General features: G+C 63.4%; 101 protein-coding genes and 1 riboswitch (2 of these 102 cut by a window edge). Of the genes, 49 read left to right on the top strand and 52 right to left on the bottom strand.

All coding sequences use genetic code 11. From position 1 onward, the window contains the following. Positions 1-602, top strand: partial view of a tellurite resistance TerB family protein gene (locus tag OGV19_RS07775; RefSeq protein ID WP_264312848.1) — the 3' portion only. Its footprint begins 112 nt before the window's first position; 602 of the gene's 714 nt are visible here — the last part of the coding sequence; the start codon falls outside the window, past its left edge; its stop codon occupies positions 600-602. 93 nt (positions 603-695) lie between these two features. Beyond that, positions 696-1601, top strand: a complete 906-nt coding sequence (locus OGV19_RS07770; RefSeq protein ID WP_264312847.1) for an alpha/beta fold hydrolase — start codon at positions 696-698, stop codon at positions 1599-1601. Positions 1602-1621: 20 nt separating this feature from the next. On the opposite strand, the gene OGV19_RS07765 is transcribed toward OGV19_RS07770, so the two are convergent. The 5 genes from OGV19_RS07765 to OGV19_RS27745 all read right to left on the bottom strand — a co-directional run bounded on the left by OGV19_RS07765 (position 1622) and on the right by OGV19_RS27745 (position 7281). Continuing rightward, complete coding sequence (locus OGV19_RS07765) at positions 1622-2641, bottom strand: FecCD family ABC transporter permease (RefSeq protein WP_264312846.1); 1020 nt, start codon at positions 2639-2641, stop codon at positions 1622-1624. Continuing rightward, positions 2638-3606, bottom strand: coding sequence for an ABC transporter substrate-binding protein (locus OGV19_RS07760; protein WP_264312845.1), 969 nt, complete (start codon positions 3604-3606; stop codon positions 2638-2640). Before OGV19_RS07760 ends, OGV19_RS07765 begins: the two co-directional genes overlap by 4 nt. Then, entirely contained in the window at positions 3603-4388 is a 786-nt protein-coding gene (locus OGV19_RS07755) for an ABC transporter ATP-binding protein (RefSeq protein ID WP_264312844.1), read from the bottom strand. The genes OGV19_RS07760 and OGV19_RS07755 overlap by 4 nt, the downstream gene beginning before the upstream one ends. Before the next feature lie 46 nt (positions 4389-4434). Then, complete coding sequence (locus OGV19_RS07750; protein ID WP_264312843.1) at positions 4435-6573, bottom strand: TonB-dependent receptor; 2139 nt, start codon at positions 6571-6573, stop codon at positions 4435-4437. Positions 6574-6680: 107 nt separating this feature from the next. Next, positions 6681-6888: riboswitch (cobalamin riboswitch) on the bottom strand. A gap of 21 nt (positions 6889-6909) precedes the next feature. Next, positions 6910-7281, bottom strand: a complete 372-nt coding sequence (locus tag OGV19_RS27745) for a hypothetical protein (protein WP_413470115.1) — start codon at positions 7279-7281, stop codon at positions 6910-6912. A gap of 117 nt (positions 7282-7398) precedes the next feature. Between OGV19_RS27745 and OGV19_RS07740 the strand changes: the two genes are divergently transcribed. Further along, positions 7399-8013 carry a helix-turn-helix transcriptional regulator gene (locus OGV19_RS07740; RefSeq protein WP_264312842.1) on the top strand — a complete coding sequence of 205 codons (615 nt, stop codon included), beginning with the start codon at positions 7399-7401 and terminating at the stop codon, positions 8011-8013. Positions 8014-8040: 27 nt separating this feature from the next. On the opposite strand, the gene OGV19_RS07735 is transcribed toward OGV19_RS07740, so the two are convergent. After that, positions 8041-8397 carry a RidA family protein gene (locus OGV19_RS07735; RefSeq protein WP_264312841.1) on the bottom strand — a complete coding sequence of 119 codons (357 nt, stop codon included), beginning with the start codon at positions 8395-8397 and terminating at the stop codon, positions 8041-8043. A 130-nt stretch (positions 8398-8527) separates the two neighbouring features. Next, positions 8528-9298: an IclR family transcriptional regulator domain-containing protein gene (locus tag OGV19_RS07730; protein ID WP_264312840.1), complete on the bottom strand. Its 771-nt coding sequence runs from the start codon at positions 9296-9298 to the stop codon at positions 8528-8530. 164 nt (positions 9299-9462) lie between these two features. On the opposite strand from OGV19_RS07730, the gene OGV19_RS07725 reads away from it, so the two are divergent. From OGV19_RS07725 to OGV19_RS07705, 5 genes are all read left to right on the top strand, one after another. Beyond that, positions 9463-10272, top strand: a complete 810-nt coding sequence (locus tag OGV19_RS07725) for a shikimate dehydrogenase family protein (RefSeq protein WP_264312839.1) — start codon at positions 9463-9465, stop codon at positions 10270-10272. A gap of 4 nt (positions 10273-10276) precedes the next feature. Beyond that, positions 10277-10417 carry a hypothetical protein gene (locus OGV19_RS07720; RefSeq protein WP_264312838.1) on the top strand — a complete coding sequence of 47 codons (141 nt, stop codon included), beginning with the start codon at positions 10277-10279 and terminating at the stop codon, positions 10415-10417. Continuing rightward, positions 10402-10722 (top strand): NIPSNAP family protein, encoded by a 321-nt coding sequence (locus OGV19_RS07715; RefSeq protein ID WP_264312837.1) that lies wholly within the window; start codon positions 10402-10404, stop codon positions 10720-10722. The genes OGV19_RS07720 and OGV19_RS07715 overlap by 16 nt, the downstream gene beginning before the upstream one ends. A 34-nt stretch (positions 10723-10756) precedes the next feature. Then, positions 10757-12487, top strand: coding sequence for an FAD-dependent oxidoreductase (locus OGV19_RS07710; protein ID WP_264312836.1), 1731 nt, complete (start codon positions 10757-10759; stop codon positions 12485-12487). A 114-nt stretch (positions 12488-12601) separates the two neighbouring features. Continuing rightward, complete coding sequence (locus tag OGV19_RS07705) at positions 12602-13927, top strand: MFS transporter (protein WP_264312835.1); 1326 nt, start codon at positions 12602-12604, stop codon at positions 13925-13927. 720 nt (positions 13928-14647) lie between these two features. Here OGV19_RS07705 and OGV19_RS07700 read toward each other — a convergent pair. The 3 genes from OGV19_RS07700 to OGV19_RS07690 all read right to left on the bottom strand — a co-directional run bounded on the left by OGV19_RS07700 (position 14648) and on the right by OGV19_RS07690 (position 17502). Beyond that, entirely contained in the window at positions 14648-15463 is an 816-nt protein-coding gene (locus tag OGV19_RS07700) for a sugar phosphate isomerase/epimerase family protein (RefSeq protein ID WP_264312834.1), read from the bottom strand. A 59-nt stretch (positions 15464-15522) separates the two neighbouring features. Beyond that, positions 15523-16575 carry a Gfo/Idh/MocA family protein gene (locus OGV19_RS07695; protein ID WP_264312833.1) on the bottom strand — a complete coding sequence of 351 codons (1053 nt, stop codon included), beginning with the start codon at positions 16573-16575 and terminating at the stop codon, positions 15523-15525. A 150-nt stretch (positions 16576-16725) separates the two neighbouring features. Then, a complete protein-coding gene (locus OGV19_RS07690; RefSeq protein WP_264312832.1) occupies positions 16726-17502 on the bottom strand; it encodes an IclR family transcriptional regulator in 777 nt (258 codons plus the stop codon). 185 nt (positions 17503-17687) lie between these two features. Between OGV19_RS07690 and OGV19_RS07685 the strand changes: the two genes are divergently transcribed. Both OGV19_RS07685 and OGV19_RS07680 read left to right on the top strand, forming a co-directional pair. Continuing rightward, complete coding sequence (locus OGV19_RS07685) at positions 17688-19400, top strand: FAD-dependent oxidoreductase (protein ID WP_264312831.1); 1713 nt, start codon at positions 17688-17690, stop codon at positions 19398-19400. A gap of 194 nt (positions 19401-19594) precedes the next feature. Next, positions 19595-20842, top strand: a complete 1248-nt coding sequence (locus tag OGV19_RS07680) for an NAD(P)/FAD-dependent oxidoreductase (RefSeq protein ID WP_264312830.1) — start codon at positions 19595-19597, stop codon at positions 20840-20842. 121 nt (positions 20843-20963) lie between these two features. Here the strand turns inward: OGV19_RS07680 and OGV19_RS07675 are convergent, their stop codons facing one another. Beyond that, positions 20964-21215 carry a hypothetical protein gene (locus OGV19_RS07675; RefSeq protein ID WP_264312829.1) on the bottom strand — a complete coding sequence of 84 codons (252 nt, stop codon included), beginning with the start codon at positions 21213-21215 and terminating at the stop codon, positions 20964-20966. Positions 21216-21402: 187 nt separating this feature from the next. Here OGV19_RS07675 and OGV19_RS07670 point away from each other — a divergent pair, with 187 nt between their 5' ends. The 3 genes from OGV19_RS07670 (at position 21403) to OGV19_RS07660 (ending at position 25392) form a co-directional block, all read left to right on the top strand. Next, positions 21403-21924, top strand: coding sequence for a sigma-70 family RNA polymerase sigma factor (locus tag OGV19_RS07670; protein ID WP_264312828.1), 522 nt, complete (start codon positions 21403-21405; stop codon positions 21922-21924). Further along, positions 21921-22883, top strand: a complete 963-nt coding sequence (locus tag OGV19_RS07665) for a FecR domain-containing protein (protein WP_264312827.1) — start codon at positions 21921-21923, stop codon at positions 22881-22883. Before OGV19_RS07670 ends, OGV19_RS07665 begins: the two co-directional genes overlap by 4 nt. Before the next feature lie 172 nt (positions 22884-23055). After that, complete coding sequence (locus tag OGV19_RS07660) at positions 23056-25392, top strand: TonB-dependent siderophore receptor (RefSeq protein WP_264313908.1); 2337 nt, start codon at positions 23056-23058, stop codon at positions 25390-25392. A gap of 248 nt (positions 25393-25640) precedes the next feature. Here the strand turns inward: OGV19_RS07660 and OGV19_RS07655 are convergent, their stop codons facing one another. Then, on the bottom strand, positions 25641-26990 hold the full coding sequence (locus tag OGV19_RS07655; protein WP_264312826.1) for a response regulator c-di-GMP phosphodiesterase, NosR family: 1350 nt from the start codon (positions 26988-26990) through the stop codon (positions 25641-25643). Between the two features lie 187 nt (positions 26991-27177). Between OGV19_RS07655 and OGV19_RS07650 the strand changes: the two genes are divergently transcribed. Further along, positions 27178-28092, top strand: a complete 915-nt coding sequence (locus tag OGV19_RS07650) for a cytochrome-c peroxidase (protein ID WP_264313907.1) — start codon at positions 27178-27180, stop codon at positions 28090-28092. Beyond that, positions 28089-29906 carry a DAHL domain-containing sensor histidine kinase gene (locus OGV19_RS07645; RefSeq protein ID WP_264312825.1) on the top strand — a complete coding sequence of 606 codons (1818 nt, stop codon included), beginning with the start codon at positions 28089-28091 and terminating at the stop codon, positions 29904-29906. Before OGV19_RS07650 ends, OGV19_RS07645 begins: the two co-directional genes overlap by 4 nt. On the opposite strand, the gene OGV19_RS07640 is transcribed toward OGV19_RS07645, so the two are convergent. From OGV19_RS07640 to OGV19_RS07630, 3 genes are all read right to left on the bottom strand, one after another. Next, positions 29907-30353, bottom strand: coding sequence for a GNAT family N-acetyltransferase (locus OGV19_RS07640; RefSeq protein WP_264312824.1), 447 nt, complete (start codon positions 30351-30353; stop codon positions 29907-29909). It abuts the gene before it with no gap. Positions 30354-30405: 52 nt separating this feature from the next. Next, the gene (gene arfB / locus OGV19_RS07635; protein WP_033701529.1) at positions 30406-30819 is read right to left on the bottom strand and encodes an alternative ribosome rescue aminoacyl-tRNA hydrolase ArfB; all 414 of its coding nucleotides are present in this window, start codon (positions 30817-30819) and stop codon (positions 30406-30408) included. Positions 30820-30891: 72 nt separating this feature from the next. Beyond that, complete coding sequence (locus OGV19_RS07630; RefSeq protein ID WP_264312823.1) at positions 30892-31737, bottom strand: AraC family transcriptional regulator; 846 nt, start codon at positions 31735-31737, stop codon at positions 30892-30894. Positions 31738-31894: 157 nt separating this feature from the next. Here OGV19_RS07630 and OGV19_RS07625 point away from each other — a divergent pair, with 157 nt between their 5' ends. Continuing rightward, positions 31895-32446, top strand: a complete 552-nt coding sequence (locus tag OGV19_RS07625) for a GNAT family N-acetyltransferase (protein WP_264312822.1) — start codon at positions 31895-31897, stop codon at positions 32444-32446. Between the two features lie 12 nt (positions 32447-32458). Here OGV19_RS07625 and OGV19_RS07620 read toward each other — a convergent pair whose 3' ends face one another. Beyond that, on the bottom strand, positions 32459-33019 hold the full coding sequence (locus OGV19_RS07620) for a nucleotidyltransferase family protein (protein WP_264312821.1): 561 nt from the start codon (positions 33017-33019) through the stop codon (positions 32459-32461). 166 nt (positions 33020-33185) lie between these two features. Here OGV19_RS07620 and OGV19_RS07615 point away from each other — a divergent pair, with 166 nt between their 5' ends. Continuing rightward, entirely contained in the window at positions 33186-33476 is a 291-nt protein-coding gene (locus OGV19_RS07615; protein ID WP_264312820.1) for a DUF1330 domain-containing protein, read from the top strand. Positions 33477-33658: 182 nt separating this feature from the next. Continuing rightward, positions 33659-34585: a DMT family transporter gene (locus tag OGV19_RS07610; protein ID WP_264312819.1), complete on the top strand. Its 927-nt coding sequence runs from the start codon at positions 33659-33661 to the stop codon at positions 34583-34585. Between the two features lie 25 nt (positions 34586-34610). Here OGV19_RS07610 and OGV19_RS07605 read toward each other — a convergent pair whose 3' ends face one another. After that, positions 34611-35237, bottom strand: coding sequence for a TetR/AcrR family transcriptional regulator (locus tag OGV19_RS07605; protein WP_264312818.1), 627 nt, complete (start codon positions 35235-35237; stop codon positions 34611-34613). Between the two features lie 109 nt (positions 35238-35346). Between OGV19_RS07605 and OGV19_RS07600 the strand changes: the two genes are divergently transcribed. The 7 genes from OGV19_RS07600 to OGV19_RS07570 all read left to right on the top strand — a co-directional run bounded on the left by OGV19_RS07600 (position 35347) and on the right by OGV19_RS07570 (position 44899). Then, positions 35347-37140, top strand: coding sequence for an ABC transporter ATP-binding protein (locus tag OGV19_RS07600; RefSeq protein WP_264312817.1), 1794 nt, complete (start codon positions 35347-35349; stop codon positions 37138-37140). After that, positions 37134-38900 (top strand): ABC transporter ATP-binding protein, encoded by a 1767-nt coding sequence (locus OGV19_RS07595; RefSeq protein WP_264312816.1) that lies wholly within the window; start codon positions 37134-37136, stop codon positions 38898-38900. Before OGV19_RS07600 ends, OGV19_RS07595 begins: the two co-directional genes overlap by 7 nt. Continuing rightward, a complete protein-coding gene (locus tag OGV19_RS07590) occupies positions 38900-39841 on the top strand; it encodes an ABC transporter permease (RefSeq protein ID WP_264312815.1) in 942 nt (313 codons plus the stop codon). Before OGV19_RS07595 ends, OGV19_RS07590 begins: the two co-directional genes overlap by 1 nt. Next, a complete protein-coding gene (locus OGV19_RS07585) occupies positions 39838-40779 on the top strand; it encodes an iron chelate uptake ABC transporter family permease subunit (RefSeq protein ID WP_319026035.1) in 942 nt (313 codons plus the stop codon). The genes OGV19_RS07590 and OGV19_RS07585 overlap by 4 nt, the downstream gene beginning before the upstream one ends. Further along, positions 40776-41552: an iron ABC transporter ATP-binding protein gene (locus OGV19_RS07580; RefSeq protein WP_264312814.1), complete on the top strand. Its 777-nt coding sequence runs from the start codon at positions 40776-40778 to the stop codon at positions 41550-41552. The genes OGV19_RS07585 and OGV19_RS07580 overlap by 4 nt, the downstream gene beginning before the upstream one ends. Further along, entirely contained in the window at positions 41549-42538 is a 990-nt protein-coding gene (locus tag OGV19_RS07575; RefSeq protein WP_264312813.1) for a siderophore ABC transporter substrate-binding protein, read from the top strand. The genes OGV19_RS07580 and OGV19_RS07575 overlap by 4 nt, the downstream gene beginning before the upstream one ends. Before the next feature lie 237 nt (positions 42539-42775). After that, positions 42776-44899 (top strand): TonB-dependent receptor, encoded by a 2124-nt coding sequence (locus OGV19_RS07570; protein WP_413470129.1) that lies wholly within the window; start codon positions 42776-42778, stop codon positions 44897-44899. A gap of 101 nt (positions 44900-45000) precedes the next feature. Here OGV19_RS07570 and OGV19_RS07565 read toward each other — a convergent pair whose 3' ends face one another. From OGV19_RS07565 to OGV19_RS07555, 3 genes are all read right to left on the bottom strand, one after another. Further along, entirely contained in the window at positions 45001-46494 is a 1494-nt protein-coding gene (locus OGV19_RS07565; RefSeq protein WP_264312811.1) for an aldehyde dehydrogenase, read from the bottom strand. 117 nt (positions 46495-46611) lie between these two features. Continuing rightward, complete coding sequence (locus OGV19_RS07560; protein WP_264312810.1) at positions 46612-47994, bottom strand: aspartate aminotransferase family protein; 1383 nt, start codon at positions 47992-47994, stop codon at positions 46612-46614. A 44-nt stretch (positions 47995-48038) separates the two neighbouring features. Further along, positions 48039-48884 (bottom strand): response regulator transcription factor, encoded by an 846-nt coding sequence (locus tag OGV19_RS07555; RefSeq protein ID WP_413470114.1) that lies wholly within the window; start codon positions 48882-48884, stop codon positions 48039-48041. Between the two features lie 293 nt (positions 48885-49177). On the opposite strand from OGV19_RS07555, the gene OGV19_RS07550 reads away from it, so the two are divergent. Next, complete coding sequence (locus OGV19_RS07550) at positions 49178-50551, top strand: APC family permease (RefSeq protein WP_264312808.1); 1374 nt, start codon at positions 49178-49180, stop codon at positions 50549-50551. Positions 50552-50554: 3 nt separating this feature from the next. Here OGV19_RS07550 and OGV19_RS07545 read toward each other — a convergent pair whose 3' ends face one another. Beyond that, positions 50555-51046, bottom strand: coding sequence for a GNAT family N-acetyltransferase (locus tag OGV19_RS07545; RefSeq protein ID WP_264312807.1), 492 nt, complete (start codon positions 51044-51046; stop codon positions 50555-50557). Positions 51047-51184: 138 nt separating this feature from the next. Here OGV19_RS07545 and OGV19_RS07540 point away from each other — a divergent pair, with 138 nt between their 5' ends. Next, the gene (locus OGV19_RS07540; RefSeq protein ID WP_264312806.1) at positions 51185-51781 is read left to right on the top strand and encodes a biliverdin-producing heme oxygenase; all 597 of its coding nucleotides are present in this window, start codon (positions 51185-51187) and stop codon (positions 51779-51781) included. Between the two features lie 372 nt (positions 51782-52153). Continuing rightward, entirely contained in the window at positions 52154-52549 is a 396-nt protein-coding gene (locus OGV19_RS07535; protein ID WP_264312805.1) for a hypothetical protein, read from the top strand. 32 nt (positions 52550-52581) lie between these two features. On the opposite strand, the gene OGV19_RS07530 is transcribed toward OGV19_RS07535, so the two are convergent. Together OGV19_RS07530 and OGV19_RS07525 are read right to left on the bottom strand one after the other, a co-directional pair. Then, positions 52582-52740, bottom strand: a complete 159-nt coding sequence (locus tag OGV19_RS07530) for a DUF2986 domain-containing protein (RefSeq protein ID WP_264312804.1) — start codon at positions 52738-52740, stop codon at positions 52582-52584. A 61-nt stretch (positions 52741-52801) separates the two neighbouring features. Further along, the gene (locus tag OGV19_RS07525) at positions 52802-53620 is read right to left on the bottom strand and encodes a helix-turn-helix transcriptional regulator (protein WP_264312803.1); all 819 of its coding nucleotides are present in this window, start codon (positions 53618-53620) and stop codon (positions 52802-52804) included. A gap of 112 nt (positions 53621-53732) precedes the next feature. Here OGV19_RS07525 and OGV19_RS07520 point away from each other — a divergent pair, with 112 nt between their 5' ends. Both OGV19_RS07520 and OGV19_RS07515 read left to right on the top strand, forming a co-directional pair. Next, positions 53733-54641 (top strand): DMT family transporter, encoded by a 909-nt coding sequence (locus tag OGV19_RS07520; RefSeq protein ID WP_264312802.1) that lies wholly within the window; start codon positions 53733-53735, stop codon positions 54639-54641. Positions 54642-54773: 132 nt separating this feature from the next. Next, positions 54774-56552, top strand: coding sequence for a phosphoethanolamine transferase CptA (locus OGV19_RS07515; protein WP_264312801.1), 1779 nt, complete (start codon positions 54774-54776; stop codon positions 56550-56552). On the opposite strand, the gene OGV19_RS07510 is transcribed toward OGV19_RS07515, so the two are convergent. Beyond that, the gene (locus tag OGV19_RS07510) at positions 56549-57769 is read right to left on the bottom strand and encodes an MFS transporter (RefSeq protein ID WP_264312800.1); all 1221 of its coding nucleotides are present in this window, start codon (positions 57767-57769) and stop codon (positions 56549-56551) included. The two genes, OGV19_RS07515 and OGV19_RS07510, sit on opposite strands and share 4 nt — an antisense overlap. A gap of 102 nt (positions 57770-57871) precedes the next feature. On the opposite strand from OGV19_RS07510, the gene OGV19_RS07505 reads away from it, so the two are divergent. Then, positions 57872-58459 (top strand): TetR/AcrR family transcriptional regulator, encoded by a 588-nt coding sequence (locus OGV19_RS07505; protein ID WP_264312799.1) that lies wholly within the window; start codon positions 57872-57874, stop codon positions 58457-58459. Positions 58460-58463: 4 nt separating this feature from the next. Here the strand turns inward: OGV19_RS07505 and OGV19_RS07500 are convergent, their stop codons facing one another. Genes OGV19_RS07500 through OGV19_RS07485 form a run of 4 tightly spaced genes read right to left on the bottom strand, consistent with a single transcriptional unit; the run spans position 58464 to position 61892 of the window. Next, positions 58464-59006, bottom strand: a complete 543-nt coding sequence (locus OGV19_RS07500) for a PqiC family protein (RefSeq protein WP_264312798.1) — start codon at positions 59004-59006, stop codon at positions 58464-58466. Positions 59007-59030: 24 nt separating this feature from the next. Continuing rightward, a complete protein-coding gene (locus OGV19_RS07495) occupies positions 59031-60671 on the bottom strand; it encodes a PqiB family protein (protein WP_264312797.1) in 1641 nt (546 codons plus the stop codon). Continuing rightward, positions 60655-61299, bottom strand: coding sequence for a paraquat-inducible protein A (locus OGV19_RS07490; protein ID WP_264312796.1), 645 nt, complete (start codon positions 61297-61299; stop codon positions 60655-60657). The genes OGV19_RS07495 and OGV19_RS07490 overlap by 17 nt, the downstream gene beginning before the upstream one ends. Continuing rightward, positions 61296-61892, bottom strand: coding sequence for a paraquat-inducible protein A (locus OGV19_RS07485; protein WP_264312795.1), 597 nt, complete (start codon positions 61890-61892; stop codon positions 61296-61298). The genes OGV19_RS07490 and OGV19_RS07485 overlap by 4 nt, the downstream gene beginning before the upstream one ends. A gap of 233 nt (positions 61893-62125) precedes the next feature. Between OGV19_RS07485 and OGV19_RS07480 the strand changes: the two genes are divergently transcribed. Beyond that, positions 62126-62599: a YMGG-like glycine zipper-containing protein gene (locus tag OGV19_RS07480; RefSeq protein ID WP_264312794.1), complete on the top strand. Its 474-nt coding sequence runs from the start codon at positions 62126-62128 to the stop codon at positions 62597-62599. Positions 62600-62631: 32 nt separating this feature from the next. Here OGV19_RS07480 and OGV19_RS07475 read toward each other — a convergent pair whose 3' ends face one another. Then, positions 62632-63537 (bottom strand): LysR family transcriptional regulator, encoded by a 906-nt coding sequence (locus OGV19_RS07475; protein WP_264312793.1) that lies wholly within the window; start codon positions 63535-63537, stop codon positions 62632-62634. 152 nt (positions 63538-63689) lie between these two features. After that, on the bottom strand, positions 63690-63875 hold the full coding sequence (locus OGV19_RS07470; RefSeq protein ID WP_264312792.1) for a hypothetical protein: 186 nt from the start codon (positions 63873-63875) through the stop codon (positions 63690-63692). A gap of 164 nt (positions 63876-64039) precedes the next feature. On the opposite strand from OGV19_RS07470, the gene OGV19_RS07465 reads away from it, so the two are divergent. Together OGV19_RS07465 and OGV19_RS07460 are read left to right on the top strand one after the other, a co-directional pair. Then, a complete protein-coding gene (locus tag OGV19_RS07465) occupies positions 64040-64426 on the top strand; it encodes a VOC family protein (RefSeq protein ID WP_264312791.1) in 387 nt (128 codons plus the stop codon). 63 nt (positions 64427-64489) lie between these two features. Then, positions 64490-65059 (top strand): hypothetical protein, encoded by a 570-nt coding sequence (locus tag OGV19_RS07460; protein ID WP_264312790.1) that lies wholly within the window; start codon positions 64490-64492, stop codon positions 65057-65059. A gap of 79 nt (positions 65060-65138) precedes the next feature. On the opposite strand, the gene OGV19_RS07455 is transcribed toward OGV19_RS07460, so the two are convergent. The 4 genes from OGV19_RS07455 to OGV19_RS07440 all read right to left on the bottom strand — a co-directional run bounded on the left by OGV19_RS07455 (position 65139) and on the right by OGV19_RS07440 (position 71332). Further along, positions 65139-66812: an MFS transporter gene (locus OGV19_RS07455; protein ID WP_264312789.1), complete on the bottom strand. Its 1674-nt coding sequence runs from the start codon at positions 66810-66812 to the stop codon at positions 65139-65141. Positions 66813-67234: 422 nt separating this feature from the next. After that, a complete protein-coding gene (locus tag OGV19_RS07450) occupies positions 67235-67654 on the bottom strand; it encodes a VOC family protein (protein ID WP_264312788.1) in 420 nt (139 codons plus the stop codon). Positions 67655-67721: 67 nt separating this feature from the next. Beyond that, the gene (locus tag OGV19_RS07445; protein WP_264312787.1) at positions 67722-68648 is read right to left on the bottom strand and encodes an alpha/beta fold hydrolase; all 927 of its coding nucleotides are present in this window, start codon (positions 68646-68648) and stop codon (positions 67722-67724) included. A gap of 212 nt (positions 68649-68860) precedes the next feature. After that, positions 68861-71332: a UvrD-helicase domain-containing protein gene (locus OGV19_RS07440; protein WP_264312786.1), complete on the bottom strand. Its 2472-nt coding sequence runs from the start codon at positions 71330-71332 to the stop codon at positions 68861-68863. A gap of 222 nt (positions 71333-71554) precedes the next feature. On the opposite strand from OGV19_RS07440, the gene OGV19_RS07435 reads away from it, so the two are divergent. Further along, positions 71555-72253 (top strand): pirin family protein, encoded by a 699-nt coding sequence (locus tag OGV19_RS07435; RefSeq protein ID WP_264312785.1) that lies wholly within the window; start codon positions 71555-71557, stop codon positions 72251-72253. A 389-nt stretch (positions 72254-72642) separates the two neighbouring features. Next, a complete protein-coding gene (locus OGV19_RS07430) occupies positions 72643-73578 on the top strand; it encodes an IS110 family transposase (RefSeq protein WP_264309399.1) in 936 nt (311 codons plus the stop codon). A 142-nt stretch (positions 73579-73720) separates the two neighbouring features. Here the strand turns inward: OGV19_RS07430 and OGV19_RS07425 are convergent, their stop codons facing one another. The 7 genes from OGV19_RS07425 to OGV19_RS07395 all read right to left on the bottom strand — a co-directional run bounded on the left by OGV19_RS07425 (position 73721) and on the right by OGV19_RS07395 (position 79323). After that, complete coding sequence (locus tag OGV19_RS07425; RefSeq protein ID WP_264312784.1) at positions 73721-74620, bottom strand: SphA family protein; 900 nt, start codon at positions 74618-74620, stop codon at positions 73721-73723. Between the two features lie 76 nt (positions 74621-74696). Beyond that, the gene (locus OGV19_RS07420; protein ID WP_264312783.1) at positions 74697-75758 is read right to left on the bottom strand and encodes an NADH:ubiquinone reductase (Na(+)-transporting) subunit F; all 1062 of its coding nucleotides are present in this window, start codon (positions 75756-75758) and stop codon (positions 74697-74699) included. A gap of 11 nt (positions 75759-75769) precedes the next feature. Then, positions 75770-76129, bottom strand: a complete 360-nt coding sequence (locus tag OGV19_RS07415; protein ID WP_264312782.1) for a phenol hydroxylase subunit P4 — start codon at positions 76127-76129, stop codon at positions 75770-75772. Positions 76130-76201: 72 nt separating this feature from the next. After that, a complete protein-coding gene (locus OGV19_RS07410; RefSeq protein WP_264312781.1) occupies positions 76202-77716 on the bottom strand; it encodes an aromatic/alkene/methane monooxygenase hydroxylase/oxygenase subunit alpha in 1515 nt (504 codons plus the stop codon). A 32-nt stretch (positions 77717-77748) separates the two neighbouring features. Further along, complete coding sequence (locus OGV19_RS07405) at positions 77749-78018, bottom strand: MmoB/DmpM family protein (protein ID WP_099428932.1); 270 nt, start codon at positions 78016-78018, stop codon at positions 77749-77751. After that, positions 78015-79010 (bottom strand): aromatic/alkene monooxygenase hydroxylase subunit beta, encoded by a 996-nt coding sequence (locus OGV19_RS07400; protein ID WP_264312780.1) that lies wholly within the window; start codon positions 79008-79010, stop codon positions 78015-78017. Before OGV19_RS07400 ends, OGV19_RS07405 begins: the two co-directional genes overlap by 4 nt. Before the next feature lie 55 nt (positions 79011-79065). After that, entirely contained in the window at positions 79066-79323 is a 258-nt protein-coding gene (locus OGV19_RS07395; protein WP_264312779.1) for a phenol hydroxylase subunit, read from the bottom strand. A gap of 373 nt (positions 79324-79696) precedes the next feature. Between OGV19_RS07395 and OGV19_RS07390 the strand changes: the two genes are divergently transcribed. From OGV19_RS07390 to OGV19_RS07365, 6 genes are all read left to right on the top strand, one after another. Then, the gene (locus OGV19_RS07390) at positions 79697-81400 is read left to right on the top strand and encodes a sigma-54-dependent Fis family transcriptional regulator (protein ID WP_264312778.1); all 1704 of its coding nucleotides are present in this window, start codon (positions 79697-79699) and stop codon (positions 81398-81400) included. 167 nt (positions 81401-81567) lie between these two features. Continuing rightward, the gene (gene catA, locus OGV19_RS07385; RefSeq protein WP_264312777.1) at positions 81568-82488 is read left to right on the top strand and encodes a catechol 1,2-dioxygenase; all 921 of its coding nucleotides are present in this window, start codon (positions 81568-81570) and stop codon (positions 82486-82488) included. Between the two features lie 1178 nt (positions 82489-83666). Next, positions 83667-86456, top strand: coding sequence for an amino acid adenylation domain-containing protein (locus OGV19_RS07380; RefSeq protein ID WP_264312776.1), 2790 nt, complete (start codon positions 83667-83669; stop codon positions 86454-86456). Between the two features lie 98 nt (positions 86457-86554). After that, positions 86555-87085 (top strand): sigma-70 family RNA polymerase sigma factor, encoded by a 531-nt coding sequence (locus OGV19_RS07375; protein ID WP_264312775.1) that lies wholly within the window; start codon positions 86555-86557, stop codon positions 87083-87085. A 2-nt stretch (positions 87086-87087) separates the two neighbouring features. Further along, positions 87088-88035, top strand: a complete 948-nt coding sequence (locus OGV19_RS07370; protein ID WP_264312774.1) for a DUF4880 domain-containing protein — start codon at positions 87088-87090, stop codon at positions 88033-88035. 96 nt (positions 88036-88131) lie between these two features. Beyond that, a complete protein-coding gene (locus OGV19_RS07365; RefSeq protein WP_264312773.1) occupies positions 88132-90582 on the top strand; it encodes a TonB-dependent siderophore receptor in 2451 nt (816 codons plus the stop codon). A 47-nt stretch (positions 90583-90629) separates the two neighbouring features. Here the strand turns inward: OGV19_RS07365 and OGV19_RS07360 are convergent, their stop codons facing one another. Both OGV19_RS07360 and OGV19_RS07355 read right to left on the bottom strand, forming a co-directional pair. After that, the gene (locus OGV19_RS07360) at positions 90630-92480 is read right to left on the bottom strand and encodes a DUF3857 domain-containing transglutaminase family protein (protein WP_264312772.1); all 1851 of its coding nucleotides are present in this window, start codon (positions 92478-92480) and stop codon (positions 90630-90632) included. 103 nt (positions 92481-92583) lie between these two features. Next, on the bottom strand, positions 92584-93057 hold the full coding sequence (locus tag OGV19_RS07355; protein WP_264312771.1) for a cysteine hydrolase family protein: 474 nt from the start codon (positions 93055-93057) through the stop codon (positions 92584-92586). Between the two features lie 185 nt (positions 93058-93242). Between OGV19_RS07355 and OGV19_RS07350 the strand changes: the two genes are divergently transcribed. Then, on the top strand, positions 93243-93683 hold the full coding sequence (locus tag OGV19_RS07350) for a GNAT family N-acetyltransferase (protein ID WP_264312770.1): 441 nt from the start codon (positions 93243-93245) through the stop codon (positions 93681-93683). 51 nt (positions 93684-93734) lie between these two features. Here the strand turns inward: OGV19_RS07350 and OGV19_RS07345 are convergent, their stop codons facing one another. The 4 genes from OGV19_RS07345 to OGV19_RS07330 all read right to left on the bottom strand — a co-directional run bounded on the left by OGV19_RS07345 (position 93735) and on the right by OGV19_RS07330 (position 99268). Continuing rightward, positions 93735-96212, bottom strand: a complete 2478-nt coding sequence (locus OGV19_RS07345) for a TonB-dependent siderophore receptor (RefSeq protein WP_264312769.1) — start codon at positions 96210-96212, stop codon at positions 93735-93737. Between the two features lie 432 nt (positions 96213-96644). Next, on the bottom strand, positions 96645-97589 hold the full coding sequence (locus OGV19_RS07340) for a FecR domain-containing protein (protein WP_264312768.1): 945 nt from the start codon (positions 97587-97589) through the stop codon (positions 96645-96647). Between the two features lie 3 nt (positions 97590-97592). Next, on the bottom strand, positions 97593-98102 hold the full coding sequence (locus tag OGV19_RS07335; protein ID WP_264312767.1) for a sigma-70 family RNA polymerase sigma factor: 510 nt from the start codon (positions 98100-98102) through the stop codon (positions 97593-97595). 101 nt (positions 98103-98203) lie between these two features. After that, positions 98204-99268 carry a sigma-54 interaction domain-containing protein gene (locus OGV19_RS07330; protein ID WP_264312766.1) on the bottom strand — a complete coding sequence of 355 codons (1065 nt, stop codon included), beginning with the start codon at positions 99266-99268 and terminating at the stop codon, positions 98204-98206. A gap of 332 nt (positions 99269-99600) precedes the next feature. Between OGV19_RS07330 and OGV19_RS07325 the strand changes: the two genes are divergently transcribed. From OGV19_RS07325 to OGV19_RS07300, 6 genes are all read left to right on the top strand, one after another. Then, positions 99601-100674, top strand: coding sequence for an ABC transporter substrate-binding protein (locus OGV19_RS07325; protein ID WP_264312765.1), 1074 nt, complete (start codon positions 99601-99603; stop codon positions 100672-100674). A gap of 11 nt (positions 100675-100685) precedes the next feature. Next, positions 100686-101909, top strand: a complete 1224-nt coding sequence (locus OGV19_RS07320; protein ID WP_264312764.1) for a lipase family protein — start codon at positions 100686-100688, stop codon at positions 101907-101909. Between the two features lie 12 nt (positions 101910-101921). Then, complete coding sequence (locus tag OGV19_RS07315) at positions 101922-103121, top strand: LLM class flavin-dependent oxidoreductase (RefSeq protein WP_264312763.1); 1200 nt, start codon at positions 101922-101924, stop codon at positions 103119-103121. A gap of 4 nt (positions 103122-103125) precedes the next feature. Beyond that, a complete protein-coding gene (locus OGV19_RS07310; RefSeq protein WP_264312762.1) occupies positions 103126-104679 on the top strand; it encodes an ABC transporter substrate-binding protein in 1554 nt (517 codons plus the stop codon). Between the two features lie 216 nt (positions 104680-104895). Continuing rightward, on the top strand, positions 104896-107472 hold the full coding sequence (locus tag OGV19_RS07305; protein ID WP_264312761.1) for a TonB-dependent receptor: 2577 nt from the start codon (positions 104896-104898) through the stop codon (positions 107470-107472). Positions 107473-107500: 28 nt separating this feature from the next. Continuing rightward, positions 107501-108589: an LLM class flavin-dependent oxidoreductase gene (locus OGV19_RS07300; protein ID WP_264312760.1), complete on the top strand. Its 1089-nt coding sequence runs from the start codon at positions 107501-107503 to the stop codon at positions 108587-108589. 142 nt (positions 108590-108731) lie between these two features. On the opposite strand, the gene OGV19_RS07295 is transcribed toward OGV19_RS07300, so the two are convergent. The 5 genes in view from OGV19_RS07295 to OGV19_RS07275 are tightly spaced (at most 10 nt apart) and all read right to left on the bottom strand, a layout consistent with a single transcriptional unit that may run on beyond the window. Next, positions 108732-110513 carry a dipeptide ABC transporter ATP-binding protein gene (locus OGV19_RS07295; protein ID WP_264312759.1) on the bottom strand — a complete coding sequence of 594 codons (1782 nt, stop codon included), beginning with the start codon at positions 110511-110513 and terminating at the stop codon, positions 108732-108734. Next, positions 110510-111337: an ABC transporter permease gene (locus OGV19_RS07290; RefSeq protein ID WP_264312758.1), complete on the bottom strand. Its 828-nt coding sequence runs from the start codon at positions 111335-111337 to the stop codon at positions 110510-110512. The genes OGV19_RS07295 and OGV19_RS07290 overlap by 4 nt, the downstream gene beginning before the upstream one ends. Then, the gene (locus OGV19_RS07285) at positions 111330-112409 is read right to left on the bottom strand and encodes an ABC transporter permease (RefSeq protein ID WP_264312757.1); all 1080 of its coding nucleotides are present in this window, start codon (positions 112407-112409) and stop codon (positions 111330-111332) included. The genes OGV19_RS07290 and OGV19_RS07285 overlap by 8 nt, the downstream gene beginning before the upstream one ends. Further along, the gene (locus OGV19_RS07280; protein ID WP_264312756.1) at positions 112402-113979 is read right to left on the bottom strand and encodes an ABC transporter substrate-binding protein; all 1578 of its coding nucleotides are present in this window, start codon (positions 113977-113979) and stop codon (positions 112402-112404) included. The genes OGV19_RS07285 and OGV19_RS07280 overlap by 8 nt, the downstream gene beginning before the upstream one ends. A 10-nt stretch (positions 113980-113989) precedes the next feature. Beyond that, positions 113990-114075, bottom strand: the end of a protein-coding gene (locus tag OGV19_RS07275) for an LLM class flavin-dependent oxidoreductase (protein ID WP_264312755.1). Its footprint extends 1102 nt past the window's final position; only the last 86 of its 1188 coding nucleotides appear in the window; its start codon lies beyond the right edge, outside the window — the gene reads right to left on this strand; the stop codon is at positions 113990-113992.

The following is a 114075-nucleotide window of genomic DNA, read 5'->3' as shown; positions in this document are numbered from 1 at the left end:
TGCTTGGTGGCGGCGGTGCAACGGGTGGCGGTGGTGGCCTTGGAGGCCTGCTGGGCGGCCTGTTGGGTGGCGCTGGCGGCAGCAACACTGGCGGCTTTACCCAGGGGCGTTCCGCCGGTGGCACCAATTACGCAGCCCTGGCATCGTTGGGCATGATGGCGTTCCAGGCCTATCAAAGCTGGCAGCGTAGCCAGGCGGCAGCACCGCAACAGGCCGTGCGTACGGTCGATCAATTGGCCGGCCCCGAGGCCGAGGATCACAGCCATGCAATCTTGCGCGCGCTGATTGCGGCCGCCAAGGCTGACGGCCGTATCGACGAGCAAGAAGAACAGTTGATCTACGCTGAAATCAAACGTCAAACCAACGACCCGCAACTGCAGCAATGGCTGGATGAAGAAGTCAGCAAGCCACTCGATGCCAGCGAGGTGGCACAGTCGGCCCAGGACCCGGCCATGGCCGCAGAAATGTACCTGGCCAGCGTGATGCTGGTGGATGACCAGCAGGCCGCAGAGCGGGCGTACCTTGACGAACTGGCCAGTGCACTGCAAATCGACCCGACATTGCAGGTGCACCTGGAGCAGCAGGCCAAGGGCGCCGCCTGAGCGGGCCAAGATGCAGGCGTGAATGGATGATATCCTCCACCGGTTTAAGCCCGTTGGCAGTATCGGACGGCGAACCGGACAAAAGGAAATGTCATGCATCCACGCCCCCTCCTCGCGGCAATCGGCACCGCGTTCACGTTGATCTCAGCTCAGGCTTCAGCCACTCAGCCAGCATCGCTCTCGCCCGCTCAAATAATCCAGGAGCGCATCTCGGTAACGGTCGAAGGCAGCGGCCCGGATGTCATCCTGATCCCAGGCTTGGCGTCTTCGCGTGAAGTCTGGCGTGATCTGGCCACCCGCTTGCAGCACAGCCACCGCCTGCACCTGGTACAGGTCGCAGGCTTCGCCGGCGCACCTGCCGTGTCCGACCCGGATGGAAAAGTAGCGGCGCCGACGGCCGAGGCCATCGCTGCGTACATCCGCACCCGGCACCTCAAGGCCCCGGTCATCATTGGCCACTCGTTGGGTGGCGAGGTGGCGCTGATGCTCGGCGCGCGTCACCCCGATCTGGTCGCGCGCTTGATGATCGTCGATGCCCTGCCCTTCTACACACTGATCATGGACCCTTCCGCGACCCGCGAGACGGCCGCACCGCATGCGGCAGCGTTGCGCGATGCCCTGTTGGCGTCACCGCCTGAGCAGGCCGAGGCCCTGCAGCGTGCCTCCATCGCCCGCCTGGTAAAAAGCGAAGCGGCCAGGCCTGCGCTACTCGCGGCGGCAATGGGCTCGGACCGGCAAACCACTGCCGAGGCCACCTATGAACTGATGACCACCGACCTGCGCCCTGAGCTTGATCGCATCCAGGTACCGGTTGAGGTCGTGTATGCCTACGACCCGATTTACGGCATCCCCGCGGCCAACGTGGAGGCGACCTTTCGCAACGCCTACGCCACCACTCCGAACATAAGCTTCAAGCGCATCGACGCCAGCTTCCACTTCGTCATGCTCGACCAGCCAGAAGCGTTCGCCAACGCAGTCAGCGCATTCCTGCAACCGTAGCAGGCGCTTGCCACAGCCGCTCAGCGCTTGAGCAGGACAATGAAAAACACCCCGCCAAGCGCGGCGGTGGCAATGCCGATGGGCAAGTCTTCGGGGGCGATCAGGGTGCGTGCGGCCACATCCACCCAGACCAGAAAAATCCCCCCCAGCAACGCGCTCACCGGCATCAGCCGGCGGTTTTCCGCGCCCACCAGCGCCCGTGCCATGTGCGGCACCATCAGGCCGACAAAGCCGATGGCACCCGAGAGCGAGACCAGTACACCGGTCAACAGCGACGTGCAGGTGAACACCTGCAGGCGCAGGCGGCGGCTGTTGAAACCCAGGCTGACCGCCGTCTGCTCACCGCTCATCAGCGCATTCAGCCCGCGCCCCATGACCTGCAAGGCGAGCAGCCCCAGCAACACGCACAGCGCCGGCAGCCAGATGACAGGCCAGCGTGCAGCCCCCAGGCCACCGAGCATCCAGAACACCACCGAGGCAGCGGCGTGCTGATCGCCCGTATACAGCAGCAAATTGACCACCGCCATCAGCACGAACGACACGGCGACGCCCGCCAACAACAGGCGGTCGCTTTCCATGCGGCCATTGCGCCGCGCCACGGCGATCACCAGCAGCATGCTCCCCGCCGCGCCCATGAACGCCGCCAGCGGCAAGCTGAAGGCACCGATGAATTCGCCCAGGTAAAGCATCACCAGCACCGCCCCCAAGGCCGCCCCCGAGCTGACGCCCAGCAGATGAGGGTCCGCCAGGGGGTTGCGGGTAACGGCCTGCAGCGCAGTGCCGACCAATGCCAGGCCGGCCCCCACCAAGGCCCCAAGCAGCACCCGGGGAGCACGGATCAGCCAGACGATATGGGCCTGGCTCTGGGTCCACGCCCCCGCCATGTCGATGCCCAGTTGCTGGGCAACGATCCCTGCAACGTGGGCCAGCGGCACCGACGCAGGGCCAAATGCCAGGGCGACCAGGCACGACACCAGCAACAGTGCGCTCAGCATCACGATCAACCCGCGATACGCCGCAGGGCTGTGCCCGGCCCTCATCGAGCGGCACCCTGCAGCGGCTTGGGATGCAAGGCATCGGCAAGCTTTTCGATTGCCAGTGCGTTCTCCACCGAAGGCGTCACTTCAAGGTAAGTCAGCACAATGAAGCGTTTATCACGAATCGCCTGCACAGCCTGCAACGCGGGTTGGCGCAGCAGGAAGTCGCGTTTCTGCTGCCACGTGCTCGGGCCATAGTCGACGATCAGGATCACCTGCGGGTCGCGCTCCACCACGCTTTCCCAGTTCACCTGGGTCCAGCTGGCGGCAACATCGTCCATCACATTGCGCCCGCCTGCCGCCTCAATCAGGGCCTGGGGTACGCCAAGCCTTCCCGACGTGGTCGGGCGGTCTTCGCCACTGTCGTAGAGAAACACACCTGGGGTGGGCTGCGCCTGCCCGACGCGTCGGTGCACGTGATCGATGCGGGCGCGCATGCTCGTGATCAAGGCGTCGGCCTGGGGCTCGACAGAGAAGATCCGCCCCAGATTGCCCAGGTCGCGGTAGACGTCACCCAGGCTGGCCCGTTGCTGGGCCATGACCCACGAACAGGACTCGCTCAGCTCGTACACCGGGATACCGAACGGCGCGAGGGTGCTGGGCGTGACCGGGCCGCCTACCTGCATGCCGTAGTTCCAGCCGGCAAAAAACAGATCGGCTTCGGTCGCCAGCAAGGTTTCGATGGCGGGGTACCGGCTGGCCAACTGCGGCACGCCCTGCAGCGCGGCGTCTACCCACGGGTCGCGGTGCTTGCTGGCGCTGAAGCCGGTGTAGCCGACGATGCGCGCGCGCAGCCCCAGGTGCAGCAGCATTGCGGTCATGTTCACATCGTGCACCACCACCCGCTGCGGTGCCTGGGTGAACGTCACGTCGCGGTCGCAGCTGCGCACGCTCAGGGGGTAGTCGCTGGCCAGGGCAGGCAGCGCGGACAGGATCGACAGCAGGCCGATCAGGTAGCGGACAGTCATGTTCGGGTGATCCAGGTAATGCGTGGGTAAGGGTGCAGAGGGTGCGGGTCGACCAGCGCCTCGACGCCGAAGACGTGCCGGAGCAACCCGGGGGTCAGCACCTGCTGCGGTGTGCCGCTGGCGACAATACGACCGCCATCGATGACGTACAGCCGATCACAGAACGCGGCCGCCAGGTTGAGGTCGTGAAAGCTGGCCAGAATGCTCAGGCCAAGGCTGCGCAGGTGCTGCAGCAGCTCCAGCTGATAGCGCGGGTCCAGGTGATTGGTCGGTTCATCGAGCATCAACAGCTGCGGCGCCTGCACCAATGCCCGGGCCAGCAGCACGCGCTGCTTCTCACCACCAGACAGGGTGGCAAAGCTTTGCTCGCCCTGGCCAGCAAGGCCTACTTGGGCGAGGGCCTGGGCCACTTGCAGGGCGTCCTCGGCGGTGTCGCCGTCGAACAGGCCCTTGTGCGGTGCGCGCCCCATGGCAACGACATCGCCAACGCTCAAGCCAAACGCTTCGGGAAACTCCTGCAGCACCACCGCGATGCGTTGTGCGCACCAGCGCGGGTTGCGCTGCCAGATGTCATCCGCGCCAAGGCGCACCCGGCCCTGGGCAGGCGCGTTGGCACGGTAGGCGCAGCGCAGCAGGCTGGTCTTGCCGCTGCCGTTGGGGCCGATCAAACCGACGAACTCGCCCTGCGCCACTCGCAGGTCCACGCCTTGCAGCAGCGGGCGCGGTGCCCGCCCCCGTTCATGCAGGGCCCAATCCAGGGCCTCGATGTGCAGTTGCGTCATGCGCATCCCCTTCAGCAAGCACCGGCCAATGGCCGGTGCGACAGGCTTAGAAGCTGTAGTCAGCTGTGACGAAGAACGAGCGCGGTTCACCCAAGTACCACTGTCGGCCGTTGTTGCCGGTGGTGGTGGCGTATTGGCGGTCGAACAAGTTGTTCAACTGCAGGCCCAGGGTAAGGTCCGGTTGCACGTGCCAGTCCACATTGGCATCGACCACGGTGTAGCTGGGCACCTCGACGGTGTTGGCATTGTCGGCGTAACGGCTGTCGACATAGCGCGCCCCTGCACCGGCGCTGAAGCGGTTGCCAAAGTCCTTGCTCAACCACAGGTTGGCCGAGCGTCGCGGTACGTTGATCGGCTGATTGCCCGAATAATCATTGGCGCCACTGGCAAACTCGTCGTACTCCGCGCGCACCCAGGCGGCGTTGGCGGACAGCTGTACGTCGTAGGGCAGGCGCAGTTCGAGGCTGGCTTCGATCCCATCCGACGACTGCTGGCCGACCTGCTGTTGCAGCGTCGGGTTGAGCGGGTCGGTGCTCAGCAGCTTCTTCTTGACGATGTGATAGGCCGCCAGGGTCCACTCCCCTCGCCCGTCCGGCAGCAGCTGCTTGATGCCTGCCTCGGTTTGCTTGGCAGTGCTCAGGTCCCATTGCTGCTGCGCGGCGTTGAGGGTCAGCAGGTTGCTCACGCCTTCGGTGCTGGTGGCGTACTGGGTGTAAAGTGACAGGTCTTCGGTCAGCGCAAACACCAACCCGGCGCGCCAGTTGTCGCCGGACAAGCTGCGATCGGTGCGGGTATCGGCATCCAGGTCGTCGCGGTTCAGGTGCACCTGGTCGCGGCGCACACCGGTGATCAACGACAGGCGCTCGGTCAGTTGCGTGCGGTTTTCGGCGAACAGCGAGAACTGCTTGGCCTGGTTGGCTTCGCGCGAGCGGTACGGGTCGTTGCTGATGTACTCGCCGCCACCGGAACCGGACAGCGGCACCGTATCGGTCAGGGTGTTGCCGAAGTCGTGCTTGCGTACAAAACGGATCGTGTTGTAGTCGGCGCCGACCACGGTCTGGCTGTCCAGACCGAACAGCGGGTGTTGCAGGGTGAACGACTGGCGATCACCGAGCTGTTCCTGGGTCTGCTTGATGCTGATGAAGCTGCTGCGCTGAACCTGGTCACCTGGCAACCAGGTGTAGGTCTCGGCGTTGCGCCAGCGGCGCTGGGCCTTGAGGAAGTACAGCTGGTTGCTGGCGGTGAGGTTGTCGTTGATCACCCAGTCGGTCACCAGCCGCGTGGACTGGTCGTTGTAATGCACCTCGGCATTGTTGACGTTGTAGTTGTGATCGCGCAGCGACTCGCGGTAATGCCCATCCACCAACGGCGTACCCATGTACTGTTGCGGGTCCTGGTCAGCGTTGTCGTGGCTGAGGGTAAAGCTCAGCGTATCGCTGGGTTGCCAGCGCAGCGAGCCGCTGATGGCGAGGCTCTGCGAATCACCCCGGTCGACCCAGCCGTTGCTGGCCTGCTTGTTGAGGTTCAGGCGATAGCTCAAGGTATCGGTCAACGAGCCGCCGCTGTCCAGGGCCATCTGCCGACGGTCGTCCGAGCCGTAGCCCAGGCGCAGGTGATTGCGGATCTCACCGTCGAACGGCTTCTTCGGCACCACGTTGATCACCGCGCCCGTGGCGCCCTCGCCGTACAGCACCGAAGCCGGGCCGCGCAGTACATCGATGCGCTCGACCGACCAGGTGTCCACCGGGAAGGTCACCGTGCCGGCGCCCACGTACAAGCGGGTACCGTCGTAGAGCTGCATGGTCGAACTGTGCCCGGTAAAACCACGGGCCGACAGCGCCGTGCCGCCGTTGCCGGGGGTGCCGATGAAGGTGATGCCGGGCGAACGGGTGACTGCGTCCTGAACGGTTGCGTTGTTGCGCGTGAGGATTTGCTCGGCACTGATGCTGGTCACGCTGGCGGGGGTTTCCAGCGGCGTCAGGCCAAGCCGCGAGCCACTGGTGCTTGGGGTGCGCAGGTCGGGCTGAGGGTTGCCCTCGGCCGTGCCGGTAATGTCCGTGGCCGGGAGCGCCAGGGCGTTGTCCGCCTCGGCGGCGTGGGCTGCAACGCAAACAAAAGCACAAGGCACCAGGCTTGCACGCAGCAGCGTGCCTGGCAGAGAACTGAACAGCGAATAACGGGACATGTCGTTCCACTTGAAGCAGGAATGAAAGAATCCCGGGGGAACAACGCAAAGAGGAATCGCGGGCAGGCACGCCCACGGAAACCGGCCTGCGCCCGCCCACCGCGGGTTTGCCAAACGATGCTTCAGGCCGGTCTCCGGGCTCGCGAGGGTCATGAAGCATTCACCTTCCCATGCCAGGGCACAGTGGTGTCTCGAATGCTTCGCTCGCATACCGTTGCGGGGGCAGCGCCGGACTGATCATCGCGCGATGACGAACCGGCTTCCCGTTTCACCCCATGCACGGCGGCAGGGGGCACCTGAAACAGGCGCGCAGATGACCATCAAAATGCCGCTACGTCAACTGGCCGGTGGATTCTTCACCGATTCTTTTACCGCTTCCTTGGCTTGCTCGCCCTTGGCCTTCAACGTGTCCACCGCATCGCCAAGCTTTTCGCCCAGCCCGGCACCGGTGTGCGCAGGGCCGGGGTTGAACGGGCGATTTTGATTGAAGCCCAGCCAGGCCAGGCCAAGGACCGTGAAGGTGGTCGGCACGGGATTGTTTTTCAAGGTCGTGCCAAGGTTATGCAAGAACTCCCCGCGCTGGGAAACATCGCTGGCGCGGTCAGGCGTCGGCGCGGTGCTGTGGTAGGGCTCACTGCTGCCATACGCTGACGGCGGCGAAGAAGGCGTTGTGACGTGGCTGGCGCTGGCACGCAGAAAGCGTGACAAGGCAAAACCGACGAGAGAATGGCCAGGGTCAGTGCGTGATAGCTGATAAGCTGTGAACCCTTCGCGCGGCACACGGCCAAGAGCCCAACACGTGTAACCTAGGAAGCCAGCTCGACCATGCACAACCTCGACAACTACAAGATCATCGCAGACAGCATCGCTACCCTGCTCTTCCCGCATGCCGAGGTGATCATCCACGAGGTGAGTAGCCGCACTGTCGTTCATATCGCAAACAACTTCTCCAAGCGTCAACTCGGTGACGACTCCGCGCTTGACGAATTTCCCGGCGATACCTCCAGCCTTTCCAGCCTGGGCCCTTACGAGAAACTGAACTGGAATGGTCAGAACATTCGTTCGATCACCAGCGTGTTGAAAGGCCCCGAGGGCCAAACCGACTTCCTGTTGTGCATCAACCTGAATTTGTCCGTGCTGGAGCAGGCACGGGCAGCATTGGATGCCTTTTTCCAGGTGAGCCGGCTCATCCCTCAACCCGACGTGCTGTTCAAGGATGACTGGCAGGAGCGGATCAATACGTTCCTGCACGCGTGGTTGGCAGAACGTCAGCTTTCGCTCAATACACTCAACATGAAAAGCAAACGTGAACTCATTGATGCGCTCTTCCATGAAGGTGCTTTTGACGGCCGCAGTGGCGCGGACTATGTCGCCAACGTGCTGAGCATGGGGCGCGCCACTGTTTACAAATACCTGAAAGCCCTTCGCGAAAACACGTGATCCCCCTGCTGCAAAGCCGAAACGTTGTCAGTCTGGCAGCGCTGCGACAATCGACATTTCGACCAGCACAGCAGGCTCATACAACTTGGCTTGCACCGTTGCACGGGCCGGCGCACACCCCAACGGCAGCCACGCATCCCACACGCGATTCATGCCCGCGAAGTCCGCTTCGATGTCTTTGAGGTAAATGGTTGCGGACAGAATCCGGGTCTTGTCTGTGCCTGCCTGGTCGAGCAGTCGTTCGATATTGTGCAAGGTTTCGCGGGTTTGCTGTTCCACATCCGCCTTGAAATCGTCGGCTACCTCACCTGACAGATAAACGGTGCCTTGGTGCTTGACCACCAAGCTCATGCGGGCATCCGTGTGCAGGCGTTCGATCGTCATTCTGAAGTTCCTTGTCTTGTTGTTAAGAGTGATCGTTGCACCCCTTAATAGATATTCTGTCCACGCGAGACTTTTTGGCTGTAAGTAGTAAGGCCTGAAGCAGGTGTCGGAGTTCCTGCGTGAGCAACCGTCAGCCCACCACCGGCTTCAACAACGCCTGCGCCTCGTAGAGCGGCGGCAGGTAGCGCAGCCGAATCTCGTCGACGCTTAACCGCGAGGCGTGGGTAGTGATCGTCAGGGTTGCCTTGAGTTGACCGCCACGGTCCAGCAGCGGCACACCCAGCACACGCATGCCAATTTCGTACTCCTGGTCGACGATGCTGTAGCCCTGCTGGCGCACGCGCTGCAGTTCTTCTTCCAGCCGCGCCCTGTCTGTCTGCGTATAGGGCGTGAGCGGGCGTAAGGGGTTGCGTGAGAAGTAGCCATCGCGCGCGGCTTCATCCAGCGCCGCCAGCCAGATTCGCCCGCCGGCGGTGCAATACATCGGCACCCGCGAGCCGGGCCTGATCGACAGCGAGGCGATGTGGCTGTAGCGGCTACGCACCAGGTGGATGATTTCATCGCCGTCGCGCGTGCCGACCGAGACATGCTCCTGGGTCTGGCGCGCCACCTGCTCGACGATCGGCCGCAGCATGCGCGGCAGCTGCGCCGAGTCCACGTAGGCCTGGCCGATGCGCAGCGCCTTGGGCGTGAGCCAATAGTGGCGGCTGTCGGTGTCGGCAAAGCCTTCGTGCACCAACGTCAGCAGAAAGCGACGGGCAGCGCTGGGGGTAAGGCCAGACTGCCTGGCCGCCTGCGGCACCGTCAGGCGCGGCTGATCGACGCTGAACAGCTGCATCAATGCCAGGCCTTTTTGCAGGCCCGCGATCAGGTCGCGGGGGTGAATCTCGGGTTTGTCCATGTGTTCACGTCCTGACGGGGATTCCCCAGTCAAAATACGGCGTTCTCCTCCAATAATCGCTACCTGACTGCGATTATCGCACTGCAAGCCCGACAAGCGCGTTTCCCTGGCCCCTGCACCCCGTCACCCTTGCCTGCACAACAACAGCAAGCACGGAGGTCAGCATGATTCGGGGTTCGACAGAACTGGTCGCCATCGTCGGTTCACCCATCGCCCAGGTGAAATCGCCTGAAAACTTCAACACCTGGTTCGCCAGCAACGGCTGCGACCTGGCAATGCTCCCCATCGACCTGCAAGAAGGTGCGCTGGATGCCTTTGTCGGCAGCCTGCGCGCCTGGCGCAACCTGCGCGGTTGCGTGGTCACCGTGCCCTACAAGCAGGCACTGGCCGCGCGCCTGGACGGCCTCAGCGAGCGCGCTGCCGCACTGGGGTCGGTCAACGTGCTGCGCCGCCACAGTGACGGTCGCCTGCTGGGCGACAATGTCGACGGCGCAGGCTTTCTCGGCGCCGCACGCAAGCAGGGCTTTGAGCCGGCGGGCAAACGCGCGCTGGTGATTGGCTGTGGCGGGGTGGGCAGTGCAATCGCCTATGCGCTGGGTGAAGCAGGCGTGTCTCAGGTCACCCTAAGCGACCCCAGCGCTGCCCGTGCTGGCGCGCTTGGCGAAGTGCTCGGCACAGCCTTCCCCAACCTCGATATCACCACTCAATACCACTCGCTGGAAGCGTTCGACCTGCTGGTCAACGCTTCGCCGGTCGGCATGGGCGGCGCCGATGAGCTGCCGCTGGCGAGCGCGCTGCTGGACACCCTGCAGCCCTCCACCCTGGTTGCCGACGTGGTCACCTCGCCGGAAATCACCCCCTTGTTGCACAGGGCACGCCAGCTCGGTTGTGCGATCCAGACCGGGCCGCAGATGGCCTTCGCCCAACTCGGCCAGCTAGGCGCCTTCATGGGCGTCACCCCGCTGGAGATTTGAGGCCATGGCCGCTATCGAACAGGTGTACGACCTGGTCGTCCTCGGCCCTGCCCTCACCTTCGGCTGGCTCGCCGCCAGCCCTATTGCCGAACGCCTGAAGGCGCCGGCCCCTTACCAGGAGACTGTTGCATGTACTACGAACTGAGAACCTACACCCTCGACCCGCTGAAAATGGCCGACTGGCTGGCCCTGTACCAGAGCCACGCGCTGGCGGTGCAAAGCGAACACCTGGGCAAGCTGGTCGGTTTCTTCACCAGCGAATTCGGCGAGGTCAACCAAGTGGTGCACCTGTGGGGCTATACCAGCCTCGACGACCGCATGCAGCGCCGCGCGGCGATGGCGGCGGACCCGCGCTGGGCGGAATTCTCGCAACGCAACCGCGAGCTGGGCGCCGTACTGCGGCTGCAATCGCGGTTGATGCGCCCGACCGGCTTTTCGCCGCTGCAGTAAGTAACTGCCCCTCGAACCGGACCGGAGCGCCGCCATGCAATCCCTGGAATGTGACGTACTTGTCCTCGGCTCCGGCGCCTCTGGCCTGGCTGCCGCGGTAACCGCCGCCCATCACGGCCTGAAGGTGATCGTCGCGGAAAAGGCCAGCCACTTCGGCGGCACCAGCGCCTGGTCGGGGGGGTGGTTATGGATACCCCGCAACCCGCTGGCGATCGCCGAAGGCATCGTCGAAGCCGATGGCGCGCCAGAGCGCTACCTGCGCGCGCAGACCCATGTCAGCGAACTGGACCCACGCCAACAGGCGTTTTTGCGCCATGGGCCGGAGATGGTGGCGTTTTTCCAGCAACATACTGCGGTGCAGTTCCAGTCCGGCACTAAGATGCCCGACATGCACGAGGGGGACGGCAGTGCGCGCGGCGGGCGTTCCCTGTGCGCGCAACCGTTTGACGGGCGCCTGCTCGGGCACTGGGTCCACAAGCTGCGGCCACCTCTGGACATCGTCAGCCTGGCCGGCATGGGCATCGCCGGTGGCGCGGACATGGCCGCTTTCTTCAACGCCAGCCGTTCGCCCAAGGCGGCCTGGCACGTCGGCAAACGCCTGCTGCGCCACGGTCGCGACCTGTTGCTGCATCGTCGCGGGCTGCAGTTGGTCAACGGCAATGCACTGGTGGCACGCCTGCTGCGCAGTGCCCTCGACCTGGGCGTGACGCTGCTGAACGACAGGCAAGGCGTCCGCCTGCTGAGGGATGGGCGCATCACCGGTGTAGCGTTCAGCGATGGCCAGGTGATCCACGCCCGACGCGGTGTGGTGCTGGCCTGTGGCGGCTTCCCCCATGACCGCCAGCGCATCGCCCAACTGATCCCCCACGCGCCCGAGGGCGACTGCCACTACTCCGCCGCACCGGCACAAAACAGTGGCGATGGCCTGCGCTTGGGCGAGCAGGTCGGCGCACAGGTAGCCACCTCGGCGGCCCACGCCGGGGCCTGGGCGCCGGTATCGCAGGTACCGCGAGGCGACGGCAGCCTCGGCCATTTCCCGCACCTGATCGACCGCGCAAAGCCGGGCTTCATTGCCGTGCGCCGCGACGGCCGGCGATTCGTCAACGAGGCCGACAGCTACCATGACTTCATGAATGCGCTGTTCGCAGCCACGCCACCCGGCGAGCCACCTGAGGCCTGGTTGATCTGCGATCACCCCGCGCAGCGGCGCTATGGCATCGGCTGGGCCAAGCCGTTCCCGTTCCCTACCCGCGTCTATGAGCGGCGCGGTTACCTGCACAGCGGCCCTACCCTGGCACAGTTGGCCGCACGCTGCAGGATCGATGCACAGCAACTGCAGCGCACCGTGGCCCGTTTCAATCAGCACGCGGCGCAGGGTGCAGACCCGGACTTCCAGCGTGGCACCTCGCTTTACAACCGCGCCCAGGGCGACCCGCTGCAAGCGCCCAACCCGTCACTGCGGCCGCTGCTGCAGGGCCCCTTTCATGCGGTGAAGCTGCTGCCGGGCAGCCTGGGGACGTTCGCCGGCCTGCACACGGATGCTTCGGCACAGGTCCTGGACAGCGAGCAACGCCCGATCCCCGGCTTGTTCGCCGTCGGCAACGATATGCACAGCATCATGGGCGGGCACTACCCAAGCGGCGGTATCACCCTTGGCCCTGGGATGACCTTCGGGTATCTGGCTGGCAAGGCGCTGTGTGGCCTGCAAGACGACGCAGCAGCGCTTTTGTTCGATCAGCGAACAGTAGCCCCCTCTTTGAATTGACGCTCAACCATTCACTGCGCACCATTAAATGACCTTGCGCGCCCAGCCCTGCCCTGGGCAAAACCGCTTTCCAGACGCACCGCCGTTCAAAACAATTTCAAGAAACGACCTCACATGACACCTTCAAAGTTCAACACTGCCAGCCCCCGCATCGCCCATGGGTCCATCGGCGACAAGGTGCGTGGCGCCTTCGCGGTGGGCAAGACCCGCTGGGGCATGCTTGCCCTGGTGTTCTTCGCCACCACCCTCAACTACATCGACCGTGCCGCCCTCGGCATCATGCAACCCGTCCTCGCCAAGGACATGGGCTGGACGGCGATGGACTACGCCAACATCAATTTCTGGTTCCAGGTCGGCTACGCAATCGGCTTTGTGCTGCAGGGTCGGCTGATCGACAAGGTCGGGGTAAAGCATGCCTTCTTCGTCGCGGTGCTGCTCTGGAGCCTGGCTACCGGCGCTCATGGCCTGGCTACCTCGGCGGCCGGTTTCATGGTTTGCCGCTTCATTCTCGGCCTGACCGAGGCGGCCAACTACCCGGCCTGTGTGAAGACCACGCGCCTGTGGTTCCCCGCCGGCGAACGGGCCATCGCCACCGGCCTGTTCAACGCCGGCACCAACGTCGGTGCCATGGTCACCCCGGCGCTGCTGCCGCTGATCCTGGCCGCTTGGGGCTGGCAGGCCGCGTTCATCGCCATGGGCAGCCTCGGCCTGGTCTGGGTCGTGTTGTGGGGCCTGAAGTACTTCAACCCGGAGGCGCACCCGCACGTTCGCCAGAGCGAGCTGGACTACATCCAACAGGATGACGAGCCGGACGCCAAACCGGTGCCATTCAGCCGCATTCTGCGTCAGCGCGGCACCTGGGCCTTTGCCGTGGCGTACTCGATCACGGCGCCGGTGTTTTGGTTCTATCTCTACTGGCTGCCGCCGTTTCTCAACCAGCAGTACGACCTGGGCATCAGTGTCACCCAGATGGGCATTCCGCTGATCCTGATCTGGCTGACCGCGGACTTCGGCAGCATCGGCGGCGGCATTCTGTCGTCCTGGCTGATCGGCCGCGGCGTGCGCGCCGCCCGTGCCCGGCTGATCTCGATGCTGATCTTTGCCTGCACCATCGTCAGCGTGGTCTTCGCCGCTCACGCCAGTGGCCTGTGGGTCGCGGTGCTCGCCATCGCCGTAGCGGTCGGTGCGCACCAGGCCTGGACCGCGAATATCTGGAGCCTGGTCATGGACTACACGCCCAAGCATCTGGTGAGCACGGTGTTCGGCTTCGGCAGCATGTGCGCAGCCATCGGCGGGATGTTCATGACGCAGATCGTCGGCAGCGTGCTGACGGTCACCCACAACAACTACGCCGTGTTGTTCACCATGATCCCGGTGATGTACTTCATTGCACTGGTGTGGATGTACTTCATGGCGCCGCGTGGGATCGAGGCCGCTTAAAGGCCAACCCAGATTTCCTCTATTGGGCTCTTCGGAGCCTCTTTTTTTGCGGCTGCGCTGTAGTGCAGAACACGGGGCAAATTTTGTGGGAACGGGCTTGCCCCGCGAATGGGGCCACGCGTTGCCTGGCACCGGCTTCGCCGGTGTTCGCGGGGCAAGCCCGCTCCCACAGGTTATTGATAAATAGATGAAATGTTTTTTCTACGGGCGCTGGCCTGCGGGCGATGGGCCGCTCAGCGGCCCCAGTTCTTGCTGAAGTTCAAACCCGCGCCAGTATCTTTTTTTGGGGCTGCCCTGTAGTGCGGAACACGGGGCAAATTTTGTGGGAGCGGGCTTGCCCCGCGAATGGGGCCACGCATTGCCTGGCACCGGCTTCGCCGGTGTTCGCGGGGCAAGCCCGCTCCCACAAGTTATTGATAAATAGATGAAATGTTTTTTTCTACGGGCGCTGGCCTGCGGGCGATGGGCCGCTCAGCGGTCCCAGTTCTTGCTGAAGTTCAAACCCGCGCCAGTATCTTTTTTTGGGGCTGCGCTGTAGTGCGGAACACGGGGCAAATTGTGGGAGCGGGCTTGCCCCGCGAATGGGGCCACGCGTTGCCTGGCACCGGCTTCGCCGGTGTTCGCGGGGCAAGCCCGCTCCCACTGGTTATTGATAAATCGACGAAATATTAGTTTTCTACAGGCGATGGGCCGCTCAGCGGCCCCGGTTCTTGCTGAAGTTCAAACCCGCGCCAATACCGCCTTGGCCTTTTCCAGCGCCATTCGCGCACGCTGCTCGCCACTCACCCCCTGCTCCAGCAACTGCCGCGTCGGAATCTCCAGGCTCAGCGGCACTGTAGCCGGCAAACCACGCAACAGGCCGATCAGGTCGGCATCGCCATCACCCGGGAAGCGCCGCTCGTTGCGCGCCTGACGCAGGATTTCGTCCATGTCGTCCGGCACAGGGCCGGCCACGTCGCACAGCTGGGCATAGCGCATGCGTTGCGGTGCCAGGCGCGCCAGGTCGTCGAGCGAGGAAGCGGAGCGGTTGAAATGGAACGCGTCCACCAGCACGCAGCCGTTTGCCCGGTCCGCGTTGGCAACGATGCGCATGGCTTGCTGCAAATCGCGAACGTCAGTCCAGGGCATGAATTCCAGATGCGGGTGGATGCCGTAACCCGCCGCCAGGTCGCACAGTTCGGCAAAGCGGTCAGTAAGGCGGGCCTCGTCAGGATCATTGCCGGCCACCAGCAACTCGCTGCCGCCCAACTCGGCACCCACCGCCAGGATGGCTTCGAAATCAGCAACACAGGTTTCAGGCTTGAGCCGGAGGATTTCCAGGTCGAGAACCTGGATGCCGGTATCGCGCAGGCGCGCCTGGGTCTGTCGGCGCAGGTCGGCGTCGGCCACCAGCGGGAAGTGCTGTTCCTCTGGGGTCGCCGCCACCAGGCGCAGGCCCACGTGGCTGTAGCCGGCGCGGGCGGCAGCTTCCACCATGGCAGGCGGGGAAAGCTCCAGCACCGTCAGCGCGGCAAGGGAAAAGATACGATCAGTCATGTCTGTCACCAGAAGGCAATTAAAGGTGTCAATGAAGGGCTAGCGGCTGAGCGGGCGCGTCAGTCCATAAGCGCCGGGGCACAGGCTCGGCCGCTTTCGGCGGCCTGGCGGATCGCCTCGACCAGGGCCAGTGTGCGGCCGCCGTCTGCGGCGTCGGTCAAGGGGGCCTCTTCACCGCGGGCAACGCGAATGAAGTGCTGCAACTGCAAGGTCAACGCCTCGCCTGCAGGCGGGTCGGTTTCGCCCTGCAGCAAGGGTGTGTGCCAACCCGTCCCCGCTTCGGCGTAGTGCCAGTGCTTGAGCTGCGGAATGCTCAATGCGCCCTGGCTGCCGGCCAGCAGATAGCAAGGCTGGCCATCCTGACGCGGATACATCGGGCTTTCGCCGGAGGTCAGCTCCCAGCTCCAGGGCGCAGCCACCGCGTCAGAACCTGTCAGGCTGCCCAGTGCCCCGTTGGCGAATTGCAACAGCACCGCGGCGCTGTCTTCATTGGCAAACCCACGCACATCGTTACGGGTGAACGCCTGCACCTGCACGACCTCGCCGCACAGGTAACGCAGCAAGTCCAGGTCGTGGATCAGGTTGGTGAGGAGAAAACCGGCGCCCGGTTCGCGACGCCAAGGGGTATCGAAGTAGCTGTCGGGCTTTTGCAGCTGCCACAGCGCGGTGACATTAATCAGCCTGCCCAGGGCGCCCTGCGCGATCAAACCACGCGCCCGGGCGATCAGCGGGTTGTGCCGCCGATGGTGGCCGACCAGTACGGGCACGCCATGGCGCCGTGAGGCTTGCACCAGCGCACGGACTTCATCCAGGTGCACGCCTACCGGCTTTTCCAGCAACACCGGCACACCGGCCTCGATGCAATCCAGTGCAGTGGCCACATGCAGGTTGTTGGGGTTGGCGACAATCACCGCCTCGGGTTTGACGTGGGTCAGCATCTGGCGATGATCAGCGTAATAAGCCACCCCGCATTCGGCGGCGAAGGCCTCAGCCTGCGGGCCAGGGTCGGCCACTGCGCACAGTTGGGCTTGCGGTACCTGGCGCAGGTGCTGGTAATGCTGGCGGCCCATGATACCGGCGCCAATCAGGGCGATACGAAGCGGTGAGTTCAACGGACTGTCCTCTTGTCGTTATTGTCGTGTATGGATTTCGGAACACGGTTCCAGAATCCATATTCAACAATTTAGAACGCGGGTCAGCTTTACAGAAGCGCCACCTGCACAGACTGTGCGGTTATCGACCACAAAAGCACGGGCACCGCTTCAGGCGAACAGCTCGCTGGCCTGGCTGGCCGCCGACAGCTCGTCCACCGCCGCCAGCAGCAGCGTCGCCAGTTCCGGCAGGCGCGATTGCGCCAGCCGGGCACTGGGGCCTGCAATGCTCAGCACGCCGATCACCTCGTCAGTGCGTGGCCGCCGCACCACGGCGGCCAACGCCGATGTACCCACCGCCGAGGTTTGCTCGACCCAGGCATAGCCGCGCTCGCGTGCGCGCTGCAGGTAGCCCAGCAGCTCGTCGGTGGAGCGCGGCGCGTTCGGGCCGAACTGTGCAGGGTCGGCGATGCCCTGGCGCAGCACCATCTGCAGCGCCTCCTCATCGCTCAGGCTGGCCAGCCAGGCATGGCCGGAGGCGGTGTAGAACAACGGGGCATCGCGGCCCATGTCGGGGTCGTAGCGCAGACCGGAGCGCGCGCCCTGGGACTTGGCGATCCAGGTCTGGCGACTGCCTTCGATCACGCCCAGGCGCACCAGTTCGCCGCTGTCCTGGGCCAGGCGGTCGAGCATCGGCTGAATGATGTCGGCGCCACTGCTGGACAGGTAACGAAAGCCCAGCGCCACCAGCTTGGCAGACAACTGATAGCGGCTGTTGTCGCGGTTCTGCCGCACATAGCCCAGGCGGACCAGCTCGGCCAGCATGCGGTGGGTGGCGCTCTTGGGGATCTCCAGACGCTCGGCCAGGGTCTGCAGGGCAAGGCCCTCAGGCTCGCCGGTCAGGCTTTCTACAAGACTGAAGGCGCGTTCGATCTGACTACCAGCCATGACTAAGGTCCCTGAAAAAGTGGCAAATTTTGGAAGATGATTCCACAGCTGAGGCAACCCGCGCAGCGTCTGTGCGCTGAAGTGTCCGGTTATCGACCAGTACCGCGCTGCGTCACTTGCATCCTGCTCGGTCACCCATGAAGAATATGGAACCACGTTCCAATAATAATACTGGAGACCCTGCGATGCCTACCGACACCTTGCAAGCCGAATACGACGTACTGGTCATTGGCTCAGGCGCAGCCGGCCTGGCTGCGGCGGTAACGGCTGCCTGGCACGGGCAGCGCGTGATGCTGGTCGAGAAGGCGCCGGTGTTCGGCGGCGCCACCGCCTGGTCCGGCGGCTGGGCCTGGGTGCCGCGCAACCCGCTGGCGCGCCGCGCCGGTATAGAAGAAGACATCGAGCAGCCGCGCACCTACCTGCGTAATGAACTGGGCGCACAGTACGACGCGGAACGGGTGGATGCCTTCCTCCAGGCCTGCCCGCACATGGTCGCCTTTTTCGAGAAACACACCGCACTGCAGTTCGTCGACGGCAACGCCATCCCCGACATGCATGGCGACACACCCGGCGCCGCGACCGGCGGCCACCAGGTCATCGCAGCCCCCTACGATGCCCGTGAGGTCGGCGCGCTGTTGCCGCGCCTGCGCAAAACCCTGCGCGAGACCTCGTTCATGGGCATGCCGATCATGGCCGGCCCCGACCTGGCGGCCTTTCTCAACATGACCCGCTCGCCACGCGCCTTGCTGCATGTGTGCAAGCGCTTTGGCCGCCACCTGTACCACCTCGCCCGCCATGGCCGGGCCATGCACCTGGTCAATGGCGTTGCCCTGGTGGCACGCCTGGCCAAGTCGGCCGCAGACCTTGGCGTGCGCCTGCAGGAATCGGCCCCGGCCAAGCGCCTGCTGCTCGAAAACGGGCAGGTACGCGGGGCCGTGATAGGCACCCCGCAGGGCGACCTGACGGTGAGGGCGAAAGCTGTTGTACTCGCAGCCGGCGGCTTCCCCAATGACAGTGCGCGGCGCCGTCAGCTGTTTGCCCGTGACGCCACGGGCCATGACAACCTCGCCCTGCCCCCGCAGTCCTGCTCGGGCGATGGCTTGCGCCTTGGCGAATCGGCGGGCGGCGTAGTGGCCACCGATCTGAAATCAGCGGTGGCCTGGGCACCGGTCTCCAAAGTGCCGCACCGCGACGGCAGTGTCGGCCACTTCCCGCACATCATCGAGCGCGGCAAGCCCGGCGTCATCGGTGTGCTGGCCAATGGCAACCGTTTCGTCAACGAGGCACACGGTTACTACGACTACGTGTCGGCCATGCTCGAGGCGGTCCCGCAGGGCGAGGAAGCCTGCTCGTGGCTGGTCTGCGACCACCGCTTCCTGCGCCGCTACGGCCTCGGCCACGCCCGCCCCGCGCCACTGCCGGTATGGCCACATGTGCGCAGCGGCTACCTCAAGCGCGGCGCCAGCCTCGAACAACTGGCCCAGGCCTGCGGCATCGACCCTGCCGGGTTGAGCGCCACCGTCGCCGCCTACAACCGCCATGCGCGCCAGGGCGAGGACCCGGCATTCGGCCGCGGCTCCACGCCATTCAACCGTAAACAGGGGGACCCGGCATACAGCGGGCCGAACCCCTGCGTCGCGCCAATCGAACAGGGGCCGTTCTACGCGGTAAAAGTCCAGCCAGGGTGCTTTGGCACCTTCGCCGGCCTGCGCACCGACGGCCATGCACGTGTTCTGGACGAACGTGGCCAGCCAATCGGCGGGCTTTATGCGGCGGGTACCGACATGGCCAGCGTGTTTGGCGGTTGGTACCCGTCAGGCGGCATCAATCTGGGCCCGGCGCTGACTTTCGGCTACGTGGCCGGGCGGCATATTGCCGGGGCACAGGAAGCGGAATGAGGCCACCGCTTGTGCGCAGAGGCCCATCCTGACCTAAGCGCAACCTCAAGCCTGTGTAAAAAAACAACCCGTATAGCTTTGCGGCAAAAGCTCATCTATACCTGTACAAGAAAACTTTTTTGTACAAGTAGTGAATGCACTGGCGCCTCAAGCTCGGCCAACGCCTGGCGCGTCACGAACGGGAATAGACCGCCATGCGCATCGCAATCATCGGCAGCGGTATCGCCGGCCTCACCTGTGCCCATCTGCTGTCACGCCGGCATGAGATCACGGTGTTCGAAGCGGCCGACTGGGTCGGTGGCCACGCCCATACCGTGGATGTGCGGTGGGGCGGCCAGGACTATGCGCTGGACACCGGCTTCATCGTCTTCAATGACTGGACCTATCCGCATTTCATTCGCCTGCTCGATCAGCTGGGCGTTACGTCGCAGCCGACCCAGATGAGCTTTGCGGTGCATGACCCACGCAGTGGCCTGGAGTACAACGGGCATGACCTGGACACCCTGTTCGCCCAGCGGCGCAACCTGCTTTCGCCCGGTTTCTGGGGCATGTTGCGCGACATTCTGCGCTTCAATCGCCAGGCCCTTGCCGACCTCGACAACCAGCGCATCGATGAGGACACCACCCTTGGCAGTTACGTGCGGGCGCAGGGTTATGGGCAGCGCTTCATCAACCACTACATCGTGCCCATGGGTTCGGCGATCTGGTCGATGTCACGCGCCGACATGCTGGGTTTTCCGCTGCAGTTCTTCGTGCGTTTCTGCCGCAATCACGGCCTGTTGTCGGTCAACCAGCGCCCGCAATGGCGGGTAATCGAGGGTGGCTCGCGCAGCTACGTGGCGCCGTTGTGCCGCCCCTTTGCCAAGCGTATCCGCTGCAATTGCCCGGTTGCACGGGTCAGCCGTGATCACGCTGGCGTGGCCGTGAGCAGCGCCGCCGGCACCGAGCGCTTCGACAAGGTGGTGTTCGCCTGCCACAGCGATCAGGCCTTGGCCCTGCTGGAGGCGCCCAGTGCAGACGAGCGCGTGGTGCTGGGTACCCTCACCTACGCCAGCAACGACGTGGTGCTGCACACCGACACCCGCCTGCTGCCGCGCCGGCGCAAAGCCTGGGCCAGCTGGAACTACCGCCTGGGGGGCGTCGAGCAGGCGCCCGCCGCACTCACCTACAACATGAACATCCTGCAGGGCATCGATGCGCCAGTGACCTTCTGCGTGAGCCTCAACCAGACCGCGCAGGTAGACCCGGCACAGGTCCTTGCACATTTCAGTTATGCCCAGCCCCAGTACAGCCTGGCAGCCTTGGCCGCCCAGGCCCGCCATAACGAGCTGCAGGGCCGCCAGCACAGCTATTACTGCGGTGCCTATTGGGGCAACGGCTTCCACGAAGACGGCGTGCTCAGCGCGCTGAACGTGGCGGGGCATTTTGGAGAACGCCTGTGAACAGCAGCCTGTGCCACGGCGGGGTCAGCCATAGGCGCCTGACCCCTCTTGTATAAGCAATCACAGTGCGCCGGTCGCGCGTCGCGCATTTGTTGAGGGCCGCGCCGCAGGCCCGTCGGGCCTAAGGCCTGATCTTCTGCTTTGGCTGATAGCTGTAACGCTCGGCCGCAGAGGCTCTGGAGGGGTCGGGACGGCCTGAACCTTTTTCGCTCTCCCTGGGCGCTTGATCGTCGAGGTAGTCATCGCGATCTTCCGGCCTTGCACGTTTTTCATCCTCGCTATCGTCTTCGTCTTTCCCGGTTGGCCAGTCTTCGTCTCGCCCAGGTTCAACACCTGGGGCATCGATATCCGTGACGCGCTTGCCAGTGGTCATACACACCTCTCAATGCTCAGAAGTCCTGAGCTACTTCGAGTGTGCGCCTTCAAGGTTCTCAGCAGTTTTATATCGGACCAGATGCGGCCAGGGCGTTGAGTGCGTGCTGCTGTTGTAGGGCTCCCCGGCACGTATATATGATAAGCATTATCGTTTGCAACAATAACCCCTGCGGCGGCCGCACTCCATGCTCCCATCCCCCGAACCCCTGATGTGCGATGTCGCCCTGCTCTACCGCCAACAGCACAGTTGGTTGACGCGTTGGCTCAGGCAGCGTCTCAATTGCTCGCAACACGCAGCGGACCTGGCGCAAGACACTTTCATCCGGCTGTTGAACAAAGAGCAGGTGCCACAGTTGCACGCGCCACGCACCTTTCTGGCCAAGGTGGCGCAGAGCGTGTTGTGCAACCATTACCGCCGGCAAAAGCTTGAGCGCGCCTACCTTGAAGCGCTGGCGACGCTGCCTGAGCAAGTGGCGCCAAGCCTGGAAACCCAGGCAATCCTGCTGGAAACCCTGATAGCCCTCGATGCCGCCCTCGATGGCCTGGAGCGTCCGGTGCGTGAGGCGTTTTTGCTGTCGCAGGTAGATGGCCTGGGGCACGCCGAGATCGCCGAGCGCCTGGCCGTGTCGATCACCACAGTCAAGCGCTACATCGTCAAGGCAGGTGCGCTGTGCATCATGCTCGATGACAGCCTGGACCTGCCATGAACGCGTCAATCCCTGGCGAAGTGGCCGAGCAGGCCATGCATTGGCACCTCGAACTGCAGGAACCGGCCGTCACGGCTGCCACCCTGGCCGCCTGCATGAGCTGGCGCCAGGCGCACCCGCTGCATGAACACGCCTGGCAGCGGACTCAGGTGTTCGCCCAGCGCATGCACGATATGCGCAGCCCAGGCCAACGCCCTTTGGCCCACGCGGCACTAAGGCCACAGCAATCACGGCGCAATGCGCTCAAGCAACTGTCGCTGCTACTGGCTGCGGGTTCGGGCGCCTGGTACCTGAAAGACGCTGCGTTGGTACAGGACTGGCGCGCGGACTACCACAGCCGCATCGGCGAACAACGGCGCCTGACGTTGGCCGATGGCACCCAGTTGCAACTGAACACTGACAGCGCCCTCGATGTGGCATTCGACCACCAGGCGCGGCGCCTGAGGCTGCTGCGCGGCGAGATGCTGATCACCCGCCCCGCCCTCGCCGACAGCCGCCCGCTGTGGGTGGACACCGTGCATGGCCGCCTCGAATCGACGCTGGCGCAGTTCAATGTGCGGCTGCACAGCCCGCTTACCCAAGTCAGCGTTTATCAGGGCACGGTGTCGGTCCGGCCTGCCCTGCAAGCCGATTCGCCCCTCGTGCTGGGGGCCGGGGAGCAGGCCAGCTTCACCCGCCAGGGTTTGCTGGCCCGGCAGGCCGTGGCCCCCACCCTCCCCGCCTGGAGCCAGGGCATGCTGGTTGCCCAAGGCCAGCGCCTGGCGGCGTTTCTTGAAGACGTGAGCCGCTATCGCCGTGGGCACCTGGCCTGCGACCCTGCCTTGGCGAGCCTCCGGGTATCTGGCACGTTCCCACTGGATAACACCGAAAAGATCATTGCCGCCGTGGCAGAAACCTTGCAACTCGACGTGCAGCACTTCACCCGCTACTGGGTCACCTTGAAGCCGCGAATGGCCTGACGCAAAAAAAGTTGCGCCGGGGTGGTCCGATTTCGCGTCTCACGAGACTTAACCCTCAGATCTTCAAATCAATGGGGGAACACTCGTGAATCGCACCGCACGCAAACGCCAGGGCTGGCAATTATCCGTCACGCAAAAACTCGCCGGCGCAGTGGTCCAGGGCATCGCCTGCATGAGCGCAAGCGCCCCGCTGCTGATGCCCGGCTGGGTCACGGCCGCCGAACAGGCGCAGGCCGACTTCGACATCCCCGCAGGCCCCCTGGCACCGGCATTGGCCCGCTTCGGCCAGACCGCGCACATTCTGCTGTCCTACCCCACCTCATTGACCGAGGGCCGCAGCACGACCGGGCTGCATGGCCACTTCGATGTCGATCAGGGCCTGGCGATACTGCTCGCGGGCACGGGGCTTGAGGCCAGCCGCGGCGCCAACGGCAACTATTCGCTGCAAGCCAGTGCCACAGGTGCCCTGGAGCTGAGTGCGGTGTCCATTTCGGGTAAGGCGCCAGGCTCGACCACCGAAGGTACCGGGCTCTACACCACCTACTCGTCGAGCAGCTCGACGCGCCTTAACCTCACGCCACGCGAGCCCCCCCAATCGCTGACGGTCATGACCCGCCAGCGCCTGGATGACCAGCGCCTGACCAACCTCACCGACGCACTGGAGGCAGCCCCAGGCATCACCGTGGTGCGCGATGGCCTGGGTTCGGAAAGCGACTCGTACTGGTCGCGCGGCTTTGCCATCCAGAACTACGAGGTCGACGGTGTGCCTACCAGTACCCGCCTGGACAACTACTCGCAGAGCATGGCGATGTACGACCGTGTCGAAATCGTGCGCGGCGCCACCGGCCTGATCAGCGGCATGGGCAACCCCTCGGCGACGATCAACCTGATCCGCAAGCGCCCGACCGCCGAAGCCCAGGCCAGCATCACCGGCGAGGCCGGCAACTGGGACCGTTACGGCACAGGTTTCGATGTGTCCGGGCCGTTGACCGAAACCGGCAACATCCGCGGGCGCTTCGTCGCCGATTACAAAACCGAGAAAGCCTGGATTGACCGCTACAACCAGCAGTCGCAGCTGATGTACGGCATTACCGAGTTCGACCTCAGCGAAGACACGCTGCTGACCATGGGCTTCAGTTACCTGCGCAGCGACATCGACTCGCCGCTGCGCTCCGGCCTGCCCACGCGCTTCTCAACCGGTGGCCGTACCGACCTCAAGCGTTCACTCAATGCCGCACCAGACTGGTCATACAACGATCACGAGCAAACCAGCTTCTTTACCTCCATCGAGCAGCAACTGGGCAACGGCTGGAGCGGCAAGATCGAACTCACCCATGCCGAGAACCAGTTCGACGAGCTGTTCAACTTTGCCATGGGTGAGTTGAAACCCGATGGCAGCGGCCTGTCGCAATTGCCGGTACGTTTCTCTGGCACACCCCGCCAGGACAACCTCGACGTGTACGTGACCGGGCCGTTCGGCCTGTTCGGTCGCGAGCATGAGCTGATCACCGGCATGACCTTGTCCCAGTACCGGGAAAACACCCCGAGCTGGGGCGGCTGGCGCTATGACTACGCGGGCTCACCCGCAGGTGCCATCGACAACCTCTTCACCTGGGATGGCAAGTCGGCCAAACCGGCCTTTGTCGAAAGCGGCAAGTCGTCGATCGACGAAGACCAGTATGCGGCTTACCTGACCTCGCGCTTCAGCGTAACCGACGACCTCAGCCTGATTGTCGGCAGCCGCCTGATCAATTGGAAACGCGACACTTCGGACAGGCCTTATGGCGGCGAAGAAACCCACGTGAATCGCGAAGAAAACGGCGTATTCATCCCTTACGCCGGCGTGGTCTACGACCTCGACGACACCTGGTCGCTGTACGCCAGCTACACCAAGATCTTCAACCCGCAAGGGTCGTGGGTTACCGACGAGAGCAACAAACCGCTCGACCCCATGGAAGGCGTGGGCTACGAGATCGGCATCAAGGGCACCCACCTCGATGGCAAGCTCAACTCCAGCCTCGCGGTGTTCAAGCTGGAGCAGGACAACCTGGCCATCTGGCAACACGACAACGTCTACAGCGCCGAACAAGACACCACCTCCAAGGGCATCGAGCTGGAGCTGAACGGCGAGCTGGCCGAAGGCTGGCAAGCGTCCGCCGGTTACGCCTATTCGGTAACCACCGATGCCGACGACCAGCGCATCAACACCAACTTGCCGCGCAACAGCTTCAAAACCTTCACCAGCTACCGGCTGCACGGGCCGCTGGACAAGGTCACCCTCGGCGGCGGGGTGAACTGGCAGAGCAAGGTCGGCGCCGACCTGCACACCTTCAGCCAAGGCAGCTACGCAGTCACCAACCTGATGGCGCGCTACGACATCAACCAGCACTTGAGTGCATCGGTGAACCTGAACAACGTGTTTGATCGCGCGTACTACAGCCAACCCGGCCTGTACGGCGTTTATGGCACGCCGCGCAATGTAATGACGAGCTTCAAGTACAGCTTCTAGGCGCTGTACGAAAAGTTTTGTGGGAGCGGGCTTGCCCCGCGATGGAGTGCGAAGCGCTCCTGTACCCGATATCAAATGGTGCAAAGACGCCGCGAATTCAGGCTTTGCTGCCGCGTTGCGGCAGATCGCGGGGCAAGCCCGCTCCCACAACGATGGATGACCATACTTTTCGTACAAAACCTAAGCTAAGCAGAGCCCGCACCTGAGGCCAATCGTTCAGCCACGGCATCGCTCAATGTGCTGTCTGGCTACGATTGGCTCAGGGCAAGCACCTCAGGGACTTTCACGAAAACACTGTACTTGGCCCCTTCCATTTCCTCGAAGGCGATCAGCTTTTCCACCAACGCCGCACTCAGCACCTTGCCGGCATTGAGCAACAGCATGCCGTTATCAGCATTGAGGTTGCGCACCAGGACCATGCCGCCGGCCAGTTCCCGGGTGCCCAGGGCCTGGACCGTCGGGTCGGCCAGGGTCACATCGCTGAGGAACTGAGCGCAGACCTTGACGAAATCCTCCACAAGCCCTGGGTCATACAGCTTCCCTGCGTATTTGCGGATGTACATCAATGCTTCATCGCTGTTCATCTGCCGCTCCAGCACCAGGCCGCGTTGCAATTCGATGAAGTCCACTGCCAGCTTCAACCAACGCGCCCCAAGGGGGATAGCCTCGCCTTTGAGATGGTCGGGAAAGCCGCTGCCATCCCAACGCTCCTGATGGTGCAGGATGAGTTGCGCCGCTTCTTTCATCGGCTCCAGGGTCATCACCAGCGATTCGCTTTGTTTCGGGTACGACCGGTACAGGTCGCGCTCGCTAAGCGGCAGCAGGTCTACCGGGCAGGTCAGCATGCTGTCGGTCCAGCTCATCTTGCCGATGTTGTACAGCGCGGCGGCCATGGTCAAGTCGCGGCTGCTGGCCTCGTCCAGGCCATGGCGGGTGCAGTACACACGAATCAGTTCGATGACTTGCCGGTTGGTCTGTTTGGGCCTGGGCAGGCGCAGGTTGGCCAGCAGCGAAAACACCTCCGTGCCGGTCACGTAACTGCGTTTGAGCTCTTCATAGGCAAGGTCAAGCATGTCGGCGGTTTGCTGCAACTCGGCGGTGCGCGCCGCTACACGCTGCTCAAGGCTGGCGTTGAGCAACTTGAGCTGCTGGTTCTGTACCTGGGTCAGGTCCTCCAGGCGCCGGCGCTCGCTTTCCGAATACTGGAAAGCCAGGGCCTGGCGCACGGTCACCAGCATCTCTTCATCATTCCAGGGCTTGCTGATGTAGCGATGAATATGGCCGTCGTTGATCGCCTTGGCGATCGTGTTCATGTCGGCATAACCGGTCAGCAGGATACGCAAGGTGCCGGGAAAGCGCTGATTGACCTGCGCCAGCAAGGTGGCGCCATCCATGCCCGGCATACGTGCATCGCTGATCACCAGGTTGACTGGGCGCTGTTCAAGCAGTTCAAGGGCCTGCGCGCCACTTTCAGCCAGTAGCACATCATAGGGCTGGCCGCGCAGCAGGCGGCGCAGGCTATTGAGAATCGAGCTCTCGTCGTCAACCAGCAGCACCACCGCTCTATCGGCTACCTCGTCCTTCACTGATTGTTCCATGGCCCCCTCCGTGCACCTGATGCTCAGCTGATCCTTGATCAAAGGCTAGATGACATTTGCCCCAGTGGTTAGCGATAGCGCACGGTACTGACTATTCTCAGCGGCATAGCGCATTGTTACCAAGGAGGGTTGCCCGATGCCTAACCCCCGGCAATTTCGTAAGTGCGCAGGCGTGCTGGTGTTCCTGATGCCTTCGATTGGCCTGGCACAAGCCATAGGCGGGCCCCTCACGCCATTGCCGGCAGTACCTGTGCTGGCACCGCAGCGGGTCGAGTTGGGCCGCTCGCTGTTCAATGACCCGCGCTTGTCGAGTAACGCCAGCCTGTCCTGTGCCAGTTGCCACCGGCTTGACCAAGGCGGCGCCGACGGCCAAGTGCGCTCGCTCGGGGTCGATGGCAAACCGTTGCCGGTCAACACTCCCAGCGTGTTCAACGCCAGCCTGAATTTTCGCCAGTTCTGGGATGGCCGTGCGCAAACCCTCGAAGACCAGGCCCACCTGGTGGTCCAGAGCCCAAGCGAAATGGGCAGTGACTGGGCGGTGGTGGTCCAGCGCATTGGCGCAGACCCAAGCTACCGCGCACGCTTTGCCAAGGCTTATGGCAAAGCGGTGGATGAGCACACCATCCAGGACGCGCTGGCCACCTACCAACGCACGCTATTGACCCCTGGCTCGCGCTTTGACCGCTACCTGCAAGGCGACACCGAAATCCTCAGCAAGGAAGAAAAACACGGTTACCAGCGCTTCCAGGAATACGGCTGTATTGCCTGCCACCAAGGCGTCAATATCGGTGGCAACATGCTGCAGAAGTTCGGCGTGCTGGGCGATTACTTCAACGACCGCGGCAACCCGACCACGGCCGACCAGGGGCGCTTCAACGTTACCGGCGATGAAGAAGACCGGCACGTGTTCAAAGTGCCCAGCCTGCGCAATGTCGCGGTTACCGCACCCTACTTTCACGATGGTTCGGCGCCGACCCTGGAAGCGGCGGTGGATGTCATGTTCCGCTACCAACTGGGGCGAACGGCAAGCGCCGAAGACAGAGCCCTGATCATTGAGTTTCTCAAAACCCTGACCGGTGAATGGGAGGGCAAACCACTATGAGGCTGACCCGCCCCCGCAGCTTGCTGTTGTTGGCCACCAGCGCCGCGCTGCTGGCCTCGGTACTGATCTACCTGTACCTGATGTCCAAGGCCGATGAGAGCGGTACCTACGCCCAGGCCCGTGACCTGATTCGGCAAATCAAGCAAAACGACTCGCAATGGGAAAACGAAATACTCAAAGCCCGCACGACCATCAACTACAACTACGACCCGCTGGTCTCGCCCGTGGTCGAGATGAAACGCCTGTGGCGGGCATTCGAAAGCATCGAAACCCGGCACAAGCACGGTGACACCCCTGCCTGGCGTCAGGCCTACGCCGATTACCAGCAGGCATTCGACGAAAAGGCGCTACACGTCGAGCGCTTCAAGTCGCATAACGCCGTGCTGCGCAACTCCCTGGCGTTTCTGCCCGCCGCTGCCGATAGCATCCAGGCGCAGTTGGGCCAGTTGGCCGATACCGATGCGCTACGCCTGCACACCATTTCTACCGACACCTACGACCTGATGCTCAGCAGCCTGGAATTCGCCCAGATGACCACGGATGACAAGGCAGCCGACATACTCGTCGGTTTGAACAAGCTGGCGGTCAACAAAGAGCGCCTGCCGCTGGCGTTCCATGCGCCCATCGACACCCTCAGCAACCACATTGCGCTGATCTTGCGCGAGCAACCCAAGGTCAATCAATTGCTTGAGCAGATCGGGGCAGTGCCAGTCGCAGGGCACCTGGATGCCATTGCCGTGATGCTCGATCGCGACGAACGTGCGGCAATCCTGGTCAACCAGCGCTACCACTTGTATTTGCTGGTGTTCTCCACCCTGCTGGTCTTGCTGTTGCTGTACATGGCGGTGTGGCTGCTGCGCAGCTTCGGCGAGATCAACCGGGTCAACCGCGCCCTGGTGGTCGCCAACGACGAACTGGAACAACGGGTCGCACGCCGTACCCAGGCGCTGACCGAGGCCAGCGCGGCGCTGCAGCGCGAGATCGACGAGCGCAAACTGCTCGAAAGCCAGTTGGTGCAATCAGAAAAACTCGCCTCGCTCGGCCAACTGGCCGCAGGTATCGCCCATGAGGTGAACAACCCGATCGGTTTTGTGTCCTCCAACCTGGGGGCGCTGGACAGCTACTTCAGCCGCTTGCATGACATGCTCAAGGCCTACCAGGACGCAGAGACGGCCATCGACACAGCGACGCTCAAGGCAGGGTTGGTGCAACTGCGCAGCGAAATAGAGCTTGAGTACATCCTCGAGGATATTCCACTGCTGATCAGTGAGTCCAAGGACGGCATCAGCCGTGTCGGGCAGATCGTCAGGGACCTCAAGGATTTCTCCCGGGTCGATAGCAACCAGGATTGGCAATGGGCCAATTTGCACCAAGGCATCGACTCGACCCTGAACATCGTGGCCAGTGAGCTCAAGTACAAGGCCGACCTGGTCAAGCAATACGGTGTGTTGCCGGAGGTCGAGTGCCTGGCGTCACAAATCAACCAGGTGATCATGAACCTGGTGGTCAATGCCGCCCAGGCCATGGGCGCGGAACGTGGCACCATCACCGTGCGCACCGGTTGCGCCAACGACAAGGTGTGGATCGAAGTGGCCGACAACGGTTGCGGCATTCCTGCGCAGAGCCTGCAGAAGATCTTCGACCCCTTCTACACCACCAAACCGGTCGGCCAGGGCACCGGCTTGGGCTTGTCGCTGTCCTACGGCATCATCAAGCGCCACTGCGGCGAGATCCACGTGCACAGCGAGGTCGGCGTGGGCACCACGTTCAGGGTCGAGCTGCCTGTGCACCAGGCACAAGCGGCCATTCGATGATCAAGGCAGGCGCTTTTCCATCGGCTGATAGACCAGCCCGGCGTATTCGCCGACGTCCCCCGCCAACACAAATCCGTAGCGTTGGTAGGCAGCCACCGAAGGCAGCGATGCGCTGACCGTTACCACCGCCTCCCTCGCCTGCTCCAGTGCCGCGGCCATCAGGCGCGTGCCGACACCCCGGCGTTGCCAACCGGGTGCGACGAACAGCATCGCCACATGGCGCCCTTCCTTGAGCTCGATCACCCCCGCGATCGCCCCCTGCGCAACACAGACCAGCATCAGGTTGTCGCCGTCCATGCGCTCGGCAAACGCCTGCGCCGCGGCCACCTTGGCGAAAGTTGCCACCCCCTCTGCCGACAGCGAGGGTGCAACGGCCTGCATGAATGCGTCCAGGCACAGGGCGCTGGTGTGGGGCAGGTCATCGTGGGTCAGCTTGCGCACTTGCATGGTCGTCGTCCTTGTCGTGTCCAAGCAGGATAATACCCCTTCGGATGCAGCCCTAGAACTCCACCTTGCCCCGCCCCGCCTTGACAGTGCTGCGCCTGGCTTTTCCTTCGAGGCGGCGGGTCTTCGAGCCGAGGGTCGGCTTGGTGGGACGGCGTTTCTTCTCGGTCTTGCCGGCAGTGATGATCAACTCGGCAAGACGCGCCAGTGCGTCAGCGCGGTTCTGCTCCTGGGTGCGGTACTGTTGGGCCTTGATGATCAACACGCCGTCGCCGGTGATGCGACTGTCACGCAGCGCCAGTAGCCGCTCCTTGTAAAACTCGGGCAGCGACGAGGCGGGAATGTCGAAGCGCAGGTGCACGGCGCTGGACACCTTGTTGACATTCTGCCCACCTGCGCCTTGCGCGCGGATGTAGGTCAGTTCGATGTCGGCATCTGGCAGATGCACGTTATTAGAGATGGTCAGCATGGCATGGCTCTTGTGATTGCCCCCATTATCACAGCCTTCGCCGCTCGCCCACAGAACAAAACACGTTTGACCTCAACCACACTGATCCTCCTGCCTGCGATAGTGGGACAACGAAACCCCGGTCTGGCGCTTGAAATAACGGCACAAGTAAGACGCGTCGGCGAAGTTGAGCGCGTCCGCTATTTGGCCTATCGCCAGGGTGCTGTATGAAAGCAGGGCTTTGATCTCCAAGGTCACCTGGCGGTCGATCAAGCCTTTCGGGGTGTCATTGAAAAACGTTTTGCTGAGCTGCGACAGATAAAACGGCGTGATGTTGAGCGCATCGGCATAAAACTTGACCTCGCGGTAACGCGTGCAGTGCTTGCCTACCAAGTCCCAGAAACGCCAGCTGAGTGTTTCCTGACGGCTGAATTGCCTGCCGCCCTGATAGTGAGCCGGAAGCTGTTCGGCGATCTTAAGAAACAGGTTTTGCAGCTGATTGCGCAGCATGATGTGCCGGTACGTTGGGCAGCACCGCGCAATATCGCGCATTTGCGCCAACCAGCCCTCCAACAGCGGCCTGTCCTCTTTGGCTGGCACGCAATGAGGGTGATCATGCAAAAAGACGAACAGGGGGTTGGGCAGCTGGTAAGCCACTTCCGCTGCAAACGCTTTGGGCATGAGGCAGAAAAATGCCTTGAAGCTGCGTGAGCGACGCTTGAGCAAGGCGATGGTGTCCTCAGCCAGCACCAGCAGATCACCGCGTCTGACTACCCGCTCCTTGAAGTTGAGCGCAAAACAGGCGCTACCAGACAGGCAAACCAGCAGTGTTATGTAGGCATGGCCGAAAGACAGCGGTACGCCCACCCCCTCGGCGAGCGTGGTGTCCCCCAGCCGTATCAGATCGTCAGGTGTAACCAGTTTCGGAATGTGCTGCATAGTGGCTCGACGCTGCCCGCTTAAACGGCATAGAGCTTACCACTGCCCGCCCCGGTAGTTTCGAAAAGTACCGAAACCGCCGAGGTACTGACGTATACCGATGAGGTGCCGCCCACTACCCTGTCACTCCCCAAGCAACCCAGGATGAGCACAGGACATGAAACTTGAAACACAACGGCTACTGCTGCGCCCTTGGCAGGAAGCCGATGCCGCTGACTTGTACGAGTTTGCCAAGGACGAGCGCATCGGCCCCATCGCGGGGTGGCCCCCGCACACCAGTGTGCAGAACAGTGCCGAGATCATCCGCACCGTCTTCAACCACCCCGAAGTGTATGCAGTCGAACTGAAGGAAAATCGCCGTGCAGTCGGCTGTGTCGGCATTCTCATCGGGGGCAACAGCAACTTCCAGATCAGTGAACAGGAAGGCGAAATCGCCTACTGGATCGGCGTGCCGTACTGGGGCAAAGGGCTGATCCCCGAGGCCGTACGCGAAGTCATGCGGCATGGGTTCGAAACCTTGAAACTCAAGGCGCTCTGGTGCGGCTATTTTGCTGACAACACGCAGTCCTATGCCGCCCAATCCAAATGTGGGTTCCGCCATCACCACACCGAAGAAAACAAATACAACCCCTTCCTTCAGGACTATCGTACCGAACACATCAGCTGTATCACCTACGCGCAGTGGCTCAAACTTGCTGACCACCCTTGATGAACAGATCGCTCAGCAAACCACCTTCAACCACGGCCAGCGTTCCCGGTAGCTGGCCGCTTTTTGCTCGAACAAATCAGGCTGCCGGTTCAATGTGTTGGGCCTTAGCACATTGTGCTGCAGGTCGTCCAGGCCATGGGTGCTGTACAGCGCACCGGTGTACACATCCACGCCCAGGCAGGTCGACTGGATCAAGTAGCGGTCGATGCCATCGGTTACCCGTTGCAGTTGAGGGTAAGCGGCGCCGAATTTAGAGGCGTACCACAGGTGCACGCGGGCCTGGTTGCGGACCTCCACATTGACGCCAAGGTGGGCGCAGGCCTGTTGAACCCGCGCAATCACCCTGTCCTCGGCCTCCCATGAAAGGTCTTCATCGAAATAGGCGATGTCGTAATCCTTGATACCCCATTCTGCCGCCTGCCCGGCCTGGTGATTCCAGAATGTCTGGAACAGGCATCCGGCAGTCAGCATGCAGTGAGGAATGCCCAGCGTGGGCAACAGCGAAAGCAAGGCCCGGTTGACGGGGTTTTCCTGCGCGATGGCCAGCACATGCTCATCGGTAAGTGGCGGCATCGTTACCTCCCTGGTAATTGCGCTGCCCGAACATGAGCTTACCTGAGCCAAACCCCGGCGGCGAACAGCATCACATTCTTTGGCCGATCCATGATGGCATGCGGGCGAACACCGGTTTTACAGTGGTACAGCACTTCGCTGCCGGGATAAACCACGAGGAATGACGATGAAGGGTTACTGGATCATCTTGGGCGCCACAGTCACCGACACAGAGGCCCGGCAGGAATATGGCCGGCTGTGGGGGCCTATTGCAGCAAAGTACGGCGCAACGCTCAAGCAGCTTGCCCCAGGTGCGCTGGTGGAGTCGCACACCAGCAGCCGTGTACTGGCGGTCGAGTTCGCCAGCTATACCCAGGCAAAAGCTTGCTATGACGACCCCGCCTATACAGAAGCCAAAGCGTTTGCACTGCGCGCGGCGCCTCGCGAGCTGATCATCATCGAAGGCGATCTGAGCTGATCAGCCCCTGCCGTGACAATGGAAATTCTATCGAGCAGTAAAAGTTAACATGGCTCTCTTGTTTCGACGCAGCATTGATAGCCTAAGCAAGCTGTAACATTCCGCTGCGTCGAGGCAAGCCCCTTGAAACTCTGTAAGGACCCCCGCCAGTAGAAATCCTTTATCCTTAAAAGGGTCCTGCCATGAAAAAAACCGCTATCGCTGCTTTTGTCTTCCTCGGTGTCGTCTGGGGGAGCAACTTCATGTTCGTCAAATGGGCTGCCCAGCTCATCTCGCCCCTGCAGATTACCCTGCTGCGTGTGTTGTTCGGTTTTGTGCCGGTGCTGCTTTACGCACTGGCGACCAAGGCATTGCGGCGTGAGCACTGGCGGCACGCCCATCACTTCCTGGTGATGTCGCTGCTCGCGACCGCCGTCTACTACTTTGCCTTCGCCAAAGGCACGGCACTGCTCGATACGGGGATCGCTGGCATGCTCGGCGGCGCGATACCGCTGTTCACCTTTCTGTGTGCCTGGCTGTTTTTGCGCAGCGAGCCGCTCAACACCATCAAGACCTTGGGGATCGGGGTGGGCTTTGCAGGCATTCTGCTGGTGGCCAAACCCTGGTCAGCACAGGGTGCCGTCAACCCTGCAGGCATCGGCTACATGATTTTCGGGGCGTTGAGCGTGGGATGCTCGTTCGTTTATGCAAAGCGCTTCGTCAGCCCATTGGGGCTACCTGCGGCGGCACTGACCAGCTATCAGATCGGCCTGGCGTTGGTGATGTTACTGGTGGTAACGCCGCTCAATGGCATAGGTGCAGTGTTTACCGACACACACGCCTGGGTTGGCCTGGTGATCGGGCTGGGCCTGCTGGGTACGGGTGCGGCTTACCTTGCGTACTATTTCATCGTCGATGCCTTTGGCGCATTGGCGGCCTCGGCGGTGACGTACATTCCGCCCGTGGTCGCACTGCTGATCGGCGCATGGCTGGGAGAGCCGGTCACTGCAACATCATGGGTTGCAGCAGGCCTGATCCTGTCAGGCGTGGCGCTGGTGCAACTGCACGCCCGGTTTGCCAAGCCGGCTCGGTGCGCGACCTTGCGGACACCGTCCAGCACACCGAACTGACCCGTATGCAGGGACATCATGCAAATCAGCCGAGCGGGCTGCCCACCCGCTGCTCCAGCAGTACCAGCACACCAACGATCAACGCCTGCATGCCTTCGAACAATTCATCTTCCATCTCTGACTCTTCCCCTGCGCGGTCAGCTTCCAGTACTGGCTCGCGCCCAGTGACCGTGTACACCGTGTCGGCAACCGCGAACCCATGGAAGGCCACCGTGGACAGCAGCCAGCGCGCCTGCTCGTGGGTCAGGCCGTAGGCCTGGGCGATATGCGCTTGATGATCGCTGATCTTGCCGATCATCGACTGCGTCGCTGCCAACCTGCGAATGACATAGGGTGTCAGCCCCGGGTGCGTCTTGACGAACGCCTGCACCGACGCGGCGAAACGGGTCAGGTACGCCTGCAGGCCTTGCCGTGAATCGCCGCACGCCTGGGGGATCTCCCAGCGTTGAAAGATCTCTTCAGCCACCAGGCACTTGAGCGCTTCGATGTTCGGCACGTGCTTGTACAGCGCCATATGGCTGACCCCCAAGGCGGCAGCAACACCGACGAATGTGAGGTTTGGCAGGCCGATGGCGATGCTCACGTCAGCAATCCGTTCACGGGTGATGGTACGAGGGCGCCCGCGTCCGGCAGATCGTTGTGGCGGTTCCATGGGGTACTCCAGGCTTTGTGAAGTCAGTCTTGTAGCCGTCTTGTCTGCTTTTCGCAAATTAGTTTATAGTCATGCAACTAATTAATTTGCAGATTGCCAGGCCTGTTTCATGCCCGATAGCTCACCGCCCTCCCCCGATGCTGCCCTTGCCTCCACCCAGGCGCGCAGCCCCATCAGCCGCGTGCTCGCCCCTATCCGTGGCCGCTTGGTCGCCGCTGCGATACTGGCGGCGATTGGCTCGATGCTCACGCTGGTACCGCTGGCCGGTATCGCGCAAATCGCACGGATGGCCTTGACTGACACCTCTTCGCCTTCTGCCATTGGCGGGGTCGTTTTCGCCAGCGTGGCCAGCCTGTTTGCGGGCATGACCCTGATCACGGCAGGCGAGTTGCTGGCGCACCTGGCAGACAACCGCATCACTCACCACCTGCGCGTGGCCGTCGGGCAGCGCCTGATGCAGGTACCGCTTGGCTGGTTCAGCGAACGCGCATCGAGCGAAGTCAAACGCGCGATGCAGGACGACATCGGCACACTGCACAGCCTGACCGCGCACTTCTACACCACACTGGGTCGCGCCGTGGGTGCCGTGCTGGTTTCGGTGGTGTACCTGTTTGCCATGGATTGGCGCCTGGCAATCGTCGCACTGCTGCCCTTCCCTGGTTTCTTCCTGTTCCTGCGCCGGGCCATGAAGGCCAGCGCAAAGCACATGGACGGGTTGGTCGCCGGCATGACGCGCATCGATGATGCCGTGGTCGAATTCGTCAATGGCATGCCCTTGGTGAAGGCGTTCGGCAGCCAAGGCAATGCTCAGGACCGCTATCGCGCCGCCGTCGATGCCTTTGCCCAGGCCTTCACCCAATTCACCCGCCCACTGGTGGCGTCGATGGCCAAGGCCAACGCCATGATCGCCCCTGTGACCGTGCTGGGTGTGGTCCTTCTGTTCGGCACCCTGTTCGTTGCCATGGGCTGGATCGAGCCGATAGAGGTACTGCCATTCGCGCTGGTGACGCCAGGCCTGTGCGCGCCCCTGCAATTGCTGCACTACATCACCCACGACCTCAACAACGCGGCCGGCGCAGCTCAGCGGGTTCTGGCCTTGCTCGACACACCGGTCCTGCCGACAGCGGCCTGCCCCCAGCGGCCAAGCGGTTGTGAGATCCGCGTAGAACGGCTGCGCCATGCCTATGCACCGGGCAACGATGTGCTCACCGACGTCAGCTTTACCCTGCCCCCCGGCACCACCACGGCCATCGTCGGCCCTTCCGGCGCGGGCAAGTCGACCCTGGCCCGTTTGCTGCTGCGCTTTTTCGACCCCGACGCCGGGCGTATCACCCTGGGCGGCGTCGACGTGCGGCACATGGCGACGAGCGATTTGTACCAGCACATCGGTTTTGTGCTGCAGGAAGTGCGGCTGATCCATGCCAGCGTGGCCGACAACATCGCGCTGGGCCGGCCATCTGCCACCCGCGCGCAGGTTGAAGCCGCCGCGCGCGTGGCCAACATTCATGAGCGCATCCTGCAGCTGCCGCGTGGCTATGACGCGGTCATCGGCGAAGACGCGCTGCTGTCCGGTGGCGAACAGCAGCGCTTGAGCATCGCCCGCGCAGTGCTGCTCGACCCGCCTGTGCTGGTGCTCGACGAGGCCACCGCCGCCGCCGATGCCGAAAGCGAAGCGGCGATCCAGAACGCCCTATCGCGTTTTGCCATAGGGCGCACCCTGCTGGTCATCGCACATCGGCTCGATACGGTGATGCACGCTGACCAGATTCTGGTGCTGGACGAAGGCACGGTGCGTGAACAAGGCCGTCATGCCGAACTGCTCGCACGCCAGGGGCTGTATGCACGGCTATGGGCCCTGGGCCGCTACCCGCACACCGTGAAAAAGGCGTTGCCAGCATGCTGAAGACTTTTATTCGACTGTTGGGCGACAGCGCCCCGGTGTTTCGTCGCTACACCCTGATGACGCTTGTGTATGGGGTGCTCAGTGGCCTGACCATCACCACCCTTGCGCCGGTCATGCTGCACCTGCTGGCCGGCGATGTGCGCAGGGCGTCAGGTTGGCTCGCCGCGCTGGTGGTGGGCATGGCCGTGTGCTGGGCGTGGCGGCGCCACGTCGAACAGGCGGGTGTGGCGGTCGCCGTCGCCGTCTTGCAGGGTGCCCGCCAACACATAGGGGAGCATGTTGCACAACTGCCCCTGAGCTGGTTTACCCCCGGCAACACTGCCCGGCTGGGGCACGTCATCACCCAGGGCATGATGGCCGTGGCGCAGTTGCCGGCGCACGTATTCACCCCGCTTGTCAGCGGGGCCGTAACCCCGCTGGTGATCGTGCTTGGGCTGTTTGCCCTGCACACTCCGATGGGCCTGGTCGCACTGTTGACGCTGCCCTTTCTGGTCGCCGTGATGCTGCTCAGCGCACGCCTGGGGCGGCGGGCCGACGAGGCGTTTACGCGCCACTTCGCCGAATCCAGCCAGCGCATGGTTGAGTTTGCCCGCGCCCAATCGGTGCTGCGAGCCTTCAATGGCCACGGCGGCGGCACCCGCCTGCTCGACCAGAGCCTTGAACGGCAGCGCAACAGCGGCATCGGCCTGATCATCCGCTCGTCCTTGTCGGCACTGCTCAACAGCTGGGCCGTACAGGCCGCGTTCGCCCTGTTGCTGGTGGTGGCGGGCATGGGGTTGAGCCGTCATCTCGGCACGCCGCTGGCGCCACAGGAGGCCATCGCAGCAGTCGTCGCGTTGGCGTTGGCCTGCCGCTTCATCGACCCGTTACTGGACGTCGCCAGCCATGTCGAGATTTTGCGTGGCGCCCACGGTCAGCTCAAGGAAGTGGAGCAGATCCTGGCCGCTGCCCCGCTACCGGAACCGCATGCGCCCCTGCAGCCAGCCGATGCCTCGATCGCGTTGCACGCTGTCAGCCTGCGCTACACGGCCAACGGGCCCGATGTGCTGCGCGAGGTGAACCTGCAGTTCGCGGCGGGCAGTATGACGGCCATCGTCGGTGCCTCGGGCTCCGGCAAGACATCATTGCTGCGCCTGATCGCGCGGTTCTTCGATGCCAGCCAGGGCAGCGTGCGGATGGGCGGTGTGGACGTGCGGCAGATGAGCAGCGCCACCTTGACCGGCAACGTCAGCCAGGTGCTGCAGGACACCTGGCTGTTCCAGGGCAGCATCGCCGACAACATCCGCATTGGCAAACCCGACGCCAGCGACGCCGAGCTCCTGCAAGCCGCCCGCCTGGCCGGCGTGAGCGAAATCATCGCGCGCCTGCCGCACGGCCTGGAAACCGAGGTCGGTGAAGGCGGTGCCCGGCTGTCTGGCGGCGAGCGCCAGCGCATCACCATTGCCCGAGCGCTGATCAAGCAGGCGCCCATCCTGCTGGTGGACGAGGCGACCGCCGCACTCGATGCACAGAACCAGGCGGTGATCGCCGAAACCCTGAACAGCCTGCGTGGGCACTGCACGCTGGTGGTCATCGCCCACCAGCTCAGCACCGTAGCCATGGCCGACCAGATCGTGGTGCTCGAAGACGGCCTGGTGGTCGAGCAAGGTTCGCCTGCGGCATTGCGGGTTGTCAGCAGTCGCTACGCAAGGTTCCTTGAGCAACGCCATGCCGCGAGCGGCTGGCGCATCGCTGCAACAGCGAAGGAGGAGCGCGGCTGATGCGCGTGTCCTGGCTTGTGCGGTTTGCCTTGTTGTGCGCTGCCTCGTTGATGGTGGGCGCCCGTGAACTGGCGTGGACCACGCTGTTCGAGCCCTCTGGCGATACCTGGCTGACCCTGACTGCCAGCCGCCTGCCGCGCCTGGCGGCGTTGGTCCTGATCGGCATCGGCCTGGCGGTGTGCGGGGTGATCCTGCAACAGATCGTACGCAACCGGTTTGTCGAGCCCAGCACGTCCGGCGGGCTGGATGCGGCCCGGCTTGGCATCCTGCTGTCGCTGGGGTTGGCACCGGCGGCCGGGCCCCTGGTGCGAATGCTCTTCGCCCTGGCCTTCTGTTTCGTGGCAAGCCTGCTGTTCGTCGCGATCATCCGCCGCATCCGGGTCAAGAACACGGTGCTGGTACCGGTCATCGGCCTGATGTATGGCGGCGTACTGAGTGCCTTGGCCGAGTTCTACGCCTACCGCATCAACCTGCTGCAGAGCATGCAGGGCTGGTTGCTGGGTGACTTCTCGAAGGTGGTGCAAGGTCGTTACGAAATCATCTTTGTGATCCTGCCGATCATCGCAGTCACCTACCTGTATGCGCACCGTTTTACCGTGGTCGGCATGGGCGAAGGCATGGCCACCAGCCTGGGCCTGAACTACACCGCCAATGTGGCCCTGGGCTTGCTGCTGGTTGCGGTCACGGTATCTGTCAGCGTCATCACCGTCGGTGCCATCCCCTTTATCGGGTTGGTGATCCCCAACCTGGTTGCACTGCGCCATGGCGACAACCTGCGCCGTACCCTGCCGCTCGTGGCATTGGGTGGCGCCGCGCTTTTGCTGGTGTGCGACATCATCGGGCGGCTGCTCATCTACCCCTTCGAAGTGCCCATCGGCTTGACCGCAGGCGGCCTCGGCGGCCTCATCTTCCTCGGTTTGATCATCTGGAGGCAGCGATGATGCGCCGCCACGCGGTCTGGCTAGCCGTGGTCGCATTGGCCGTGCTGTTCGTGTTCGCCAACGCGGGGCTGGATTTCGCCTACGTGATCCCCAAGCGCCTCGCCCGCCTGGCCGCCATGGTCATCGGCGGTGTGTGCGTGGCCTGCTCCGCCATCGCCTTCCAGACCCTCTCGGGCAACCGCATCCTGACACCGGCGGTGATGGGCTATGAAGCGGTCTACCTGCTGCTGCACGCGCTGCTGGTGCTGTACATGGGGGTGCAGGGTTTGGTTGTGCTGGGCACCGATGGCCATTTTATGCTCGCGGTGCTGGTGATGCTTGGCTACTCGTGGGCACTGCATCGCTGGCTGTTTCGCGACGGCAGAAGCAACGTTTACTTCCTGTTGCTGGTCGGGCTGGTGCTGACCATGGTCATGGCGACGGTCACCCAGTTCGTGCAGCTCAAGGTCAGCCCTGGCGAGTTCTCGATGCTGCAAGGCTTCACCCAGGCGTCGTTCAACCGACCGCAACCTCGGGTATTGCTGTACTCAGCGGTCGTGGTCGCGCTGGTGTGTGCAGTGCTGGCCCGCACCCTGCCCTTGCTCGATGTGCTGTCGCTGGGGCGCGACCAGGCGATTTCCCTGGGCGTGGACTATCAACGCCAGGTACGCCTGCAACTGGCGCTGATCGCGGCCCTGGTCGCAGTGTCGACCAGCCTGCTAGGCCCCACGGCCTTCATGGGCGTGTTCGTCGCCAACATCACTTACGCACTGGCCGGCACGTTCCGGCACCGGGTCACCCTGGCGCTGGGCAGCGCGGTGGCCATTGCCGTGTTCATTGCCGCCCAGTTGTTGGTCGAGCATGTCTTCAACTACAAGACCACCGTCGGCATCCTGGTGAATCTGGTGTGTGGCACCTATTTCCTCGCCTTGATGGTGCGTACCCGAGGTGCCTCATGATCACTGTCCACGATCTGCACAAGTGTTACGGCGCCAAGCCGGTATTGTCCGGGGTGAGCGCGCATTTCCCAACCCAGCGGCTGACGTCGCTGATCGGCCCCAATGGCGCCGGCAAGACCACGCTGTTGATGATGATCGCGCGGCTGCTGGAACCTGGCCACGGCGATATCCGCCTGGAGGGGCGCAGCATCGCCGACATTGCCATCGGCGACTACGCCCGGCGCGTTGCGACCCTGCGCCAGTCCACCGACTTCAACCTGCGCCTGACCGTCGCTGAACTGGTCGCGTTCGGCCGTTTCCCGTATAGCCGCGGCGCCCTCACCCGCGACGACCAGCGGGCAATCGACGAGGCCATCGGTTTTTTGGCCCTGGAACCCCTGCGCCACGCCTACCTCGACGAGCTCAGCGGCGGTCAGCGGCAGATGGCGTTTCTGGCCATGACCATTGCCCAGCAGACCGACTACCTGCTGCTCGACGAGCCACTGAACAACCTCGACATGCGCCATGCGGTACAGATCATGCGCGCGTTGCGTCGGCTTTGCGACGAGTTCGGGCGCACCGTGATTCTGGTGGTACACGACATCAACTTCGCCGCCACCTACTCCGACTTCATCGTCGCCATGAAAGGCGGCCAGGTCCATTGCGCCGGCAGCGTGGACGAGGTCGTGACCGAGCAACGGCTGCACGCGCTGTACGGGCTGGAGGTCGAAATCAGCCACAGCGCGGGCCGCCGTTTGTGCAATTACTTCAACCCGTCGAGAGACCCGAAATGAACCGCAAGCACCCCGCAATTGGTTGGCCGTTGGCGCTGGTTATCAGCGCCACCTTTGCCCTGCACGGCTGCAACGACCCCTCGGCCACTCAGCCGGTAACGGCAAAACCGGCGCCGCGTGTGGGCTTCGCGTCGGTCACGGTGCAGCACCAGCTGGGCAGCACTGTGATCACGCAGCCCCCGCAGCGTGCGGTAGCCCTGGACATGAACGAAGTCGACTTCCTCGACCAGCTGGGCGTTGCGGTGGCGGGCATGCCCAAGGACTTCGTGCCGCATTTTCTGGCGCGCTACAAGGACGCCGCACAGACTGCGGATGTCGGCTCGATCGTGCAGCCCAACCTGGAGCGGGTGCATGCCGCGCGGCCTGACCTGATTCTGATCACCTCGCTGCAGGCCAGCCACTATGACGAGTTGAGCGAAATGGCGCCGACCCTGCACTTCGATGTGGACTACCGCGACAGCGAAGCCGGGCATGTCGATGTGGTCAAGCAGCACCTGGTCACCCTTGGAGAAGTCTTTGGCAAGCAGGCCCTGGCCCGGCAGAAAGCCGCCGAGCTGGACGCCAAGCTCGAGCAGGCTCGCACCGTTACCCGCGACCGCCCCGAACGGGCACTGGTGGTGCTGCACAACAATGGCGCCTTCAGCGCCTTCGGCGTGCAGTCCCGCTACGGCTTCATCTTCAACGACCTGGGTGTCAAACCGGCCAGCGCGAGCATGGATACCGGCCTGCATGGCCAGCCGATTTCCAGCGAGTTCATCCAGCAGTCCAACCCCGACATCCTCTACGTGGTGGACCGCACGGCGGTGATGGAACAACGCCCGCTGATGACGGCAGAAAGCCTCGGCAACCCCCTGCTGCGCCAGACCAATGCCTGGAAAAACGGCCGCGTGGTGTTCGTCGACCCCGAGGCCTGGTACGTCACCGCCGCCAGCCCTACTTCATTGGCGTTGATCGCCGACGACATCATCAAGGGCTATCAGCACTAAGGCATCAACCGGCATGGACGCCAAAAAGCGCGACAACAGGTGATTCTCATTCGCCTTACTTCTTTTACCTGCAATACCAAAAAGACCCACTGCCACCAACTCTTTGGAGCCATTCGCGTGTTCAACCGTCCATTGCACCTTTACCCAACCCCCGCCTGCCCGCACCCTTCGCTGCAGCGTACCCCGCTGGCACAGGCAGTACTGGCGGGCCTGACTCTCGGCGCCTGCGCAGCACTGATGCCGACGCAAGCACATGCCGAAGTACCTGCCACCGCTAGCCAGGGTACAGACGCAAAGCCTGCTGTGCCCGAGTTGCCGGCGACCCTGATCGACGCCCAGGGCCTTGCCACCGAAGCACTGCCGCCGGTGTACGCCGGTGGCCAGGTCGCCACCGGTGGCCGCGTCGGGCTGCTGGGCAACAAGGACTTCATGGAAACCCCCTTCAGCACCATCAGCTACACCGACACCTACATCCAGGACTTGCAAGCCAAAGACATCACCGACGTCATCGCCGCCACCGACCCGTCCGTGTTCAGCAACGGCTTGTCCGGCACCTTCAGCGAGAACTACTCCATTCGCGGCTTTGCCTCCAGCATCAGCGACATGACCGTCGATGGCCTGTATGGCATGGCGCCCTTCTACCGCGCTTCCCCCGAGATGTACGAGCGCATCGAAGTGCTCAAGGGCCCATCCGCCCTGCTCAATGGGATGCCGCCAGGCGGTTCGGTGGGGGGTGTCGTCAACTTGATCCCTAAACGTGCGGGTGACACGCCACTGACCCGGGTGACCGCCACCTACGCGTCCGATGCACAGTTCGGCGGGCATGTGGACGTGGGCCGGCGCTTTGGTGAAGACAACCAGTTCGGCGTGCGTTTCAACGGCATGTACCGTGATGGCGATACCGCCACCGAACACCAGGCCCAGCGTAACGTGCTGTCGTCCCTGGCGCTGGACTGGCGTGGCGAGCGCGCGCGGCTGTCGGTCGACCTGTTCGACACCGATGACCACATCCGTGGCCAAAACCGTGGCCTGGGCCTGGCCAGCGGCGTGGCGGTGCCCAAACCGCCTAAATCCGACACCCTGCTCAACCCGGACTGGGCCTTCGTCGAGACCAAGGACAAGGGCGTGATCCTGCGGGGTGAGTACGAACTGAACGACCAGTTGCTGGCCTATGGCGCCGTCGGCACCAGCAAGACCGACTACCAGTACAGCGGCGCGATGATCGCCACGGTGACCAACAACGCCGGCGACTTCACCACCGGCATGGGCCAATTGCAGATGGAGATCCACAAGACCTCCGCCGAGGTGGGCCTGCGCGGCCATTTCGACACCTTCGCCATCAACCACCAATGGTCGCTCAACGCGACCCAGTACAGCGACGAGAAGAAGGACTTTGGCCGCCGCTCGGCGGGTACGCCCTGGACCACCAACCTGTACCACCCAGTGTGGGGCCCGAAAGCGCCACAAGCCTGGCCGCTGATCATGCACAGCGAAAACGACCTGAAGAGCTACGGCATCGCCGACACGATGTCGATCCTGGACGAGCGCCTGCAACTGACCCTTGGCGTGCGTCGCCAGGAAGTGGTCACCAACACCTTCGACGTGGACACGGGCGCGCGTAACAAACCCAACTACGACACCCATGCCACCACCCCGGCAGGCGCTATCCTGTTCAAACTCACCGACGAGCTGTCGCTGTACGCCAACTACATCGAAGGCCTGAGCCAAGGCGCCACCGCACCGATGACCGCAGCCAATGCCGGTGACGTGTTTGCGCCCTACAAGTCCAAGCAGAAGGAAGTCGGCCTGAAGCTGGACCTGGGCAGCTTTAGCCATACCTTGGCGTTGTACGAAATCAAACGTCCGAGCAGTTACACCGACCCGACCACCGAAATCTTTTCGTTCGGCGGCGAGCAGCGTAACCGCGGTGTCGAATGGAGCTTCTTCGGTGCGCCCTTGGCGGATGTACGCCTGATGGGCGGCATCGCGTATGTCGACCCCAAAGTGACCAAGACTGAAGACGCCCTCTATAAAGGCAAGACCGCGACCGCCTACCCCAAGCTGCAGGGCAAGCTGGGGGTGGAATGGGATACCCCTGGGCTGGACGGGCTGACATTGACCGGCAATGCCACCTCGCTGTCCAGGCAGTACATCAATGAGGACAACAGCCTGTCGATTCCCGGCTACACCATTTTCGACATCGGCGCCCGCTTCGCCACGCAAGTCGCCAACCGGCCGGTAACTTTGCGCGCGAATGTCTCCAACCTGACCGACAAGAATTACTGGGGTGTGCCGTTGACCGCCAGCCTTGGGCTGGGTGCGCCGCGTACGTATGAGCTGTCGGCTACCGTGGATTTCTGACCCGCAGCGAATGGCGCGCCCCGGGTAGGAGCAGCCTCTTGGCAGCGCAAGGCTGCTCCTACCACAATCGCGCATGACCAGAGTACGCAGCATCCGCTTTTTCAAGCGCGCAGCTGATACCAGGTGGTCTTGAGCTGTGAGTACTTGTCGAACGAATGCAGCGACAAGTCGCGTCCAAACCCGGACTGCTTACCGCCACCGAACGGCACGGTGACATCCAGCGCATCCACGGTGTTGACCGAAACAGTCCCCGCTTTCAACGCCCGCGCAACGCGATGAACCTGGTTGAAATCATCGCTCCACACCGACGCGGCCAAACCGTAGACACTGTCGTTGGCCAGGCGCACCGCCTGCTCCTCGCTGTCGAACGCGCTGACCGCCAACACCGGCCCGAACACTTCCTCCCGGGCCAGGCTCATGCTGCCATCGACCCCGGCAAAAATGCTCGGCTCGATGTAATTGTCCGAGCCATCGATGGTGATGCGCCGGCCACCGCACACCAAACGGGCGCCCTCTGCGTGCGCACGGTCGATGGCGGCCTTGATGCGACCGATCTGCTCGGCATCGACGATGGCGCCCGCGCGGCTCGCCGGGTCCAGCGGGTTGCCTGGCATCCACTGGCGGGCCTTGGCTTGCAGGCGTTCGATGAACTCATCGTGGATCGAGCGTTGCACATACAGGCGCGAATTCGCCGAACACACCTCACCCTGGTTGAAGAAAATGCCGAACGCCGCTTTTTCTGCCGCAAGGTCCAGGTCCTGGCAGTTTTCGAACACCAGGTTCGGGCTCTTGCCGCCGCACTCCAGCCAGACCTGCTTGAGGTTCGACTGCGCCGAGTACTGCATGAAGTATTTACCCACCTGGGTAGAACCTGTGAACACCAGGCAGTCGACGTCCGGGTGCAGCCCCAGTGCGCGCCCCGCGTCTTCGCCCAGGCCCGGCACCACATTCAGCACGCCTTCCGGCAAGCCGGCCTCCAGCGCCAGTTGCCCCAGGCGCAGCGCCGAGAATGGCGATTGCTCGGCGGGTTTGAGCACCACGCTGTTGCCGGCAGCCAGCGCCGGCGCAAGCTTCCAGGCCGCCATGTCGAGCGGGAAATTCCACGGCACCACGGCGGCGACCACGCCCAGCGCTTCGCGGGTGATCGTAGCGAGTGCGTTGGGCGCCGTCGGTGCAACCTGGTCGTACAGTTTGTCCAGCGCCTCGCCGTACCAGGCGAAGACATGTGCAGAACCCGGCACATCGATGGTGTAGGCATCCATGACCGGCTTGCCCATGTTCAGCGAGTCCAGCAGCGCGAGCTCTTCGCGGTTGGCCATGATCAGTTCGGCCAGGCGCAGCAGCACCTTCTTGCGCTCTACCGGGGCCATCCGGGCCCAGGGGCCTTGGTCGAAGGCACGCCGTGCGGTGGCCACCGCCAGGTCGACTTCGGCCTGACCACAGGCGGCGACCTGCGCCAGTACCTGCTGGGTGGCCGGGTTGATTGCAGCGAACGTGGCGCCGGTACCGGCACTCACCTGCTGGCTGCCGATCAGGGCCTTGTCGAGCAAACGCAGGCCTGCAGCGCGCGTTTGCCAATAATCGAGACTCTCCATTTGCATTCCCTACGACTGTCTTGGATGGTGGGCTGCGGTGCAGCCCATTCGCGGCGCAAGGCCGCTCCCACAGAGGATCCGCGTGCACTTGTGGAAGCGGCCTGGCGCCCCTTTGCCTCAGAGCCTGCCTGCCAACCGGGCAGTGCGGTCCACGGCGATGCGTGTCTTGTGGACCAGCTCGTCCAGCTCGGCGCGGTTGGCGACCAGCGCTGGCGCCATGATCATCCGGCCCAGGGTCGAGCGAATGATCAGGCCTTCCTCGAAGCCGAACGTACGGCATTGCCAGGCCAGGTCGTTCTCGTTGGCAAAGCGCTTGCGGGTCGGCTTATGTTCAGCGAACTGCAACGCCGCCACCAGGCCGGCCCCCTGCACCTGGCCAATCAACGGGTGATCGGCGAACACTTCGCGCAGAATGCGTTGCAGATACGGCCCGGTGTCGTCCTTCACCTGGCGCACAATGCCTTCATCGCGCAGCGCCTTGAGGTTGGCGATGGCCACCGCCGCCGCCACCGGGTGGCCTGAGTAGGTCAGGCCGTGGGCGAACACCCCGCCACGCTCCACCAGCGCTTCGGCGATGCGCTTGCTCAGCACCAGGCCGCCCATGGGCACATAGCCGCTGGTCAGGCCCTTGGCAATCGACAGCGTGTCCGGCTCGAAACCGAAATACTCATGGGCAAACCACTCGCCGGTGCGGCCAAAACCACCGATCACTTCGTCGGCACACAGCAGCACGTCGTACTGGCGGCAGATCCGCTGGATCTCGGGCCAGTAGCTTTCCGGTGGGAAGATCATGCCCCCGGCGCCCTGGAAGGGTTCGGCGACAAACCCTGCGACGTTTTCCGCCCCCAGTTCGAGAATCTTCTCCTCCAGTTGCAGGGCGCAGCGTCGGCCAAACTCGGCCGGCGTGAGCTCACCACCCTGGGCGTACCAGTACGGCTCGTCGATGTGCGCCACGTCCGGGATCAGCCCGCCCATCTCGTGCATGAACTTCATGCCGCCCAGGGCGGTGGCCGCCAGGGTCGAGCCGTGGTAGCCATTCCAGCGGCCGATCATGATCTTCTTGGTCGGCTGACCCACTACCTGCCAGTAACGGCGCACGGTGCGGATCAGCACTTCGTTGGCCTCGGACCCGGAGTTGGTGTAGATCGCGTGGCTGTAGTGGCCAGGTAGCAAACTGAACAGCAACTCGGACAGTTCGATCACCGCCGGGTGGGTGGTGTGGAAGAACATGTTGTAGTAGGCCAACTGGTCCATCTGCGCGGCAGCCGCAGCGGTCAGGTCCTTGCGGCCGTAACCCAGCTGGGTGCACCACAGGCCCGACATGCCGTCCAGGTAACGCTTGCCTTCGCTGTCCCACAGGTGCAGCCGTTCGCCACCGACCATGACCCGCGGGCCTTCGGCATTGAGCGCCTTCTGGTCAAGGAAGGCATGGATGTGGTGCGCGGCGTCGGCGGCCTGGTAATCACGGGTCTGGCGTTTGGGGGCAAAAGGCGCGTTCATTGGCGGTTTTCCTTGTGGGTGTGGGTCATGCGAGGCAACTGCGCTCAGCGCAGCTTGCCCATGTAGCTTTCCAGCGGGTCCTTGCCCAGCACGCCCTGGGCATTGGCCAGCGCGTCGATGAACAAGGAGAACAGTTCGGACTGCGTGCCGATGTCGAGCTTGGCGTAGACATGCTTGCGGTGGGACTTGATGGTGTCTTCCGAAACCCCAAGGCGCTCGGCCAGGGACTTGGTCGAGTGGCCACGCAAGATGAGCTGGGCGATGCGGCATTCGCGCTCGGTCAGCAACGAGCTGCCAAAGTTGTTGAGCGCGGCATGGATGCGCTGCTCCAGAACGTTTTCGAAACGCCCACCGTGGCTGCCCAGCCCGGCAAAGTGCTTGTTGAGCACCGCCAGCACCCAGGGCGTGATGCGCCCGAACAGGTCACGGCTTGGTGCATCCAATTTGTCGGTGAAGGCCAGCGACACCGCCAGGCTCTGGCCAGGCGCGATCTGCAGGATGTAGTTGAGCTCATCCTCCAGGTGCGAATGGCGGTAGAACGACTGGTAGTACTCACTCACTTCGAAGTGGTCAGGCGCCACATCGAACAAGCCATAGCAGCCAGACTCGACCTGCTCCACGCAGGCCCCATAAAAAGGGTCGAGCAGATAGAACCCGGAGAGGTAGCGGCTGACGTTGCCTTCTGGCAGCCAGGGCGCTTTGTCGTGCTGCTCGAACAGCGCGCACGGCATGCCGTCATGGGGGTAGAGGTAGACCGTAGTGGCCTGGATGGGCCGAATGACCCCAAGCGCACCGAACAAGGTGGCGGCAAAGCCCGGCTGGCCAATCGTGTCGGTCACCTTGGCAATGTGCTCGAACCACTGTTCTGAAACCAATCGATCTCTGCTCACTGGAATTCTGCCGGTAGCGGGAAAGCGGTATCGCCGTTGGGGCGGCGCGTTGTTTGCAGATACTCCCATGGCCAGGCAGCGACCGAAATCACCCTTTGGGGTGAGCGTTTTCAGGCGACGAGCGGCTCACCCCAAAGGGTGATTTCGAGCGCGACCGGGGTGTGGGAGCATCGTCCGGCCCCACCCCTGAGGGCTGCGCAACCCAAGCTGGCCCAGCCTCCTTTCATGACCCTCACCGGTATCGAGCCCACTCGCATACCGCGGCGTCCTGCATCCGATTTCAGGAGTTAGCAATGCATACAACAACAACTACAGCCCAACCCGCCCACGCCTTGCCTCAATCCACGCCTTCAGGCCGGTTTCGAAAGTCCATGGGGTTGAGCGCCCTGGTGCTCTTCGGCCTTGCCTACATGGTGCCACTGGCGGTGTTCACCACTTATGGCCTGGTCACCCAGATGACCAAAGGGCACTTGCCCACCGCCTACCTGCTGACGCTCGCCGCGATGCTGCTGACCGCCTACAGCTATGGCCGTATGGTGCAGGCGCACCCCTACTCCGGGTCCGTGTACACCTACACCCGCAAGGCCTTCGGTACCCACATCGGCTTCATCACCGGCTGGACGCTGCTGCTCGATTACATTTTCCTGCCGTTGCTCAGTTACCTGCTGATCGGCATCTACATGTCGGAATACTTCCCGGCCATCCACGCCTGGGTGTGGGTCGCCGGCTCCATCGCCCTGGTGACCTTTCTGAACCTGATTGGTATCGAGTCCATCACCCGGGTGAACTGGATTCTGGTCGTTGTCCAGCTGGTGTTCATCATCGTGTTCGTCGGCTTGTCCATCAGCAACCTGGCCGGCCAGTCGGCGCCGGTGTCACTGCTTGCCCCCTTCCACCACGAGGGCTTCAGCGTGCCGCTGATCATGACCGGCGCCGCCGTGCTGTGCCTGTCGTTTCTGGGCTTCGACGCGGTCTCGACCATGGCCGAGGAGACCAGCAACCCGACGTATCGCATCCCGATGGCGATCATGGCCGTGTCGCTGATCGGTGGCCTGCTGTTTCTGGTGGTGTCGTACTGCGCGCAGATGGTCTTCCCCGAGTGGAGCACCTTCGCCGACCCCGACTCAGCCTCGGTGGACGTGATGCGCCGGGTGGGCGGTGAGCTGCTAGTGACGGCGTTTACCGCCACCTACGTGGCCGGTTGCTTCGCCTCGGCCATGGTCTCCCAGGCCAGTGTGTCGCGGGTGCTGTTCGCCATGGGCCGCGATGGGGCGTTGCCACAGGTGTTCGGCCAGTTGGTGACGAAAAAGCGCGTACCGGCCGCCGCCATCATGCTGGTCAGCCTGCTCTCGCTGATCGCACTGTTCATCACCCTCGACACCGTCGCCAACATGATCAGCTTCGGTGCACTGTTCGCCTTTTCGGCCGTCAACCTGGCCGTGGTCAAGCACTACCTGGTCGACCAGAAGCTGCGCGGCACGCGCAACTGCCTGCTGTATGGCGTAGTACCGGGGCTGGGGTTTCTCAGCACGCTCTGGCTGTGGAGCAGCCTGTCGAGCCTGTCCTTCACCATCGGGCTGTGCTGGATGGGCGCGGGGTTCGTCTGCCTGCTTGGGCTGACCCGGGCGTTTCGGGTGAAACTGCCCGAGCTGCAGATAGCCGAGTAACGATCAGAGGGTCATGAGCATTTCGTGCCAGGCCATGCCACCGTGGTCGGACGGCGACGGCTGCACGTAGGCGTAACCCAGCTTGCGGTACAGCGCGACATGCTGCTCTTTGCACATCAGGTGGATGGTCTGCTTGCCCTGCGCCTTCATGCGCTGAATGAACGCGTTCATCAGCCGCTTCGCGTAGCCTTTGCCCTGGTGTGCAGGGTCGACCACCACCGACATGATCACCACGTTCGGCGCCGCCGGGTCATGGCCGACCAGCTCCTTGAAGGCTTCGTCGGACATGACCACTTCATGCGCACAGCCACTGTTGATGAAGCCGACGATCTCGCCCTCGGCTTCGAGTATCAGGAAGCCCTCCGGGTACTGCGCGATGCGGGTGCGGATTTTTTCCAGGGTTGCCGCTTCATCCCCTTCATAGGCGCCGATTTCGATCGCGTAGCAGCGTTCAGCGTCTGCGGGCACGGGGTTGCGGAACTGGGGGGCGCTCATGGGCAGACTCCTTGGGGTAATGACGAAAGGACTGCATGATAAATCACTGCCGATTATTTTCGGCAGGGCAGGATCGTTTGCTGGGTTGAGGGATCTCATTACCATGCCCCTCTCGCCACCTCGACATGGAAATCCCTGATGACTGCACCCGCCACGCGCGTCACCGAGCCCGGCCGCTGCGCGCGCCTGAAAGCCTCCAGCAGCCGCGACCATGACCGTGTCGATGAACTGGTCATGGCCGCACGCCCCTTCGAGGACCTTGAGCGCTATGCCCGCTTCCTGCAGGTGCAACACCATTTCCATGGCAGCCTGACGGCGCTGTACCGCGACGAGCAACTCAACCAACGCCTGCCGGGGCTGGTGCAGCTGTCACGCTTCGATGCGGTCGAAACCGATTTACGAGACCTTGGCCTGGCGCTGCCCTGCCTACCGCAGCAGGTCAGTGCCAGCCCTGCCCAGGCACTGGGCTGGCTGTACTGCAGCGAAGGGTCGAACCTGGGGGCGGCGTTCTTGTTCAAACAGACCCAGCGTCTGGGGCTGGACGGTAATCAGGGCGCTCGGCACCTGGCCCCGCATCCCGAGGGCCGCGGCCTGCACTGGCGGGAGTTTGTCGCCAAGCTTGATGGGCTGGTGCTGGAGGAGGAAGAGGAAGCGGAGGTGGTTGCCGGGGTTATTGCGGCGTTTGACAGTTATCGGCGGCATTTGCGGGCTGTGTTTGTGGCGGGTGGGGGTTGATATTGCGTTGCGGCTGAGAGGTGCTTGGCTGGGGTTTTCTGGCGCCTATGAGATCGAGCGCCGCCCGCGCGGCGCATCGCGACGCAAGGCCGCTCCCACATTTGTTTCGGGCCAGTGAGGTCTGTCGCATCTGCGCGCGACCGCTTTGTTTGCCCGACTCGATATCCAGCCATGCGCCAAGGCGCGCGCGCCCATGTCACAGAAATAATTGGCCCGAAACAAATGTGGGAGCGGCCTTGCGTCGCGATGCGCCGCGCGGGCGGCGCTCGATCTCATAGGCGCCAAAGCAATCAAACCCTACGCATCTAGAACTTTTCCCTATTTAAAGGTCTATGTGCACAGGCAAATAGTAACCAGAGGTTGGCTTCGCTCATGAAAATGCATGTCGCACGGTTGATGCTTCTCAGCCTGTTCACCTTCGCGGCGGTGGGCTCGGCATCCGCATCACAGTTTAAAACCGCGAACGCCGCCGCCCCTGCCGCAGCCGTTCAGGCTCCGCTGCAACCGGCAGCAAACCCTTGGCCCACCGTGGCCAGCCTGGCGGGGGAGCACACAGCGCCTTTGCTCGCCCATGATGACCGCGATTGGGACGATGATCGTTGGCACGATCGCAGAGGCGACTGGCGACGCGATCAATGGCGCCGGGAACAAGCCCGCCGCGAGGCTGAGCGCCGACGCGATTGGGAACGCCGGCGTGATTGGGAGCGCCGCCATGAACGGGCCATGCATCACCGTTACCAGGACGATCACCGTTACTATCGCCGTTAACGGGTAAGCGCCCGGCAATCATTCCAAGCCGATCAGCTCTGCGAGGCTGTAGCTTCAGCCTCGGCAGCCTCGGCCAGCTTCAACCGGTCGGCTTTGCTGATGTACTTGGGCTTGCTTTTCGGCGCCAGCTTGGCGCTGGCTTTCTTGGCATGCGCCTGCATCAACTGTTTGATCTTTTTACGACGGTTCATTTTTGCCCTGGGCCTGTAGGTCTGTTTACGCTGCAGACATCATACCCGTACGCCTGGGAATTCAAACCTGCGAATACCCGCTACGAAAACTGCCCGGCGTGAGCCCCACCACTTTCTTGAATGCCCGGTTCAAGTGGCTCTGGTCGAAGAACCCGCACGCGATGGCGGCATCAGCAATGCCCACGCCCGCGCGCAACAGACGCTGGGCGTGGGCGACCCTGACCTGAATCTGGTAACTGTGGGGCGAAATGCCCACGCTCTTCTTGAACACCCGGATCAAATACAACGGCTCAAGGCCCACCAGGCTGGCCAAATGTTCCAGCGAGACTGGCTGGTCGTATTCCTCTTCGAGCTTGTGCCGCACCTGCTGTACGGCCTGCTTCTCACTGGCGTCGGCCGTTGCATCGCACAGGCCGCTGGACGCGAACAGCAAAGGGAGCAGCTCCAGCAACAGGCTTTCCCGCTCAAGCGCACACTGCGAAACCTCGATCGCCTGATGATGATGCGCAAATGTGAGGGCCAGTCGCGGGTGTTCGGCAAAAGCCGTGCTGAACAGGTGGATGAAATCACTCGCCTGCTTCGGTAGCAGGGTGCGATTGAGCCATTGCGGGTCCACATACAGCATGCGGTACATCCAGCCCTGCTCATGGGCGGGTAAGCCGTCGTGGATCTCCCCGGGGCTGATGGTGACCACACTCCCCGGCCCGCCAAGGTCATGGCGGCCGCGGTAGTAAAGGCGCTCCATGCCCGCGCTGATGACGCCCACGGCATAACGGTCATGCGAGTGACGCCCGAACGCCTGGTTGCTGTAACGCGCCGTCAGGAGTTCACACCCTCCTTCGGGTATACGCCTGAACGTAGTGAAGTCCTTGCTCAACACCTGCCCCACTCCCTTGCTCAGCCACCCGCTGTCCAGTTTTTTACAATACGTTTCAGGGGCCGTTGGCTACGTTATCACGCCTAAAACAGGAACTGACCAACGGATGCCCCCCATGTCGACCAACAACAACCGCGCCATCCTCGAACTGACGTTCGGTGGGTTGATGCTCAGCCTTTCTGCCTTGACCGTCGCATTCGCCCAGATCGGTGCCGGCGGCGCTGGCTTCTACCGGATGTTATTTGCCTCCATCCTGTTCTACCTGCTGCTCAAAATCCGCCGCACCCCGGTCTTGCTCAAGGGGTTCAAGGCGCAGCTGTACACGGCGCTTGCCGGCGTGTTCCTGGCCATCGACCTGGCGCTCTGGCACCAGAGCATCTACATCGTCGGCCCTGGCATCGGGTCGATCCTGACCAATTGCCAGGTGTTTTTCATGACCTTCCTGGGTTTTTACCTACTCAAGGAAAAACCCTCGGTCAACTTCCTCGTCTCGATCACCTTGGCCTTCATCGGGCTGTACCTGCTGCTGATGCCGGAAATGGGCAGTGCGCTGGGCATGAAGGGTGTCATCTACGGGGTGCTGTCTGGGTTGGCCTACGCGATTTGCGTGTATTTCCTCAAGGTCAACACCCAGTTGCCGGACGGCGGTGGCGACAAGGTCGCACAAATGCTCAACCTGAGCCTGTGGGCTGCACTGGTACTGCTGGGCTACGCCCTGGCCAACGGTGAAAGCCTGGCGATCAAGGATGGGCAAACCTGGCTGATGCTGGTGATCTATGGCGTGCTGGTGCAGTTCGTGGGCTGGCTGCTGGTCAACCGGTCGATTGGCGCGATCAGCCTGGGCCTGGCCGGTTTGATCCTGCTGCTGGAACCGGTGATCACTTACTTCATCGACATCGCGTTCCTCGGCAAGGCCAACTCGACGCTACAGGTGTGCGGCGCTTTACTGACCATTGTGGCGGTGTACATCGGCTCGGTCCGCCCCCCGAAAAAAGCCGACGCGGCCCTGCCCGAAGCCACCTGAAACGCCTCTGGCGTGAGTGCATCGGTCTCGTTACGCGCCGTCTTGACGTTATTTTCACAACCTTCAGATTAGCGTCACGCCCTTTCCGGCCACGCGCAAATTGGGTGGCTACCAAGGTTCGACGAGGCATACGTGTCAGCGATTAAAAAAACCTCCACGCGCAAAGGCGTGGACTGGGCCGGCCTGGGCTGGCTCCTGCTGTTCTTCTGGTACTTCTCCGGCGTTACCCAGGCGCTGCTGCTGTTCAGTGGCACCACCGGGTTTGCGGGTTTTCGCGATGCGCTGTTCCTCAGTAGCCTGTGGCTCGCCCCTGTGCTGCTGCTGCCGCGCCTGACCCGTGCCACTGCGGCGGTTATCGGCCTGGTGCTGTGGGCCGCCTCGCTGGTCGGCCTGAGCTACTTCGGCATCTATCGCCAGGAGTTCTCGCAAAGCGTCATCTTCGTGATGTTCGAGTCCAACACCGCCGAGGCCGGCGAATACTTCAGCCAGTACTTCAGCCTCTGGCTGGGCCTGGCGCTGCTGTTGTATACCGTGGTTGCCGTGGTGCTGTACCAGCGCGTGCGCCCAGTCACCCTGCCCTTGCGCAGCCGCATCCCGGTGGTTGTCCTGCTGCTGGTGGCCAACCTGGTCTACCCCTTCTACAAGCAGATGGTCACCCAGGAGCGCAACTTCGCCGACGCGGCCGAAAAAGTCCAGCAACGCATGGAACCTGCGGTGCCCTGGCAGTTGCTGGTCGGCTACAAGCAGTATCGCCAGCAACTGAACAACATGCAGGAGCTGCTAGCCCAGAACGCCGCCTTGCCGCCCTTGCAGAACCTGCGCAACAGCAGCGGTGACGCGCCACGCACGCTGGTCTTGGTGCTGGGCGAATCGACCACCCGTGAGCACATGCACCTGTACGGCTACCCGCGCGATACCACACCCAACCTCGATGCCCTGGCCGCCAGCGACAAGGGCCTGACCGTCTTCAGCAACGTGGTTTCGCCGCGCCCCTACACCATCGAAGTGATGCAGCAGATCCTCACCTTTGGTGACGAACAGCACCCGGACCGCTTCCTCACCGACCCATCGCTGATCAACCTGATGAAACAGGCAGGCTACAAGACCTTCTGGATCACCAACCAGCAGACGATGACCAAGCGCAATACGATGCTGACCACCTTCTCCCAGCAAACGGACGTACCGGTCTACCTGAACAATCAGCGCAACCAGAATGCCAGCCAGTACGACGAGGTGGTGCTGGACCCGTTCGAGAAAGCGTTGCAAGACCCTGCACCGAACAAGTTCATCATCATCCATCTGCTGGGCACGCACATGGATTACCGTTACCGCTACCCGAAAACCTACCAGCACTTCACCGACCGCCAGGGCGTGCCGGCCAAGCTGTCGCAGAGCCAGGCAGAAACCTATAACTTCTACGACAACGCGGTGCGCTACAACGACCACGTGGTCGCAAGCCTGATCAAACGTTATTCGGCAAGCACCCCCAACGGCTTCCTGATGTACCTCTCCGACCATGGCGAAGATGTCTACAGCTCTGGCGATCACGACCGCCTGGGGCGTAACGAAGGCGCGCCGACCCGGCCGATGTACACCATCCCCTTCCTGCTCTGGACCTCGCCAAGCTGGCAGGCGGCCCACCCGCGTGACCTGCAGGCCATGGCCAACCGTGCCTACAGCAGCTCGCACCTGATCCACACCCTGTCCGACCTCGCTGGGCTGAGCTATGACCAGTACGAGCCCGCCAAAAGCGTGGTGAGCCCGCAGTTCGTGGTGGTACCGCGCTGGATCGGTGACCCGTACCGCAACAACGGCCTGCGCGAGTTCGACCACCTGCCACAGGACAAGGCCGAACGCGTGCAAGAGACCGCCAGCAGTGCCAAGGCACAGCCGGGCAACACCCTGAACTAACGACCGGCGCAGGCGCCTGGCAGTGCAGCACTGGCCACCGCCCCCATGCGCCGGTAGCTGCACAGCGCCACCAGCGCAACGGCCACACCTGCGGCCACGGCCACCTGATAGCCCGCCGTGGCCCCCAGCAGGTCGACCACCTGCCCGGACGCCAAGGCGCCCAGGGCGACACCGATATTCAGCCCGGCCAGCAGCCAGGTCATGCCTTCGGTGAGCTGATGCGCGGGCACGCTGCGCTCCACCAGCGACATCGCCACGATCAAGGTCGGTGCGAAAAACAGGCCTGCCAGCAGCACCGCGCCTGCAAGCCCGACGATGCTGCCGGCCAGCAGCAACGGCAAGGTGGTCGCCGCCGTCGCCAAGGCGCCGAGCAGCAACAGTCGGTGCGGGGGCGTCGGCAACTTCAAAGCCCCGAATACCAGGCCCGCCGCGCATGAGCCAATGGCGTAGCACGCCAGCACCAGGCTGGCCGCTGCCGGCGTGCCGACCTGTTCGGCAAAGGCCACGCTGACGATGTCGATGCTGCCGACGATCACCCCCATGGCCACCATCAGCAGTGTCAGCAGCCGCACCTCCAAGTGCCGCAACACCGCCCCTTGGCCACCCGAGGCGCCAGCGTCTGCGTCCACAGGCGGCTCGGTGCCGGTCTGAACAACCAGGGCGAACACCCCAATTGCCAGCAGCACCGCGGCGGCCAAAGGCCCGGCCTGGGGCCACAGCCCCACGCACAGCCCTACCGACACCGGTGGCCCTGCAATAAAAGTGAGCTCGTCAAGCACCGTTTCCAGGGAATAGGCCGTCTGCAGCTGCGGTTTACCACGGTAAAGCGCCGTCCAGCGAGCACGCACCATCGCCGACATGCTGGGCATGAAGCCCGCCAGCGCCGCCCCGATGAACAGACTCCAGTCGGGCGCCTGCCACCAAGTGCAGGCCAGCAGCAACAGCATGCCCAACACGCCCAAAGCGGCAGCGAGGGGCAGTACATGACGCTGGCCGTGCCGATCGACCAGACGCGAAACCTGCGGCGACATCAGCGCATAGGTCAACACGAAAGTCGCCGCCACCGCCCCCGCCAGGCCATAGCTGCCGCGCAGCTGCGACAGCAGGGTGATGATGCCGATGCCCGTCATCGGCAAGGGCAAGCGCGCGACCAGGCCGGCCAGGGCGAACCCGGCCGTGCCTTTGGCCTGGAACAGTTCGCGGTAGGGGTTGAGCATTGACCGACTCTCCTTAAAAAAAGCCACTTACATACACAGCGTATGATTAAACCCTATTATCATACGCGCTGAATGTAAAGTAGCCCTTACCAGGAGAGGCGGATGGTCAGACGTACCCGTGCCGACATGGAGCAGACCCGCGCCACCCTGCTGGAGACCGCACGCCAGGTGTTTTGCGCGCGTGGCTATGGTGATACATCAATGGACGACCTGACGGCCCAGGCCAACCTCACCCGTGGCGCCCTTTATCACCATTTCGGCGACAAGAAGGGCCTGCTGGCTGCCGTGATTGCGCAGATCGATGCGGAAATGGATGCACGGCTGCACGCCATTTCCGACACTGCAAGCGACCCTTGGGACGGTTTCCGGCACCGTTGCCGCGCCTACCTGGAAATGGCGCGCGAGCCTGAGATTCAGCGCATCGTCTTGCGTGACGGACGTGCCGTGCTGGGTGCGCCCACCCCGCAAGCGCAACTGCATTGCGTAGCGTCGCTGCGCAGCATGCTGGAACAATTGATGGCGCAAGGCGTGGTCGCCCAGGCCAACCCCCAGGCACTGGCGTCGCTCATCTGCGGAGGCCTGGCAGAAACGGCATTCTGGATTGCCGAAGAAGACGGGCAAAGCCAACGGCTGGAACAGGCCCTGCACGCCATGGAACTGATGCTCACAGGGCTGCGCAGCGCCAGCTGAGGGCTTACGGCCGCGCCGGGCATGCCCCGCTACCCGGCTGCGCCGCCGCGCGCACCGCCTCGGCCAGCTTGCGCAGGTTGGCCTGGTGCGCATTCACCAGGCTGGCAATGCTGTTGTCTGCCGCCGTCTGCACCGACGTCCGGCAGGTCATCGCCACATCGTCGGGCCGACGCAAGCGCCACACCGTCTCCAGCGACGCATAGCGCCCCGGCACCGTATCGAAGCGCTGCACCTCGACGCGTAGCAGCGTCCAGGGCCCCGCTGTAGGGCCGCCCAACTGGTCCTGCAGGGCACTCTTGAACTCATCCACCAGGTTGGCGCCCCACCACTCTGTTTCCAGGATGACCAGGCCGCTTTGCCCTTGACGCACCACCAACTGCGGCCGGTCGACCTGTGGCGGCACGCTCACCCTGACCACCTGAATGTTCCGCGTGTCGCCACGCACCGGCTCGCTCGGAACCAGGGTGTGATAGTTGTTGGGCACGCTGCTGCAGCCCCAAAGGCAGGCCAGCAGGCCCGCCCCACACGCATTGCGCAGTCGATGCATCGGCGGTCACTCCTCTGTGCGCCCTCAGGGTTTCAGGTCTTGTGCCCCAGCCGCTTTAGGCCGGCCACGAATCAACGACTCTGGGTGCCTGCCCAGGTAATCCGACAGATCGCGCAACGACCGCGACATGCGTTCCAGTTCGTCAAGCGTCTCGCCCAGCCGCTCGCGCTGGGGCGAGTCCTCGGCGATGGCTGAATTGGCCGTACGCAGGGTCTTGTGCACTTCATCCAGGGCCAGCTTCACATCAGGGAGCGTCTGGCCATTGAACTGCTTGAGGCTTGCGCGCAGCTCGCGAAGGCTGCCGTCAAGGTTGTTGGCGATGCTCTCCAGTGGCAGCTTGGCGATGCGCTCGACCACCCGCTGCAACTGCTCCTGCAACTGCTCCAGGCTGCCTGGCAGCGTGGGGATGGTGATGGGGTCGGCGGCCTTGTCGAACGCGACTTTTGCTGCGTCCGGGTAGAAGTCCAGCGAGATGAACATTTGCCCGGTGATCAGGTTGCCGCTGCGCGCCTGGGCGCGCAGGCCGTGTTCGACGAAGGTGCCGATCAGGTGTCGCGCGCCGTCCAGGTCGCCCTCGGTATGCTTGAACACCGCCAGCATCTTCTGGTGCACAGGGCCAAGCCGTTGCGGATAGATCACCGCATCGACCACCACCGGGAAGGACTGCCGAACCTCGTCGTAGTCCAGCTTGATCGAGGTCACCCTGCCGAACTCGACCCCCTTGAACTCCACCGGCGCGCCCACCGACAGGCCGCGCATGGCCTGGTCGAAACGCAGCCGCAAGTACTGCGCCTGGCCGTTGGGCGGCGCCAGGGCCGTTTCACGATCGACGAACAGCTGAAAGCGCGCCTGGTCCGCAGCGGGTTCGGCCTGCGGGGCAAAATCGGGCGAGCCAAAGGCCAGCCCGCCCACCAGAATGGACGACAACGACTCGGTATCGACCTTCAGGCCATTGGCGCCAATCTGCATATCGATGCCGCTGGCATTCCAGAAACGGCTGTCAGCAGTCACGAAGGTATCGTAGGGCGACTGCACGAACACCCCGATCTCCACCCCCTTGCCATCTTCCTTCAAACCAAAAGACACCACTTCACCCACCGGTATCTTGCGGTAGTAGATCGACGAACCGATGTCGAGCGAGCCCAGGTCGCTGGCCGTGAGAATGAAGCGCTTGCCCTTTTCGTCATAGGTGATGGGGGGCGGCAGTTCCAGGCCGATAAAGGACTTCTCCGGCACCCTGGATTCACCGGAGTCCGCGCCGATGAAGCTGCCCGAGAGCAAGGTATCGACACCGGAAACACCGCCCACGCCAATGCGTGGCCGGACCACCCAGAAACGCGCCCCCTGGGTGGCGAACGAGCGCGCATCGTTGGACAACTGCACCTTGGCGATGACGCTTTTCCTGTCATCGGCCAGGTCCACCGTGGTCACCTCGCCAATCACCACGCTGCGGTACTTTACCTGGGTCTTGTGGGCCACCAGGCCTTCGCCGGAATGGAACGCTATCGAGATCACCGGGCCCTGCTGCATCCAGTTGCGCACCACCAGCGACGCCCCGATGAGGATCGCCAGAATCGGCACGATCCACACCAGTGAGACACTCCAGCGCCGAGTTCGAACCTCGGCCTGCCCAGCACCCTCTCGCGTGTCAGTCGGCTGCGCCATCAATGTGGCCTCCCTCGTTGGTGGTGCCATCCCAGATCAAGCGTGGATCGAAGCTCATCGCCGCGAGCATGGTCAGCACCACCACCATGCCGAAAAACAGGATGCCCACCCGCGGCTCGATGGTGCCCAGGCCGCGCAGTTGGACCAACGCCGCCACCAGGGCCACCACCATCACATCGAGCATGGACCAGTAGCCGATCAGCTCGACGAAGCGGTAGAGCTGCGAGCGTTGCCGACACGCCCAGGTGGACCCGCGCTGGGCGGTGAACAGCAACAGCCCGAGCGAGAAGAACTTGATCGCAGGTACCCCGACACTGGCAATGAAGATGATCAGCGCAATATCCCAGGCCCCGGCCTCCCAAAACTCCAGCACACCACCGGCAATGGTACTGTCGCTGCCGCTGCCAAGCATCTCGGTACGCATGACCGGCAACAGGTTCGCCGGGATGTAGAAAATCAGCGAGGCCAGCAGAAACGCCCACCCTCGGCTGATGGCATTGGCCTTGCGCCGGTGAATCGACGCGCCGCAGCGGCCGCAGGTATGCGCGCCATGGCGCGCATCGCAGGCCTGGCCACAGCCGTGGCACAGGCACAGCCCCAGATTGTCGGCACTCGCAGGTGTGCTCATACCTGCCCCCACAGATCGCGGATGTCTTTGCCGGCGATATGGATGATCAGCATGCTCAGGGCCGCCAGGGCTAGCAGGCCGATCCCTGGGATCACATCGAGCAGCCCGGCAAGCTTGATCACCGCCACCATCGCACCCAGCAGGCAAACCTCCAGCATGCTCCAGGGGCGCAGGCTCTCCAGGGCGCGCATGCACAGGGCGAACCCCGGTGCACGTTGGCCTGCCAGGGCAAAACTCAACAACCAGCACAACACACCGATCTGCAATACCGGCGCAAAGATGATGGCCAGTGCCATGACCAAGGCAATGAAGGTGATGCTGCCGTTACTGAGTATCTGTACCGCATCCCATAAGGTCGCGGAGTTGGAGACCCCCTGCATGCCAATGGTCATGACCGGGTAGAAGTTGGCAAACACCAGCAAGATGCCGCCGGTGACGCTAAGCGCCAACCGCTGCTGCAGCGTCAAATTGCAATGGCGATACAAAACCCCGCCGCAGCGCGGGCAGATGGCGCGCTGATGGCGACCTAGCGGTGTCCGCTGGTACACCGTGTCGCAGTATTCGCAGATGATCAGATCCTGGGTCTGGCGCATGGTCTTTCCCGCAGTCAGCCCTGTTTCAGGCCCTCAGCCAAGGGCCCGCTCGATCAATGTAGTACGTAATACAGCTGTACCGTGCACCAGGTATAGGCACGGGTGCCGCACGCACGTCAGCAAGCCTAGCCGGGAAAGCGGCATTGCGCCGTATGCCAACCCACGCACAGGCCTATGTTTTCTGTCGGGCGGACTATCCTGTGATAGGGGTTCACGTCCACAGGAGGTGTGCCATGCGTTCGTTCACATGGAGTTACCTGCTGGTGTTGCTCTGCGCAGCACCCGCCGCCCAGGCGCAGACAGTGGTGCCGCTCAAGGGCCAGAGCAGCCAACAGATGCAACTGGACATCAATGATTGCACTACCGTCGCCAGCAACGCCGCGAACAGCGCCGCGTCATCCAGCAGCGCCCACGTCGGTGGCCGAGTCCGCGGTGCCGCGGCCGGTGCGGCGGCAGGCGCCGTAGGGGCGCAGGTGCGCGGCAACCAGCATGAAGAACTGTATGACCGGGCCAGTGACGATGCCAAGCAGCAGTACCGGCAGAACCGTGCCGGCGAAACCGCCGCTGCCGGTGCTGCGGTGGGTGGCATGCGTCAGCGCCAGGATCGCCGCCAGGATCGACGCACGCAGGACGAGGCGCAGAGCTCGGCCCATGCCAGCGCGTACAGTGGTTGCTTGCAGGGGCGTGGCTATCAGCTCAACCCTTGAGCATCAAGCACGGGCCAGATCAACGATTGGCATTAGAATTTAGCCAATTCTTCACGGCAGAACTCCACAAACAGCTGCGCCGGCTTGGTCAGCTGAACCCGCTTCAAGCGGGCTGCCGCCAGCCCTGACAGCGCCACCGGCTCGGCGATGTCCACCATTGCCAGGCGCTGCCCATCGTACGTGCACTCCGAATGCGGACGTGTCACCAGCAGCGAGAAACCAAACCCCTGCCCGACCATGCCGCGCACCATTTCGATGGACGGCGAGCTGAAGACAATGTTCGGGGTCAACCCCATTTCGTTGAACAGGCTGACGAAGTAGGTCCGGCTCGGCGCCACGTCCAGCAAAATCATGGGTTCTGGGCAAAGATCACGCAGCGAAACTTGGGTTTGCCCGGCAAAGCGGTGCTTTTCGGGCAACAGCACATAGGGTTTTTGCGGCGGCATCAGCGGCTCGGCCTCGATGGTGCCGTCCAGGTCGTGGTCGTAGAGAAACACCAAGTCGAAGGTGCCGGCAGTCAGGCCCTGGATCAGGTCCTGCTGCTCGCCGTCGCGCAGGCGAATGTCGACGCCTGGGTAACGTTCGCGAAAACCGGCAATCAGGCGCGGCAGGTACAGCGGCGCCACCGTCTCGAAACAGCCAATGTCGATCTGCCCGGCCACAGTGTCGTTATCGGCCAGCGCGTTCTGCTCGAATTCGTGGGCCATCTGCAGCAGCGATTTGGTCTTGGCGTAGAAGCGCTTGCCACTGGGGGTCAACGACACGCCCTGGGCATGGTGGCGGATGAACAGCTGCACACCAAAGCTTTCTTCCAGGCTCTTGATCGCCGTAGAAATGGACGGCTGGGCGATGTACAACTGGCGCGAGGCCTCGGCGACGCTGCCCGCCTCCACCGTGGTGACGAAATACTTGAGTTGTCGCAAGGTATAGGAAGCCACAGGCACCTCTTTGGCGCCGTCTGGGCGCTCTGGGATTATGCCTGTCACTTTAACGTGGTGCCCGCCTGCCGGGGGATCGGGCGATGAAGGATTTACCTATGGCTTGAGCATGTTTTTAGTGGGGGCGCGCCTGGGGCCCCCGGGTGCACGGGTTATTCGAACTCAATATCCGCCATCACGCAGTCATCCCCAACGTGTTTGTAACCAGACTGGCATGGCATGCCCACTACAGGGGCAACACCTCTTTTACGCCTTGAAAGTGTTTTCTGAGGCTCGGCGTTCTCCAAGTGTTCCAACTCATCAAGGGAGGGCGATTCATTGTTCGGTTCTTCTTGCATGGTCTTGACTCCAGGTTTGTGTGACTTGCGCCATTCAAACTACAACCTGCTCGCCTACGTACCCACCGGGAAACGCCTCAGCCCCTGCACACTGAAATGAACCCCAGCGCTGCGCAAAAGGTCTTTACTCATAGTGGACAAGTCCCAGAAAACGGTGTGCGCCTATGAAGATCGTTGTCACCAGTATCCTTGTCGACGACCAGGCCAAGGCCTTGGCTTTCTATCACTACGTGCTCGGCTTCATGCCCAAACATGACATCCCCCTGGGCCGACACCGCTGGCTGACCCTCACTTCGCCCAACGACCCCAACGGCGTCGAGCTGTTGCTGGAGCCCGATGCCCATCCTGCGGCCAAGGTGTACAAGGCTGCGCTCAAGCAGGACGGCATACCTGCCACTTCATTCGGCGTGCGCGACATCCAGGCCGAATATACCCGCCTGTGCGCAGCCGGCGTGCAGTTCACCCAACCGCCAACTGCAGTCGGGCCGGTCACCGTGGCCGTGTTCGACGATACTTGCGGCAACCTCATCCAGATCGCCCAGAAGCACTAGCGGGCGCCCTGCCCAGCAGGGCCATACGGCCCGCCTCAATAGCGCACACGACAAGGAAAACACATGCGCCACGAATTCAGTGAAGTTCTCAACGACCTGATCGATTACTTCCTGGTCGGCGACATCCAGCTGCTCGAACGTTTCAAGCAGGAAAACGACCTGGCTGACGACCTGGCCCATGAGTTCACCCATAACGACAGCGGTGATCGGGCGGTGCGCGAAGGCGTGGTACTGCCCATGGCGGGCATCGACAACCTGCCCTACCGGATCATCTTCACCCTCGATGGCCACACCCCCGCCTTGCGCGAGCCGGGCAGCCGCCTGAAACATCAGCGTTCGGGTTACGTATTGCGCGTTGAGCACGGCGCGCTGATGCTTTACACCTGGCGCATCCTGCAGCACTTCACCAACAAGACCCTCGGCGATCTGCTGGCACGCTACCAGGCGCCAGGGCGGCCGATCATCGAGTTGGACAACGGCTGGTATGACGTGGAGGTGCTCGGCGGTGCGGTGGTGCGCGACGGGTTGTACGAACCGGCGTTCGAGTTCGTGTTGAAAAATCGCTGGAGCCGGGGGGAAGCCACAGCAGTGGACACCGGGTATGCCTTCAGGCTGCGTGGGTATTTTGACTAAGTGCGCTGACTGCAGCCCTCTGTCATACGCGCATTTGTAGGAGCGGCCTTGCAAGGCCGCTCCTACAGAGGCATCGCAATTAGTTGATATCTCGGTCCTTGGTTTCTGGCAGGAAGAAGATCCCCAGCACCGCCGTCATCAGTGCAATCACGATCGGGTACCACAAGCCGTAGTAGATATCCCCGGTCGCCGCCACCATGGCAAACGCCACGGTCGGCAGGAAGCCGCCAAACCAGCCGTTACCGATGTGGTAGGGCAGCGACATCGAGGTGTAGCGGATGCGCGCCGGGAACAGCTCCACCAACCAGGCGGCGATCGGCCCATAGACCATGGTCACGTAGATCACCAGGATGGTCAGCAGCAACAGCACCATTGGGTAGTGGATTTTCGCAGGGTCGGCTTTCTCCGGGTAACCGGCCTCCTTCAGTGCCCCGCCCAGGGTAGCGGTAAACGCATCGCTCTGCGCTTTGAGGTCCGCTGCGGCCAGGCTGCGGCCGTCGAAGCTCGGGATCACTCGCTCACCGATACGGATCTGCGCCACGCTGCCGGGCTCCGCCTTCTGGTTGGCGTAGGGTATCGCCCGCTTGGCCAGCAGGCTCTTGGCAATGTCGCAAGAGCTGGTGAATTTGGCCTTGCCCACCGGGTCGAACTGGAACGCGCACTGGCCGGGGTCGGCCACCACCACGACCGGGTTCTGCTCCTGGGCGACGAACACGTCCGGGTTGCCGTACTCGGTCAGCGCCTTGAAGATCGGGAAGTAGGTCAGCGCGGCAATGATGCAGCCGGCCATGATGATCTTCTTGCGGCCGATGCGGTCCGACAGGCTGCCAAAAATGATGAAGAACGGCGTGCCGATCAGCAGCGAGCCTGCGATGAGCAAGTTGGCGGTCTGCGGGTCGATCTTGAGCGTCTGCAGCAAGAAGAACAGCGCATAGAACTGCCCGGTGTACCACACCACCGCCTGGCCGGCGGTGCCGCCGAGCAGCGACATGATCACCACCTTGAGGTTTTCCCAACGGGCGAAGGATTCGGTCAGCGGCGCCTTGGACGCCTTGCCTTCGGCCTTCATCTTCATGAACACCGGCGACTCGTTGAGCTGCAGGCGGATGTAAACCGAGATGGCCAGCAACAGGATCGACAGCAAGAACGGAATGCGCCAGCCCCAGGCTTCGAACGCCTCGGTGCCCAAAGCCGTGCGGCAGGCCAGGATCACCAGCAGCGACAGGAACAGCCCCAGGGTCGCGGTGGTCTGGATCCAGGCGGTGAAGAAGCCCCGCCGGCCCTTGGGTGCGTGCTCCGCCACGTAGGTCGCCGCCCCACCGTACTCCCCGCCCAGCGCCAGGCCCTGAAGCAGGCGCAGGGTAATGAGGATGACCGGCGCCGCCACGCCAATCGTCGCATAGCTGGGCAATAAGCCGACCAGCGCGGTAGACAAGCCCATGATAACGATGGTGATCAGGAAGGTGTGCTTGCGCCCGATCATGTCACCCAGGCGCCCGAACACGATGGCGCCGAACGGCCGCACGGCAAAGCCTGCGGCAAACGCCAACAGGGCGAAGATGAACGAGGTGGTTTCATTGACGCCGGCAAAGAAGTGCTTGGCGATGATCGCGGCCAGTGAGCCGTACAGGTAAAAGTCGTACCATTCGAACACCGTACCCAGGGACGAGGCGAAGATGACCTTGCGCTCCTCCTTGGTGATGCCGCGTTGGGGCGCGCTACTGCCCGTGGATGCGCTGTCGAGAACCGCCATGGGTTGCCTCCGTCTTGTTGTTATCCCAGGCCGGAGCACCTCACACCCATTTCAACGTCGCACCCAGGCCCTAGGGCTTGCATTGGTTGCGCGAAGCACGACGAGGCAGGCCGCCTCGGATCGCAGCAAGGTAGGTGAAGCATAATCGGATTTGCCGGGATATCCACTTGCCGTGAGGGCGGATTGGCTACAGGCGTGAGGTGCGAAGGAGGCGCGCCCGAACGAACGGCGCAGATGCTGATGTGGGAGCGGGCTTGTCCCGCGAAGGGGGCCACGCGCTGTATGGCACCGGCTTCGCCGGTGTTCGCGGGGCAAGCCCGCTCCCACCGAGTCTCTGCTAAATCAGCGATGTATGTGTTTGTGCGGGCTATTGCAGAGGATGCCCGGTAACAGCCGCATCACGCTGGCGTCTGCACAGCAAGTCATGCCCCCTCCGGCACCGGCCCTTTGAGCTCGACCTGGTTGCCATCAGGGTCGAAGCAGTACAACGACAACCCCTCGCCCTCGGCGCCGTAGCGTTTCTCGGCTGGCTCCACCTGCACGCCCGCAGCGCGCAGGTAAGCGGTCAACGCCTGCTCATCGAAGGGTTCGATGCGCAGGCAAAAGTGGTGCAAGTTACGCCCCTGTGCGCCCGGCGCGGCGCCACCCGGCTGCCCCAGAACACCGTCCAGCGTAACCAGGTCGATCATCGCCGAGCCAGTGGCCAGGTGGACCATGCCCAAGTCTTCACGCACCCTGCTGACCGAGCAGCCCAGCAAATCCACATAAAAGGCAATGCTGCGCGGCAGGTCGCTGACCCGCAGGACGAGGTGGTCGATGTGCTTGATGGTGAACGGTCGCATGCCGGGGCTCCTTGTGGCATTTGCACGAATGTCTGCCGCCACCATAGCCCACTACCCGGCGTGCTCGCTACTCATTGACCAAGCGTTGCAACAGGCCCCCTTCGTGACGCGCCAGCAGCCGCAGCAGTTGATCGACCAAGGCCCGATCCGGTGCTTCAAGGTGGAAGTGGTGCCCGCCGGGGTGCCACGAAACCCGCGCGTGGCTGGGCAAGGCCGCCTCGCGCTGGGCATAAGCGTTGCCGCTGAATGCGCCCTGCCTGCCGAACATCAAATACAGCGGGCAGCTGATCTGGCTGAGCAGGTCACAGGCTTCGCGCTCGGTCAACGGCATGGGCTCGGGCAGCACCAGGCGCGGGTCATGGCGCCAGCAATAACCATCGCCCAATTGCAACAGGTCGCGCTGCGCCAGCAGCCGTGCGGCGCCCTCCGAGAGCTCGCCATCCAGCCGCGTGCGCCGTTGCTCCAAGGCGGCGGCAAGGCTATCGAAACGGCTGCCGTCCGGCTCGGAAAACCCCTGCAGCTGGCTGCGTTGCACCATGCGTTTGAGCCGATAGGACCGGGCCAGGTGCTGTACGCGGTCATCTTCGGCGACCGTGAACGGCGCCCCCATGCCATCGAGGAACACCATGCTGACAATGCCGCTGGTCATGGCCGCGAGCAGTGAAGCGACGCCGCTGCCCATACCATGGGCCAGCACATGAAATTGCGCCAGCCCCAGGGCGTCGGTCACCGCCAGCATGTCCTGGGCGTGCTCCCACAGGTAATAGCCACTGTCATGGCGGCGATGGGCCGAGCGGCCATGGCCGACCAGGTCGGGGGCGACCACGAAGCAGCCTTCGAGCATCGGCGCCAGGCGCTCGAACGAGGCGGCATTGTCCAGCCATCCGTGCAGGGCCAGCACGGGAATACCGTCCTCCGGCCCCCAGCAGCGCACGGCAATCTCGATGCCGTTGAGGTCAAGCAGGTGATCCTTGGGTGTCGATGGTGAACGCATGGGTACGCTTCCTGACTTTAAGCCTGGTACGACCACACCAGGCCGAATACGCCGCCGGCCTCCTTCGACCCCGTCACCAGCGACAGCCCTAACGCCGGGCCCGCAGGCTCCGACAGGTAACCTTGGCTTAACTGGCGTCAAATTACTGGCCCATCACCGACCGTGACCTAGCCGTCACCGACCCTCGCACTCAAGCGGATGCCCCGATGGCATCACTGGCCGCGCAGGTCTTCGAAGAAGGCCTGCCTGCCATCCACCTGGCTCGACGCACGCGGAGCCGCAGGCGCTTCGCTATTGGCCGCTTCCACGTGCCAGTAGCAGTGCCTGACCGCGCGCGTGACCGCGACGTAGGCCAGCCGCTGCACTTCTTCCTTCTGCGCCGTATCGAATGCCTGGGCATCACCGGGTTTACCCAGGCCAGCCAGCCGATACACCTGGTTCTTGTACGGCGAGCTGGTCAGGTACTGGCAGTCGCCGAGCATGAACACCGCATCAGCCTGCAAGCCTTTGGCACTGTGATACGTCAGCTGCCGCAGCCGACGCTGTTCGGCGGGCAAAGCCGCCTCGGCGTGTAGCACGGCCTGCAGGTGTTCGTTCATCAGCGCTTTGTCGCTGCCCTTGCGGTACAGCATCATCACTGTCTCGCCCCGTTGATAATGCTCGATGAGGGTCTCGCCCAGCGCGGCTTCGTCGCGGTCGAACACCTTGACCGGCGAACCGGGCAGCTCGGCCGCAGGCCCACTGGCTCGGGCCTTCTTGCCGGTGATCGCTGGTGTGCCCTTGACCAGAAATTCCGCCGCATCGATAACCTGCTGCTGGCAGCGGTAGTTCTCCACCATCATCACCCGCGTGTTGGCCGGTGACACGAATGCCTTGGTGAACTCCATGAAGTACTTCGGCGAACTGCCGCGCCAGCCATAGATCGATTGCCAGTCATCCCCCACGCACAACAACGACGAATGCTGGGCATTTCGACCGGTGTGCATCAGAGGCCCACGCCGGCGGATTTCGGCAAGGCTGGCACGCAGCCAACTGACGATCTGCGGCGAAACGTCCTGGAACTCGTCGATCATCAGGTGGGCCAGGGGCCTGAGCAACGGGTCGGGCAGCAGTTGCAGGTTTTCCGGGTTGTTCTCGCCGAACAGGGCAAACATGCGGTTGTAGCTCATCACTGGCGGCGACTGGCTCAAAAGGTGCGCCTCCAGGGCTTTCCAGTACAACGCCAGGGCTTCAAAAAACAGGCCGTCACTGTCGCCTGCCGGGAAGCTCATCGCCGCCACGGCGCTGTTCACGTCAAGCCCCAGGTTTTCGATGAAGTTGGCGGCACCGACAAAGGCGTCGAGCAGCGGCGCCGGGGCCAGTTCGCCCTTGACCTTGTACTCGAAGCCCGGGCCGGCCACCGCATCACCGGCCAGGGAGGCGGCCAGGCGCCGGGCGGCCGCGTAGTTGTCCAGCCAGATCAGCGGTTTGTCGCAGAACGCCTGCAACAGGGTGCGCTTGACCGCCCACTCGGCACGCACTGCCAGCTTGGCGCCGGGGCGCTGGTACTGCGCGCTTTCCGCAGGGTCGAAACCCAGCACCACCCAGGCCCCCTGCCCCTGCAGGCGGCCATGCACATGGAAGCGGCTGCCACGGATCTCGAGCGTGTCGCGGCACGGCTCGATGCCCTTGATCGGCCAGGCGCCCGCGGCGAACCACAGGTCCTCGATCACGTCGCACAGCTCTTCGTCGCGCTGGGCGGCCAACTGGGTCACCTGTGCACGTTTTTGCACATCTGGGTGGTTAGGGTCCAGCGGCTTGAGCTGCAGCGCCTCGCTGCGCAGCAGGCCAATGAGTTCGGCAAAGCGCGGGTTTTCGCCCAGCAAGGTGCTGTAGCAGAGGTTCAGCTGTTGGCGCTGCGCATCGTTCAGGCGCAGGTCGAACGGGTTGCTTTCGGCCTCGGCCTCTCGGCCCGCCGGCATCTCGTTGCCCAGTGTTTCGAACGCACGTACTTGGCTGAAGCCTGGCAGGCTGCGTACCAGCGGCAAGATGCGCGAATGGAAGGTGCGCACCAGCTCACGGGCCAGCGCGGGCTGCAAGTCGATCTGCCACAGGGCGAACACCTGCAGCAGGCGCTTGATGAAGTCCTTGCGCGATTCGCGGGTGAAGGTAACCACCGTCATTGCGTCCAGCTCGTAGCCCAGGTAATGGCGCAGCAGCAGAATGCGCAACACCAGCGAGGTGGACTTGCCCGCCCCTGCCCCGGCTACCACGCAGGTGGACGGGGTGTCGCTGAAAATCAGCTTCCACTGCGCCGCACTCGGTTGCGCCTCGGCCGGCAGGCGCTGGGCCACATCGGCCTTGAAGCGCTTCTTCAACTCGGCGGTCAATGGCAGGCGCCAATCGTCGAAAAGGTTGTCGTCCTGGCCGGGCACGGCGGCGGTGTCGGGGCGGGTATCGCGGATCACCAGCACCTGGCGCCCCGCCTCGTAGCCTTCCACCCGCCCGCGTTCGAAGCCTTCGTGCACCCCGTCGGCATGGCCACTGCGCTGCCCCGTGGCGTGGCCAAGGAACCAGGAGTCGCGATGCTGGGCTTGCAGGCGGGTCAGGCCCCGCCCCAGAAGACGGGCGGCCAGGCGGCGAAACCACGGTAACTGGGCAGGTGGGGTCAGGTCGGCAGGCGCCTGGGGATGCTCGTGGGCCACGGTCACTCCGATGGAATACAAAAATCAGCGTGCCATGTTCGCCGCATCCATCAAAAATCACCAGCGAATGCTTGCAGATCAGTGGATTAGGCGATGAAGCGGATAAAAAGCTACAGCCTAACCAATCTTATTAATCGATCATTATTAGCCGATATTTACGCTTATTTTCGATCTTTCTTTGCCGCATCATGGCGTCATTCCACTGATTCAAGGAGCACGACCATGCTGCAACTGCGACCGTTCGAAAGCCTCGGCCACGCCAACCACGGCTGGCTCGATGCCCACCACCATTTCTCCTTTGCCGAGTACCACGACCCGACCCGCATGCACTGGGGCAACCTGCGGGTCTGGAACGATGACCTGATCGCGGCTGGCAGTGGTTTCCCGCCGCACCCACACCGTGACATGGAAATCATCACCTACGTCCGTGAAGGCGCTATCACCCACCAGGACAGCCTGGGCAATAAAGGCCGTACCGAAGCGGGCGACGTGCAGGTGATGAGTGCAGGCTCCGGAATCGTCCACAGCGAGTACAACCTGGAAGATGTCGATACGCGCATCTTCCAGATCTGGGTCATACCAGAGCGGGTGGGCGATGCGCCGACCTGGGGCACCCGGCCCTTCCCCACAGGCGAACGCGGCGAAGGCTTCGTGACCCTGGCCAGCGGGCGTAAAGGTGACGAAGACAGCTTGCAGATCCGCACCGACGCACGGCTGGTGGCCGCAACCCTGCGTGCCGGGGAAAGCGCCGAGTACCGCTTCGATGCTGGGCGCCGTGGTTACCTGGTGCCGGCCAAGGGGTTGGTGGAGGTCAACGGGCTGCGGGCCAAGGCGCGTGATGGCGTGGCGATCGAGCAAGAGGACATATTGCGGGTTACGGCCATCGAGGACAGCGAGATCGTGCTGGTGGATGTTGCCTGAATCGATTGCCTGCTCCCATAGAGCAAAACTCAACGCATTGAGTTAGCAGCGACTCTATGGGAGCAACTGTCTTGCTCATTGATTTAGCGGCGACTCTGTGGGAGCGGGCTTGCCCCGCGAACACCGGCGAAGCCGGTGCCATGCACCGCGTAGCTCCATTCGCGGGACAAGCCCGCTTGTGTCTTGGAGAGGGAATAGAATCTGAAGTGAGAGCGGTGAATGGCAAGCTGATAGCCCGAGGTGCCCAGAGCACGTGTGGGAGCAAAAGCTGCCATTCACCGTTCCACTTTGGCGAGAGCCCGAACAGTTGGATGAGGGGCGTAATCTCGAATCACAAGCGTGGGCCAAGCCAAAGCGCTCTCACTCCTTGAGTTTAAGAGGGTTTGGCCATGTCTTCCTCTGTCGGCATCGATGTTTCCAGTGCCACACTTGCTGTTCACATCCGCCCTGAGGGGGTGAACTTCAGTGTTTCCAATGACTTGAAGGGATTCCAACTGCTCGTCGAAAAGCTTGGCGGGTATGCAGTTTCAATGGTCTTGCTCGAAGCTACCGGTGGCTACGAGTGCAATGTCCTCAAAGCGCTGCAGGATGCCGATTTTCCGGTTTGCCGGATCAATCCCAGTCGTGCCCGGGACTTTGCCAAGTCGATGGGTAAACGCGCCAAGACCGATCCCATTGACGCAGCTGTTTTGGCTCACCTGGCTGAAGTTATGCCCCCACGGCCTTGCCAGGTGATGACACCCGAGCGGGCCTTGCTGCGCGAACTGCTTATGCAGCGGGATCGCTTCGTCCAACAGCGCGACGATGACAAGCGGCGCCTGAAGCAGGCGCGGGCTCCCAGTGTTTGTTTGCGGTTGGAACAACACATCGCCTATCTGAAGGGTGAAATTCGAGCGCTGGAACAAGAGATCGCACAGCAGGCAGCAGCTTTGCCTGATGATCGGGTTAAACAGCTCACTCAAGTCAAAGGAATTGGTCTGATTACTGCCGGAAAGCTGATGGCCTTGCTGCCAGAGCTGGGCCAGGTGGATAAGAAGGAAATTGCCGCCTTGGTCGGTGTTGCGCCGTTCAATCAGGACAGCGGCAAGCAGTCGGGCAAGCGTTCAATCTGGGGGGGACGCTCACAAGTCAGGCGGGCGCTCTATATGGCCTGCTGGGTGGTGATACGGCACAACAAGGACTTCTGCGAGCGCTACAAAGCACTGCGAGCCCAGGGGAAGTGCGCGAAAGTATCGGTGGTGGCGTGTATGCGAGTATTGATAGTGAGGCTAAATGCGATGCTCAAGACCGGAACGCCCTGGAAGGAGCAAATAGCTCATTCGTAGGAGCAAGCCTTGCTGGCGATGCCCGGCACAGCCGGGCCTGGGGCGCTACGCGCCCCATCGCCGGCAAGGCCAGCTTCCACAAGAAGACAGTTGCTCCCACAATGTGGACTGCCCCCAAGAGGCCGGGCAGTTTCCCTGAAAGTCAGAACGGCAACGTCAGCTTCACCCAGTACGCATCCCCTTGAGCACGGTTTCGCACTTCGGTTTCCTTCGACCATTTCGCAGTCACAAACCACCCTCCCTCGCCGCTGTACTTGATCGACGGCCCGATGGCGAAGCTGCGCCCTTTGTTGTCCTCGATACGCTCGCCATCCTGGCGGTCGTCGGTGGTCTGGCGGTAGTAATAACCCCCCACCCCCAACACCCACCCATTACCTAACCCCCACCCCACCGCATAATCGACATGAAACTCCTGCCCGGACCGGTAATCGGTATCCGGGTTGCTGCGGTTGAAGTCGTACATCACCTTGGCATCCAGGTTGAGCCCAGCGGGGTCGACGTAGCTCATCGCATACACCGGCTCGAACACCCAGTAGTTGCGTCCGGGGTTGGCCAGGTCGTTTTTGTCGTAGCGGCCTGTGGGGGCAATCATGTCAAAGGCCAGGATGCTGTGGAACTTGTCGCTGTGGTGAAACCCCAGTGCCGGACCAAAAATCACGTCACCCAGGCCCTGGTTGTGCTGCGATTGGCCATTGAGCGAAACCTTCAGGTCCACCAGCGGCACAATCGCGTGCAGCGCTAGGCTGGCGCCAAACACCGTGTAGTCACTTACCCAGATCAGGCGGGGCACGATGGCATTGGCGCGCACGCGAAAGTCCACCGGCAGTTTGCTGCCGTCGTTACCACGCAGGTTGTCGGCCTCATAGTGGTTGACGAACAACTGGCCATAGAAGCCCGGCGGCGGCATGGCGCCCGACATGTAGTTTTCGGCACCTAACGGGTAGGACGTACCGCCTCCCTCGGTGGCATGGGACAGGTTGGCAGCGCCGAACAGGGCGGCGCAGGCGCCAAGGCGTAGCAGGTGGGCAAGCTTCGGGTTCATCGGGTCAACCTTTGTTGTTGTTATCGGTCGGGTGCACGCCGGCGCCCCGCAGACGAGGTGCCGGGCAATGAGCCAGTCAGATGCGTTTGAACAGCGCCGAACGCTGACCTTCAGTGGCAGCGTCGGCAGCGCTGTAAAAGCGCTCCATGAAGATGTCGCGCTCGAACAGGCGGCCTTGCATCAGGCAGCTGATGGCGGCATCGATCATCGGTGGCGGGCCGCACAGGTAGGCCTTGTGGCCATTGAAGCGGCCGTCGAAATGTTGCCTGGCGGCGTCGTGCACATAGCCGCGCACACCCTGCCACTGCTCGTCCTCGGCTGCCTGGCTGAGGGCCGGCACATAACTGAAGTTGGCATGGCGGGCCGCCAGCGCCTCGAACAGATCGCGGTTGTACAGCTCGGCGCGGGTACGCGCCCCCTGGAACAAGGTGATGCGTCGCGTATCGCCCCGCGCCAGCAGGTCGAGAATCATCGATTGCGGGCTCGACAGCCCCGAGCCGCCCGCGATGAAAATCAAATCGCCCGGCTGCGAGCTGCGCACGAAGAACTGCCCGTAAGGGCCGGACAAGTCCAGTGCATCGCCTACCTTGAGCTGGCGGTGGATATGCCCGGTGGCCACGCCGCCTTCCACCAGGCGCACGTGCAACTCCACCTCGTCGGGCCGGTCGGGCGGGTTGGCCAGGGAGAACGCGCGCGTGCCTTCTATGCCAGGCAGTTGCAGGTTCACGTATTGCCCGGCCTGGAACGCCATCGGCCGGTCGAGCTTGAGGTGCACGCCGCGAATGGTCGGCGACAGCTCAACCAGCTGGGTGACCACGGCGCGGTAGTCCTGCACCGGCAAGCCGGCGAAGTCCGGGTCGACGTCGATGTCGGCCTCGATCACCAGGTCACTTTGCGGAATGGCACAACAGGCCAGCACCTTGCCCTCGTCGCGTTCCATGTCCATCAGGGCAAAGGAGGACGCCGCGCCTAGGTCGACCTCACCTTCCAGCACCTGGCACTTGCAGGTCGCGCAGGTGCCGTGGCCGCAGGCAAATGGCAGCCACACGCCCTGGCGCAGTGCAGCCTCGAGAATGGTCTGGCCCTCCTCCACCTCGATCTGCTCACCGGTGGGTTCTATGGTGACTTGATAGCTCATGGCAGCGCTCCTCAGTTATGGCTGCCGCCCAGGCCTTCGAGGCCGGGGGTATGCAGGTGCAGCAGGCTCTTGTGGACCACACCGTTGGCGGCCAGCCCACAAGACAGGTCAGGGGTGAACGGCTGTTCGTCCAGACGCCAGCGCACGGCAGCGAAATCGACCTGCGCGGCGTCCGGGTGCAAGGCAATCGCCGGCTTGACCACCTGCTCGATGAAGTCCCCGAACGGCATTTCAGGGGCTACGGGCAGGGTGAAGGGGGCGCAGAACAGCAGGTGGTTTTCCCAGCACAGGTACACCAGCTGGGCACCGTGGAAGTTGGCCTGGCGGTCCAGGGGCTGGGCGGTGTATGTGCCGATGGCGGTCACGGGCATGGCAATGTTCCTCTTGTTCTTGTAAGGGCCAGGACGCGGCAAGGCGCCCTGGCATTTCAGCCGCTCGACGCTTCAGCCGTGCTTGCGCTCGGCGCTCTGCAGCGCCTCCCAGCGCTGTTGCTCGGGCGAACCCTGGTACTCGAAGTTGTCTTGGCCGGGGGCGATGTTGTAGTAGTCGCGCACCACCGCCTCGACGTCGCCGCCGCCGCAGTTGCCCTGCAGGATCTGGTGCACCGGCAGCCACGCCTGCACGTACTTCTCTGGCTCGTAGGCGAAGATGTCGCAGCAGCCGTCGGAGCAGAAGTGGTAGCGCTCGCCTTCGTGCACCAGGCTGCGGTGGCTCAGCTGCGTCGGCGCATCCGGCTCGGTGAAGGCCAGCGGGATCTGGCAGATCTGGCAGAGCATCGGCAGGGTCGGGTTGTAGAAGCGCTCGCCGCGCGCCTGCAGGTCACGCCAATGCTCGTAACGCGGCCGGTAGTAGCGGTCGAAGGTGTCCGGGTACTTGGCCGACAGCCAGTCCAGTTCCTCGTCGGTGGGGATCCAGGTATGGAAGTTGGTGGCCTGGCTGTACTGGTAGAAGATCGACCAGGCCTGGTGGGTGATGTGCTCCTTGCCGATGGTGGTCTGCTCGACGTACTTCGGCGGGCGGATGCCATAGCGCTCCAGGTCCTTGAACAGCGCGCCGCCGGCCTGCTCGAAGTACACCTCCCAGGCCTCGGCCCAGGACATCACTTTGTTCGGCAGCATGTAGTCCATCATCATCCCGACCAGGGTCAGCAGCCGGTAGCCACGCCAGAACCATTTGTCGATCCAGCGCTGGACGATCGGCACGTTGTCCTCGTGCTGCTCAAGCAGGAACTTGATCACCTCCAGCCCCAGGGTCATGTGCCGGGCCTCGTCGGACTGCGCCGAGAAGCCGAACGTTACCGTGGCCATGTCGCCGTTGAACGCGGCACCCGACATGAACGGCACGAACAGCAAGTTGGTCAGCACGTATTCGAAGGAGAACGAGATGGCCGTGAGGAACTCGAACGGGCCAGCCGTGCGGGCATCCTCGAAGAACGACTTGGGTACCGAGAGGAACCACACCCGGTCGTGCATGTGGGCAAAGTCATGCAGGCCGTTGAAGTGCTTGTTGTAGTGGCTCATCGCGTGCACCTGGGTCTGCACGTGGCGCAGCTCGTCGATCGCCTGCATCTGGCAGGCCACCCGCGCACCGGCACCGCTAAAGTGCCGGCCGACCCGGGCGAACCCCTGGTAAGCCTGATATTCCAATGGTGTGACGCCGCTGAGAAACAGCTTCAGGGCATTGACGTAGCGGGCATCGGAAATGTTCTGATGGCCGTTGTTCTGGGCGAAGGCATCGAAGATCGCGTACAGCTTCTTCTCTTTTTCGGCCTGGTATTTCCAGTAGGCGTCCATGGTCAGGCGGAAGGGGTCTTCCCACTTGTCCCAGTCGGTGATCTTGATGCCCTCGAAGCGCTCGTAAGGGTAGATCGCTTCTTTGCTCTGGTAGCTTGGTTCCCAGCCCAGGTCACGGGTTAGGCAGCGGTATTTGTCTTTCTGGTTGAGGCGCTTGGCGGCCATGGTGGTACTCCGGATTCTTGTCGTTGTGCGGATCAGTTCCAGTGCAGGGCGAAGCAGTCTTCGTCTTCCTCGACGTTGCCGCCCAGGGTGATCACGTCGATCAGCATTTCCTGCACGTCCCATTCACGGCCGGTCTTTTCTTCCACCGTGGCGCGGTGGATTTCCAGGCGCCCTTCGGCCTGCACGCGGATCATCGCGGGTTGGTGCTGGACCACGGCGTGCGGGTTGTCCTGGGTAATGGCCTCGACGATGTAGCGGGCGCTGTCGTTGTCCTGGAAGGCGATGTACACAAGGGAAGTCATGCGGCGTCTCCGTTGAGGCCGAGCTTTTTCAGGCGTGCGCCAAAGGCGCTGTCGATGGCATCAAGGGCGTCGCGGCCAGGGCCGGCTTCGGCCAGGGGCAGCAACGCTTGCAGTGCGCGCACACGCCACTGGGCCACCCAGCCTTCGATCAGCGCACGGTTGTGCGGGCTCTCTGCAACCACGGTCTTGACCAGCGCATCGACCCAACGTTGGCTCTCGGCAAACCACAGGCGCATGAACTCGGTGAGCATGCCGACCTGCCCTGCCCCGGCGGCCACCAGTTGTGCATCGAAGTGCTCGAACAGCAGCGGGTACAGCAAGCCGTCACTGACCAGGTTCTGGGCGAGGGTCAGTTCGAACCAGTCCTGCACCACCAGGCTGTCTTCCACATAACGGCGCAGCCCCTGCCAGGCTGGCTCGTCCAACCAGCGCTGCTTGGCCTCGGCCAGAAGCGCGAGGCCGTCGTCTTCGAGCAGCAGGCCAATGCGCGACAGGTACTGGGCGATGGCCAGGCGGTCCATGGCCTGGAACATGTGCATCTGGGTGACGCTGGTGGCGAAGGCATCGGCGGCAATGCCGCTGTTGTTCATGTTGGCGCCCAGCTCGGCGTGGCGCAGCGGCAGCAGCAGCCGGGCGATCAGGGCGCGGGTCGCCTCGGGTAGGCTGGCCAGCAGTTCGCGCTTTTCGCAGAAGGCGAAGCTGTGCTCGGCGTTCTCCTGCATCCGTGCCCGGGCCTGCACGTAGGGGCCGTAGTAGTACTGCCGCGGGTCGCTGACGGTGTACCAGTCGGCCATGCACACGGCGGTGCGGCTGGGGTCGTTGAGCAGCTTGTCGGGCTGCCACAGCGGGCGGTAGTGGAAGTTGCTGGCGGCTTCGATGTCGAAGCTGGCCTCCTGGTAGCGGCTGGCAGGCTTGTCACCGAAACGCCGGCGGGTGTGGCTGAAGGTCTGGCGGATCGGCTCGACCGTGGCCGTCTTGATCTCGATACTCATGCAAGGCGTCCTGTACTTGTTGTTGTGGGGAAGCAATGCGCCGTCGAACGGCGCTTCAGTCGTTTTCGTCGTGGCGCTCGCCGTAGCGCCACTTCTGCATGTCGGCATCGACGGCAGCGGCCATCGCGGCGTCCATGTGCAGCACCCGGTTGCTCTCGCAGAAGCGCTCGAAGGCGGCGCGTGGCAGGACCAGTTCGACGAACAGGTCCGGGTAAGCGATGGCAAAGTCGAACTCGACAAAGGCGGCGTCCGCTTCGCTGCGTACCCGGACGTAGCGCGGCATCTGCTCGAAGGGCGTAGTGGCTGGGGTCATGCGGTTGTGCTCCGGTAGGGCTTGCAAGGGCTAGAGCAACCGCTGTGCCAGGCCTGTCTCCAGAGCCGAAAAAACAATCTAATTAATTGTTTTAAAACAGTTTTTTTGTTTTTGAAAAATTGAGCCGCAGCGCGTTCACCAACCCGACGCGCCCGCTCGATTGATCATTTGCTCAATCGCGCAATGGCACTTCGAGCAAATGACCAACACGACCTGCGATTGACTTTTGCGCAGGTTTCAGGCGGTTTAGAAAGAAGAGATGACCCGGGCCTTGCCTGAATCACCGAGGTCGTCCCGGCGCGACCATCACCCGCCCTTGCCTGAGCGGGACGCGCCGATTCCCCATACAACTACAACCAAGGGGCGCACGCGAATGATTACCCAGTACAGGGCGCCGGAACCTGCACCGGCGCTGAAGGACCTCACCGAACGGGTGCGCTTCCTCGGCACCGAAGGCAAGATCTGGCTGGACGAGCAGCGCATGCTGCTGGTGCAGGCGGCGATGATGGCCGGCATGCGCCGCGAGCTGATCGAGATGCTCGGTGTGGAGCGCGCCAAGGGCTTCTTCCTGCGCCTGGGCTACCAGTCCGGCCTCAAGGACGCCGAGCTCGCACGCAAGCTGCGCCCCACTGGCAACCCGGTGGAGATGTTCTTCATCGGCCCCCAGTTGCACTCGCTCAAGGGCATGGTCAAGGTCCGCCCGTTGCAGCTGGAGATCGACCTCGATAACGGCCATTTCTACGCCGACATCGAATGGCAGGACTCCTTCGAAGTGGAGAACTGCCAGCAGGAAAACCTGCATTCCGAGCAGCCGATCTGCTGGATGCTGCTGGGTTACGCGATCAGCTACAGCTCGTTCTTCCTCGGCCGCCAGGTGCTGTACAAGGAGGTCAGTTGCCGCGGTTGCGGCGCCAGCGAGTGCCGCATCATCGGCAAGCCGGTGGAGCAATGGGACGACGCTGAAACCTTCATGCGCTACTTCCAGAGCGACCCGGTGATCGACGAGTTGCAATCCTTGCAGGTGCAGGTGGCGAACCTGCGCCAGCGCCTGCAGTACGAGTCGGGGCAGTTCTACGGCATCGGCCAGTCGGCGGTGTACCGGCGCTGCTGCGCGCTCACCGACAAGGTCGCCTCGGGCAAGGCTTCGGTATTGCTGCTGGGCGAAACCGGCGTCGGCAAGGAAGTCATCGCCCGCAGCCTGCACCTGCGCAGCGAGCGCGCTGGCGCGGCGTTCGTGGCGCTGAACTGCGCGACGATACCGCCCGACCTGATCGAGGCCGAACTGTTTGGGGTCGAGAAAGGCGCCTACACCGGCGCCCAGCAGGCACGCATGGGCCGTTTCGAGCGGGCCAACGGCGGCACCCTGTTCCTTGACGAAATCATCGAGCTGACGCCACGCGCCCAGGCCAGCCTGCTGCGGGTACTGCAGGAGGGCGAGCTGGAACGGGTGGGCGACAGCCGCACGCGGCAGGTGGATGTGCGGGTCATCGCCGCCACCCACGAAGACCTGGAGCAAGCTGTCAAGGACGGGCGTTTCCGCGCCGACCTGTTCTACCGGCTGAACGTGTTCCCGGTGCGTATCCCCGCGCTGCGCGAGCGCCGCGAGGACATTCCGCTGCTCATCGAGCACTTCCTCGGGCGCCTGCATGAAAGCTACGGCAAGAAAACCCGCGGCCTCAGCGACCGGGCCATGGAGGTGTGCCTGCACTACGACTGGCCGGGCAACATTCGCGAGCTGGAAAACCTCATGGAGCGCGGTGTGATCATCACCGATGAGAACCAGAGCATCGGCCTGGATGCGCTGTTCCCCCATGCACCGCCCGCCATCGACAGCATCGGCCTTGGCAGCGATGGCCGGCTGGTGGCGGCGAGCGACCAAGCCACGCCAGGCTGGGTAGCGCAGATTTTCGACAGCGGCACCGGCCTGGATGCGGTCGAGGAGGCACTGATGCAGGAGGCCATGACACGCTGCCGGCAAAACGTTTCGGAAGCGGCGCGGCTGCTGGGCATGACCCGCCCTGCCCTGGCTTATCGGCTGAAAAAAACACCGGGCGAAAGCGTGGCCGGCAAGGCTTGAGCATTTGGACAAAAGGCGTGGCGCGGGTTGATCAAATGATTGAGCGCGCAACACCGGCTACCGTGTCTAAAACAAATAATTTCTTAAATATCAGTTAGTTATAAACATGGCATCGCATTTGCTGTACGCAGTTCACCGCAATAACAACAACGACCGGTGAGGCAACCATGACTGTAGCGATTTCCCAATCACCTGATGTACGGGCCTTCTTCGAAAAAGCGGCCGGTTTTGGCAGCGACCAGGGCAACCCGCGGCTCAAGCAGATCGTACTGCGCCTACTGCAAGACAGCGCAAAGCTGATCGAAGACTTGGCCATCAGCGACGATGAGTTCTGGACAGCCGTCGACTACCTGAACCGCCTGGGTAGCCGCAGCGAAGCCGGACTGTTGATGGCGGGCCTTGGCCTGGAGCACTTTCTCGACCTGCTCAACGATGCCCGCGATGCCCAGACCGGCCATACCGGCGGCACCCCACGCACCATCGAAGGCCCTTTGTATGTGGCGGGTGCGCCGCTGTGCGAGGGCGAGGCACGGCTTGACGACGGGCGCGACCCGGGCCTGCCGATGCTGCTCGAAGGCCAGGTGCTGGACCTGGACGGCACGCCAATCAGCGGTGCGATCGTCGATGTGTGGCATGCCAATACCCAAGGCCTGTATTCCTACTTCGACTCCAGCCAGTCGGACTACAACCTGCGCCGCCGCATCCGCACCGATGCCCAGGGGCGCTATCGCGCCCGCAGCATTGTGCCCAGCGGTTACGGCTGCCCCACCGACGGCCCGACCCAAGCCTGCCTGGACCAGTTGGGCCGCCACGGCCAGCGCCCGGCGCACATCCACTTTTTCATCAGCGCGCCGGGGTATCGCCACCTGACCACGCAGATCAACTTGTCGGGCGACGAGTACCTGTGGGACGACTTTGCCCATGCCACCCGCGATGGGTTGGTAGGGGAGGTTGAGATGCTTGAAGCTGCGCTGCCTGGGGTGAGTGGCCGCGTGGCACGGATTGCCTTCAGCTTCCAATTGCAGCAGGCGACGGTGGCCGACGACGAGCAACGCAGCCAGCGGCCACGGGCGTTGCAGGCCGGTTGAGATTTTGGGTCTGCTCAGGAGCCCATTCCGATTCATTTAGCAGAGAACTCTGTGGGGGCAACTGGCGACTCTGTGGGAGCGGGCTTGCCCCGCGAACACCGGCGAAGCCGGTGCCATGCTCCGCGTGGCCCCCTTCGCGGGGCAAGCCCGCTCCCACAAGACCTGTGTTATCTGCCACTGTTTTCTGTGCGACAGCGCAGCCCCAAGAGGCTGGGCAATCTCCCATAGAACAAAAACTTAACTCTGTGGGAGCGGGCTTGCCCCGCGAACACCGGCGAAGCCGGTGCCATGCTCCGCGTGGCCCCATTCGCGGGCAAGCCCGCTCCCACAAGACCTGTGTTATCTGCCACTGTTCTCTGTGCGACAGCGCAGCCCCAAGAGGCTGGGCAATCTCCCATAGAACAAAAAATTAACTCTGTGGGAGCGGGCTTGCCCCGCGAACACCGGCGAAGCCGGTGCCATGCTCCGCGTGGCCCCCTTCGCGGGGCAAGCCCGCTCCCACAAGACCTGTGTTATCTGCCACTGTTCTCTGTGCGACAGCGCAGCCCCAAGAGGCTGGGCAGTCTCCCATAAAACAAAAACTTAACTCTGTGGGAGCGAGCTTGCCCCGCGAACACCGGCGAAGCCGGTGCCATGCTCCGCGTGGCCCCATTCGCGGGGCAAGCCCGCTCCCACAAGACCTGTGTTATCTGCCACTGTTCTCTGTGCGACAGCGCAGCCCCAAGAGGCTGGGCAATCTCCCATAAAACAAAAACTTAACTCTGTGGGAGCGGGCTTGCCCCGCGAACACCGGCGAAGCCGGTGCCATGCTCCGCGTGGCCCCCTTCGCGGGGCAAGCCCGCTCCCACAAGACCTGTGTTATCTGCCACTGTTCTCTGTGCGACAGCGCAGCCCCAAGAGGCTGGGCAATCTCCCATAGAACAAAAAATTAACTCTGTGGGAGCGGGCTTGCCCCGCGAACACCGGCGAAGCCGGTGCCATGCTCCGCGTGGCCCCCTTCGCGGGGCAAGCCCGCTCCCACAAGACCTGTATTATCTGCCACTGTTGTCTGTGCGACAGCGCAGCTCAGCTAGGCGTCGACGCAAATAGCGCACGTGCATTGGCGCCATTCGTTGGCCTGCACTAGCGTTGTGCTATCCAGCCAGCCACCTGCCGTTGATGCGGAGCGAACACACAACATGCCGGATATGCGCCCGAACCCGACGCTGAGCCTTGAGTACCGTGCCGAGCGGCCGATCTTCCAGGCCTTTGTGGAGCAGGCGAGTCGCTCGCCCGATGCCACCGCCATCATCGCCCATGAGGCTACCTGCAGCTATCGACAACTTGAGCAGATCAGCCAGGGAATCGCCACCTTTCTACTCGAAAACGGCGCCATCAGCTCCGATCGCGTTGTGATTGTCGCTAGCCGCGGCGCAGCCTTGGTGTATGCCATGCTCGGCGCCTTGCGCGCCGGGCTGACCTTCACCGTCGCCGACGCCGCTTACCCTGCTGCGCGTATCGGGCAGATCATCCGCACACTCGAACCTGCCTTTGTGTTGCGCTGTGGCGACGCTGACGTCGAGCCTGGCCCCGCACGCCTCGTCAACGTGCCGCACGCCCCTGTCGAAGCGCTGCAACACTTTGCAAGGCCGTCGCCCCTGCCCGAAGTCAGCCCCGCGCAGCCGGCCTACATCACCTTCACCTCAGGCAGCACGGGCGAACCGAAGGGCATCGTCACCCATCACGCCCCGCTGGTGCATTTCATCGACTGGCATGTCCAGCACCATGGTTTCACCCAGGACGACTGCTTTTCACTGCTTTCCGGCCTGGGCCATGACCCGGTTTACCGGGATGTGTTCACGCCGCTGTCGATTGGCGCAACAATCATTTGCCCGGCCCAGTCAACCCTGACCGACCCGTCGCGCCTGGCCGCCTGGATCCACGACCACGGCGTGTCCGTCATTCACCTCACTCCACCCCTGGGCAAGTTGATCGAAACCGGCGCGCGGATGAACGGGCAAGTGTTCGAGCGCCTGCGCTACCTGTTCTGGGGCGGCGATGCCCTCAGCCCTACCCTGTACCAGCAGATCTGCGCCATTGCGCCAAACGCCACCAGCGTGAACTTCTACGGCACCACCGAAACACCACAGGCCATGGCCTTCCACGTACTCGACCCGCACGCGGACAACGCCAGAGTCCCGCTGGGCAAAGGCATAGACGGCGCGCAACTGTTGGTGGTCAACGAGGCCAACCGCTTGGTCGAGGCCGGTGAAGTCGGGGAAATCCTGATCCGCAGCCCCTACCTGTCGCTGGGCTATTGGGGTGACCCGGCGCTGACCCAAGAGAAGTTCGTGGCAAACCCATTCACCGGCGCCACGGCCGACCGCTGCTACCGCACCGGCGACCTGGGCACCTACCTGGCCGATGGCAGCGCCAGCTTCCTGGGGCGCGGCGACAGCCAGGTGAAGATTCGCGGCCATCGCATCGAACTGGCCGAAATCGAAAACACCATCACTCGGCACCCACGCATCAAGCAATGCGTGGTGCTGGCCAACCATGACAACGCGATGGTCAGGCTGGTCGCCTATTGCGTTGCCGAACAGCCACTCGCGACCGCTGACCTGCGCCAGGCCATCGCGGGCATGCTCCCCGACTACATGGTGCCGGTGATGTTCCTATTCGTGCCCAGCATCCCACTCACACCCAACGGCAAGATCGACAAACGCGCCTTGCCGGCAGCTTTCGATGACAGCACCTCTGGGGCCACGCAGGCGCTGTCACCGCTGGCGTTGAAACTCACCGAGGCCTGGGCGCAGATACTTCAGGCCCCTCGCATCGATGCCCGTCTTACCTTCGTCGAACTCGGCGGCGACTCCTTGTCGTTCGTGCGCGCCTCGATGGTGCTGGAAGAACTGATCGGCCACCTGCCGGATCGCTGGGAGATGATCCCGGTACAGGACCTGGCCGAACTGGCCGAGCAAAACACCAAGGCCAGCAAGTGGTCGATGCGGGTCATGGAGGTGCCGGTTTTCCTGCGGATGATCGCCATCATCCTGATCGTCGTCGGGCACTTGAATGTGTTTTCCGAATGGCGGATCGCAGGCGAAACGTCGGTGCTGTTCCTGATCTCCGGCATCAGCCTGGCCAGGTTCCAGTTCAAGGCCATCGATGAACGCGGCGATGCGCGCATGCTGCTCAAGTCCCTGGCCGCCATCGCGGTGCCGACCCTTCTGTACACGGTCTTGGTGCAGGCGCTGTTCGACCGGGTGCACTGGCAATCACTGCTGTTGATCTCCAACTGGTTCACGCAGGACAAGGTGGGGGTCTTCAATTACTGGTACATCGAAGTCTTGGTGCAGATGCTGCTGATCCTCGGCGTCGTCCTGTCGTTCAAGCGTGTGCGCCAGGCGATCATCGCCAACCCGTTTCGCTGCCTGGTCACGGCCTCCTGTGTGCTGGTGGCGGCGGACGTGCTGCTCAGCCGCTTCGTGTTCGACGCCACGGCACTGCTCAACCGGGTGCCTCAGCACTACCTGGCAGTCATGGTGCTGGGGATGGCCATTCACTACGCCGACACCCCGCTGCGCAAAGCGGTCGCCAGTGCGGTGGCGGTGCTGCTGATCGCCGAGTTGGACCTTGTGGCCATTGCCGGCATCGGCTGGCAGGCGTTTGCCCGTTACATCGATATTGCCCTGCCGGCGATGCTCGCCTTGATCTGGTTCCGCTCGGTTCCCGTACCGGGCGCGGTCGCCAGGGCAGGCGCGATGATCGCGTCGTCAACCTTGTTCATCTACCTGACGCACTTCCAGTTCCAGTCGCTGGCAAAGCGCATCTTCGATCAACCGGTATTCGCGGTGGTGCTGGCCATTGTCGGTGGCGTGGTGGTGACGTACTGCTGGAACACGCTGACCCGGCTCGTACTGACACGCTTCAGTGGGGGCCGGAAAGCGCGCGGCGCGCAGGCCGTGGAACGCGCGACCTCCCCGTAAGCCTGTGACACTGTCGGCCCGCTGGTCATTGCCAAGCCTGAAACAGTTTGCATAAAATGCGAACCATTAACATTTGCAACTCTTTTCAGGCGGCATGGATGAGCACCCCGGACGTAGCCCTTAATTCCCAGGTCAGCCAGCTCTACCGTGCGCAGAGCAAGTGGCTGCACGGTTGGCTGAAACCACGGGTCAACTGCACCCACCTGGCCGCTGACCTTGTGCAGGACGTGTTCGTTCGCGTCATGTCTGCAGCCGATGCCGCGGCCAAGCTCGAGGCGGTCCGCGAACCCAAGGGCTACCTGGCCACCATCGCCCGTCGCCTGATGATCGATCACCTGCGCCGCGTGCACCTGGAACGGGCCTGGCTGCAGGTGCTGGCCGAGCAACCCGAAGCGTTGGACATCTCTGCGGAACAACGGCTGTCGCTGTTGCAAACGTTGTTCGAACTCGATGCGATGCTGGCAGCACTCGGCGCCAACGTGCGTGAAGCGTTCTTGCTCTCGCAGGTCGATGGCATGCCCTACAAACACATCGCCACCCAGCTGGGCATCTCTGAAGTGACGGTGCGCCGCTACGTTGCCAAGGCGGCCGAGCACTGCATGATCTACAGCCTGACCCACGGCCAGTGAACATGGCCCTGAGTGCCGAGCAACTCGCCGCCCTGCGCCAGGCCGCGCACTGGTATAGCCAACTCAACAGCGGTGAGGCGCAGCCCAGTGACTACAGTGCCTGGCAGGCGTGGCTGAACGCGGCCCCTGCCCATGCCTGGGCATGGCAGCAAGCCGAGCGTTTGCAAACACGCATGAGCTCAACCCACAACCCGGCAACGACGCGCGTGCTGTCGGTCGCGGCGCACGGCCGCCACGCCAGCCGCCGCCGTGTGGTCAAGGCCGGCCTGGTGCTGCTCGGTGGCAGTGCACTGGGCGTGGGCAGCTACCGCGAAATGCAGCACTCAACCCTGTTTGCAGACGTGCGCAGTCGCGTGGGCGAACAACGTTGGCTGAACCTGAAAAACGGCAGTACGGTGCTGCTCAACAGCGCCTGCGCAGTGGATATCGATGAGACCCGCGAACAACCTTACGTGCGCCTGCGCCAAGGTGAAATCATGGTCACCGTCCCGCCGCAGCAACGTTGCAGCGTAGTGACCAGGCACGGCCTCGTAGACGCTGGCCAAAGCCGCTTTGCCGTGCGCGTGCTCGATGACACCAGCAAGCTCGATGTGTTTGGCCAGCAGGCACGGGTGACGCTGGCTTCAGGCCAGGCCATGGCGGTGAACGCCGGCCAGAGCCGCCAGTTCGATGGCCAGGGCTTTTCTGCTGTAGAAGCGCTCGCCAGCACCGCAGACGCCTGGGAACGAGGCTTGCTGATCGCCAATGACCAACGCCTCGACACCTTCATCAACGAGCTGTCCCGATACCGGCCAGGTTGGCTGCACTGCGCCCCCTCGGTGGCTGGCCTGCGCATCAGCGGCACCTACCGGCTCAATGATACCGACCAGATCCTGCGGGCACTGGCCACTTCCCTGCCGGTGCACGTGCACACCCGCACCCGTTTCTGGATAACCATCACCGCCGCGTAAAAAAATGCCCAATGCCTGATCACTTTGCCGCGGCTCATCCGACTCATAGGTAACCCCAGCCCTGGCTGATTCTTTACCTCCCAGAGAAACTCGACGATGACCTGCCGCTTCACTCTCAGGCCCTTCAGCGCGCCCGACCTGCGCACCTGCCTGCTGCTGACTGCATTGCTCGGTGGGCCGGGCGCAGCCTGTGCCGCGCAAGCGCATGACTATCACCTGCCGCAGGGCGACCTGGGCGAGACGCTGACCCAGTTCGCCGCCGAGGCGGGCATCGTCCTGTCGTTCGACACCCAATGGACGCGCGGTAAGCGCTCCCCGGCCTTGAATGGCCACTACCCGGTGGACCAGGCGCTGCAGATTCTGCTGAGCGGCACAGGCTTGCAAGCCATTCGGGAAAGCGACGGCCGCTACTCGCTGCTGCTCACCGCCAAGCAAGGTGACGTGGTGGAGTTGGCCCCCAGCCGCATCGACAGCCAGGGCCTGGGCAACATCACCGAAGGCACCGGCGCCTACACCACCGGTGGCTCGACCACCGCGACCAAGCTGCCGCTGACCCTGCGCGAGACGCCGCAGTCCGTCAGCGTGATTACCCGCCAGGCCATCGACGACCACGGTTCGCAAGACATCGGCGAAGTCCTGCGCAATACCCCTGGGGTTTCGGTACAGGCCTACGACAGCGAGCGCATGGAGTATTCCGCGCGCGGCTTTGCCATCACCAACTACCAGTACGATGGCGTCAACACCATCTATGACGGCGTGTACGACGAGGGCGCGACCCATGTCGACATGGCCGCCTACGACCGTGTCGAAGTCATCAAGGGCGCAACCGGGTTGATGACAGGTTCCGGCGACCCTTCTGCCACAGTCAACCTGATCCGCAAGAAGCCCACCCACGACTTCAAGGCCTCGATCACCGCCAGCGCCGGTTCCTGGGACAACTACCGCACCGAAGGTGACATCTCGGGCTCGCTCAACGCCACCGGCAGTGTGCGTGGCCGCTTCGTCGGCGCGTACCAGGACCGCAAGTCCTACCTGGATCACTACCAACAGAAGAAAGACGTCTACTACGGCATTCTTGAAGCCGACCTGACGCCCGACACGCTGCTGACGTTCGGCGTCGACAATCAGACCACCACGCCGCGCGGCTCCTCCTGGACCGGTAACCCGGCGTACTTCTCCGACGGTAGCCGCACCGACTTCTCGCGCGCACACAACCCAGGGGCCGACTGGAGCCGCCGCGACTTCCAGGCCACCACCTACTTCGGCTCGCTGGAGCAAGCACTGGCCAATGACTGGAAGGTCAAGCTCAGCCTCAACCACATGATCAGCGACCATGACACGCGCCTGGCCTCAGCCAGCGGTGGCAACCCCAACCCCGCGACCGGCGAAGGCATGTTCTTCTACTGGGGGCGCTGGGAAGGGCACCGTGTGCAGAACACCGCAGACCTAAACGTCTCCGGGCCGTTCACCCTCTTTGGCCGTCAGAACGACCTGGTTGCAGGCTTCATGACCTCGCACTCGCGCCAGACCGGTGACACCTACGACGGCAGTGCCTTCGCCCAAGTCCCGGGTTCGATCTTCGACTGGAACGGCAAGATCCCGGTACAGGAATTCCCGAAAAACGGCGACTACACCACCACCCAGAGCCAGAACGGCGCCTACGTGGCCACACGCCTGAGGCCCACCGACAACCTCTCGGTGATCCTCGGCACCCGGGTCAGCACCTTCAAGTACAACGATGACCAGGACTTCTACCCAACCTCGCCCCTGGACGACACCCACGCCAGCTACAAGCAACACGGCGTGGTCACCCCGTACGCCGGCGTGGTCTATGACCTGGACGACACTTACTCGGTGTACGCCAGCTACACCTCGATCTACCAGCCGCAAGTCTACAAGGACGTCAATGGCGCCACCCTCGACCCCGTGGAAGGCGATGGTTATGAAGCAGGCCTGAAGGCGGCCTATTTCGATGGCAGGCTGAACGCCACCCTGGCGTTCTTCCGTATCGAGCAGGACAACGTCGCCTCGTCCGTCGGCACCAACCCAGTCACCAACGAGGGCATCTACACCGCCATCGACGGTGCCACCACCCAAGGCGTCGAACTGGAGCTGGCCGGCGAACTGGCCCCAGGCTGGAACATCACCGCCGGTTACACCTACGCCCGCACGCGCGACGCCGACGACAACCGCCTGTTCGGCTTCCCACTGGCGACCACCAAGCCTGAGCATGTGGCGCGGCTGTTCAGCACCTACCGGCTGCCCGGCGCCCTGGACCGCGTCACCGTCGGCGGTGGGCTACGTTGGCAGAGTGGGTTCTACGGCAATATCTACAGCCCGACCGCCAACGACTACACGCGCATCAAGCAAGGCGGTTACACCCTGGTGGACCTGATGACCCGCTACCAGTACAGCGAGCACCTGAGCTTCACGGTCAATGCCAACAACGTGTTCGACAAGGTGTACCTGACCGGGCTTGGCAACTTCGAGACCACCTACTACGGCGAGCCACGCAACTTGATGGTCACCACCCGCTGGGACTTCTGAGCCGGTCCTGGTAGGAGCAGCACAAGGCTACTCCTACCAGGCGTGGCCTAGCTCGCTTGTACGATAATCTGGCTCTGCAGGTCCCTGACCATCGCCTCGATGGCCGGCCTCATGGCCGCAAAATCCTCAGGTGAGCAGACCACGTCCGGGCGGCTGAACTTGAAATGCCGCTCGATCACCACCGCATTCCCCTCCTGGGTGTACTGCGCGCTGTACTCCACGTTGGCGTCCTGCAGACGCACCTGTTTGGGAATCGCCAGCACACTGACCTCAGGCGGGAACTCGAAGCGCGACGTCTCAACGGTATCGTTGGAAATGCACACGAAGCGCTGGCTGCGCTCCTTCTCCATGGCAAAGCTGTAGACGTTCTGCGAGATGCCACCCGCCAGGCTGCTCAAGGCCACCATACCGACAGGCCCTGGCAGGTTGACGAGGTTTTCCGTGCGCCCGGCAACGCTGCTGACAAAGTCGCCGTTGGCGTTCGTCGGGCGTACCTCGAAACTGCCACTGCCGCGCTGCCCATAGGCGCCAAGCACCTTCTCGACGAGCATGTCGCGATCCGCCGGTTTCATCGATTTCACCCCGTAGCGGCTGACCTCGCTGGCCCAGCCTTGCACGGTGGAAACGTTGGTGAAGTCCGCGCCACCATTGCCCTGGACCTTGAACTGCAAGTCACTGGAGACCTTGTTGAGCTGGATGGACGGTGTACGGCCAAACTCGCCGGTCGCGGTCAGCAGCACCCGCTTGTTCAACACGGTCAACGGCAGGTAGCCCGCGGCGATCGAGGGGTCGGTCGAATCCAGGTACAGGTCCAGGCTGGGCACATAAGTGATCACATGGTTCAACACGCCCAGCGCAGGGACCTTGGGGAACACGTAGGCATTGCCCAGGTTGATCAGGGCTGGCGTGCTTTTGATGCCTGCAGCCGTCAGCAGCGCCTCAAGCAGGGCAACATGGTCCTTGCAGTCACCGTAGCGGTTGTCCAGCACGGTTTGCGCGGCATGCGGCACGACCCCGCCAGCGCCGACATACACGGCCACATAGCGGATGTTCTCGCGCACCCAGTCACTGAGCGTCAGCGCCTTCTCCCGGGTGGTGGGCAAATGGGCCGTGAGGCGCTGCGCCAGCTCGGTGATCGGTGCCGTGACCTCGACCTTGGCCCGCGCCTGGTAGGCCTGGGCGAACTGCTTGAAGTCGGTAAAGGTCGAGACCGCGAGGTAGTGCCCATAGTCCAGGTAGGACACCGCACTCGCCTCGATCCGCGCACGGTCCGCCGGCACGTAGTCCCACCGATAGACCTTGCGCCCTGGCGCAGCAGCCGGCATCGATGCCTTGAAGCTGCGCGCATCGGCCTGCAGGGGCATGTCCTCGGGCATGTCGTAAATCAGTGTGAACTGCCCGACCGGGTGGAACTCCGGCACGGTGATGTCTTCGAACTGGTCGGGGAACAGCGGCGTGAAGCGGTTGCGCTGATAACGCAGGACCAGGCGGTCGCCGACCGCAACCTCAGGGAAGATGATTACCTTGTTGACGCTGTCCTGAAACATGGGCGCCTGCGCGGACGCCTGCTCCTGCTGCTCCTTGATGTGCGCGGCATCCACCATCACCTTGCGCCCATCAGGTTTGTGCGTGTACGCCTCGATCACCTCCAGCGTTTCCAGCGAACGGTTGTAGCTCACCGGGCGCTGGGCACTGGCCTTGATGGCGCGCTCTTCATTGATCAGCAAGACACTGTCGACGTTCAGGCGGTTGCTGCCATCCTTCTGCACCACAAAGGTCTGCTCGACCTTTTCCAGGGTCACGGAGCGGTCGGTGCCGTCGGTGAAGGCTTGCGCCAGGCTACCCCAACTCATTGCAACCGGCAGCAGAACAGCGACAAGGTAAGACTTTTTCAGCATGGAGATCCTTCTCAATCCAGGTGTATCGAGGTTGTCGTCAATCGACAATGATACGCATTGGCGCCAAAGGATGGCAAAATGATTGCATCTTTTGTGATCGTATCTACAGCGTGGCCAATACCTCGGCAGCGGTCGTCACCTGGCGAAAGTGGTGCTTCCACAGGTCGATGCCCAGCTTCCCGGACCTGTCCAGGGACGACCCAACCGTCATGTCGGTAACCAGGGTAGGCGTGAGCCCCGCATCGAACAGGGCGAAACCTGCGGCAAGCACGCAGGTTTCGGTTTGCATGCCGCACACCAGCACCCGCTCCACACCCAGCTGCTTGATGTAATCGAGGGTTTCGACGGTCTGCCCGTAGCCATGTTTGACGAACACCTGGTCCGCTTCGACCAGGCTCTCGTCCTCGGCTGCCGGGTGCCAGCCCAACTGACGCTGAAATGGCGTGGCCTTTTCATCGTGCAGCTCGACCGAGGCGATGGTGGGAATGTTCGCCGACAACCGCCGCAAACCGTCGACCAGCCATTCGGGCGGGCTGAAGGTGGATTGAACATCGACGATAAGCAAAACCTGGCGCATAGGGCTCTCCGGCCACGGGCAAAAGGCGTCGAGTATAACGTGGCGCCCCTGTTGCAGTTCGCTGAAAGCAGTGCCGGGCTGATCAGCATCGAAGCGGCTGCCAATGCATCGCTTTGGATGAGTGCTCGCAGCTTACTCGTCTTCGCAGCTAGACTCGCCACTCCCCTTTCATTTCAGGCCGCACAATGGATTTGCGATCAACCCTACGCCTCGCCCAGCTCGAGGACCTTGAGGCGCTTGTAGCGCTGGACGCCATTGCCCGGCGCGACCCGCAACGGCGTAGGTTCATCGCCCAGGCCATCGCCTGTGGCCAATGCTGGGTAGCCGCAGACCCCCACGATGCCGCGCTGCTGACGGGGTACGGCGTGCTCAACGACGCCTTCTTCGAATACCCCTTCATTGCGCTGGTGGTGGTGAAGGAATCGGCACGGCGCCGCGGTATCGCCGGGGCCATCATGCGGACACTGGAGTCGCAATGCATGGGTGGCAAGCTGTTCACTTCGACGAATGCTTCGAATGAGCCCATGCGGGGTCTGCTCAGCCAGCTTGGCTTCATCAGCAGCGGACAGATCGAGAACCTCGATGAGGGAGATCCCGAGCTCGTCTTTGTCAAATTCCTCTCCTGAAGACGGTGCTCGCGGACTCACCCGCGAACACCCTCCACAGTTAACCGTCGATCACCAATCGTAGGTCATCTCCACCGATGCCACGCGCTCCTGGCCGTAGTAGCAACCAAACGCATAGTTGCAGTCCGACACGTATTCGCGGTCAAAGATGTTCTGCACGTTCAGGCTGGCCTGCAGCCCGCGCAGGCTCGAGTCGAGTTTGCCCAGGTCGTAGCTGACGGTAGTGTCATACACCGCATAGGCCGGCACGTCGAAGGAGTTGGAGGAATCACCCGGTTTGCGGCCTGTGTAACGGGCACCAGCGCCGAAGGTCAGGCCATTGAGCATGGCCTGGGTGAAGTGATAATCCACCCACAGTGACGCCGATACCGGGGCCTGCGATTCGCTGCGGTTGCCTTGGTCGCCATAGTTGCTCTTGGTATAGAACGAGTCGATGTAGGTTGCAGCGGCCAGCACGTCGATATTAGCGAGGGTGGATTTGAGCTCCAGCTCAAGGCCGCGCGAGCGCACTTCGCCATCCTGCGCCTGGTACTGGGGGTTGTCATTGTCCTGGGTCAGCACGTTCTTCTGCTTCACCTGGAACACCGATGCCGTGAGCAAAGTGCCCTCGACCGGCTGGTACTTCACCCCCACTTCGTACTGTTCACCCTCGGTCGGTTCAAACGACTTGCCGGCGCTGTCCGTGCCCAGCGTCGGCAAGAACGACTGGGAATAGCTGACGTAAGGCGCCAGACCAAACTCGGTGAGGTAGGTAAGGCCGATACGGCCGGTGAACTTGTTGTCACGCTGGGAGGCGATGCTCTTGGCCAGCAGGTCCTTGTTGTCGAGTTCTGCCCAGTCCTGGCGGCCACCGACGGTGAGGATCCACTGGTCGAGCTTGATCTGGTCCTGCATGTATACGCCGGTCTGGCGAACGGTGTTGTCCCAACGGGTGTCCAGCACCGGTGTCACGCTGCTGGTGTCGTAATTGTTCTTGCCATAAAGGTCGACCGGCAACACGTTGTAGGCGTTGTAGCCATCGTACTTGCGCGAGAAATGACGGTAGTCCACGCCCGCCAGCGTGGTGTGCTGCAGCGCGCCGGTATTGAATGTGTACTCCAGGTTGTTATCCAGGGTGTAGGCGATGTTGTGCTGACGCCAGTCGAGCTTCACCCGGTTGGCCCGGGTGTAGTCCACCCCTTCGGCGTCCGAGACGAAGCTGCGCAGGTAAAAACCTTTGTAGCGGTCGCGCACATCGGTGTAACGCGCCGTAGAGCGCAGGGCCAGGTCATCGCTGAAACGGTGGCTGAAGTCATAGCCGAAGATGTATTGGTTGCGTTTGTAATCGTTGTAGTGCGAGTCACCCGAGAAGAAGTCGCGGTCGATGTGCTGGCCTGTCGGGCCACGCTTGAGCGAACCGATCATCGGCAGCGACTGGTAGTCGGCAAGGCCGTCATCGCGCTGCACCTGCGCCAGCACGGTCAGGGAGGTGTCCTCGTTCGGCGCCCAGGTCAGGCTTGGCGCCAGCAGCAGGCGTTCGCTGTGGGCGTGGGCCACCTGTTCGTTGCCCTTGTCGACCACACCGACCAGGCGATAGGTGAACACGCCCTGCTCATCCACGGGGCCGCTGCTGTCAAAGGCGCCGTTGGCGCGGTTGTAGCTGCCGGCGCCAAGCTTGACCTGGTTGCGCTGCTCGCGGGTCGGGCGTTTGGAGACCATGTTGATCAGCCCACCCGGCTGATTTTGCCCGTAGAGCACCGACGACGGGCCTTTGAGCACTTCGATACGTTCCAGGGTGTAGGGGTCGATCTGCGGCGCACCGCCCAGGCTGCCTGCATAGGGCACGTACGCGCCATCCAGGTACAGCGGGGTCGGGGCGAACCCGCGGCTGGTGATTTCGTCGGCAATGCTGTTGCGGTCGGTAAAGCCGCCGGTTGCCAGCCCCGGCGTGTAGCGCAGTGCCTGGGTCAGGTTGCGCGCGCCTTGGGCCTGCACCTGGTCGGCGGTGACGACGTTGATGGCCTGCGGGATTTCCAGAATCGGTGTGTCGGTCTTGGTGCCTGTCGCGCTGCGGGTGGCCACATAACCGGTTACCGGGCCATACGCCGATTCAACGGATGCGCCGGTGATGCTGGTGCTGTCGAGTTGCAGCGTCGATGCGTCGCCGACCCTGGGCAGCAGTGAGTAGCTGCCATTGGCCTGGCGCAGCACCTGCAACTGGCTGCCCATGAGTAACTGACGCAGGCCCGCCTCGGCACTGTAGCGGCCATGCAGCCCAGGCGACTTCTGCGACTGAACGTATGAGGGCTCGAAAGACACCGTCACCCCCGCCGCTGCCGCAAACTGGGTGAGCGCCGCGTCCAGCGGGCCGGCCGGGATGTCGTATACGGCATCGGCGCGGGCCTGGGCCATGGCGGGTTGGGCGATCATCGCCGCAGCCAACGGTGTTGTCAGCGTGATGCTGAACAGCGCGCGATGCACCGCCCGGGCCACGGCGCCTTTGGCGGAGTTGGTTAGGAAAACGGGGGTGCGAGTGTCTGAACGGAGCATGGGTATTCCTTTCGCCCTGTGGCAGTTTTTTACGGCGTCTGATGCGCCTCTACTTACAAGTCGAATGAGAATTGAAATCGATAACCCCTTTTTGTGAAAAGAGGGGGTGAAGGCGACTAGGTGCCTGTCTTTGGTTTTGATGTGAGGCGTATATCGAGCGCCGCCCGCGCGGCGCTTCGCGGGGCAAGCCCGCTCCCACAGAGTGTTTGGGGCCAGTGAGGCATCTGGCATTTGCGCGCGACCGCCTTGTCTGCCCGACCCAGTATTAAGTCGGACGCTAAAGGGTTCGCGTGCACATGCCACAGGAGTAACTGGCCCGAAACAAATGTGGGAGCGGGCTTGCCCCGCGAAGCGCCGCGCGGGCGGCGCTCGATCTCATAGGCGACGAAAATGCTGAGCGAACACCTTTAAAAAAATGCACCACCTCCGCCCTCAAACAGCCTCCACACGCGCCCAGAACCGGCTGAAACGACGAATGCGCACCGGCAAGGTGGTGGTGAGGTTGTCCAGGGCCGCATCAATATTGCCCAGCTGAAACGCGCCGGACAGGCGCAACTCACTCACCGCCTCGTCACACCCCAGGTACCCGGGCCGGTAGCGTTGCAGTTCACTCACAACATCGGCCAGACGCCAGTTGTCTACCAGCAGCATGTCGCGGGTCCAGGCATCCGCCAGCGCTGAGGCCGGCTGCACGACGCCCGTTCCATCCGCCCGGAAACTCAGCTGCTGGCCGGCCTCGACGCGCACCGCCGCCAGTGAATGCGCACTGCGCACCTCCACGGCATGCTCAAGCACGCAAACCTGGGTGACGTCGGCATCACTGCGCACAGTGAAACGCGTGCCCAGGGCGCGAATGCTGCCTTGTTCGGTGTGCACGATGAACGCCCGGGCCTGCGCGTCGCGCGCGGTTTCCACAAGAATCTCGCCGCCCAACAGATGCAAGGCTCGCCACTGGGCGCTGTAACGGATATCGACGGCGGTGGCCGTGTTCAGTTGCAAGCGGCTGCCATCCTGCAGGCGCAGCAAACGGCGCTCGCCAACGCCGGTACGTTGGTCGGCCATCAACCGCGCAACACCCCCCTGGTTCCAGGCCAGCCCCCCTGCCCCGCCCGCCGCCAGCACAATACTCATCACTTTGAGCACTTCACGGCGCTTGGCCCTAGCACTGCTCAGGGTCGGGCGGGCGATGCCCGGGGCCACATGCTCGAACTTGCCCTGCAAACGTGCCAAGCGCTCCCAGGCCTGCAGGTGCAGCGGGTCGCTGAGCAACCAGCGCTGATGCGCGGCGTGGGTACTCTCATCGGCATCGCAGCGCAACTCGACATACCAGCGCGCAGCGGCTTCGAGCACGCGCCGGTCCAGCTGAGCACCGGGCACGGTTCAGTCCTCGGCCAGCATCAGGCAATGGGTCAGTGCCCGCACGGCATGCTTCTTCACGGTGGTGACCGAGACGTCCAGGCGCCGGCCGATCTCGACATAGCTCAGGCCATCGAGTTGGGCCATCAGGAAGATTTCACGTGTGCGTGCGCCCAGGCCGTCGAGCAGACGGTCGATTTCCAGCAGGGTTTCGATGATCAACGCGCGCGCCTCGGGCGAGACTTCGACCTGCTCGGGGCGGGCGGCGAGCGTTTCCAGGTAGGCATGCTCAACGGCCCGGCGCCGGAACATGTCGATCATCAGGCTACGCGCGATGCTGGAGAGGTAGGCCCGTGGCTCGCGCAGCTCGGCCGCCTTGCGCTGGGTGAGCACGCGGATGAAAGTGTCCTGGGCGAGGTCCGCAGCATGCTCCACGCACCCGAGCTTGTTGCGCAGCCACCCGCACAGCCAGGGGTGGTGCTCGGCGTAGAGGGTGTGCACGGTTTTTTGCAGAGAGGGGTCAGCGCAGGACATGGAGTGAACCGGTCAGGACGTCTTTAGTAATGACTCTCATTTAACCTGAGACGTCCTGGCCTGTGCAACTACCATGGGTAACGCTGACTCGCCACCAGCGATCAGGCCTTGGTCAACTCACCAATCTTCTCCAGCCGCGCCCGCACGATGTTGCGGCTGATGTTCAACAGCCGGCCAGTCTGCAACTGGTTCCCATGGCAATACCGATACGCTGCCCGGAACACCGTCTCCTCGATGTGCTCATACAGGTTCGGCACGTTCTGCTCGAACAGCGCCAACAACGCGTTTTCCAGGTTAGGCGGCGCCGCGACCGCGGCCGGTGCGCTGGCCTGCGCGGCATATACCTGGGCCGCGCCCTGCGGCCTCATGTCCACCAGGTGCAGGTCTGCGGGCGCCACGACCTGATAACGGCACACCAGCAAGGCATGGTGGATCGCGTTTTCCAGCTCGCGGATGTTGCCCGGCCAACTGTGGGCCAGCAGCTTGCGCTCGGCATCCGGGCTGAGCGACGCCCGCTCGTAGCCCAGGCGCCGGCAGTGCTCTTCGATGAAAAATTCTGCCAGGGGCAGGATGTCACCCGGTCGCTCACGCAGCGGCGGCAGGCGAATGGTGGCGACGTGCAGGCGGTAGAACAGGTCTTCACGAAAATGCCCGGCCACCACGGCGTCGGCCAGGTTGACGTTGGTCGCGGCCACCAGGCGCACATTGATCGGGATAGGCGTGCGTGAGCCCAGCCGCACGACTTCGCGCTCCTGCAGCACCCGCAGCAGCTTCACCTGCATGTTGAGCGGCAGATCACCAATCTCGTCGAGGAACAGCGTGCCGCCGTTGGCAGCCTCGAACCAACCGACCTTGTTCGAGGTGGCGCCGGTGAAGGCACCTTTCTCATGGCCGAACAGTTCGCTCTCCACAAGGGTTTCGGCAAAGGCGCCGCAGTTCACTGCCACGAACGGTTCGCGGCCACGGCGGCTCAGCTGATGGATATGGCGAGCGACCAGCTCCTTGCCGGTGCCGGTTTCGCCGATGATCAGGGTATTGGCCTCGCTGGGCGCCAGGCGCTCGATACGGCTGAGCAGCTCCTGGGAGCGAGGGTCCTTGAACACAAGCACGGTGGCACGTACCGACTTGGTCAGCTCTCGGGCATTAGGATGGGTGATCAGCGACATGGGGGCATTCCTGGCAATTGACGCGCACCCCCATAGTGCACGAAACAAATTAGATCAAAAAATTATTAATTAATCTTTGTATATTCCATTTTTGAATATTTGAATTTTCAACAGCTCGCTGCTGCTGGGGCAGCAACTCGCCAGCACTGCCCTGCGTGCCGATCAGCAGCCAGGGCTGAGCTGCGCACCCTTCACTTACGCTGAAGGCCCCGCCATTAAAGGCCTGCAGCCGCCTTTTCAAATAATGGCATGTATTTCGCTCCTGGCCTGTCAACGCCTGGTCCGCTGCAACACGCGGCCCAGACCTGTTGAATCACTGCCTGGAGCTGCACATGAACAAACGCTGGCGTCACACCCTGGCCCTGTTGGGCGGCCTGTTCCTCAGCCTGACCGCCCTGGCGGCCGAGCCACCGGCAGCGGTGCGCATCGCCATCGTTGCCTTCACCCAAGGCGGAGCGCCGGTATTCGGTGGCATCCCAGGGCGGGTAATCGAAGACGGTTGGCTCGAGCAGCAATTGGCCGCCCGTGGCGTGAAACTGCAATGGACCGCCCTGCCCCACGCCGGCGCTGGCCCGCAGATCAACGAAGGCTTCAGCAACAACAGCCTGGACTTCGCTGTACGTGGCGACCTGCCCTCGGTCATCGCCGGGGCCGGCCAAGTGCCCGGCAAGCTGATCGTGCCGGGCGGCAGCGGCAACAACATCTACCTGGTGGTGCCTGCCGGCTCTGAGGTGCGCAGCATTCAGGACCTTAAAGGCAAGCGCCTGGCACTGCACCGCGGGCGGCCCTGGGAATTTGCCTTCAGCAACTTCCTGCAAAGCCAGGGCCTGAAGCTGACCGACTTCAAGATCGCCAACCTCAACCCACAGGTCGGTGCCGCCGCCGTGTCGGCCGGCAAGGTCGATGCCGCCGTGCTGCTCAACGAAGCCTACGCCCTGGAAGACAAAGGCGTGGCGCGGATCCTCTGGTCGACCAAGCAAGGCGCCAACGACTGGCGGCTGGTGTCCGACCTGTGGGGCACCGACCGCTTCGTGCAGCAGCACGCCGACCTCACGCAGCTGGTCGCCACGGCCTGGGTGCGTGCGGCCTGGTGGATCTCCCAGGAGCAGAACCGCGACGCCTATTACGCGCTGTCATCGCGCGCCGGTGTGGCCGAAAGCGTGCTGCGCCGCGACGACCAGGACGATCCGGTGGCGTGGCAGGCGCGCTGGGCACCGAAAAGCGATGCCCAGCTAAAGGCCCACTACGACGCCCTGGGCCAGTACGCCCTGGCCAACCGCCTGATCCGCACGCCCTACGACATCACCCATGACCTGGCCACAGGCTTCACCCGCCAGGCGCTGAGCGACCTGCAACTCACCCACTATTGGCCGTCCCTGGACGCTCAAATCAGCCAACAACCTTGAGAACATCCTCCATGAAACTGCCTGTTTCCATCGCTTTCGGCCTCAGTGCCCTGGCCTTTTCCATTGGCGTCTTGGCCGCCGACACCTACGCCCCCAAACCCGACCCACAACAAGGTGACGGGCGCGTATCGAGCTTCTACACCTGGGCCAAAGCCATCCCCGCCACGCCCGGCAAACTGCTACGCAGCGAGCCGCTGGACTCGGCACTGAGCCTGCCCAGCGCCGCCAGTGCCGAGCGCATCCTCTACACCTCGCTGGACGGCATCGACGGCAAGACGCCAATCGTGGTCTCCGGCGCACTGTTCATCCCCAAGGGCAAGGCGCCCGCAGGTGGCTGGCCGGTCGCCAGTTGGGGCCATGGCACCGTCGGTGTGGCGGACATCTGCGCACCATCCTGGGCCGGGCGCTCCTACCGTGATGTGCAGTACCTGAACCGCTGGCTCGAAGAGGGCTATGCCATCGTCGCCACCGATTACCAAGGCCTAGGGGTACCCGGTGGCCACCCGCTGCTGAACAACCGCATGGCCGCCTACGGCATTCTCGATGCGGCCAAGGCCGTGGTCGCCGGCGTACCGGGGCTGGCCGACAAGGTGCTGATCGTCGGCCAGTCCCAGGGCGGCGCCGGTGCCTTCGCAGCCGGTGCCTACGCGGCGACCTATGCACCAAAACTGGGGGTCAAGGGCAGCATCGGCACCGGCGTGATCTACACCGTGGGGTCGAAGAACGTCGGCGAGCAGGACCCGAACAAGGTCGACCCGGCCCTGGCCTACGGCTTCTACACCCTGCTTGCCGCCCAGCAGTACGACCCGAGCATCGACCCACGCGACTTCTACACCGACAAGGCCCTGCCGCTGTTCGAGCAGGCGCGCACCAGTTGCCTGTCTTCACTGGTCAGCGACGTGGTTGGTACCGGCCTGACCCCGGCCAACGCCAAGAAGGACTACCAGGGCGACAAACTCAAGCCGTGGCTGGCCCAGGTGTCGTACCCCACGCTGAAATTGGCCCAGCCAATCTTCATCGGCACCGGCGCCGAGGACAAGACCCCCGCCGCCGCGACCCAGGTCGCGCTGATGCAGGACGCCTGCAAGGCCGGCTCGGTGGTGCAGGGCCACCTGTACAAGGGCCTAGGGCACAGCGAAACGGTCAACGCCTCGCTCAAGGACTCGATCCCCTTCGCCCGCCAGGTCATCAGCGGCCAGCCGGTCACGCCCAACTGCAACCCTAGCGTCCAGTAAGGAGGCCACCCCATGAGCATCGAATTCTTCACCCGCCTGCCACTGCATGGCGAAACCCAGTTTCTTCCCGGCGACCCACGCAACCGTGGCGACTGGCACGCGGGCGGCGACAGCAGCGGTGCGGTTTCAGGGTTCGCCGTAGGTGATCACTTCACCTACATCGACTACCTCGGCCAGATCGCCCGCGCGGCAGAAATCAACGGCTTCGGCGGCGCGCTGATGGTCAATGCGCCCACCGGCGAAGAGCCGTGGACCGTGTGCTCGCTGCTGGCGCGGGAAACCCGCACCCTCAAGTTCGTCACCGCGTTCCAGCCCTTTCACTACACGCCCTGGGTGGCCGTGCAACAGGCCGCGACCTACCAACGCGCTACGGGCAATCGGCTGGTGTGGAACATCATCAACGGCGGCTCCGACGCCATCCAGCGCCAGGTCGGCGACTTCGAGGGCCACGACGAGCGTTACGCCCGCGCCACCGAGTTCATGGACGTGGTGCGCGGCTACTGGCACAACGAGCAGTTCCACTACGACGGCACCTATTACCGCGCCGAAGGCGGCGGCCTGCGCGGGCCGCTGAAAAAAGCCGAGCTGCCGCTGATCTGCACTGCAGGCTCATCGGATGCCGCACGCGAGTTCGCCGCCAAGCATGCCGACTTCTACCTGATGCGCGCCGAACACCCGGACGAAATCGCCGCGCTGATCGCCGACATCCGCGCCCGCGCCTTGAAGTGGGGGCGTAGCGACATTCGCTTTGGCCTGTCCATCGACGTGATCGCCCGGGACACCGAAGAGGCCGCGCGGGCCGAGGCCAAGCGCTTCTTCGACGAAGGCGTGGCCAAGGGCACGGTCAAGGCCCGCGCCGCCCACGCCGGCCTGCGCACGGCACGCAAACTGAGCTACGAACACGGCTACAGCGACAAGAACGAGCAACAGGCGTTCGACGACTTCTTCATCCACCCCAACGTGTGGACCGGCTTTGGCTACATCGGCATCCCGCCGGGCTGCGCGCTGGTGGGCAGCTATGCCAACGTGGTGGCACGCATCCGCGAGTACCACGGCATCGGCATCGACCTGTTCTTCCTCGCCGGCTACCCGCACCTGGAAGAGGCCTACCGCATCGGCGAGCACATCCTGCCGCACTTCCGTGGCCAGCGTGCCGCCCTCGCCCGCCCGGTGCCCACCCCCGTGCAACTGCACGCCAGCAACGGAGGCTGACCCCATGGCCTGGGACGGTTACCCACTCAGCCGGCGCCACTTCCTCGGCCATGCCGGCGTGCTGGCCGGCGGGTTGCTGGCCGGCTGCGGCCCAAGCGACAGCCCCGGCAACGCGGTTGCCGACCAGCCGCGTCATGGCGGGCGTTTGCGCCTCGGCATCATCGATGGCAACCAAAGCGGCAACCTCGACGCCCATAAACCGGTCGGCAGCGGCATCGTGCGGGGCTTTGCCCTGTACAGCAAGCTGTGGGAGTGGGACGAGCAGATGCAGCCGCGCCTGGCCCTGGCCGAATTCGCCGAGCCCAATGCCGACGCCAGCAGCTGGACATTGCGGCTCAAGCCTGGGCTGGAGTTCCACCACGGCAAGACCATCGATGCCGACGACCTGATCTTTTCCATCAGGCGCCTGACCGACCCGCAGCTGGCCTCGCCCTATGCGGCGCTGCTGCACTGGGTAGACCGCGACAACCTGGTCAAGCTCGACGACCGTACCGTGCGCCTGGCCTTTCGCGAAGGCCGTAGCTACCTGCCGTTGCCCGAGACCTGGGTCAACTTTGGCGGCATCGTGCCGGTCGATTACCACCCGGTCACCAACCCGGTCGGCGCCGGGCCTTACAAACTCAAAAGCTTCACCCCAGGCCAGCGCTCGCTGTTCACCCGTTTCGACAACTACTACAAACCCGCCAAGCCCTATGCCGATGAACTGGAGATCATCGACTTCAAGGACCAGACCGGCCGGCTGGCGGCTTTGCGCGCTGGGCAGATCGACATGGCCAACGTGATGTCCACCGAGCACCTGCAAGTGCTGCAGGCCGACCCGCGCCTGCGTCTGCTGAAGTCGGTGAGCGGCAACTGGTTGTCGTTCGACATGAACACCAGCAAACCGCCGTTCGACGACCCACGGGTGCGCGAGGCGTTTCGCCTGCTGGCCGACCGTGACGACCTGGTGCGCCGGGCGCTCAATGGCCAAGGCCGGGTGGCCAACGACCTGTACGCCCCCTTCGACCCCACCTTCGACCATAGCCTCGGGCCACGGCCGCATGACCCACAACGGGCGGCGCAGTTGCTCAAGGACGCGGGCCAGGCAGGCCTGCAGGTAGAGCTGGTGACGACCCCAGGGCCAGGGCTTGCCTCGGCGCTGGTGCTGGCCGAACAGGCCCGGCGCATCGGTGTGACGATCACGGTGCGCCAGGTTGACCTGGCGACGTTCCAGGGGCCGCAGCGCGATGACTGGACCTTGAGCACCGGTGGCAGCATCGGAGCGCCGTTTCTGGCCAGCGCCATCCACACCGACGCGCCGTTCGCCGTGGCCAACAAGACCCATTTCCACGACCCGGCATTCAGCGAGGCCTTCCTCGCCGCCATGGCCCAGCCGGACCTTGAGAAACGCAAAGCGCTGGTGCACCGCGCCCAACGCATCCAGTACGAACGCGGCGGCATGCTGATCTGGGGCTTTGCCGACTTGCTCGACAGCGTCAGTACCCGAGTCGGTGGAGCGCAGGCGGAACAGTCGCTGTTCAGTACCTGGCGGTTCGAGAGCCTGTGGCTCAAGAGCTAATTGATTCGAGCGCTACGCATTCCTCTGTGGGAGCGGGCTTGCCCCGCGAAGCAGGCATCCCGAGTGGATGGCACGGGCTTCGCCCGTGTTCGCGGGGCAAGCCCGCTCCCACAGGGGGCCCATAGCGCTCCCGGCAATCGCCCTATACACCCACCAACCGCAGGCGCGGCTGCGCCCTCGCTTTTCCCATTCCTGAATAGAACGAGGCCCAGCCCCATGCCCCGCGTTGCCTTGCTGCACCCGAAATTCCAGCCCAGCTCGCTGGCCCTCGCCATCCTGGCCGCCACCGTGCCCATGGCGTACGCCGAGGACACCCAGCTGCAAACAGTCACCGTGCAGGCCGAGCAGGCCGACGACGACGCCCTGCCCACACGCCCACCAGCCTCGATCTACGGTGGCTTGGAAACCAAGGTCCTCGACACCCCACGCTCGGTCACCCAGATCAACGCCGAGCAACTGGCCCGCGACCCGATCCAAAGCTCCGACGACCTGGTCAAGTACGCCCCCGGTATCACCCGTGGCGGCGGCCAGAACGCCGGCATCGCCCCGCAGATGCGCGGGCAGAACTCCGAGGTGTTCCAGGATGGCCAACGCGCCTACGGCGTGCGCCACCCCACCAACTTCAACGCTTACGAAGGCGCCGACATCGTCGCCGGGCCGTCCTCGGTCACCTACGGCTCGGTCAGCGGCAGCGGCGGCTACATCAACTACCTGAGCAAGAAGCCCGACTTCAACCGCTTCCGCACCCGCCTGAGCGGCGAAATCGGCAGCTGGATCCCCGACGGCGAATCGCGCGATGCCACCAAATTCAGCATCGACAACACCGGCCCCATCAGTGACAGCCTGGCCTACCGGGTCAGCATTACCCGCCAGCGCCAGGAAACCTTCTACGACAACGTCGACAACAACTTCGACGCGTTCTACGGCGCACTCGCCTGGCGCAACGACAACCTGCGGGTGGACTGGAACGCCGCCTACGACGACTACTACGACTACAACATCACCCACGGCTGGAACCGCGCCACCCAGGACTTGGTAGACCACGGGAAGTACAACGCCGGCCGCGCCACGCCAATCATCCAGAACGGCAACAACCTGTGGTCGCCGGTGCTGTCATCCGGCGCCAGCGATGCCCAGGTACTCGGCTGGGTACAGCGCCAGCGCAACGCGCAGGGCCAATACCAGGTGGTCGATGGCAGTTTCCAGGGCGCCTCACCCAATACCCAGGCCAGCCCAGGCAGCTTGCGCGGCTGGGTCTATGACCCGTCGCTGGCGGGCAATGACCAGACCTCGTTGTCGTCACAGACCGGCCAACGTGCGCAGGACCAGAACCGCTCCCGGCGCTTCACTACACAACTGCGCGTCGAAGGCGACCTGTCCCCGTCCATCACCCTGGCCAACAGCACCTTCTACCAGCACTCCACCGACACCACCGACGCGGTGGGCGCGTTCCAGGTGCAAGGCAAGGACGACATCTTCGACAACCGCTTCGAGTTCCGCGCCCGTGGCCAATGGCAGCTGGGCGGCCTGACGCTGGTCGACGACAGCAACACCGGGCTGATCTATCGCCGCGAGAGCAACGAGTCGATCGCCGCCAACAACAGTTTCGGCTCCACCATCAATGCCTACGACCTCACCCTCGACCCGACGCTGAAAAACCCTGGCGACCTGCTCGGTCTCAGCGGGCGCAACCCCGCAGGCGGCAACGGTGCCTGGATCGGCCAACCCGGCGTGCCGCAGCTGTCCAACTATTACGGCTGGCTCAACCTGCCGGCCATGTACCCGGCAGGGCACGGCCTGTACGCCGAATCGGTGGCGCCCTACACCGCCGACAGTACCTGGACCACCAAGACCCTGTTCAGCCAGCACAACCTGCGCCTGGGCGAACGTGTGGGGCTGAATGTGGGGGCCAGCCGCAGCTGGATCGACGCCCGCATCGAAAACCCCTTCGTGCTCGCGGGCGGTAACCCACGCAAGGACTCGGACAACTACCGGTTGTTCTCGGTACAGGTCAGCCCCTATTTCAAACCCACCGAAAACAGCACGCTCTACTACACCTTCGACCGCTCGCTGGCGGTCAACACCGGCTTCTTCACCAATGGTCTGGGCTGGGGCAGCGGCACCGGGGCCAACCAGCTCAACCCGCTGGCGTTCGAGAGCCTCAGCGTGCTGCACGAAGTGGGGCTGAAGGTCGAGGCCGTGCCCGACCAGCTGTTCTTCACCCTGGCCGCCTACAAGCAGGCGCGCGACCAGTCGCCGGACAGCAACAACAACATCGCCCGGCTGATCGTCAAAGGCTGGGAAGCCACCCTGCGCTACCAGGACCCGCACCTGCGCGGTGGCCTCAACCTCAGCCGCATCAGTGCCTACAACGAGTTCACCAGCCAGGCCGGGTTCGCCTCGGCCGGGTTCATCCCCGACAACGGCACCGTGTTTGGCGATAACAACAGCCTCAACCAGCGCCCGTCCGGCAAGTTCGATGCGGTGCAAATCCCCGAATACAACGCCGGCGGCTATGTCGATTACCGCTTCGATTCCGGGTTCGGCGTGGAGCTCTCTGGTTGGTGGACCAGCAGTTGGTACCTGAACCTGAGCAAAACCGTGAAAGTCCCCGACGAATACAACCTCGACCTTGCCGCGTACTACCGCCAGCCACAGTGGGGCGTCACGTTGCGCATGCTCAACGTCACCGACGAGCTGAATTTCGTCAGTGGCCTGGCAGGTTCGACCAACACCTTCCTGCAACCCATGCCTGGGCGCACCTTGCTGGCCCAGGTCGATTACCAGTTCTGACCCTTCCTCAACGTAAAAGGCCATCGCCATGTCCATTGAATTCGTCGGTATGATCTTCCCCCGCCAGTGGTCCGAAACCCGCGGTGTACGTTCACCCGACTTCGACCTGCCGTTCATCCGCCACCACGCCCGCGCCCATGAGCATGCCGGTTTCGACCGGGTGTTGATCGCCAGCGGCCCAGGCAGTGCCGACAGCCTGCAGATTGCCGCCTATGCGGCCGCACACACCGAGCGCCTCGGTTTCATGATCGCCCACCGCCCGGCCCTGACTGCGCCGACGGTAGCCGCGCGGGCATTTGCCACCCTCGACCACACCACCGGCGGCGGGCGCATCCGCTTGCATGCGATCACTGGCATCACGGCCGAGCCACAAGAAGGCGACACCCTGCTGGACAAGACCGAGCGCTACCAGCGTGCCGACGAGTACCTGGACATTGTCCGGCGCACCTGGACTGCCGAGGAGCCGTTCGATTTCGAGGGCCGCTACTTCAACATCAAGGGCGCCTTCTCGCCGGTCAAACCACTGCAGCAGCCGCATATCCCGATCTCCTTTGGCGGCTCGTCCGACATTGCCTACCAGATTGCCGTCAAGCATGCCGACCTGTATGCCCTGTGGGGTGAGCCGTTGAGTGGCGTCGCCGAGCAGATCACCAAGCTCAAGGCGGCGGCCAGTGCCGCTGGCGTGGCGGCGCCACGGGTGAGCTTGTCGGTACGGCTGATCCTGGGTGCCACCGAGGACCTGGCCTGGCAGCGCGCTGAGCAGATCCTTGCGCAGATCAAGGCCAACCCCCAGTTTGCGGCGGACAGCCCCTGGCAGAAACGCATCAAGGGCACCGGCTCCGAGCGCCTGCTCGCCGCCGCCGCCCGTGCCGACCGGCATGACCGGGCGTTGTGGATGCCGACGGCGACGGCGGTGGGGGCTTATGGTGATACCACGGCGCTGGTGGGCACGCCAGAGACCGTGGCGCAGGCGTTGCTGGATTATGTCGATTTGGGGGTGAGCACGTTCCTCAACCGTGGGTATGACCCGCTGTACGACACGGTGGATTACGGGCGCTGGGTGATTCCGGCGGTGCGGGAGGAAGTGCGGCGGCGGCAGGCACGATTCGCCGGATAAGCGCACAAATCGGGCTCAGCGGGTAACCCTGTGGGAGCGGGTTTACCCGCGAAGAAATCAACGCGGTGTATGGCACCGGCTTCGCCGGTGTTCGCGGGGTGAACCCGCTCCCACAGGGTGGCCCTCATGAACCCTCAGGCCCTTACTCAGCTGACAGGCTAGGCGAATGCGCCACCAAGGTGCGGGTATAGGCATCGACCGGCCGGCCAAGCACCTGCTCGACACTACCTTCTTCCACCACCCGCCCCTGGCGCAACACCAACACTCGATCGGCAATCGCCCGCACCACGCCCAAGTCATGGGTGACGAACAACACCGTCAGCCCCTCCCCCTGCAATCCCCGCAGCAATGCCAGGATCGACGCCTGCACCGACACATCCAGTGCCGAAGTAATCTCATCACAAACCAACAGCCGTGGCTCACAGATCAACGCCCGGGCAATCGCCACGCGCTGCCGTTCGCCGCCCGACAAGCTGTGCGGATACAGATCGGCCACACGCGCCGGCAGCGACACCCGCTCCAGCACCGCCTCGACCCGGCGACGCGCCTCGTCGCCACGCACACCAAAAAAATGCGTCAGGGGCGCGCTGAGGGTTTGCGCGATCGTCTGACGTGGGTTCAATGCTCGGTAAGGGTTCTGGAACACGTACTGAATCTGGTGACGCAGCCGCGCATCCCGCTGACGCGCCGTGAACGCCAGCGGCTCGCCGCCGTAACGCAGTTGCCCCTGAACATTTTCGCCCAACCCGGCGATGGCTCTGGCCAGGCTGGTCTTGCCCGAACCCGACTCGCCCACCAGCGCCAGGCACTCGCCTTGCGCCACCCGCAGTGAGACATCGAACAGCACTTGGCGGTCGTAAGCCACGTCCAGCCCCTGAACCTCCAGCAACACCTCCGCGCTCGGGGTCGCAACAGCCTCGACAGCCCCTTCGCCGAGGGGCAGCGGCTCTCGGTGGGGCGCCAGGCACGCAATCTGGTGACCGCCATCGAGCGCCAGCAGCGAAGGCTCGATCACCGCACATTCGGCTCGTCGTCTGGCACAGCGGGGGGCGAAGGCGCAGCCCGCAGGTCGTTGCCCCGGCGCCGGCGCATGGCCGGCGATGGCCTGGAGCGGCTGGCGCCGGGCAATGTCGGGGATCGCCGTGAGCAAGGCGCGGGTGTAGGGATGCGCCGGGGCGCTGAACAGCGTCTCACGCCCCGCCACTTCGACCAACCGGCCGGCATACATCACCATCACCCGGTCAACCAGGTCGCGCACCACGGCCAGGTCGTGCGTCACGTACAGCGCTGCCACGCCGTGGCCCCGGCACAGGTGTTTGAGGGTTTCCAGCACATGCGCCTGGGTGGTGACGTCAAGCGCAGTGGTGGGCTCGTCGAGCACAATCAGTTTCGGCCGCAGGACAAACGCCAGCGCCAGCATCACCCGTTGCTGCTGCCCTCCGGACAGTTGATGGGGGAAACGCCGCAGAAAGGCTGGGTCGTTCGGCAGGCCGACATCCACCAGGGTCTCATTGATGCGTTGCTGCAATGCATCAGCAGTCAGCTTCGGCTGATGTGCCAACACGGTTTCACGCAACAAGGCGCCTATGCGCAGAGCCGGGTTCAGCGCTGTGGCCGGGTCTTGGGCGACGTAGCCGACCAACCCGCCCCGCGCCAGGCGCAAGGCCTCGCCCTCAAGCTCCAGCACCGCCTGCCCGGCCACGGCAATGCGCCCGCCGGTAATCCGCGCCCCTTGCCGCGCATGGCACAACAAGGCCGTGGCCAGGGTGGTCTTGCCCGAACCGGACTCGCCCACCAACCCCACGATCTCGCCCGCTGCCAGGCTGAACGAGACATCGGCCAGCACATCGACCTGCCCGGCCAACTCCACCCGCAGGTCGCTGACCTGCAAGACGTCGCTGTCGATCTTCACTGCCGCTGTCATGGCTGCTTCTCCCCGATACGTGCACTGACCCGGCCAATACCTTCGGCCAGAATGTTGGTGCCATAGGCGAACACCGCAATCAGCAGCACCGGTGCCAACACCGCCCAGGGCTGGACCAGCAAGCCGGCCTGATTTTCGTTGATCATCAGGCCCCAGTCGGCCGCAGGCGGTGCTACGCCATACCCCAGGAAGCTCAAGCCCGAGAGCATGCCCACCGCCCAGGTCAGCATGTTGCCGAAATGCACCAGCAGCGGCGTGAGGATGTTCGGCAGGATTTCCTTGAACAGGATGCGCCAGCGTGAGTAGCCCATCATCTGCGCCGCCTCGACGAACTCCTGGCCCGCTACCGCCACCGCGCTGCCACGCGCCAGGCGGATCACCCCAGGGGTGAAGGCGATCGCCACGGTCAACACGATCAACCAAGGCGCACGGCCAAGCATCGAGACGATCAACAACACCAGGATCAGGTCCGGGAAGGCCAGCGAGACATCCGCAGCCCAGCTGATCGCCTGGTCCAGCCGGCGCCGCGAAAAGCCGGCCAACAGGCCCAGGCTACCGCCAAATAACAACGCCAGGGTGGCCGCCGCCACCGACATCCACAGCACCGACACACCGCCACTGAGCAGGCGTGACAGCAAATCGTGGCCAAGAAAATCATGCCCCAGCGGCGCACCGGCGGTCGGCGGGCCATACACCGGCCCGACCATGGCCGTCGGTGCATGGGGCGCGAGCCAGGGGCCAAGCACGGCCAGCAGCATCACCAACACGGTAATCACGGCGCCGCGCCGCACCTGCGGGTCGGCCAGCCAGCGTGTGTCAGTCATGGGTCGCCTCCTGGGCAGGTGTGCTGCGTGCGCGTCGCCACCAGGGGCGGATGCCGCGCCGGTTGCGGCGGATCATCTTGACCCGGCGCGCGGTGCGCAGTTTGGGGGTGAGCAGGACCGTGAGCAGATCGGCCAGCAGGTTGATCAGCACCACGGCCAGGGTGATGACCAGCACCACGCCCTGGATCATCGGCAGGTCGCGCATCTGGATCGCAGCATTGAGGGCGGTACCGATGCCGGGGTAGCTGAAAACCACCTCGGCCAGCAGTGCGCCGCCGACCAGCGTGCGCAGGGTCAGCGCCACGCCCTGGATCGCCGGGGTCAGGGCATTGGGCAAGGTGTGGTGCCAGACGATGCGCCGTTCGGGGATACCCCGCAGGCGTGCGGCCACCACATAATCGGACTCCAGCGCCTCGATCATCGAGGCGCGTACCATCCGCGTCAGGTACGGCAGCGCCGACAGGCTCAGGGCAACCACCGGTAGCACCAACGACGGCAGCTGCCGCCACAGCGGCAGTTGCGGGTCGAGGATCGACACCGCTGGCAGCCAGCCCATGCCGGGCATGGAAAACAGCAGCACCAGGCCGATGGCCAACAGGAAGCTTGGCGTAGCCTTCAACAGGATCAACGCCGACAGGCCCCAGCGGTCCAGCGGCCGGTCACGGCGCAGGGCCAGGCTCACGCCCAGGGTGAGTGCCAGCGGCACCACCAGCGCGAGTACGCCGGCCAGCAGCGCCAGGGTGTGGCCGAGCCGGCCAAACAGCAACGGTGCCACCGGCACCTGCGAGTCCAGCGAAATACCCAGGTCACCGCGCAGCGCTGCACCCAGCCAGCGCAGGTACTGCACCAGAATCGGCTGATCGAGGCCCAACTGGCGCTGCAAGGTCACGATGCTTTCCAGGGGCGCATCGGGGCCAAGAATGACCCGCGCCGGGTCCGAAGGCAGCGCCTGGGTGGCGATGAACACCACCAGGCTGATCACCCAGGCGGTCAGCAGGCCGTAGCCGAGACGGCCGATGAACCAGGCCAGCCAAGCCGGGGTGCGTGGGGAACGGTGAGTGTGATCAGGCATGGTTCAACCAGAGCTCGTCGAAGCGCCAGGAGGCGAAGGTGGTCTGTTCGGGAGCAAGCCCGCCGACCTTGGCGGACGCCGCGTCGAGCACGTCCGAGAACCCCCAGATCAGCAGCCCGCCGCGTTCGTGCTGAATCACCTGGGCTTCATGCACCAGGGCTTTGCGCCGCTCAAGATCAGGTTGGGCCAGGGCCTGGCGGAACAGTTCGGTAAAGCGAGGGTCATGGAAGTTGCTGCGGTTGTAGATCGCCTGCGGGGCATCGTTGTGCAGCGCCGAGGCCAGGAAGCCCCGGGCCGGTGTCGAACCCGGTGACAGCTGCCACTGCTCGCGCTGTGGGCCGTTGAACACCGAGCCGTCAACCTGGTTGACCTTGACCTGCACCCCCGCCTTCTGCGCTTGCTGGGCGAATACCAAGGCCGCATTAACACCAGGGCCTGGTGTGGTGGTCAGCTCGACGCGCAGGTCGTCCTGCCCGGCCTGGCGCAGCAGTGAACGGGCCTGATCGAGGTCGTAGGGGCGTTGGGCGATCGCGTGGTTGTAGGTCGGGTCGTGTGGTGAGTACAGGTCGTTGGCAATGCGGCCGAAGCCATTGAGCCCGCGCGCCACCAGCTCCTGGCGGTCGGCGAGCAGGCGGAACGCCTGGCGCACACGCACGTCCTGGAACGGCGCCTTGGCCAGGTTCAGGTTGAAACCGGTGAACGAGGTGCTGGGCGAGGCGTACAGGCGCAGGCGCGGGTCGGCCTTGAGCAAGGCACTGTGCTCGGCCTGCACCCCACTCGCCACGTCGATCTGCCCCGCGCGCAAAGCCGCCGCACGCGAGACTTGGTCCTTGAACTCGATGATCTCCAGCTCATCCGCATAAGGGCGGTTGGGCTTGTAGTAGTTTTCGAAGCGGGTGTAGAGCGAGCGTTGGCCAGGGATGAAACTTTTGAGTTTGTAGGGCCCGGCGCCGACCGGGTTGGTCAGCGGATGGTAGTCGGTCGGCACGATGCCGCCAAAGCTGATCAGCGTTTCATCCAGCGGGTAGAAGCTTTGCCCCTGCTTGAAGCGGATCTCGAGGGTGCGCGCGTCCAGCTTGCGTAGCGCCTGGCGGTCGATGGCGCCGACCAGCCCGGCAAACGGCGAGGCCAACTGCGGGTCGGTCAGGCGCAGGATCGAGAACAGCATGTCGTCGGCGGTGATACTTTTGCCATGGTGAAACTCCAGCCCTGGCTTGATTCGGATGGTCCAGGCACTGGCATCGGCGTTCGGCTCGGCGAACTCGGCCAGGGCCAGGCGCGTGCTGACATCTGGGTTCCATTCCCAGAACTTGGCGTACAAGGCCCAACCGCGGATGATCCCCCCGCCCACCGGTTTGTGCGCATCGAGGTTGCCGGCCTGGTCACCGTCGATGATGCCCACGCGCAAACGCCCACCGCGTACCGGCGTGGCCGGCAATGCGACACCGCCAGCCGTGGCAGCTGGTGCGCCGCCGTCGCAGCCGCTGAGCAGCCCGCCACCGAGCAGCAGGCCGCCACCGACGGCCAGGCTGTTGCCGAGAAACACCCGGCGCGAAAACAGCTCACTCATCACCCTCTCCTTACGCCGGTTGCGCCACGGTCGGCTTGGCGCGGGCGCCCAGGCGCGGCACCTCGAACCCGTGATCCAGGTCGAGCAACGGGAACA

This window comes from Pseudomonas putida (assembly GCF_025905425.1).
Lineage (GTDB): Bacteria > Pseudomonadota > Gammaproteobacteria > Pseudomonadales > Pseudomonadaceae > Aquipseudomonas > Aquipseudomonas putida_AF.
The sequence above is the reverse complement of the archived record's forward strand: the minus strand, read 5'-3'. Positions and strand labels throughout refer to the sequence as shown.

Excerpts from the sequence above, each read along its gene's own strand:
- OGV19_RS07510 (WP_264312800.1), bottom strand. The coding sequence starts at position 57,769 with ATGCTCAACCCCTACCGCGAACTGTTCCAGGCCAAAGGCACGGCCGGG.
- OGV19_RS07295 (WP_264312759.1), bottom strand. The coding sequence starts at position 110,513 with ATGACAGCGGCAGTGAAGATCGACAGCGACGTCTTGCAGGTCAGCGAC.
- OGV19_RS07625 (WP_264312822.1), top strand. The coding sequence starts at position 31,895 with ATGAAACTTGAAACACAACGGCTACTGCTGCGCCCTTGGCAGGAAGCC.
- OGV19_RS07380 (WP_264312776.1), top strand. The coding sequence starts at position 83,667 with ATGCCGGATATGCGCCCGAACCCGACGCTGAGCCTTGAGTACCGTGCC.
- OGV19_RS07735 (WP_264312841.1), bottom strand. The coding sequence starts at position 8,397 with ATGACGATCGAACGCCTGCACACGGATGCCCGCATGAGCTTGGTGGTC.
- OGV19_RS07375 (WP_264312775.1), top strand. The coding sequence starts at position 86,555 with ATGAGCACCCCGGACGTAGCCCTTAATTCCCAGGTCAGCCAGCTCTAC.
- OGV19_RS07345 (WP_264312769.1), bottom strand. The coding sequence starts at position 96,212 with ATGCTCCGTTCAGACACTCGCACCCCCGTTTTCCTAACCAACTCCGCC.
- OGV19_RS07710 (WP_264312836.1), top strand. The coding sequence starts at position 10,757 with ATGCAATCCCTGGAATGTGACGTACTTGTCCTCGGCTCCGGCGCCTCT.
- OGV19_RS07500 (WP_264312798.1), bottom strand. The coding sequence starts at position 59,006 with ATGCATCGACTGCGCAATGCGTGTGGGGCGGGCCTGCTGGCCTGCCTT.
- OGV19_RS07315 (WP_264312763.1), top strand. The coding sequence starts at position 101,922 with ATGAGCATCGAATTCTTCACCCGCCTGCCACTGCATGGCGAAACCCAG.
- OGV19_RS07730 (WP_264312840.1), bottom strand. The coding sequence starts at position 9,298 with ATGGACAAACCCGAGATTCACCCCCGCGACCTGATCGCGGGCCTGCAA.
- OGV19_RS07465 (WP_264312791.1), top strand. The coding sequence starts at position 64,040 with ATGAAGATCGTTGTCACCAGTATCCTTGTCGACGACCAGGCCAAGGCC.
- OGV19_RS07565 (WP_264312811.1), bottom strand. The coding sequence starts at position 46,494 with ATGGAGAGTCTCGATTATTGGCAAACGCGCGCTGCAGGCCTGCGTTTG.
- OGV19_RS07325 (WP_264312765.1), top strand. The coding sequence starts at position 99,601 with ATGAACAAACGCTGGCGTCACACCCTGGCCCTGTTGGGCGGCCTGTTC.
- OGV19_RS07310 (WP_264312762.1), top strand. The coding sequence starts at position 103,126 with ATGGCCTGGGACGGTTACCCACTCAGCCGGCGCCACTTCCTCGGCCAT.
- OGV19_RS07280 (WP_264312756.1), bottom strand. The coding sequence starts at position 113,979 with ATGAGTGAGCTGTTTTCGCGCCGGGTGTTTCTCGGCAACAGCCTGGCC.
- OGV19_RS07765 (WP_264312846.1), bottom strand. The coding sequence starts at position 2,641 with ATGAGGGCCGGGCACAGCCCTGCGGCGTATCGCGGGTTGATCGTGATG.
- OGV19_RS07535 (WP_264312805.1), top strand. The coding sequence starts at position 52,154 with ATGAAAATGCATGTCGCACGGTTGATGCTTCTCAGCCTGTTCACCTTC.
- OGV19_RS07290 (WP_264312758.1), bottom strand. The coding sequence starts at position 111,337 with ATGACTGACACACGCTGGCTGGCCGACCCGCAGGTGCGGCGCGGCGCC.
- OGV19_RS07435 (WP_264312785.1), top strand. The coding sequence starts at position 71,555 with ATGCTGCAACTGCGACCGTTCGAAAGCCTCGGCCACGCCAACCACGGC.
- OGV19_RS07370 (WP_264312774.1), top strand. The coding sequence starts at position 87,088 with ATGGCCCTGAGTGCCGAGCAACTCGCCGCCCTGCGCCAGGCCGCGCAC.
- OGV19_RS07680 (WP_264312830.1), top strand. The coding sequence starts at position 19,595 with ATGCGCATCGCAATCATCGGCAGCGGTATCGCCGGCCTCACCTGTGCC.
- OGV19_RS07600 (WP_264312817.1), top strand. The coding sequence starts at position 35,347 with ATGCCCGATAGCTCACCGCCCTCCCCCGATGCTGCCCTTGCCTCCACC.
- OGV19_RS07595 (WP_264312816.1), top strand. The coding sequence starts at position 37,134 with ATGCTGAAGACTTTTATTCGACTGTTGGGCGACAGCGCCCCGGTGTTT.
- OGV19_RS07750 (WP_264312843.1), bottom strand. The coding sequence starts at position 6,573 with ATGTCCCGTTATTCGCTGTTCAGTTCTCTGCCAGGCACGCTGCTGCGT.
- OGV19_RS07320 (WP_264312764.1), top strand. The coding sequence starts at position 100,686 with ATGAAACTGCCTGTTTCCATCGCTTTCGGCCTCAGTGCCCTGGCCTTT.
- OGV19_RS07575 (WP_264312813.1), top strand. The coding sequence starts at position 41,549 with ATGAACCGCAAGCACCCCGCAATTGGTTGGCCGTTGGCGCTGGTTATC.
- OGV19_RS07415 (WP_264312782.1), bottom strand. The coding sequence starts at position 76,129 with ATGCCCGTGACCGCCATCGGCACATACACCGCCCAGCCCCTGGACCGC.
- OGV19_RS07305 (WP_264312761.1), top strand. The coding sequence starts at position 104,896 with ATGCCCCGCGTTGCCTTGCTGCACCCGAAATTCCAGCCCAGCTCGCTG.
- arfB (WP_033701529.1), bottom strand. The coding sequence starts at position 30,819 with ATGCTGACCATCTCTAATAACGTGCATCTGCCAGATGCCGACATCGAA.
- OGV19_RS07675 (WP_264312829.1), bottom strand. The coding sequence starts at position 21,215 with ATGACCACTGGCAAGCGCGTCACGGATATCGATGCCCCAGGTGTTGAA.
- OGV19_RS07365 (WP_264312773.1), top strand. The coding sequence starts at position 88,132 with ATGACCTGCCGCTTCACTCTCAGGCCCTTCAGCGCGCCCGACCTGCGC.
- OGV19_RS07585 (WP_319026035.1), top strand. The coding sequence starts at position 39,838 with ATGATGCGCCGCCACGCGGTCTGGCTAGCCGTGGTCGCATTGGCCGTG.
- OGV19_RS07455 (WP_264312789.1), bottom strand. The coding sequence starts at position 66,812 with ATGGCGGTTCTCGACAGCGCATCCACGGGCAGTAGCGCGCCCCAACGC.
- OGV19_RS07670 (WP_264312828.1), top strand. The coding sequence starts at position 21,403 with ATGCTCCCATCCCCCGAACCCCTGATGTGCGATGTCGCCCTGCTCTAC.
- OGV19_RS07615 (WP_264312820.1), top strand. The coding sequence starts at position 33,186 with ATGAAGGGTTACTGGATCATCTTGGGCGCCACAGTCACCGACACAGAG.
- OGV19_RS07445 (WP_264312787.1), bottom strand. The coding sequence starts at position 68,648 with ATGCGTTCACCATCGACACCCAAGGATCACCTGCTTGACCTCAACGGC.
- OGV19_RS07610 (WP_264312819.1), top strand. The coding sequence starts at position 33,659 with ATGAAAAAAACCGCTATCGCTGCTTTTGTCTTCCTCGGTGTCGTCTGG.
- OGV19_RS07395 (WP_264312779.1), bottom strand. The coding sequence starts at position 79,323 with ATGACCCCAGCCACTACGCCCTTCGAGCAGATGCCGCGCTACGTCCGG.
- OGV19_RS07755 (WP_264312844.1), bottom strand. The coding sequence starts at position 4,388 with ATGACGCAACTGCACATCGAGGCCCTGGATTGGGCCCTGCATGAACGG.
- OGV19_RS07520 (WP_264312802.1), top strand. The coding sequence starts at position 53,733 with ATGTCGACCAACAACAACCGCGCCATCCTCGAACTGACGTTCGGTGGG.
- OGV19_RS07350 (WP_264312770.1), top strand. The coding sequence starts at position 93,243 with ATGGATTTGCGATCAACCCTACGCCTCGCCCAGCTCGAGGACCTTGAG.
- OGV19_RS07720 (WP_264312838.1), top strand. The coding sequence starts at position 10,277 with ATGGCCGCTATCGAACAGGTGTACGACCTGGTCGTCCTCGGCCCTGCC.
- OGV19_RS07300 (WP_264312760.1), top strand. The coding sequence starts at position 107,501 with ATGTCCATTGAATTCGTCGGTATGATCTTCCCCCGCCAGTGGTCCGAA.
- OGV19_RS07490 (WP_264312796.1), bottom strand. The coding sequence starts at position 61,299 with ATGAGCACACCTGCGAGTGCCGACAATCTGGGGCTGTGCCTGTGCCAC.
- OGV19_RS07660 (WP_264313908.1), top strand. The coding sequence starts at position 23,056 with ATGAGCGCAAGCGCCCCGCTGCTGATGCCCGGCTGGGTCACGGCCGCC.
- OGV19_RS07470 (WP_264312792.1), bottom strand. The coding sequence starts at position 63,875 with ATGCAAGAAGAACCGAACAATGAATCGCCCTCCCTTGATGAGTTGGAA.
- OGV19_RS07410 (WP_264312781.1), bottom strand. The coding sequence starts at position 77,716 with ATGGCCGCCAAGCGCCTCAACCAGAAAGACAAATACCGCTGCCTAACC.
- OGV19_RS07390 (WP_264312778.1), top strand. The coding sequence starts at position 79,697 with ATGATTACCCAGTACAGGGCGCCGGAACCTGCACCGGCGCTGAAGGAC.
- OGV19_RS07570 (WP_413470129.1), top strand. The coding sequence starts at position 42,776 with ATGCCGACGCAAGCACATGCCGAAGTACCTGCCACCGCTAGCCAGGGT.
- OGV19_RS07335 (WP_264312767.1), bottom strand. The coding sequence starts at position 98,102 with ATGTCCTGCGCTGACCCCTCTCTGCAAAAAACCGTGCACACCCTCTAC.
- OGV19_RS07400 (WP_264312780.1), bottom strand. The coding sequence starts at position 79,010 with ATGAGTATCGAGATCAAGACGGCCACGGTCGAGCCGATCCGCCAGACC.
- OGV19_RS07480 (WP_264312794.1), top strand. The coding sequence starts at position 62,126 with ATGCGTTCGTTCACATGGAGTTACCTGCTGGTGTTGCTCTGCGCAGCA.
- OGV19_RS07580 (WP_264312814.1), top strand. The coding sequence starts at position 40,776 with ATGATCACTGTCCACGATCTGCACAAGTGTTACGGCGCCAAGCCGGTA.
- OGV19_RS07740 (WP_264312842.1), top strand. The coding sequence starts at position 7,399 with ATGCACAACCTCGACAACTACAAGATCATCGCAGACAGCATCGCTACC.
- OGV19_RS07485 (WP_264312795.1), bottom strand. The coding sequence starts at position 61,892 with ATGCGCCAGACCCAGGATCTGATCATCTGCGAATACTGCGACACGGTG.
- OGV19_RS07540 (WP_264312806.1), top strand. The coding sequence starts at position 51,185 with ATGACTGCACCCGCCACGCGCGTCACCGAGCCCGGCCGCTGCGCGCGC.
- OGV19_RS07665 (WP_264312827.1), top strand. The coding sequence starts at position 21,921 with ATGAACGCGTCAATCCCTGGCGAAGTGGCCGAGCAGGCCATGCATTGG.
- OGV19_RS07495 (WP_264312797.1), bottom strand. The coding sequence starts at position 60,671 with ATGGCGCAGCCGACTGACACGCGAGAGGGTGCTGGGCAGGCCGAGGTT.
- OGV19_RS07605 (WP_264312818.1), bottom strand. The coding sequence starts at position 35,237 with ATGGAACCGCCACAACGATCTGCCGGACGCGGGCGCCCTCGTACCATC.
- OGV19_RS07700 (WP_264312834.1), bottom strand. The coding sequence starts at position 15,463 with ATGACTGATCGTATCTTTTCCCTTGCCGCGCTGACGGTGCTGGAGCTT.
- OGV19_RS07430 (WP_264309399.1), top strand. The coding sequence starts at position 72,643 with ATGTCTTCCTCTGTCGGCATCGATGTTTCCAGTGCCACACTTGCTGTT.
- OGV19_RS07405 (WP_099428932.1), bottom strand. The coding sequence starts at position 78,018 with ATGACTTCCCTTGTGTACATCGCCTTCCAGGACAACGACAGCGCCCGC.
- OGV19_RS07330 (WP_264312766.1), bottom strand. The coding sequence starts at position 99,268 with ATGTCGCTGATCACCCATCCTAATGCCCGAGAGCTGACCAAGTCGGTA.
- OGV19_RS07650 (WP_264313907.1), top strand. The coding sequence starts at position 27,178 with ATGCCTTCGATTGGCCTGGCACAAGCCATAGGCGGGCCCCTCACGCCA.
- catA (WP_264312777.1), top strand. The coding sequence starts at position 81,568 with ATGACTGTAGCGATTTCCCAATCACCTGATGTACGGGCCTTCTTCGAA.
- OGV19_RS07715 (WP_264312837.1), top strand. The coding sequence starts at position 10,402 with ATGTACTACGAACTGAGAACCTACACCCTCGACCCGCTGAAAATGGCC.
- OGV19_RS07770 (WP_264312847.1), top strand. The coding sequence starts at position 696 with ATGCATCCACGCCCCCTCCTCGCGGCAATCGGCACCGCGTTCACGTTG.
- OGV19_RS07530 (WP_264312804.1), bottom strand. The coding sequence starts at position 52,740 with ATGAACCGTCGTAAAAAGATCAAACAGTTGATGCAGGCGCATGCCAAG.
- OGV19_RS07690 (WP_264312832.1), bottom strand. The coding sequence starts at position 17,502 with ATGGCTGGTAGTCAGATCGAACGCGCCTTCAGTCTTGTAGAAAGCCTG.
- OGV19_RS07655 (WP_264312826.1), bottom strand. The coding sequence starts at position 26,990 with ATGGAACAATCAGTGAAGGACGAGGTAGCCGATAGAGCGGTGGTGCTG.
- OGV19_RS07685 (WP_264312831.1), top strand. The coding sequence starts at position 17,688 with ATGCCTACCGACACCTTGCAAGCCGAATACGACGTACTGGTCATTGGC.
- OGV19_RS07425 (WP_264312784.1), bottom strand. The coding sequence starts at position 74,620 with ATGAACCCGAAGCTTGCCCACCTGCTACGCCTTGGCGCCTGCGCCGCC.
- OGV19_RS07705 (WP_264312835.1), top strand. The coding sequence starts at position 12,602 with ATGACACCTTCAAAGTTCAACACTGCCAGCCCCCGCATCGCCCATGGG.
- OGV19_RS07645 (WP_264312825.1), top strand. The coding sequence starts at position 28,089 with ATGAGGCTGACCCGCCCCCGCAGCTTGCTGTTGTTGGCCACCAGCGCC.
- OGV19_RS07450 (WP_264312788.1), bottom strand. The coding sequence starts at position 67,654 with ATGCGACCGTTCACCATCAAGCACATCGACCACCTCGTCCTGCGGGTC.
- OGV19_RS07630 (WP_264312823.1), bottom strand. The coding sequence starts at position 31,737 with ATGCAGCACATTCCGAAACTGGTTACACCTGACGATCTGATACGGCTG.
- OGV19_RS07460 (WP_264312790.1), top strand. The coding sequence starts at position 64,490 with ATGCGCCACGAATTCAGTGAAGTTCTCAACGACCTGATCGATTACTTC.
- OGV19_RS07560 (WP_264312810.1), bottom strand. The coding sequence starts at position 47,994 with ATGAACGCGCCTTTTGCCCCCAAACGCCAGACCCGTGATTACCAGGCC.
- OGV19_RS07285 (WP_264312757.1), bottom strand. The coding sequence starts at position 112,409 with ATGCCTGATCACACTCACCGTTCCCCACGCACCCCGGCTTGGCTGGCC.
- OGV19_RS07545 (WP_264312807.1), bottom strand. The coding sequence starts at position 51,046 with ATGAGCGCCCCCCAGTTCCGCAACCCCGTGCCCGCAGACGCTGAACGC.
- OGV19_RS07620 (WP_264312821.1), bottom strand. The coding sequence starts at position 33,019 with ATGCCGCCACTTACCGATGAGCATGTGCTGGCCATCGCGCAGGAAAAC.
- OGV19_RS07640 (WP_264312824.1), bottom strand. The coding sequence starts at position 30,353 with ATGCAAGTGCGCAAGCTGACCCACGATGACCTGCCCCACACCAGCGCC.
- OGV19_RS07355 (WP_264312771.1), bottom strand. The coding sequence starts at position 93,057 with ATGCGCCAGGTTTTGCTTATCGTCGATGTTCAATCCACCTTCAGCCCG.
- OGV19_RS07505 (WP_264312799.1), top strand. The coding sequence starts at position 57,872 with ATGGTCAGACGTACCCGTGCCGACATGGAGCAGACCCGCGCCACCCTG.
- OGV19_RS07420 (WP_264312783.1), bottom strand. The coding sequence starts at position 75,758 with ATGAGCTATCAAGTCACCATAGAACCCACCGGTGAGCAGATCGAGGTG.
- OGV19_RS07550 (WP_264312808.1), top strand. The coding sequence starts at position 49,178 with ATGCATACAACAACAACTACAGCCCAACCCGCCCACGCCTTGCCTCAA.
- OGV19_RS07760 (WP_264312845.1), bottom strand. The coding sequence starts at position 3,606 with ATGACTGTCCGCTACCTGATCGGCCTGCTGTCGATCCTGTCCGCGCTG.
- OGV19_RS07590 (WP_264312815.1), top strand. The coding sequence starts at position 38,900 with ATGCGCGTGTCCTGGCTTGTGCGGTTTGCCTTGTTGTGCGCTGCCTCG.
- OGV19_RS07725 (WP_264312839.1), top strand. The coding sequence starts at position 9,463 with ATGATTCGGGGTTCGACAGAACTGGTCGCCATCGTCGGTTCACCCATC.
- OGV19_RS07360 (WP_264312772.1), bottom strand. The coding sequence starts at position 92,480 with ATGCTGAAAAAGTCTTACCTTGTCGCTGTTCTGCTGCCGGTTGCAATG.